Source organism: Pleomorphomonas carboxyditropha (genome assembly GCF_002770725.1).
GTDB classification, from domain to species: domain Bacteria; phylum Pseudomonadota; class Alphaproteobacteria; order Rhizobiales; family Pleomorphomonadaceae; genus Pleomorphomonas; species Pleomorphomonas carboxyditropha.
The window spans coordinates 1-108704 of the sequence record NZ_NQVN01000019.1 but is presented as its reverse complement, the minus strand read 5'-3'; the positions used below and the strand labels follow the sequence as shown (position 1 = coordinate 108704).

Sequence of the window (108704 nt, the reverse complement as noted above, 5' to 3'; positions counted from 1 at the left end):
GCACGTTGAGCATCAGCTCCGATACCGACGGCTCGGGCGTGGCGATCGGCGCGCTCGACGGCTCGATCGACGGCCAGAGCTTTTCGAGCTTCTTCGGCTTCAACGCCGTGTTCACCGGCAGCTCGGCTTCCAACATCAAGGTGTCGTCGAGCCTGCTGGCGGACAGCGGCACGCTGGCGGTCGGAACGCTTTCCACGAATAAAACCTCGGGAACCGTGCTGACCCCCGGCTCGACGCTGGTCGCCAACGCCCTCAATTCGGCGCTGACCACCTCTTACAGCTACGCGGCCACCGGCAGCATCGGCTCGATGAAGGGAACGCTCACCGCCTATGCGTCCCGGATCGTCGCGGCATTCGCGACGCGCGCCTCTTCGGCCGAGAATGCCCTGACCAGGACGGAAGCGCTGCAGGCCTCGATTGCCAATACCGTCTCCTCGAAGTCGGGCGTCAACATCGACGAGGAAACCGCCAGGCTCCAGGACTACCAGACGCTCTATTCGGCGGCGGCGCAGGTGATCCGGATCGCCAGGGAAATGTTCGAGCGGCTGCTGGCGGCGGTCGGCTAGCGCGGCATCGCTTCCGCGGAAAACCACCTGGGTTCTCCTATTCGCCGCCTTCGCCCGGGAGCCCTATAGCGCCCGCTCGCTTTATCCTGCCCGAGGTCCTCCGCCTTCGCGGAGGATGACAGTTTTATATAGAGGAAACAGCCGGATAGCGCATCGCCCTCCATCCTTACCTCCCCTCCCCATAGATTGTCATCCTCGCGCAGGCGAGGACCTCGGGCAGGATGGAGCGAGCGGCCGATATAGCGCTCCGGCAATGCTGGGGCGCCTGATACATCCCTCATCATCTTCTCGTCCTGAGGTCCTCGCCTGCGCGAGGATGACAATTTATGGGGGGCGATGCGCGCGGCGATGGCGGCGTGATGGGAACGTTCGCGGACCCAGGGCAGATTTCCGGACCAGCTTGGGAGACAGCGTGGCGGGAATCTGCCGGGTGCTCGATGGATAGGCTATGTATTTGTTTTCTAAATATAATTTTGTCATCCTGCGCGCAGGCGCAGGACCTCGGGCAGGAAAGGGCACGGGATTGCCATAGGGCGCCAAAAGGCCCACGGAAATCCGCCTTCGCCGCCCGGTTCAGCCGGCGATTTCTTCCTTGTCCGTCTCGACGATCGCCTTGGCGGTGAACAGGAACTGGCAGCGCACGCCGTCGGGGGCGGCGATCCAGTCGGCGCGGCCCATCGGGTCGTGGGCGAGGCTGTTGCGGATCAGCATCGAGCCGAAGCCCTTGCCGGCGGCGCCGGTCACCGGCGGGCCGCCGACCTCGCGCCAGTCGAGCTTCACCCGCGCCGCGCCGCTGTCGGGGAGGGGGGTGAGGGTCCAGCCGACGATCACCTTGCCGTCGGCCACCGACAGCGCGCCGTATTTCAGGGCGTTGGTGATCAGTTCGTGCAGGGCAAGCGCTACGCCGAGGCCGGTGCGCGGCGCCAGCTCGGCGTCGCCGTCCGCCTCGATGACGATGCGGTCGTCCAACTGGTAGGTGATGGTGAAGGTGTCGCGGACGATGGTGTCGAGGCGGCTGTCCTTGGGGCCGGCCAGGATGCGCACCTGCGCCTGGTTGAGGGCGGCGATGCGGTCGCCGAGGCTCTTGCGGGCGGCCTCCAGCGAGGCGGCGCGGCGCAGCGTGTTCTCGGCGATGATCTGCATGATGGTCAGGATGTTCTTGACGCGATGGGCGCTCTCGCGCGCCACCATGTCGAGCCGCTCCTCGATCTGCTTTCTCTGCGTCAGGTCGTGCACGGCGCCGAGCACGCGCTCGGGCTCGCCGTAGGCGTCGCGGACGATGGTGCCGCGGGCGCCGATCCAGGTGACGCGGTCGTCGATCAGCAGCTTGAACTCGTGCGGCGTCTCGATGTCGTCGCTGACGCCGGCCGCCAGGGCGGCCATGCGCGGCGCGTCGTCGGGGTGGACGCGGCTCAGCACCTCGTCGACCGGCACGCCGTCCGGCGTGTCGGCCAACTGGAACAGGTCGCGGAACAGCCGGGTGCCGTGCACCCGGTTGCTCTGGAGGTCCCAGTCGTAGGTGCCGAAGCCGCCGCCGTCCTGGGCGAGGCGCAACAGGTCGGTCTGCCGCTGCAGGTCGCGCTGGGCGCGCCAGCGCTCGGTCACGTCGTGGCCCTGCACGAAGATGCCCGTCACCTCGCCGGCGGCGTCGCGGATCGGCTGGTAGACGAAGTCGACGTGCCGGAGCTCCGGCTGCGTCTTGCCGTCCCATTGCAGGAACACCGGCACCGCCTGCCCCGAATAGGGCTCGCCGGTCAGCCTGACGCGATCGAGGATGTCGATGAACCCCTGGCCGACGATCTCCGGCAGCGCCTCGGCCAGCGGCCGCCCCATCAGGTTGGTGCGGCCGACCAGTTGGCGATAGGCGTCGTTGGCGAGCTGGAACACGTGGTCCGGGCCGGTCAGCACGGCCATGAAGCCGGGCGCCTGCTCGAACAGGTCGCGCAGCATGGCGATTTCGCCGAGCACCTTTTCGCTGGCCGTCTGCACCGCCTGGGCACGGGCCAGCAGGCCGGATTCGGCCATGTTGGCGCGGGCGTCGCGCTGGCGCAGCGCCTGCAGCTCGGTGACGTCCTCGGTGTGCTGGAGAATGTAGGTCAGCTCGCCCTGCTTGTTCTTGAGCGGCGAGTGGGTGGCGCTCCAGAAGCGGACGACCGGCGGCTCGCCGGGCGGCGACGTGTTGTAGGGCACCAGCGCCACGTGATCGGGCTGGTTGGTGGCCAGCACCCGGTTGAACGACGCCGTCAGGATGCGGTACTCGTCGGAGGCGGGATCGACCGGGAAGGCGTCGAAGACATAGCGGCCGACGATTTCCTCCCGGCTGTTGCGGCCGACGGCCCTGAGATAGGCGTCGTTGCAGCCGGCGATCGTCAGCTCGCGAGTAAAGATGACATAGGCGTTGGCCGAGGCGTTGAAGAGATCTCGAAGATCAAGGTCGTCGACCGCCACTTTGCTGAACATTTCCAACCCGCCAGATCGAGCAGGTCAAGGATGGCAAAAACAACCTTAGTTTTCAATGATAAAAGCGAAGCGCGGCCGCGCCGCCCCCGCCATGAAGTTTTCGAGTAAAGCCGCCGCGCCGGCGCCGCCGGCGAAGTGATGGATTCGCCCCGGCAGGTAGGCGGCGGCCCGAGATGGCACTTGATGGCGGTGGGGCGGGCCGGATCGGCCGGAAAAACGGCGTTTACCTGGATCGTTATCTTTCGCAGCGGCCCCGGCGCCGCGAAACATCCTTGATAAGTATTTCTCCGATGGCGATTGTTCCTTGGATCGCCCGGCAAAGCGAAAGGCCGCCCGGTTCGGGGCGGCCTTTCTGCACTCGCTTGGCGTGTGGCGATCGGTCGGATCAGTTGCCGATCAGGTCGCCATTGTCGGCGTAGGCGACGCTCGGCAGGCGGGCGGCGTCCCTGGCGGCCGCCTCGGCATTGGCGGGGTTCGGGACGACCAGCTTGGTCACGAAGGCCGGATCGCCGGAGGACGCGCCCGGATCGTATTCGGTGACCGCCTGGGCCGGGGCGCCATGGGTGCCGATCACCGCGTCGCCGGCGACGGTGGCGTAACGCTGGGCATCGGCGGCCGCGGCGGCGGCGTTGGCCGGATTGACGTGGGTGGGCAGCTCGATGAACGGCGACGAGCCGCTGTCGACCGACGGGTCGAAATAGACCTGGCCGGCATTGGCGACGGCGGGAACGAGGGCGGCGGCGACGGCGGCGGCGGCGAGGAACCTGGCAATCATGATGGAAACTCCGGTGTTCGATGGTCGTTGGCAAGCAGCGGGGGGAGGGGGTTGTCCGCTGCTGATGACAATGATTTGCACCTTGACCGATCACGCCGAAACCGGCCGCCGCTGACGTGTGCGCGCCGCCGAGTTGAACGGGAATCGCGAAAGCGTGCGCGCGAAGTTGAACGGATCGGCAAAGCCGCCGCCGGCCGCGGAAAACCGCCGCCCGGCCGCTCACGAACGGCCGCCCCAGGCGTGAAGAACCCCCGGCCGGCCTTCACGCACGCCATTCGATGGCCGGCGTATTTTTTCCGGCGGCGGGCGTCACCGCAGGAAAGCCCGGAAGCGACCGAGCGCCAGATAGAACAGGGCCACGCCGATGGCGATCAGCGCCAGGAACTGCGGCCAGACCACGTCGAGGCCGGCGCCGCGGAACAGCACCGACTGGGCCAGGATGACGAAATGGGTGTTGGGCGCCGCCAGCATGACGTCCTGCAGGATCTGCGGCATGCTTTCGCGCGGCGTCAGGCCGCCCGACAGCACCTGCAGCGGCAGCAGCACCAGCATCAGCAACAGGCCGAACTGCGGCATGCTGCCGGCCACGGTGGCGAGGAAGATGCCCATCGAGGTGGTGGCGAACAGTTGCAGGGCGGCGCCGGCCAGGAACAGCGCCATCGAGCCGTTGATCTCCACCTTCAGCACGCCCTGCACGACGAACACCAGCGCCACGGAGGAGGCGAGGAGGACGACGAGGCCCATCGACCACACCTTGCCCAGCATGATCTCCGTCGGCGTGATCGGCATCACCAGCAGGTGCTCGATGGTGCCGTGCTCGCGCTCGCGGATCAGCGCGGCGCCGGTCAGCACGATCGACAGCATGGTGATCGACGAGATGACGTTGGTCACCGCGCCGAACCAGCCCTTGTCGAGCGACTGGTTGAAGCGGGCGCGCAGGGCGAGGTCGACCGGCGGCGCGCTGGTGCCGCGGTAGCGGTCGAGGAATTCGCCGATCTCGCCGGAGACGATCGACTGGACGTAGCCGCTGCCGGTGAAGGCCTGCGACATGCGCGTGGCGTCGACGTTGAGCTGGATCGCCGGCGACCGGCCGGCCAGCAGGTCGCGCTGGAAATCGGGCGGAATGTCCAGCGCGAAGGTGTCGGTGCCGGCGTCCATGCGCCGGTCCATCTCGTAGGGCGAGATGAGCTCGGGCAGCGCGAAATAGGGCGGGTAGAAGGCCGAGACGATGCGCGAGGACACCGGCGACTGGTCCTCGTCGACGATGGCGATGGTGGCGCGGCTCAGCGTCTCCGGCATGGCGGTCGAGGCGGTGTAGACCGACAGCGTGAAGGCGTAGACGATCAGCACCAGCAGCATGGGATCGCGGGCGAGGCCGCGGAGTTCCTTGATGCCGAGCTGGAGGACGTTGGCCATGCGCATGGGTCAGCTCGCCTGCTTGCGGAGGAAGAGGGCGCCGAGGCCGAGCAGGATGGGGCCGGCGGCGACAAGCGGCAGGAAGGCGCCGGCAAGGTCCGGAAAACCCAGAGCCTTGGAGAAGGTGCCGCGGGCGATCGTCACGAAATAGGTGGTCGGGTAGATCCGGCCGATGACGGCGCCGGCCCCTTGCAGCGAGGCGACGGGATCGATGATGCCGGAATATTGCACGGCCGGAATGAGCGTCAGCAGCGCCGTGCCGAAGATGGCGGCGATCTGGCTGCTCATGAAGGTGGAGAGCAGCAGGCCGAGCGCCGTGGCGGCGAACACGTAGAGCAGGGCGGCGGCGGTGAGCGCGGCGAGGCTGCCGGTGAGCGGCACGCCGAAGACGAAGACGGCCAGCGCCACCAGCATGAAGAAGTTCAGCATGGCGAGGCCGAGATAGGGCAGTTGCTTGCCGACCAGGAACTCGAAGCGGGTGACCGGCGTCGTATAGAAATTGATGATCGAGCCGAGTTCCTTTTCCCGGACCACGCTGAGCACGGCGAGCATGGCCGGGATCATCATCAAGAGGAGCGGGATGACGGCCGGCACCATGGCCACCAGGCTTTCGATGCCGGGATTGTAGCGGTAGCGGACGGCGATCTGGAAATCGCCGGCGACGGCGGCGTCGCCGTAGCGCTCGCGCGCCTTCTGCGTCAGCCAGCTCTGGTGCATGCCCTGCACATAGCCGAGCACGGTCTCGGCCCGGGTCGGCATGGCGCCGTCGATCCAGGCGCCGATCTCGACGGTCGCGTGGCCGCGCGCCACGTCGCGCCCGAAGCCGGGCGGGATCTCGATGGCCAGGCTGATCTCGCCGTCGCGCATCCGGCGGTCGAGATCGTCGTAGCCGGTGATCGGCGCCTTCTCGACGAAGTAGCGCGAGCCGGCGATCTGCTGCACGTAGTCGCGGCTCAGCGTGGTGTCGTCGCGGTCGAGCGCCGCGAAGGACAGGTTTTCGACGTCCATGTTGATGCCGTAGCCGATGACGAACATCAGCAGCACGCTGCCGAGCACGGCGAGGGTGGCGCGGATCGGGTCGCGGCGCAGTTCGAGCGATTCCCGCCGCGTATAGGCGAACATGCGGCGGAGATCGAACAGGCGCCGCGGCGCCGACGGCCGGCCGGCCTTCGATGCCTCCTTCACCGGCTGCGGCGGGGCGGCGGCCGGCGCGGCGGTGGCGGCGTTTTCGCCGATGGCGTCCTCGAGATAGGCGATGAACGCCTCTTCGAGCGAGCCGGCCGAGCGGCGGGCGACGATGGCGGCCGGCGTGTCGCTGACCAGCACCTTGCCGGCGTGCATCAGCGAGATGCGGTCGCAGAGCTCGGCCTCGTTCATGAAATGGGTGGAGACGAAGATGGTGACGCCGTCCCGCCGCGACAGGTCGGAGAGGATCTGCCAGAAGGCGTCGCGCGCCACCGGATCGACGCCGGAGGTCGGCTCGTCGAGGATCAGCATGTCCGGCTCGTGGATCATCGCCACGGCCAGCGACAGCCGCTGGCGGATGCCGAGCGGCAGCCCGTCGGGCAGCGCGTCCAGCACGTCGCCGAGGTCGAAGCGCCGCGCCATCTCGGCGATGCGGCCGGCGATCCGCTCGGCCGGCAGGCGGAACAGGCGGGCGTGCAGGTCGAGGTTCTGGCGGACGGTGAGCTCGGAATAGAGCGAGAAGGCCTGGCTCATGTAGCCGACGCGGCGGCGCACCTCGATGTCGTCGGCGTCGACCGGCCGGCCGAACAGGCGGGCCGTGCCCTCGGTCGCCGCCAGCAGGCCGGTCAGCATCTTCATGGTGGTGGTCTTGCCGCAGCCGTTGGAGCCGAGGAAGCCAAAGATCTCGCCGCGCGGAATGCGGAAGCTGACGTCGTCGACGGCCGTGAAGTCGCCGAAGCGCATGGTGAGGTGCTCGGCCTCGATGGCGAAATCGCCGTCGGCGTCCGTGGCGCGCGGCGGGATGACCACGGCGCTGTGCCCCTGGCGCTTGTCGTCCGGCAGCAGGGCGATGAAGGCGGCGTCGAGGGTCGGCGCGCCGGTGCGCTCCAGGAGCTCGGCCGGCGAGCCGGTGGCCAGCACGCGGCCGCCGTCCATGGCGATCAGCCAGTCGAAGCCCTGCGCCTCCTCCATGTAGGCCGTCGCCACGATGACGCTCATCGACGGCCGCTCTTGGCGGATGTCGTCGATCAGTTGCCAGAACTGCCGCCGCGACAAGGGATCGACGCCGGTGGTCGGCTCGTCGAGGATCAACAGGTCGGGATCGTGGATCAGCGCGCAGACCAGGCCGAGCTTCTGCTTCATGCCGCCGGACAGCTTGCCGGCCGGCCGGTCGGGAAACGGGTCGAGCCCGGTGGCCCTGAGCAGCGTGTCGATCCGGCGCCGCCGCTCCTGCCGGCCCTGGCCGAACAGCCGGGCGAAGAAGTCGACGTTCTCGGAGACCGACAGGGTGGGGTAGAGGTTCTTGCCGAGCCCCTGCGGCATGTAGGCGATGCGCGGGCAGGTGCGGCGGCGGTGGTCGGGATCGGCGATGTCGCCGCCCAGCACCTCGACGCGCCCCTCGCGCACCACGTGGGCGCCGGCGATGAGCGACAACAGGCTCGACTTGCCGACGCCGTCCGGGCCGATCAGCCCGACCATCACGCCGGCCGGAATGTCGAGCGTCACCTTGTCGAGCGCCCGCGTCCGGCCGTAGGAGAGGCCGACCCGGTCGAGGCGGACGACCGGCGGCGGGCCGTCGCCGGCCGGGCCGGGCGCGGCGGTCATTGCACCAGCCCGTCGGTCAGCTCGCGCGGCCATTCGGCGGCCGGATCGAGGCGGACATAGGCCATGCCCGGCAGCCCGGTCTTGACCAGTTGGATGTGCTTGCGCAGAAGCTCGGGCGGAATCTGCGCCTTGACGCGGAACATCAGCTTCTGCCGCTCCTCCTCGGTCTCCACCGTCTTCGGCGTGAACTGGGCGACGTCGGCCACGAAGCTCACCTTGGCCGGGATCACGTAGCGCGGCGCCGCGTCGAGGACGAGCCGCACCTCGGTGCCGATGGCGAGCCGCCCGGCCTCGGCGGTCGGCAGGAAGAAGGTCATGTAGACGTCGCCGAGATCGACGAGGTTGAGCACCCGGCCGCCGGCCGACAGCACCTCGCCCGGCTCGGCCACCCGGTACTGGATGCGGCCGTCGCGCGGCGCCAGCAGCGTGCTGTCGTCGATTTCGGCGGCGATGCTCTCGATGGCGGCGCGGGCGGCGTCGGCCGCCGCCTCGGCGTCGACCACCGTGGCGCGGGCGGCGCCGATGGCCGCCTTGGCCGCGGCAAGCTGGGCCTCGGCCGCCGCCAGGGCGGCCCTGGCGCTCCGCTCGCTCGCCTGGTTGTCGTCGTAGGTCTGCTGGGAGACCGAGTTGCTCTGCACCAGTTGGGCGGAGCGGGACAGCCGCTTTTCCGCCGCCTCCAGCTCGGCGCCGCGCTGGGCGACCACCGCCTCGGCGGCCGCCTGCTCGGCCTGCCGCTGCTCGACCAGGCTGCCGGCGGTGTCGATGCCGATCAGCGCCCGCTTGAGCTGGGCCTCGGCCTGCCGGCGCTGCGCCGTCAGCTGGGCGATGTCCATGCGCGCCATGGTCTGGCCGGCGGTGACGAAATCGCCCTCGCCGACCAGGATGTCCCTGACGCGGCCGGGGCTCTTGGTCGAGATGTCGATCTCCGCCGCCTCGATGCGGCCGTTGCCGGCCGCGATGCCGGCCGGCAGGCCGTCCTGCGCATAGCGCAGCCAGGCCCAGTAGCCGCCGGCGACCGCCGCGACGGCGACCGCGCCCCAAAGCAGAACCCTCGACGTTTTCATCCCTCAGCCCCTGAAGCCGCCGGTCAACCGCTGTTGACCGACTTGCAGGCTAACAGTATTTCTCGTGCATGCAATAGGGTTGCAGGGAGGCGAAATGAAACCGGCCGCGGACGCCGCCCTGTCCGGATCGACCCGCGCGCGCATCCTGCAGGCGGCGATGCGGCGCTTTGCGAGGCAGTCCTACGAGGCGACCGGCCTGCGCGACATCGCCGCCGACGTCGGCGTCAACGTCGCCTACGTGCACCGCTGTTTCGGTTCCAAGGAAAGGCTGTTCCGCGCGGCGCTGGAAGCCACGCTGTGGCCGGACGGGCTGTTCGACGGTCCCGGCGATGGGCTCGCCGCCTCCCTGGCGCGGGAGGTGCTGCGCCAGCGCGACGGCGGCGAGATCCGCGCCTTCGACATCGTCATCCACTCGTTTTCCAGCCCGGAGGCGGCGCGGGTGATGGCCGATTTGCTGGCCGAGGAATTCGTGGCGCCGCTGACGGAGCGGCGGGGCGGCCTGTCGGCGCGGCGGGCGACGCTGGTGGCGGCGCTGCTGGCCGGGGTCGGCATCCTGCGCGACGTGGTCGGCGCCGCGCCGCTGCGCGAGGCCGGCGCCGGCGAGCTCGAACCGGCGCTCGCCGGCATCATCGAGGCCATCATGGCCGGCGGAGATGAGGCGGCGGACTGAGGCGGGCCGTTACTTCGGTTGATGTTCGCGCTCGCCGCGCCGGTCGGCGTAGACGACGCAGCCGTCGATCATGCTGACGCAGAGGCCGTTGATCTCGCTCGCCGTGTTGTTGTCGCCGGCGAACTCCACCTCGGTGACCTTGGCGTCCTTCAGGCGAAATTGCGCGTTGCAGTAGCCGCCCGAGCTGACGTTGGCCGAGCCGCTGACCACGGGAATGCTGCCGAACAGGCTGATGGGCGCCGCCAGGTTGATGTTGCCGCGCGGGAAATCCCGCTTGTAGGTCCATATCTCGTCGCCGTCCGAACCGTGGGCGGTGGCGGTGGGAAAGCCGGCGCACATGCGGATGTCCGAATCCGTCAGGCCGACGAGCTTGCTGCGGGCGGCGGCGACCAGCGAATTCTCCCGGGCCAGTCGCGAGGTGTCGGAGGGAAGCGAGCATGACGCCAGCAAGCCGGCGCTGGCAAAAAGGATCATGGCTTTCGTTCGCCTCATTGCGAAATCTCCGTCTTGATCGATCGGCGGGGATCCGAGCCGGATTCTCCTGGGGCAAGTCCGCGCATCACGAACCGTGCCAGGCATGAGAGCGGCCGCGGGAGGTTCCGGCTTATGGCCGTTCTCCGGTGTGGGCGTCGCCCAAGCCTCCGACTTTTCCGCCACCTCGGCAAGGGCGGGGAGCCTTTCCGGGTGAAAGAGGTTCGCCGGAAAAGTCCTATCCATTTGTTTCAATGCAATTTTCGACGCGCAATATGCTTCCGGAACGGTCTCGACAAGCGAAAGGCCGCCCGGTTGAGGGGCGGCCTTTCCTAAACGGTCAGCCTATGGCGATCGGCTCGTCAGTTGCCGATCAGGTCGGCGTTGTCGGCGTAGGGAAGGCTGCGCTGGCTGGCGATCGGAGCACCGGCGCCCGGAACGATCAGCTTGGTCACGAAGGACGACTGGCCATCGCCGGCACCCGGATCGTATTCGACCACGGTCTGCGCCGAGGCGCCATGGGTACCGATCACCGCATCGCCGGCGACGTTGGCGTAGCGCTGGGCATCGGCGGCCGCGGCGGCGGCATTGGCGGGATTGACCTGGGTCGGCAGTTCGACGAAGGGCGACGAGCCGCTGTCGACCGACGGGTCGTAGAAGGTTTCGGCGCTGGCGATGGCCGGCATGAGGGCAACGGCAAAGACGGCGGCGGCGAGGAACTTGGCGTTCATGATCAAATCTCCGGTCTTTTAATGGCGTTGAACTGTTGTTGAACTGTCGTACGGGGGGCAGCGGGACGTTTTGTTCGCTGCCGATGACCGTCATTTGGGTGCCGCTCGATCACGTTCAAACCGGCCGGTCTTGACGTATGCGCGCCGATCAGTTGAACGGGGGTCGCGAAAATGTGTGCGGGAAGTTGAACGCCCGGGCTGGAACTCAGGAAAATCCCGGTGTGCCGCGGAAAACCGACTTTCGTCTAATCCCTGGCGAGGGATGGCAATGTGAACACGGCGCCGCTGCCGTTCACGAAACGCCTTTGCGTTCAGGCGAAAATTTCATGGCAAAGCGCGCGAAGACGCCCCGGCCGCCCTTGAACCTACGGCAAAGGCCGCCCGGCGGGGCGGCCTTTCGGTGGGAAAGCATGGTTTTCCGGCCGGCGCGTCACCAGAACATGGCGTTGGTGGAGCCGCGGCGGTTGCCGATCAGATCGGGGTTGTCGGCGTAGGCGACGGGCGGCCGGCGGGGATCCCGGGCTTCCGGAACGATCAGCCGGGTCAGGACGGCCGTCAGGAAGTTGCCGCCCGACTCATGGTCGGCGACCGCCTCGGGAGCGGCGGTGCCGGCATGGCGCCGGGTCTCGGCGGAGGCGGCGCCGGCCATGGCGGGAACCAGCGCGGCGGCAAGGGCGACGGCGGCGAACAGCCTGCTATGCATATTCAGAACTCCGATCCTCAATCCCCCGCTTGAGCGCAGTCTACCCCGTCCTGGCGAGGATGGGGAGGTTTTGTTCGCATGGCCCGTTCCCCGAAGACCGGTTGCCGCCTTTCGGTCCGATGCCCTAGAATTTATAGCTGACGCCCACCGTCACCCGGTGCTGGTCGGCCTCGAACTCGCCGAGCGCATCGCCGAAGTCGACGTTTCCGAAATCGGAATAGCGATAGTCGGTGCGGAACAGGATGTTGTCGGTGAAGGCGTATTCGACGCCGGCGCCGGCCGTCCAGCCGATGAGAACGTCGTCCTTCTTGCGAAAGCCGGCCACGTCGACGCTGCCGCCGGCCGCGGCGAGGCCGGCCGTGCCGTAAACCAGAATGCGGTCCCAGGCATATCCGACGCGGGCGCGGGCCGAGCCGTCCCAATCCAGCCCGACGACGCTGTCGCCGTCGTTCCAGTTGTAGTTGACGTCGTTCTCGACGCCCAGCACCAGGCCGGCATAGGTGAAGTTGTATCCGCCGTATATGCCGAAGGTTCCGCCGCTCAGGTCGCGATCGGACTCTCCGCGGAAGCCGACCTGGCTCTGGGCGTAGCCGCCCTGCGCGCCGACGTAGAAGCCCGACCAGTCGAAAGCCGGCCGTACTTCCTCTCCGGGCACGTAGACCGGCTCCGGAGCAGGCATGTCGGCGGCCATGGCGGGGGCCGCCATCACGAGGTTCAAAGCCGCAAAAGCCATCACTTTGTTACGCATTGTCATGCCTGTTCTCCAGTTGGCACGCGGACGCTTCCTGCGAAGCGCCAAATTGAATCCGCTCGATGATTTACTCGGGTCGATGTTGCGTACTGTTCTTTGATGTGAAGTTTTGTTGCCGTGGCTTCGCGGATGAGCCGGCATTCATCTGTCCGGATTCCAGTCGTGGCCTCACCCGGAACAGGTGGTTTCGATTTAATTCTTTCGCGAAGCCGCTTTCCGCGCCGGCTCAATACCGGGCGTAGGGACAGCCCGGTCGGTTCCGCAAGACGATCTGCCCACCGTAGCCGCCGACGACAACGCGGTCGGGCGTCACGTCACGGACGGCCGGCGACCGCAATCCGGCCCGCCGTCCCTGCGCCAGGGCATCGGCCGGTTCGCAGGCGCCGCTTCGCCGGTAGCCGTCGGGGTAATAGGGGGCGCGCCGCAACAGGGGATCGCCGTGTTGCCAGCGATCTCCGTAGTAGTCCCGCTCGCTGGTACAGGCCGCGAGCGTGACCAACGCCATGGTCAGGAGCAGAAAGGGCATGCGCATGGGGAGATGTCCCGGATATGGGCGGCGGCTCGTTCAGCGAGGGCGGCCCGTCAATAGCGATCATGGACGACGCCGACGATCTCGCCCCGGCGAGACACGCTCACCAGGAGATCGTCGCCGTCTCGCCAGGCCCTGACCAGATACCGCTCGCCGACGTCGTCCACCCGGTTCACGCGATAGCCGCGCCGCTCCAGGAGACGGATGACGTCCTCCGGCCCGTAGTCATCGCGGTAGACCCTCCGTCCGCCGCGCTCGTCATGGCGGCGGTTCCAGGTTTGCAGGAAATAGGCTTCCGCCTCGCCCGGATTGGGATGGTAGGCCGGGGATCGATCGTCATAGATCACCACCTGGGCCTGGGACGGACCGGCGAGTCCCGCCGCTATCGCGACCGCCATGCCGGCGGCAATGAGATGGCTTTTCATTTCCCTGCCTCGTCATTTGTCGACACCAAAGCCGTGGCTTCGGCAGATCCCGTCCGAAGCCCGCGACAACCATGGCCCTCCGGGCCGTTTTGGTGCGTGTGGTGTTGTTGAGAACCGTTTAGATTTGTTGCCGCCGTTAACACGCCGCCATCGGCACCGGTCACAGCTCGCCGATCCGCTTGTCGTATGCGTCCGCCACGCAGGCGCGGGGATCGTCCGCCTGCGCGCAGGCTTTCAGCATGCGGGCGCGCCAGGCGCGCTGGGCCGCGGAGAGGCCGGCGACCTTGTCGGCGTCGGCGCGGGCCAGCGCCCGGGCGAGGCGTCTGGCAAGGCGCGCATCGAGCGCCGCGAGGGCGTCGTCGCCGCAAATCAGCTTTTCCACTTGCGAGCGGGCGCCGTCGCAGTCGAAGCTCGGCACCGCGGCGTCGGCGGTCCGCGGCGCCATCGCCAGGCAGGCGATGGCCAGGGCTCCCAGTCGTGCAACTCTCGTCATCGTCGGCGTCCGACCCTATTGAAGCGGCGCCTATCGCAACCGCCCGGCCAGCTCCTCGGCGCCCTTGTCGATGCCGACCTTGGCGGCGGCGAGCGCCCCCATGCTGGCGGAGATGTTGTAGGCGTTGGGGTATTGCTTCTCGACGTAGGCGGCGAGCAGCTTGTTGGTCGAGGCGTCATGGATCTCGACGGCGAAGACCACGGCGCCGGTCATGGCGCCTTCGCCGCCGCGCACCGCCTGGACGCCGTTGTAGACGCCGCCGGCCAGGTCGAAGCGGGACAGCGTGCCGAGCACCGGCGTGTTGGTCTTGGCGCCGGTCAGCGTCAGGCGGATGCGCAGCGTGCCGGGCGTCGGCTCGCCGACGAAGGCGAAGCGCCGGCTCAGCTCGGCGGTGAACCTGTCGCGCATGTAGCCGGCGAGGGTCTGCTTGTCGGCTTCGGACATGTCGCCGAACTGCTGATCGGCGCCGCGGTAGATGGCCACCGGCTCGAGGATGGCGCTGTCGTAGGCGCGCCAGTCGACGGGCGTCACGTAGCGATAGGGCATGCGGCCGCCGGCGTCGCCGGGGTTGGGCGCCAGGTAGGACGACGATTCCAGGCCCGAATAGGCAACGGGCGTGATGCTGGCGCAGGCGGCCAGCATCACGGAAAGTGCGGCAAAGGCCAGCTTCGGCAAGGTGTTCGCAGTGTGCACCAATTGTCTCCATGGAGATGTTCGAAGGAGCGGATGAACTTTTCGGGGCGCCTCGGCCGGGGGCGTCGTCGGAATCGCCGGCCGTTTGTTGCTTTCCGGATCGGAATCCTAGCCGCGGCGATTGTTCGGTCGTGTTTTGTCTTGTTAAGAAATCTTGCGTGCCCGGCTAGAGCGCTTCCTCGTTTCATGGAAACGCGAAAGCACTCTATCTTCTTGAATTGACGCATTTTCTTCACGCGAACCGGTGCCCACTTCGCTCGAAAATGCTCTATCCGGCCTTGTTGCTTCGCAGAAGGCCGATCACGAAGACGAAGAACACCGGCACGAAGAAGATGGCGAGCACGGTGGCGGTGATCATGCCGCCCATGACGCCGGTGCCGATCGCCTGCTGGCTCTTGGAGCCGGCGCCGCCCGCCATGACCAGCGGCACGACGCCGAGCGTGAAGGCCAGCGAGGTCATCAGGATCGGCCGGAAGCGCAGGCGCCCCGCCTCGACCGCCGCGTCGCGCAGCGACTTGCCGGCCGCCCTGAGATCCTTGGCGAACTCGATGATCAGGATGGCGTTCTTGGCCGACAGGCCGATGATGGTGATCAGGCCGACCTTGAAATAGACGTCGTTGGGCATGTCGCGCAGCATGACGGCGCCGAGCGAGCCGACGACGCCGAGCGGGATCACCAGCATCACCGACAGCGGAATGGCCCAGCTCTCGTAGAGCGCCGCCAGGCACAGGAACACCAGGACGCAGGAGAGGCCGAGCAGCATGGGCACCTGGGCGCCGGACTGGATCTCCTGCAGCGACTGGCCGCTCCACTCGTAGCCGAAGCCGGCCGGCAGGAGCCCGGCGATCCGCTCGACTTCCGCGAGCGCGTCGCCCGACGAATGGCCCTCGGCCGCCTGTCCACCGAGGCGCACCGCCGGAAAGCCGTTGTAGCCGACCATCTGGATCGGTCCCCTGGTCCATTCGTAGGAGGCGAACTCGGAGATCGGCACCACGCCGCCCTCGGCGTTGCGCACGCTCAGCGCCAGGATGTCCATGACGGTGCCGCGCTTGCCGGCTTCGGCCTGCACGGTGACGCGCTGCATGCGGCCGGCGTTCGGGAAGTCGTTGACGTAGGCCGAGCCGATGGCGGTGCTGATCGTCCGGTTGATGTCGGCGAAGGCGACGCCGAAGGCATTGGCCTTTTCCCGGTCGATCGCCAGCACCATCTGCGGCGCGTCGGTGAGGCCCTCGACACGCACGTCGGCGAGAACCGGGCTCCGGCGCGCTTCGGCGAGGAACTGGTCCTGCGCGGCGACGAGGGCCTCGTAGCCCCGATTGGCCCGGTCCTGCAGGCGGAAGGCGAAGCCGTTGGTGCTGCCGAGGCCGGAGATGGCCGGCGGCGCGGTGGCGAAGGCGACGGCGTCCCTGATCGACCGGAAGGCGCCGTTGAGCTTCTGGGCGATGAGCGGCGCGGCCTCTTCGGCGGTGCGCTCGCCCCAGTCCTTCAGCGTCAGGAACACCAGCGCCGCGTTCTCGCCGGCGCCGGCGAAGCTGAAGCCGTTGATGGTGACCACCTTGTCCACGGCGGGGTCGGCCAGCGCGATGTCTTCCATGGCGGCGACCGATTCCAGCGTGCGGGCGGCCGTCGCGTCGGCCGGCCCCTGCACCTGGGCGAGCAGCGCCCCCTGGTCCTCGACCGGCAGGAAGTCGGTCGGCAGGCGCACGAACATGTAGGCCGCCGCCCCGGTCACCACGAGATAGACGACCATCATGCGGCCGCTGCGCCGGAGCAGCCGGCCGACCCAGGCGCCGTAGCCCCGCGCGGTCCGGTCGAACGCCCGGTTGAACCAGCCGAAGAACCCCTTGCGGGCGTGCGACCCGCCCCCGGCGACCGGCTTGAGGAAGCTGGCGCAGAGGGCCGGCGTCAGCGACAGGGCGAGGAAGGCGGACAGCAGGATGGAGGCCACCATGGTCAGCGAGAACTGGCGGTAGATGACGCCGACCGCGCCGGGGAAGAAGGCCATGGGCACGAAGACGGAGGTCAGCACCAGCGTGATGCCGATCACCGCGCCGGTGATCTGGCCCATCGCCTTGCGCGTCGCCTCCCTGGGCGGCAGCCCCTCCTCCATCATGATGCGCTCGACGTTCTCGACCACGACGATGGCGTCGTCGACCAGGATGCCGATCGCCAGCACCATGCCGAACATGGTGAGAACGTTGATCGAGAAGCCAAGCACCAGCATGACGGCGCAGGTGCCGAGGAGGGCGATCGGCACGACGATGGTGGGAATGACCGTGTAGCGGATGTTCTGCAGGAACAGGAACATCACCAGGAACACCAGGACCGCCGCCTCGATCAGCGTGTGCAGGACCTTCTCGATGGAGATCGAGACGAAGGGCGTGGTGTTGTAGGGGATCGAATAGGCGATATCCGCCGGGAAGGAGGCCGAGAGCTCGTCCATCCGCGCCCGGATGGCCTCTTCCACGGCCAGCGCGTTGCCGCCCGGCGCCAGCTCGATCGCCGCGCCGGCGGCCGCCTTGCCGTCGATGCGCACCGACGTGGTATAGCTCTCGGCGCCGATTTCGATGCGGGCGACGTCGGCGAGGCGGACGGTGGAGCCGTCGGGTTCGGCGCGCAGCACGATGGCGCCGAATTCCTCCGGCGTGGTGAGCTGCCCCTTGACCAGCAGGGAGCCGGTGGTGCGGCGTTCCGGCCCGACCGGCGCCGCGCCGACGCGGCCGGCCGCCACCTGGGCGTTCTGGGCGGTTATGGCGTCGGTGACGTCGGCCGGCGACAGGTTGAAGCCGAACAGCTTGTCCGGGTCGATCCAGACGCGCATGGCCCGCTCGCTGCCGAACAACTGGGCGTTGCCGACGCCGGGGACGCGGCGCAGCTCGCCGGCGACGTTGCGGCTCATGTAGTCGCCGAGCGCGATGCCATCGGTGGCGCCGCTTTTGGAAGTCAGGGCGACGACGAGCAGCGTGCCGCCGCCGGCCGTGGTGACGCTGATGCCCTGCTGGACGATCGACGACGGCAGCCGCGCCTCGACGCGCCGGACGCGGTTCTGCACCTCGACGGCCGCCGTGTCGGGATCGGTGCCCGGCTCGAAGGTGACGGTGATGTTGATCGAGCCGGAGGCGTCGGAGGTCGATTCGAAATAGAGGAGGCCGGGGACGCCGTTGAGCTGTTCCTCGATCAGCCGGGTGACGCCCTCGTAGGTGTCCTCGGGCGAGGCGCCCGGATAGACGGCGGCTATCTTGATCTGCGGCGGGGCGACGTTCGGATATTGGGAGATCGGCAGGATGGCGAGCGAGATGGCGCCGGCCAGCATGATGACGATGGCGAGGACCCAGGCGAACACCGGGCGGTCGATGAAGAAGGACGCCATCTGCCGTCAGCCCCGTCCGCCGCCGGTCCGGCCGGGAAGGGCGCCTGTCCATGGCTCGGGCTCGACCTCGGCGCCCGGCGCGATGCGCTGGAAGCCCTCGACGATCACCTTGTCGCCCGGCGCGATGCCGTCCATCACCACCCAGCGGCCGTCGACGATCCAGCCGAGCGCGACCGGCCTCAACTCGGCCTTGCCGTCGGGGGCGACGACATAGAGCTGGGCCTTGCCGGCCGTGTCGCGCTGCACCGCCTGTTCGGGCACGGCGAGCGCGCCGTCGAGCGCCGCCTGCTCGACCCGCCCCCGCACGTACATCCCCGGCAGCAGGTTGCGCTCGGGGTTGGGGAATTCGCCGCGCAGGATGACCTGGCCGGTGGCGGCGCTGACCGACGCCTCGGAGAACAGCAGCCGGCCGTCGTGCGGATAGAGCTCGCCGCCGGTCGACACGAGCTTCAGGATGGCGCTGCCCGAGGCGTCGGCCTGCAACCTGCCGTCGGCCACGGCCGTCTTGAGGGCGATGAGGTTGCCGGCCGGCTGCATGAAGTCGGCATAGACGGGGTCGATCTGGCGGATGACGGCCATCACGTCGGAGGTGGGGCTGACCAGCGCTCCCTCGGTGACCAGCGCCCGGCCGATGCTGCCGGTGATCGGCGCCCTGACCTCGGTATACTGCAAGTCCAGCTCGGCCGCCCGGAGGTCGGCGCGGGCCTTCTCGACGTCGGAATTGCTCTGGGCGAGCGCGGCGACGGCGCTGTCGGCATCCTGGGCGCTGGTCGCCTGCGTCGTCAGGAGCTGCCGCTGGCGGTCGGCCTTCTTGCTGGCCAGCACCTGGGCGGCCAGCGCCGAATCCAGCGTCGCCCTGGCCGATGCGACTTTGGTGCGGAACGGCTCGGAATCGATGACGTAGAGAAGGTCGCCCTCGCGGACCGTCGCGCCCTGCTCGAACACGCGCCTGAGGACGATGCCGGTGATGCGCGGCCGCACCTCGGCCGTCACCATGGGCGAGACGCGTCCCGGCAGTTCCGCGACCACCGGCAGCTTCTCCGGCTTCACCTCGACGACGGCGACCCCGGTCTTGGGAACGGCGGCCTTCCGCGCCGGCTCTTCGTCCGAGCAGCCGGCCAGGGTGAAACAGGCGCAGGCCAACAACCAGGTCCCCGTTCCCTTCGACAAGATCCGCATCAACCCATCCTTGGCAAGTCCGCGCCGCCGCCCCTGCGGGCGGGCATCTCCCGGCCGTCAATCTTCCATCCGGACCGTGGCTCTCCGGTCCCGGGGGAGGATACGGAAGCCGAATGTTGCGTTTTGTGTTTTGATGTTGAGAAACATGCGCCGGCCGGCCGCGAGGGCAGCAGGGCTGCCGTCGCGACGGACGTGCTGAAGCCCGGAAATGGGCGCTGCCGATTTTTGAAAGAAAGGTCTATCGCGAAGGTCTGTCGCAAGACCTCGGCTTTCGCGGTTGAGTTTTGCGATGATCCGCAGGCCGCCTCAGCCGGCCACGGCCTTTCGCGGGCGGCCGCCCTTCGATCCGTTCGCCCGTGCCGCCGCCGCCTTGGCGGGGGATTTGCTCTGGCCCGCTCTCCGCGCCAGCTCCTTCGCCATCCAGTCGCGCGTTCCGAATATGCCGGCGACCAGGGCGGGAACGTAAAGGTCGGCATCCAGCGCCGGCCAGTGCAGATCGAAGCCCAAGCCCTGGACCTCGACATCGGCAAGGTCGTCGTGGCTGGCCCCTTGCAGGTCCTGCACGAGCTTCGCAGGAAAGGCGTAGGTGCAGCCGTTCACCAGATCGATGACGACACGCCCGGTCTTGCGGTCATAGCGCACGGACGTTGCACGAGGTTCGGTTTCGAGCATCTCGCGGCCGCGAGCCTCGGCCGCCTCGAACTCCGCGTCAGTCAAGCTGGCCATGAATATGCTGCCATTCCCGTAGAAAGCGATCGCGGTGTTCGAACCGGAAACGGTGAGCAGGGTGGACGACAACCATGCTTCAAAATAACCCATCCGTTGGGTTTTCCAAGGCCAACGGTAGGCGTGACACCCAGCCTAGCCGGAATACGGAATGCCTGCCGTCATAAACGTCGCGTGCAGAACCCCGCCTTTTGCGGCGAATTTGCCGGAAGACACGACAGCGAAGAAGAAAACGACTGTCGCGTCATTCCTAAAACCCGAGGCGTCTTGGCGGCGCGGGGCGAAAAACTTATGTGTATTGCAGTGAAATACACATGCTGGAGGTGGTGACGTGGCCGCAAGTCGTATGGTGCAAGCCCGTGTGCCGGGTGAGATTCAGGACGTTGCCAACCAGGTCATTCAGGCGTCGGGCCTGACGGTGAGCGACGTGGTGCGGGTGCTCATGACGCGGATCGCGCAGGACAAGGCGATTCCGTCCGCTCTGTTCCAGCCGAACGCCGAGACGCTGGAAGCGTTCGCGGAGATAGAGCGGGGCGGCATGAAGCGCTTCGCCACGGTGGATGAGTTGTTTGACGATCTCCATGCGGACGATTGAACGCACGACCGCTTTCGAGCGGGATTTCAAGCGCGAGGCGAAGGGGCATCACCGGGGCATTCTGGATACAGAATTGCGCCGGGTGATCGTGGCGCTTGCGAGCGGTGAACCGCTGGAGCCGCGCCACCGGGATCATGCCTTGTCGAACGACTGGAAGGATTACCGGGGCTGCCATGTAAAGCCCGATCTGGCGTTGATCTGCCGGCTTGTCGGGGATGACCGGCTTATCCTCGCGCGCCTCGGATCGCATTCAGAAATCGATCTGTAAGCGGCCAGTCGCATGTTTCGGGATTTCCGCGACATTATTGGGTGACAGCCCCCCTTGACTTAGAGTGCGCTCTAACCCGTAACTTCTCATGCGTCGTGACGAAGAAGGGCGTTCATGAAGATTGGCGAACTGGCGAAGCGTTCGGGACTGTCGGCCCACACCATCCGTTACTATGAGCGGATTGGGCTGCTTCCCCTGGCGGACAGGAACCAATCCGGCCAACGTGACTACGACGCATCGATGCTGATCTGGATGGAATTTCTCGATCGCCTCAAAACGACCGGGATGCCTATTCGGGAGATGCTGCGCTATGCAGCCTTGCGGGAGCGCGGCGTCGGCACGGAAGCCGAGCGTCGCGCGTTGCTCGAGCAGCATCGCGAGCGTGTCCGCGCCCACGTAGCCGAACTGCAAGCCTGCCTTCTCGTCCTCGACACCAAGATTGCCGGATATGCCGGCAACCAAAAGAGGATGAAAGACCATGACGCATCAATCCCCGAACGTCGGTGAAAGCCGGCTGGAACGCGGCAAGCGGGCGCTCGCTGAAATCGACGGCGCGGCCGGCCAGAATGTCGTGGCCGCGCTGGCCGACATTGCCCCCGACTTCGCAAACTACCTGTTCGAGTTTCCGTTTGGCGACATTTACAGCCGCCCCGGCCTCGATCTGCGCGGCCGCGAAATCGCGACCATCGCGGCGCTGACGGCGATGGGAACCGCGATCCCGCAATTGAAGGTCCATATAGAGGCCGGTCTGAACGTCGGGCTGACCAAGGCCGAAATCACCGAAACCATCATGCAGATGGCCGTCTATGCGGGCTTCCCTGCGGCGCTCAACGGGCTGTTCGCGGCCAAGGAAATCTTCGCCGCCCGGTTCCCCGTCCAGCGGGAGCAAGCGGCATGATGAACACTCTCCGCTCTTTGGCCGCCGCTCTCGCCTTTGCCGTGGTTCCCGCTTCTCCGATCGTGGGGCCGGCTGCCGCATATGCGCACCCGGCCGCGCCGGAAAAGCTATGGGACGGTTTCAGCGCGCCGGTCGGCATGGCGTTCGACGCCGCGGGCAATCTGTTCGTGGCGGAATGGGGCGCGGGTCGCGTCTCGCGCATCGACCGTGCCGGGAATCGGATCACTTTCGCGGATGGTCTTTCCGGCCCTTCCGGGCTGACGATCGGCCCCGACGGCACGATCTACGTTGCGTCCTATTCCCGCGATGAGGTCTATCGTTTCACGCCGGCCGGCGAGCGTAGCGTGCATGTGACCGGCCTCGCGACACCGGCAGGGTTGAGCTTCGACAGGGCGGGTCGGCTGCTGATCGCCAACCGCCGCACCAACCAGATTCTCACCGTGACCGGGAACGGCGGTCTGGAACCGGTCATTGACGGCCTGCGAACGCCGGTCGGAGCGGTCCAGACGCCGGACAATGGCTATGTCGTCTCCAACATCGGCGGCGGCGTCACGATCCTGCGCCCGGACGGCTCGCGCATCGAGGCCGGCGAGGCGTTCGGCACGCCCGGCCCCGGCGTGGCGATGACGAAGGACGGTCGCGTTTTCGTGGTCGATTATGGTGGAACGACCGTGCGGGAAATCCTTGCCGATGGGCAGTCCCGCGCCGTCGCGGATGGGCTTCGCAGCCCGGTCGGCCTGGTGGTCGCGCCTGACGGGGCTTCGCTGCTTACCGCGGCATGGGGCGATGGGACGATCTACAGGATTCCGATTCCGAACTAGGAAGGCAGTCGTCGCGCAATTCCTAAGTTTCGCGACAGTCAGTTTGAGCCCTTAAAGCATCGGACCGAAAAGTGGAATCCGGTTTTCGGAAAATCCGATGCAATGACAAAGGACTAGATCGTCACTTTGCGTCCGTTAGGACGCACGGCGATCTAGCCGCCGGTCGCGAAGGCGTGGTATCCTTGTTTCCGTAGCCCCTTCACGGCATCATCATTCATCGGGACAATGATCTTTGTCGCCGTTTCTATGCGGGCGATGATCGCCTCGCGCGGCCCCGTCTTCCATGCTTCGCTCGCATAGAATCTGGACTGCTCTTCTTCCAGTGCGGCCATATCTGCAAAGCCCCGGATCAGACCATAGGCATCGGGGTCATGCATGGACTGACCGTTCCAGATCACGTCGATCCCATTGCGCCGGTGCAGCGGGACACTGACATTCTGCATGATTTCGAAGAAATCTCCCCCGGTGCCGGGTTTCAGCTTGTAGAGCAGTATCTCAATGAGTTGGGGCAAGATGTTCTCCTTTTTCCCCAATCGGATACCAGCAATCGTCTCCGCTGCGCAATGGCAGCTTCGTCCGCATAGCTGCCGCTGTGTCGCAAAAGTCTGTCGCACAAGCTCGACTTTCGCATCTGACTTTTGCGACAGATTTTTCTCTGCAAGATCAGCGCCGGCGATTTTGTCGCGAAACTCAGGAGTTGTGCGACAAGATCGACGTGGGCTTGTCCTTCAGGCCGGAACGGGCTGCTTGCCGCCCTGCTGCCGCCGCGCCGGCTCGCTCTGGTGAAGATAAACGGTGAACGTATCCCACGGCGGGGTGATGGAAAGCTGCCAGAGAATGCGGCCGACCTCGCCCCGGTGATAGCCTCCATGCAGGGCCACATGGGTCAACATCTCCTCGCGGGTCATATAGCCCTTGTCGCCATCGGTGAAGGTGAAGGCGACCGGCTCGGACAGGGCAGCGGGAGAGACCGTGCGAAGGTAGTCGAGATACCATTGGTCAGAGGACGTCACGGCAGTTTTAAGTTCGTCCAGCGCCGGCGTTTCTTCGAGATTGTCGGACGTGAATCCGTGCGGGACACCTTGCAGATGGCCAGCGAATATCCGCGAGACCACATAATAATGACTGATCAACCCTAGGGCTGTTTGCAGCTCTATGCCATGTTTTTCAGGGTCAACGCTTTCCAGCTTGTTGAACAAATCGACATTGGCCCAAGCGTGATAGCCGTAGAGCATTTGGAGCAAGGTACTCATTGCCACCGATCCTTTCGAGGGTTAGAAATGTGAGCAAGTATTTCACATTTTCTACGGGGCGGGCATCTTGTCTACTCGCATTACAAAACAGCCGTCCGTGATGCGCAAAGAGCCGCGACAGGCTCGATCCCGCGCAACGGTCGAAACGATTGTTCAGGCCGGTGCTCGCATTCTCAGCGATGAAGGATGGGCGGGATTTACGACGAACAGGATCGCGGAGCTGGCCGGCGTCAGCATCGGCTCACTCTACCAGTATTTCCCCGACAAGCTCTCTCTGGTCGATGCGATTCGCCATCGTCACCTAGACGACAGCATTACGGTGATGCGGGAAGTTCGTGCGGATGGGCTGTCACCGGGGAAATTCGCCGCTGAACTGGTGCGAGCCGTGGTCGCAGCTCATAGCATTTATCCAGGCCTGCATCGCGTTCTGCTGGACGAAGCTCCCAGCTCGGAAGCTTATCGAAATCCCAGCAGCGAATTCGAGATTGAATATCTTTCCTACTATTCGAACGCCGTCGCCACATACAGAAAGCGCCAGCCCAACGAGGCCGACCATGTTGCCGGCCGCGTGCTTTCAGACGCGATAGACGGGGTGATTCACAATGCGGCGCGACGGGGTGCTATTGATGATCCAGCGGTCCAGAAAGAGCTGGTGCGCTTGGTTACATTATACCTCGGAGAGCCGAACTAGCGTCGCGCAAATCCCCGAACCTGCGACCGCATTCCAGTAATGTCATGACACATGCGGCACCGGCCGGACATATCGTTCTCTCGCGTAGGGGCAGGGTAGGGATGGCCCCTTGCCTGTATTTGTGCTAATGTGGGGATGTGGGACCCAACGAGGTAATCGCATGAGCCGCTTAACCATTGATATGACCGACCAGCAGCACCAAAGCCTCAAGGCGCTTGCTGCCGTGCAAGGCAAGACGATCAAGCAATACGTGCTCGAACGGCTGTTCCCCGGCGACACCGATGCCGATCAGGCCTGGCAGGAACTGAAAACCCTGCTTGACGACCGGATCGGAGCCGGGTTGTCGGGCAAGGTCTCGGACAAGAGCATCGACCAGATTCTTGATGAGGAATTGGCCGAGGGTGGCCGCGCTTGAACTACGTCCTAACCGACGACGCGGAAGCCGACTTGCGCGGCATCGTCCGCTACACACGCAAGGAATGGGGCGCGGCGCAGGTGCGCACCTACGTTGCGAAGCTGAAAGCGGGCATTGCCTGCGTAGCGGCCGGGCAGGGCGTATTCAAAGAGTTGGACGCACTCTATCCGGCGCTGCGAACATCACTACATATTTTGCCTGCCGCGTGAGAACGCGCCCGCGCTGATCGTCGCGATCTTCCATGAGCGCATGAACCTAATGGTGCGATTGGCCGACAGGCTCAACGACTGAGCTGCGATTTTGTCGCGTAACTCAGGATTTGTGCGACGACACGTCCACGGCGGAAACCACCTGCCTGCGATCCGTAAGCCTCAAGATGGTGTAGCCCGCCACGCCTGCGATGAGCGAACCGGCCAGAATGCCGAACTTGACGCGATCCTGCATGGCAGGATCGTCAAACGCCAGCAGGCCGATGAACAAGCTCATCGTGAACCCGATCCCGCACAGAAGCGCAACGCCGAGCGTCTGCCCCCAGCTCGCGGCGGCGGGAAGATCGGCGAGCCGCACTTTCACCAGAACGGCGACCGTGCCGAACACGCCTACCAGTTTCCCGACGACAAGACCGGCCGCCACACCAAGCGTGAGCGGCTCGACCAAAACGGCGGGAGTCACGCCCGTAAAAGAAACGCCGGCATTGGCGAAGCCGAAAATCGGAACGATGAGAAAGGCGACGGGCTTTTGCAAGGCGTGTTCGAGTTGATGCAACAGCGACATCGAGGGCGAGGCTTCCGGGGTGCCCGACGTGCGGCGGATAGGAATGATCAATGCCAATATGACGCCGGCCAGCGTGGCATGAACGCCCGAGCGCAGCACCAGAGCCCAGAGCACGACCCCAAGGACGAGATAGGGCCAAAGGCGCGCCACCCCGGACCGGTTCAGGACGACCAGAGCACCGATGATCAGGGCCGCGCCGCCGAGAGCAAGAAGGTTCAGGTCGGCGGTGTAAAACAGCGCTATGACGATGACGGCCCCAAGATCGTCAATGATGGCCAGCGCCGCGAGGAAGATTTTCAGCGATGCCGGCACTCTCGGCCCGAGCAGGGACAGCACGCCGAGCGCGAAGGCGATGTCGGTCGCGGACGGGATCGCCCAACCACGCAGAGCGGCAGGATTGCCGAGATTGAATGCGACATAGATCAACGCCGGAACGGCCATGCCGCCGGCGGCGGCCGCGCCGGGAAGCAGCCGGCGGTTCCAACTGGACAATTGTCCGTCCAGCATCTCCCGCTTGATCTCAAGTCCGACCAGCAGGAAGAACACGGCCATCAGCGCATCGTTTATCCAGTGCTGGACGCTCAGCGGGCCGACATAGGCATGCAACGCCGAAAAGTAGCTGCCGGCGACGGGCGAATTCGCGGTGAGGAGGGCGAGCACCGCGACGGCCATGAGAACGATGCCGCCAGAGGCTTCATTGTCGAGGAATTGCCGGAGCGTGGAATTGATACGGCCCCGATTGGGGCGGACAGGCTGCGTTGAGGCCATAGGGCTGCGTCCTCTGGAACGGGTTGTCTTTTTCTCCGTATCAGGGTGAGCCCCTGGCGCACGCAGCACACGCCATAATTGCTTATTCTACCATGGAATTGGGGCAGGGCTACCGAAACCGGCGCATCGCCTTGAAAATATGAATGTCACGAAAATCCCAAGTTTTGAATCGGGTATGCGCCTGAGTTTCGCTCTTTCGCAGAATATGGATTTCCGCGATGATTGCCTTGAAGGAGCGGTCAGGGCCGCTTGGCGCTGGCCGACGCTAGGGGCAACTGCCGATGGCTGCCCCCTCACCACATCGGTTCGCGGCGGCGACGTTCGGATCGGTCGCCACCTCCGCCTGGAGTTGCCTCACCTGGCGATCCTGCTGCCGGCGGAGCGCTTCCAGTTCGCCGATCGACGGGCCGGCGCTCGTGGCGGTGGTGCCTGTCCGCTTTTCGGCCTCCAGGGAGCTTGCCAGTTCCTGCCGTTCGGCCATCGAGCGGATCGGCGGCCTGTGGTCGCCTTGCGGAGGGGCGGCCATGGTGAGGAAGTCGGATGGCCCGCCGGCGCAGGCTCCGAGACAGAGGAGCACGGGCAGAACCAGCGCGATCAGCAACATGATCTTTCCGAATTTGCGTTTGGGGCCCGGACCCTTCGATTTCGGAACCATCGCATCCATCCGTGACTGTTTCCGCAAGAGGTTCGGCGGCGCCGGGCGCGGCGGCACGCGGTCCGCCCGGCCGGCATGACTAGGGGCGGCGGATGTTTTTCAGTATTTTGAAATGTTTAGATTTATTGCGCGGCGGGCGGCGCGGCCCGTCACCGGTGTCCGGCGGGGCTACGCAACAAAAAATAACAGAACGCGGCGTCGTTTGGTAATAGGTTCCGGGTCGGGCATAGTATCCCCATCCAACAAACCAGAGGCCAGACATGGCGGCCATGCCTGCCAATACGTTGACCGATCTTTCCGCCGCCCCGCACATCGTCATCGTCGAGGACGATGCCGACATCGCGCAGATGCTGGTGGAGCTGATGACGGAGAGCGGCTTCCAGGCGTCCGTCGCCATTTCCGGCGGCGAGATGAACCGGCTGCTCGACCGGCGCGGCGCCGATCTCATCGTGCTCGACGCCATGCTGCCGGGCGAGGACGGCTTCAGCATCTGCCGGCGCCTGCGCGCCGGCGGCAAGACGCCGATCCTGATGCTGACCGCGCTCGGCGAGGACATCGACCGCATCCTCGGCTTGGAGCTCGGGGCGGACGACTACGTCACCAAGCCGTTCAACTCGCGCGAGCTCCTGGCGCGGATCAAGGGCCTGCTGCGGCGGGCCTCCTACGGCAGCGAGGCCGACGAGGCGGCGACGGCGCTGACCTTCGCCGGCTGGCGGCTCGATCCGGTCACGCGCCAGCTCTACGACCCGGACGGCGTGGAGATTTCCATGACGACCGCCGAGTTCGACCTGCTGCTGGCCTTCTGCCAGCACCCCGGGCAGGTGATGACGCGCCAGCAGCTCCTGGGGCTGACGCATGCCGGCGCCGCCGGGCCGATCCTGCGCAGCATCGACGTGCACGTCAGCCGGCTGCGCCAGAAGATCGAGCCTGACGCCAAGGGGCCGGCGCTGATCAAGACGGTGCGCCTCGGCGGCTACCTGTTCACGCCGGCCGTCGAAAGGGCATGATGTTCACGCGCCTCGGCCTCGCCTCGATGCGGACGCAGATCTTCCTGCTGGCCGTGGTGCCGATCTTCCTGCTCGCGGCGTTTGCGTCGGTGCACGGCGCCCTCAGGGAAACCCAATCGAGACAGAAGGCCTGGATCGAGTCCCAGGCCGGCAAGATGCTGCTGGTCGCCAGGCAGAGCGTCGCCGCCGGCTCTCCCGCCGTCGACAAGGCGGTGAGCGAGGCGGCGGAGCGCCTCGGCCTCAGCGTGACGCTGACCGACGACCGGCTTCCCGGCGAGATCGACCTCAGGCCGCCGCGCGCCGTCGACGCCGATCTGTTCGATCTGGTCGTCCGGCGGCTGGCGGCGGTTTCGGGGCACCGGCGGGACGGCGCCGCCGGGGCGGCCGAGCAGCCGCTGGCGATCCGCATCGACGATGCCCGCGCCATCGTCTTCTATCCGGAGATGCCGGCGGGCGTCTCGGACTTTACCGGCATCATCTACGTGCTCGGGCTGACGCTGCCGGTGGTCCTGCCGGTGCTGCTCCTTTCCTATTATCTCAGCCATCGCCTGACGCGGCCGCTGATCGAATTCGCCGAGGACGCCCAGCGGATCAGCGGCCACGAGGATGCGCGGGAGCTGTTCAAGGCGGACGGCGCGTCGGAGGTGCGCAGCCTGCGCGATTCCCTCAACACCATGCAGATGCGCATCCGCAGCATGGCCGAGAAGCGGACGACGATGCTGCGCTCGCTCGGCCACGATCTCCGGACGCCGCTGACCCGGCTGCGCATGCGCGTCGAGCGGTCGCACGAGCCGGAGCTCAGGCAGATGCTGCTGCGCGACATTTCGATGCTGGCGACGATGATCGACGAGACGATGGCCTACCTGAAGACCACCTCGCCCGGCGACGCGGCGCCGCAGAAAAAGGTCGACCTCAGCAGCCTGCTGCAGACCATCGCCTCCGACTATGCCGATGTCGGCGTGCCCGTGGCCTTTTCCGGGCCGTCGCGCCTCGTGGCGATGTGCCGGCCGCGCGACCTGACGCGGGCGGTCTCCAACCTGATCGACAACGCCTCGCGGGTCGCCGGGGAGATCGAGCTGACGCTCGGCGAGGCGGAGGGGGCGATCGTCATCGACGTGCGCGACGACGGCCCCGGCCTGTCCGACGACCTCAAGACGCAGGTGTTCGAGCCGTTCTTCAAGGCGGATACCGCCCGGGCGGCCAGCAGCGGCGGCCTCGGGCTCGGCCTTTCGATCGCCCGCGGCATCGCCTCCACCCACGGCGGCCGCCTCGAGCTGATCGACGGGTCGCCGCGCGGCCTCGTGGCGCGGATCACCCTGCCGAAACAGCGCGGGAGCTGAGGGCGGCCAGCCTGCCCTGCCGGCGCAAATGGATGATCTGGGCCGTCAGGCCGACGACGAGAAGGACGAGGAGACCGGCTTGGGCGCCGAGGAGAAGCGGCGACTTCAGGTCGGTGACCAAGGGATGGCCGTCGGGAACGCGGCGCAGGATTTCGGTGACGGTCGGCAACATCAGCAGAAACGCCGTCAGGCTCAGGAAGATCGTTTCGAGGTAGCGGCCGGCGCGGCCAAGGCCGGAAAGGCGGCCGATGGCGTATCCGGCGATGAGCAGCGCGATCGTCGCCGCGCCGATGACGTAGCTCACCGGCTCGCGGGCGACGAGGAACACCGTCGCCGCGCCGATCAGCATGAAGACGAGATAGGCAACGCCGGCCGCCGATCGCGGCACGATCCGCCCGTGGCGGGCAAACATGTAGACGGCCAGCGGAATGGCCGGCAGGCTGCCGAGCGTATGCACCCAGCCGATCGGTGAAATTCCAAACATTTCGGTCTCCTTGCTGCTCATGGCGCCCGTCTCTGCGGTGGACGGGCGCCATGTCGAAAATTCCGCCGGCCCGAGAAAAGGCCTGCCGGGCCGGCCATGGCCCGGCTCACATCGGCGGGACGACGCCGTTGGTGCCGACGACGACGCGCTCCGCGGTGATGGCGCCGTCAAGCGCCTTCTCGGCGATGATGAACACCACGGCGCCCGGCTTCAGGTCGGCCTCGGTGGCCGGCGCGAAGGTGACGACGGGCGTGCCCTCGGGAATGGCGATCTTCTTTTCCTGGCCGTGGTAGGCGACGGTGACGGAGCGGCCGTTCACGTTGGTGACCGCGTCGGCGACCGTGGCGTTGGTCATGGTGCTGTTGGGCTGGAGATCCCAGCCATGGCTGCCCTCGCCGGTGCCCTTCAGGGCCGGCGGAAAGATCACCACCTCCAGCGCGTCATCGCCGCCGTTGGCGGCGGGCAGCGAGGCGATGCCGACAAAATCGCCGGGCTTGATGTCGGCGACGTCGGCGCGGGCGACGCTGGAGATCTTCCAACCGGGGGCGAGGGCGATATCGACGGTGGCGCCCTCGCGCGTCTTCACCGTCAGCGCCTGACCGTCGAAATCGACGACGGTGCCGCGCACGCGGAGCGGGTCCGTCTTGCCGCCCTCGGCGAAGGCGGGCGAGGCGAGGCCCAGCGCGAGCGGCAGGCCGACGACGGCGGCGGCGAGAAAGGACGGCATAAATTTCCGAAGCATGTCATCTCCTCTCTTACCTACTAGTAGGTAGTCTCTGGTGTGACGGAAACAGCCTGAGCGTCATGCTCCACAAAAGCCAATCAAAATGCAGTTTTCAGGGGACAGGCGGCGTCCGCGAAGGACGCCCGTACCGGTCGGTTCATGGCCGGCCGGCGACCAGCCTTTCGATCAGAGGTTCGGTGACGACCCTGAACACCTGGTCGTCGCCGTAAGCCCGCGCCGACAGCATGGCGCCGTGCACCGCCGCCATGAAGCCCTCCGCCTCGGACCGGGCGGTGCCGGAAAAGGCGAGGCGGCCCCGTTGCGCGCCCTTTTCCAGGACGGCGGTCAGCCAGGCCGACAGCGCGCGGAAGTGCGCCCGCACCTCCAGCACGATCTCCGGCGGCAGCACGGGAATTTGCGTCGCCAGCAGGGCGCATACGCAGAAGGAACTGGTCGGATCGCCGATGCACGCCGCCCAGTAGCCGGTGTAGGCGCGAAGCTGATCCACCGGGTCCGGATGATGGCGCTCCAGCTCGGCGATGCCCGCCTCGGCCTCCTGCCGATATTGCACCAGCAGGGTGCGGACCAGATCGACCTTGCTGGGGAAATGATGGTGAATGCTGGCCTTGCGGATGCCGACGACCTCGGAGATGTCGGCATAGCTGAAGCCGTTGTAGCCCCCGGCGATGATCAGGGAGCGTGCGCAGCGGATGATTTCGTCGGCGGTGCCGGCAATGTTGCCCATGTCCGTCAGCCTACCTTCTAGTAGGATGGCCGTCAAGGGCGAGTTTGAGGCGGCGGCAGGCGGCCCGAACGGCCCTGCCAAGGCGGGGCGGCGGGATGAGGCTTTGCGGCTGGTGGCGTGAAGTAACCCGCAAATCCGATGCTACCGGCGCTCCGGCTCGGTTGGCGACCTATGCGCGCCGCTCGTTCTTTCCTGCCCGAGGTCCTGCGCCTGCGCGCAGGAGGACAATCTATATATATGTTTTTTATATATAATTCTGTCATCCTGCGCGAAGGCGCAGGACCTCGGGCCGAAAGAGGCGGACGGCCAATATGGGGCGTCCTCCCGCTCCTTGTGGAGAGGACCAGGGAGAGAGGCTCACCACACCAGGTCCACCGCCGCGTCGAGCGCCCGTCTCGTGCCGTGAACGACGGCGTGCGAGGCGCCCTCCACCCGATGGAGAAGATGCTTGCCGCCGTCGAGGGCGAGATCGACCACGTCCTTGCGCGGCGGCGGTGGCGGCGCCACGTCGAAGGATTCGAGCGCGGGCGGCGGCGGCACCGGCGCCGGCTGCTCCATGCCCACCACCTGCGGATCGCGGGTTTCGCAGGCGGGCAGGCAGGTCTCGAAGGCGGCCTTGGCCGACGGCGCCTGCGGCTTGGCGACGGCTTTCCCGGGCTTTTCCGGCGGCAGCGCCGTCGCCGGCGGCGGCGTCTCGACGGCGGCCGGCAGCTCGAGCGAGGCGGTGGTCAGCGAGGTGCCGCCGACGCTCGCCGTGCCGGTCGCCTCGACCGGAGGGGTGATGGCGGCGGCCTCGGGGGGCGTGGCGATCGGCGGCGGCACGGCGAGGCTGGCGTCGACGATGATGGCGCCGCCGGCGCAGGCGGCGCCGAGACCGATCACCAGAGCCCATTTCCAGAAGATCGCCCTGGACGTGGAAAGCGGCAACTGACCTGTGTGGAACATCTTGCATCCCTCGGCGCCCGACCCGAAATTCTACCGGGCGGGCATCTGGCTTCGACTTCCGCGCTTCCGGTGCTCACGGGCCTCAAGCCCGCTCCGCTCCGGTTCTCGTGCTTCTCGCCATCTGCCCGACACCCGCGAGTTTCGGCGGCAGGCTGTCAAAAAACGTCCGATGCCCCCTGTCTCACACGGGTTCATGGCGTTTTCTTTCGGGCGGATTGGCGAAAGTGCGGCAATATTTGAAGTTACGTTTCCGCCGCAGGGGGGAGGGGGACCGGGGAGAGGAGTGGCCGGATATCGACCGCGCTTCGGGATGGTGTCGTGGCGCTCGATCGGTTTCATTTGGGTCGGTGCCCGATATTCGCCTTGGCGCCCCATTCGGCCTGAGGTCCTACGCCTTCGCGTAGGATGACACCCTATGGGGAGGGGGCAAGGATGGAGGGCGATGCGCTATCCGGCTGTTTCCTATATATAAATCTGTCATCCTACGCGAAGGCGTAGGACCTCAGGCAGGAAGGGGCGAGTGGCCAATATAGGTCTCCGATCGAACCGGAGCGCTGCCTGGCATCGTCGAGCTTGTGACTTACCCCTCTCCCTGGTCCCTCTCCCACAAGGGGCGAGGGGACGCGGTTTTGGTCTACCCATTCCTGGAAGGCTCGGCTTGCCCGAAAAATGGGTCGGCAACTCCCATCGTCCCCTCGCCCCTTGTGGGAGAGGGAACAGGGAGAGGGGTGGGCCAGATATCGAGGATGCTTCGGGATGGTGTCGTGGCGCTCGAGCGGTTTCATTTGGGTCGGTGCCCGATAGTCGCCATGGCACCCTTTTCGGCCCGAGGTCCCCGCCTTCGCGGGGATGACAGATTTATATAGAGGAAACAGAGCCGTAGCGGCTCGCGCGGGCATCCATCAAGTTGTCGTTCCCCGCCTACGCGGGCATCTATCAAGTTGTCATCCCCGCGCAGGCGGGGACCTCGGGCAGGAAGGGGTGAGCGGCGGATATAGGTCTCCAACCAAGCCGGAGCGCTGCCTTGCATCGTCGAGTTTCAGGACACCCCTCTCCCTGGTCCCTCTCCCACAAGGGGCGAGGGGACGCAGCTTGGGTCTACCCCTCACTGGAAGGCTCGGCTTGCCCCGAAAAATGGGTAGGCAACTCCCATCGTCCCCTCGCCCCTTGTGGGAGAGGGAACAGGGAGAGGGGTGGGCCAGATATCGAGGATGCTTCGGGATGGTGTCGTGGCGCTCGATCGGTTTCCTTCGGATCGGTGCCCGATATTTGCCTTGGCGCCTCATTCGGCCCGAGGTCCTACGCCTGCGCGTAGGATGACACTCTATGGGGAGGGGAGGCAAGGATGGAGGGCGACGCGCTATCCGGCTGTTTCCTATATATAAATCTGTCATCCTACGCGCAGGCGGGGACCTCGGGCAGGAAAGAACGGGCGGCGGATATAGGTCTCCGATCGAACCGAAGCGCTGCCTGGCCGTCGGGTTTGCGGCTCACCTCGCCTACGCAACTCTCCCACTCAACTCAGGCGTTGCGTGGCGGGGGCGTTCGCTATATCCGAGCCGGTGAGGTCTCCTTTCCCCAACACGGTGAACACTGGCCATGACGCTGCGAACCGACGGATGGAGCGAGGTCTGCCTTGCCGGTGCCAGGAGCTTCGAGATGGCGTCGGCGCATACGGGCGAGACCTATCGCATCCTCGTCCGCATCCCCTCGGAACCGCCGCCGGCTAATGGCTATCCGGCCCTCTGGATGCTCGACGGCGACGCCAGCTTTCCGCTGGTGTACGGCCACTCCAGCCATTCGATCGCCAACCTGTCGCCGGCCGGCCGGGACGGCGCCTGCCAGGATCCGGGCGTCGTCGTGGCGGTGGGCTTTCCCGGCGGCGCGCCGTTCGACGTCGACGCGCGGGCGCGCAACTACACGCCGACGCCGGACGGCGCCACCGGCGATGCCGTCTCGCCGGCGTTCGGCGGCGCGGCCGGTTTCCTGCGCTTCCTCGCCGAGGAACTGCGCGAGGCGATCGCCGGGCGGCTGCCGCTCGACCCCGGCCGGCAGACGCTGTTCGGCTTTTCCTACGGCGGCCTGTTCGCCGTTCACGCCGCGCTCGGCCAGCCCGGCGCTTTCCAGCGCTACTGGGCGGCCAGCCCGTCGCTGTGGTTCAGCGATTGCCTGCTGCTGCGCCGGATGCGGGCGGCACCGCCGCTGGTGGCCGGCGAGCGGCTGGTGCTGACGGTCGGCCGCGACGAGCAATATCCGTCGCGTTTCCCGGGCGAGGCGCGGCAGCTCCACCTCGACCGGCGCGCCATGGTCGACGCCGTCACCGAGGCGGCCGTGCTGATCGCCGCCGCCAACCCGGCGGTGAGGACGGAGCTGGTCGTCGCCGCCGACCACGACCATTTCGACATGCTGCTGCACGGCGCCCGCCGCGCCCAGCGGCTGGCCTTCGAGGCGCGGTAAAGCAAAAGGGGCGACCCGCAGGCCGCCCCGATTGTCTGCCAATCCCGTCGGTTTTTCAGAATGTCGTGGCGAGCTTGAAGGAGACGCTGCGCGGCTCGCCGTAGAAGTTGAACACCGACGTGCCGCCGACGCGCTCGTAATACGTCTCGTCGAAGACGTTGTTGACCGTCAGCGTGGCCGTGACGTTTTCGCTGAACTTGTAGCCGGCCTGCAGGTCGACCACGGCGTAGCTCGGCGCCTCGATGGTGGTGGCGCCGCCGGCCGCCGTGCGGGAAATGTTCTTGAACGAGCTGAACACTTTCAGGCCGCCGCCGACGAACAGGCCGTCGATCCAGTCGCCGCGACCGTCGAAGGTGTACTTCGTCCAGAGCTGGAGCATGTGCTCGGGCGTGTAGAACTCCGAGCCGGCCGCCCGCTTGGTATTCTTGTACTCGGTGTCGGTATAGGTGTAGCCGAGCCCCACGTCCCAGTTCGGCATCAGCTGGCCGCTCAGCTCGGCCTCGACGCCCCTGAGATGCGCCTTGCCGAGCGCCAGATAGGACGTCGTGTCGTTGGGGTCGGTGACCGCCCGGTTCTCGTCCGTCAGGTCGAACAGGGCCAGCGAGGCGTTGACGCCATCCAGAAGCTCAGCCTTGAGGCCGACCTCGAACTGCTGGCCGGTACGCGGATCGAGCAGGTTGTCGGAGGAATCGGTCTGCGTCTGCGGCTGGAAGACCTCGGTGTAGCTGCCATAGGCGGAGATGCTGTCGGTCAGGTCGTAGACGATGCCGGCATAGGGCGTGAACTCGCCCTTCTCGCTCGACGAACTGCGGGTGCTGCCCGTCGTGGAGGAGGTCTCGTACCAGGAGAAGCGGCCGCCGCCGATCAGCGTCAGCGGATCGATCGGCTTGACGCGCAACTGGCCATAGAGGCCCCACTGCGTCAGGTCGGTGTCGGTGGGGTTGCCGTAGGTGACCGTCGGCTTGGCGACGTTCTCGTTCCAGTTGTAGATATTCTGGCTGCCGGCGATGGTGCCGGTGGCGGTGTAGAGCGTGCTGTCGGTGGTGCGGAAGTCGGCGCCGGCGATGATGTTGTTTTCCAGGCCGAACAGCTCGAACGGCTTGCTGACGTGGGCGTCGAGCGACACCGAATCCTGCGTATAGTCGCGGGCCAGCCAGCGGGTATCCGTTTCGACGATGGTACCGCTGGAATTGCGCACGATCACGTTGCCGGCGGAATCGACCGCACCCGCGGCGTAAGCGTAGAGGAAATCGACGTCGACATGCGAATAGAGCGCCGATAGCTTGGCGTGGCCGCCGTCGTCGAAGCGGTGCTCGATTTCGGCGATATAGTCGGTGACGTTGTTTTCGAATTTGTTCCACGTGGCGCCGGTGTAGGTCGACGTGTCCAGGTCGAGCAAGGTGCCGTCGGACAGCGTCGGCAGGCCGTTGAACGGCGTGATGTCGCGCGAGCGGTGGTTGATGGTCAGCGTGGCGGTGGTGTTGTCCGTCACGTCGGCCGCGATGGTGCCGTAGGCGACGCCCACCTTGTTGTCGACGGTGTCGGTCCAGCTGTCCTTGGACTGCAGCGCGCCGATCAGGCGGCCGCGCACGCTGCCCGACTCGTTCAGCGGGCCGGTGATGTCGCCCTCGACGCGCTTGCCGTTCCACGAATCGAAGATGGTGTTGACCTGCGTCTTGTACTGGTCGGACGCCTGCTTCAGGCGCATGTTGATGGCGCCGCTCGGCTCGGAGGCGCCGCCGAACAGGCCGGCCGGGCCGCGCAGGATCTCGATGTGGTCGACGGTCACCATATCGGGCTGCGTGCCGTAGATGCTGGAGACCGGCGTCGGCAGGCCGTTGAGATAGAGATAGTCGTATTCGAAGCCGCGCGAATAGAGGCTGGAGCGGCCGTCGTCGTTGGTCAGCACCACGACGCCCGGCGTCTTGCGCAGCACGGTGTCGAGCGAGGTGAAGTTGCCGTCGTCGAGGCGCTTGCGCGTCACCACGGTGGTGGACTGCGGCACCTCGCGCTGCGGGCGGGTGTCCTTGTCGCCGACGCTGACCAGCTTCGAGGTGTAGCTGCCGCTGCCCTCGGTCTCGTAGGTCGCCCCCTCGACGACGATCGGCTCGAGCTCGGTGCCGTCGTCGGCTGTGGCCTGGTCGGTCGTGGCGGTGGTCTGCTGCTCGGTCTGCCGCTCGGTCTGTTGCTCCTGGGCCCTGAGGGCCGACACCGTTCCGGCCAGCATGGTCGTCGCCAGCAGGACCCGCGCGAGACCGGCGCCGCCGATCAGGAAAATACCCCTGTTCACATCACCCATCGTATACCCCCAACGCGGCGGAGCCCTCCGCCGCACGCCCCGGCCGGCCCGCCGCGCCGGGGGACCAGTTTGCCGCAGCAAATCTTGACTGTGAGATCGCCCTATTCCTATACGTGGTCCGGACGGCGCCCGCTGTCGTTAACCGGTCAGAAATTTATGCAGGAGGCTCACGTGAGCGCAGTGCCGGTCCCATCGTCCCGCGCCGACGGCAACCAGGTGCTGACCCGGCGGGCCTTGCGCACCAAGGGCGTGCGCCTCTTGGACGGCGGCCGGCAGGGCGACGAGGTGGTCGCCTGCGGTCTGGTGGGCGCGGTGCGCATGGATTGCGGCGTCTACGCCAATTTCGGCCGGCGCATGCAGATCAGCGACCTCGAGATGGAAGTGGCGCTCAAGGAAGAGGTGTCGATCAAGATCTTCCTGGAAGGGCACGTCGAGGCGTCGATCGACGGCGAGCCGATTCCCATGCCGCGCCGCACTGCGCAGGGCCGCTGGCAGCCGTCGGCCATCGTGGTATCGCATCCGCAGGGCGCCCGGCTGCGCCGCAAGGCGCGCAAGGGGCAGTATCTCGACAAGATGGTGATCGGCCTGCCGCGCGACTGGCTCCGGCGCTGGCAGGGCTTCGCCGACACGCCGCAGGGCTTCAAGGCGCTCATCGAGGGCCGGCCGGGCCTGTGGCGCTGGCAGCCGAGCGCCCGCGCCGAATTCCTGATCCGGCAGATGTTCGACATCGCCGCCCGCAAGCCGCCGTTCGCCACCATGCAGCTCGAAAGCAACACGCTGGCCATCATCGCCGAGGCGCTGAGCGACACCTTCGGGTCGGGGGCCGACGCGGTGGCCTCGTCGGGCAACCTGACGGCCACCGAGCAGCAGCGCCTCTACGCACTGGTCAAGTGCATCGACCGGCGGCCCGGCTGCGAATTGTGCGTCACCGACATCGTCGGCGAGCTGGCCACCAGCCCGGCCACCTTGCAGCGGCTGGTGCGCAAGGCGCACAACTGCTCGCTGGCCGAATTCATCCGCAACAAGTATCTCGACGACGCCCGGCAGGCGCTGATGTTCTCCGACCGCTCGATCTCCGACATCGCCTTCGCCGCCGGCTACACGCACCTCTCCAACTTCACCGCCGCCTTCCGCCGCCGCTTCGGCCACCCGCCGTCGCAGCTGCGGCGCCCGGGGAGCTTGACCGGACATTCCACCGAGGCGGGCGTGTAGCTTGCGCTTCTGCGCTTGCGGTGCTCATGCGCGAGCTAAAACTCTGTTTCCTATATATAATTTCCTGTCATCCTCGCGCAGGCGAGGACCTCGGGCAGAACAAAGCTCAACGCCGATATAGCGGCTCCAGCAACGCTGGGGCGCCTGATACATCCCCCATCCCCTTCTCGTCCCGAGGTCCTCGCCTTCGCGGAGGATGACAATTTATGGGGGCGATGCGCGCGGCGATGACGGCGTGACAGGGACTGCGCCAGCGTATCCGGGATTTTGCCCCGGGGCGCCAGCGTGCCGGCCTATCCCTTTGTTCCCCACATATAAAGTTCCCCAATATAAAGCTGTCATCCTCGCTTAGGCGAGGACCTCGGGCAGGATGGAGCAATCGGCCGATATAGCGCTCCGGCAACGCCGGGGCGCCTGATACGCCCCTCCTCACCTTCTCGTCCCGAGGTCCTACGCCTTCGCGTAGGATGACACTCTATGGGAAGGGGAGGCAAGGATGGAGGGCGACGCGCTATCCGGCTATTTATGGGGAGAGGGCAAGGATGGAGGGCGACGCGCTATCCGGCTGTTTATGGGAGGGAGCAAGGATGGAGGGCGATGCGCTATCCGACTGTTTCCTCTATATAAATCTGTCATCCTACGCGAAGGCGTAGGACCTCGGGCAGGAAGGGGCGAGCGGCGGATATAGGTCTCCAACCGAACCGGAGCGCTGCCTTGCATCGTCGAGTTTCAGGACACCCCTCTCCCTGGTCCCTCTCCCACAAGGGGCGAGGGGACGCGGTTTGGGCCTACCCATTCCTGGAAAGCTCGACTTGCCCCGAAAAATGGGTCGGCACCCCCCACCGTCCCCTCGCCCCTTGTGGGAGAGGGATCAGGGAGAGGGGTGGCCCGATATCAACCGCGCTTCGGGATGGTGTCGTGGCGCCCGATCGGTTTCATGTAGGTCGGTGCCCGATATTTGCCTTGGCGCCCTTTTCGGCCCGAGGTCCTACGCCTGCGCGTAGGATGACAGAATTATATATAGGAAACAGCAGGATAGCGCATCACCCTCCATCCTTGCCCCCTCCCCATGGATTGTCATCCTCCACGAAGGCGCAGGGCCTCGGGCCGGAAAGGGCTCGGGGTGGATATAGGGCTCCGCGAGGGCGGACTCGCCGATTGCGGGGCAGGGCGCCGCAGGCTGCCCAAGGGGCGATTGCGGCGGCCGATCGGCGGGTTTGCGGGCCATCCGGATTCGGGCGTACAGGCGGCTCTTTGGCGGCCGGGCGCTACCGTTGATTTAGGGCTCCATGCCAACGCTCGGACGGGTAACGGAAAATACCGTTCCATATCAATCCATTGACGGATGTTCGTCTCGTTATCCCCGATGGCGGCGAGCATGGTTTCCGCCGCCTGCAATTCCTGATATATATCCCAATATATGGACTATCATTTTATAATTTGACACTTTGGCGACGCGGAGCTATCTCAATGCAAGACATAAGTCTCATTATTTGAGACAAAAGATGCGACCGCCCTTGCGTCTCGTCTTGGGATTTCGGATGCGGTTTCGTCTTCGAGGCGAAACACTGGAGAGAGCGCTGATGTTGATTGCCACCCTGGATACCGGCACCACCAACACGCGTGTCGTCGCCTGGCGCGACGGCGCCCCGGTCGCCGAGGCCGGCCGGCCGGTCGGCGTGCGCGATACGGCGATCACCGGCAGCACCGACAAGCTGAAGGCCGCCGTCGGCGAGGCGCTGGCCGAGGCGATCGCCGGCGCCGACGTGGCGCCCGGCGAAGACCGGCTCTATCTCGCCTCGGGCATGATCACCTCCAACGCCGGCCTGCGCGAGATCCCGCATCTCGCCGCGCCGGCCGGCAAGGCCGAACTGGCGGCCGGCATGCAGGCAGTGGAGCTGCCGGGCGTCTGCGACCGGCCGATCTGGCTGATCCCCGGCGTCAAGAGCCACGGCGGCGGCGTCGGCCTCGACGACTGCGACGCCATGGACATCATGCGCGGCGAGGAGACCGAGGCGATGGGCGTGCTGTCCGCCCTCGGCATCGGCGGGCCGGCGGTGCTGGCGCTGCCCGGCTCGCACGCCAAGTTCGTCGGCATCGACGCGGCCGGCCGCATCACCGGCTCGATGACCACCATTTCCGGCGAGCTGCTCGACGCCATCTCCCGCCACACGCTGATCGCCGGCTCGGTCGACCACGGCTTCGCCGACGAGGTCGAGCCCGAGGCGCTCCTGAAGGGCGCGGCGATGGGCGCGAAACTCGGCGTCGCCCGCTCCGCCTTCCTGGTGCGCCTCCTCGACCTGTTCGGCGACCTCGACCGCAACGGCCGGGCCAGCTTCCTGCTGGGTGCCGTGCTGGCCGGCGACCTCGCCGCGCTCAAGAGCGGCGCGTCGCTGAAGGGCACGGCGGAGAGCCGCATCATCGTCGCCGGCAAGGCCGGCCTGCGCGACGCGCTGGTGGCGCTGTTCACCGCCGACCGGCATTTCACCGGCCCGGTCGAGACGGTGCCGGACGGCATCCATTCGGTTTCGGCGCTGGGCGCCATGGAGATCGCCCGCGCGCGCAAACTCATCTGAGGACTCACAGAAGAAGCAAAGGGACGAGACAATGACTACGTACGAAGCTGCGCAGCCGACCAGACGCGTCGGCAGCCGCAGATGGATCATCGTGCTGATCCTGCTGCTGGGCGGCATGGTCAACTTCATCGACCGCACCGCCCTGTCGGTGGCGGCGCCGGAGATGATGAAGGAGCTGCAGCTCACCAACGCCGACATCGGCCTTCTGGGCACGGTATTCTCGCTGATCTACGCCATCTTCCAGTTGCCCGCCGGCTGGCTGATCGACAAGATCGGCGCCAAGCGCGTCTACACGCTGGCGATCATCCTGTGGAGCGGCGCCACGGCGCTGACCGGCGCCTGCTCGTCCAAGCTCGGGCTGATCGCCGCCCGCGGCGTGCTCGGCGTCACCGAGGCGCCCTGCTGGCCGAGCGCCGCCAAGATCACCGCCGCCTGGTTCCCCAAGAAGGAACGGGCGCTGGCCACCGGCATCTGGGACGCCGCCTCCAAGTGGGGTCCGGCGCTGGCGCCGCCGCTGCTGGTGTTCCTGATGGTCACCTTCGGCTGGCGCGAGCTGTTCTACATCGCCGGCGGCTTCGGCATCCTGTTCGGCTTCCTGCTGATCCTCGTCTATCACCAGCCGGAAAAGACCCGCTGGCTGTCGGGCACCGAGCTCGAATACATCAAGGCCGACGGCGGCGGCACCGCCGAGTCGATCGGCAGCGGCAAGAACTCGATCCGCTGGCGCGACCTGTTCCGCTACCGTGCCGTGTGGGGCATGATCCTCGGCTGGTTCTGCTACATCTGGATGTTCAACATCCTCACCTACTTCGTGCCGCTCTATCTTTTGAAGACGCAGAACCTCGACATGAAGTCGATGGGCTTCCTCGCCTCGGTGCCGTTCTTCGGCGGCATCATCGGCGCCTTCCTCGGCGGCTACATCTCCAAGCTCCTGGTCGACAAGGGCATCGCCACGCCGCTCAACGCCAAGCGGGCCACCATCTCGGTCTCCGCCCTGCTCGGCGGCGCCGCGCTGATGATCGCGCCATTCTTCACCGGCCTCGGCGAAACGCTGGTGCTGCTGTTCATCGGCATGGGCATGCTGTCGTCGGTGTCGGCCAACGGTTGGGCGCTGCCCGGCGACGTGGCGCCGAGCTCGATGGTCGGCTCGGTCGGCGGCATCCAGAACTTCGGCGGCTATTTCGCCGGGTCGCTGTCGCCGCTGGTCACCGGCATGATCGCCGACGCCACCGGCTCCTACGCCATGGCCTTCGTCAGCGGCGGTTTCATCGCCGCCTGCTCGGCCATCTGCTACTGGTTCATTGTCCGCACGCCGATCGAGCCGGAGGCCGCGGCCTGAGCCCCACGCGACACGCGGCGCCGGCTTCCTCCCGCCCGGCGCCGCCCTACGGGCACCCCGCCGCCGCCACCCGGACCGGGCCGGCAGGCGAGGGGTGCCCCTCCCATTCGAAAGGTCGATCCAATGCTGAAGCACGAGGTTACCGCCGCCATCCGTGAGAGCGGCATCATCGCCATCGCCCGCGGCCTGGCGCCGGCCGACGTGGTGCCGGCGGCCGAGGCGCTGCTGGCGGGCGGCGTCAGGGTGTTCGAGATCACCTGCAACAGCCCGTCGGTCTACGATGGCATCCGCGCCCTCAAGGCGGCGCTCGGCGACCGCATGCGGATCGGCGCCGGCACGGTCGTCAATCCGGTGTCGGCGACGCTGGCGCTCGATGCCGGCGCCGACTTCGTGCTGGCCCCCAATTTCGAGCCGGAGGTGATCGCCGCCGTCCACGAGCGGCAGCGGCTGATGATCCCCTCGGTGACCACGCCGACCGAGGTGGTGAAGGCGCACCGGCTCGGCTGCGACCTCCTGAAGCTGTTCCCGGCCGGCAGCCTCGGCCCCGGCTACATCAAGGACCTGCGCGGCCCGTTCGGCGAGGCGGCGCTGATCCCGGTGGGCGGCGTCGGCCTCGACAACCTCGAAGCCTTCGCCAAGGCCGGCGCCTTCGCGGCCGGCGTCGGCAGCAACCTCGTGCGCCGCGACCTGATCGCCGCCGGCCGCTGGGCCGAGCTGACCGAGGAGGCCCGCCGCTTCGTCGCCGCCTTCGCCGCCGGCCGCGCCGCCTGAATTCCAACCGAGGCTATCCGCCATGAAGATCACCAAGCTCACCACCTATCGCCTGCCGCCGCGCTGGATGTTCCTGAAGGTCGAGACCGACGAGGGCGTCACCGGCTGGGGCGAGCCGGTCATCGAGGGCCGCGCCCGCAGCGTCGAGGCGGCCGTTCACGAGCTCAGCGAATACGTGGTCGGCAAGGACCCGGCCCGCATCAACGACATCTGGCAGGTGCTCTACCGCGCCGGCTTCTACCGCGGCGGCCCGATCCTGATGAGCGCCATCGCCGGCATCGACCAGGCGCTGTGGGACATCAAGGGCAAGGTGCTGGGCGCGCCGGTGCACGAGCTCCTGGGCGGCCTCGTCCGCGACCGCGTCAAGGCCTATTCCTGGGTGGGCGGCGACCGGCCGGCCGACGTGATCGCCGGCATCCGCAAATTGCAGGCGATCGGCTTCGACACCTTCAAGCTCAACGGCTGCGAGGAGCTGGGCATCATCGACAGCTCGGTGAAGATCGACGCCGCCGTCGCCGTGGTGGCCGAGATCCGCGCGGCCTTCGGCAATTCCATCGAGTTCGGCCTCGATTTCCACGGCCGCGTCGCCGCGCCGATGGCCCGGGTGCTGATCCACGAGCTGGAGCCGTTCCGGCCGCTGTTCATCGAGGAGCCGGTGCTGGCCGAGCAGGCCGAATACTATCCGCGCCTCGCCGCCCAGACGCATATTCCCATCGCCGCCGGCGAGCGGATGTTCTCGCGCTTCGACTTCAAGCGGGTGCTGGAAGGCGGCGGCATCTCCATCCTGCAGCCCGATCTCAGCCATGCCGGCGGCATCTCCGAGTGCTTCCGCATCGCCGCCATGGCCGAGGCCTACGACGTGGCGCTCGCCCCGCACTGCCCGCTGGGGCCGCTGGCGCTCGCCTCCTGCCTCGCCGTCGACTTCGTGTCGCACAACGCCGTGTTCCAGGAGCAGAGCATGGGCATCCACTACAATCAGGGCGCCGAGCTGTTCGACTACGTCGCCAACAAGGACGACTTCCGCATCGAGGGCGGCTGGTTCCATCCGACGACGCGGCCCGGCCTCGGCGTCGAGGTCGACGAGGAGCTGGTGATCGAGCGCTCGAAGACGGCGCTCGACTGGCGCAATCCGGTATGGCGGCTCCCCGACGGCGCCGTGGCCGAATGGTGAAAACTCTACTGGGGCGGGCACCTGGCTTAGAACTCTGCGCTTCCGGTGCTCACGGGCTGTTTTTCTAAGACGCAACTCCGGACGCAAAACCGCAAGGCACTTTTGCTGGAGTTGCTCGAAGCCCGCTCCGCTCCGGTTCTCGAATTCGTCGCCATCTGCCGCACCCCAGCGAGTTTTCGTGCAGGCTCGGAAAGAAACGAGAGAAATCATGACGTTTGACAAGACCAAGGCGACGGTCGTCAAGGCCGCCTTTCTGCCGCCGGCGCTGGTGAAGCGCCTCGATGAGACCTGCTCGATGGTCGAGTGGGACACGCTGAGCGAGGCCGAGCGGGCGGCGGCGGCCGCCAATGCCCGCGTGCTGGCCGTCAACGGCGAATCGGTGGTCACCGCCGAGTTCATAGCCCGCTTTCCGAAGCTGGAGCTGATCGCCGACTTCGGCGTCGGCTACGACGGCATCGACGTCGCCGCCGCCAACGCGCGCGGCATCGCCGTCACCAACACGCCGGGCGTCTTGACCGACGACGTCGCCGACCTCGCCATGGGCCTCTTGCTCGCCACCTCGCGGCGGATCGTCGAGGCGCAGCGCTTCGTCGAGCGCGGCGACTGGGCCAACGGCGGCTTCACCTGGACCAAGAAGGTGTCGGGCGGCAGGATCGGCATCGCCGGCATGGGCCGCATCGGCCAGGCGATCGCCCGCCGCGCCGCCGGCTTCGACATGGCGATCAGCTACACCGACCGGCAGCCGGTGGCCGGCTGTCCGCACGCCTTCGTCGCCGACCTCGCGACGCTGGCCGCCGGGGTGGACTTCCTGGTCATGTGCGTCAACGGCGGCGACAAGACGCGCGGCCTCGTCAATGCCGAGGTGCTGAAGGCGCTCGGCCCGGAGGGCATCCTGATCAACATCGCGCGCGGCACGGTGGTGGACGAGGCGGCGCTGATCGCCGCGCTCGACGCCGGCACCATCGCCGGCGCCGGACTGGACGTGTTCGAGCACGAGCCGGTGGTGCCCGCCGCCCTGCAAGGCCGGCCCAACGTGGTGGTGACGCCGCACATGGCGAGCGCCACCCACGCGACGCGCAAGGCGATGGGCGACCTGGTGTTCGACAACGTCGCCGCGCATTTTTCCGGCGAGCCGCTGAAGACGCCGGTGCTGCCTTACTGAAATCGATGCGGCGCCTCCGGGCGCCGCGCTTCTTTTGGAGGCCACGGCAAATGGACTTTTCCCTGTTCGATCTCACCGGCCGCACGGCGCTGGTCACCGGCTCCAGCCGGGGCATCGGCGAGGTGATGGCCAGGGGGCTGGCCGCCCACGGCGCGGCGGTGGTGATCCACGGCACCGACCGGGCGGCGGCCGAGGCGGTGGCCGAAAGCCTGATCGCCGAGGGTCACCGCGCCCATGTCGCCGTCTTCGACGTCACCGACGCCCAGGCGGTGGCCGAGGCGGTCGCCGCCATCGAGCGGGATGTCGCGCCGATCGACATCCTGATCAACAACGCCGGCATCCAGCACCGGGCGCCGCTGGAGGATTTCCCGGCCGACAAGTGGCAGGCGCTGTTCGACGTCAACGTCACCGGCATCTTCCACGTGTCGCAGGCGGTGGCGCGCGGCATGATCGCCCGCGGCGCCGGCAAGATCATCAACATCGGCTCGGTGCAGAGCGAACTGGCCCGGCCGACCATCGCCCCCTACACGGCGACCAAGGGCGCCATCCGCAACCTGACGCGCGGCATGGCCGCCGACTGGGCGCGCCACGGCCTGCAGATCAACGCCATCGCGCCCGGCTATTTCCGCACCCGCCTCAACGCGGCGCTGGTGGCCGACGCCGATTTCACCGCTTGGCTGGAAAAACGCACCCCGGCCGGCCGCTGGGGCGAAGCGGAAGAACTGATCGGCGCCGCCGTCTTCCTCGCCTCATCCGCCTCGTCCTTCGTCAACGGCCAGACGCTCTATGTGGATGGAGGATTGACGGCGAGCGTGTGAGGGTGTCGCGATCGTGTATTGCATTTTGCGCTACATATCCTATCCTATGTTCGAAAACGAGGATGGTGCCATGTCAGGCGCGACTGAACGCAAGGATTATCCGGTATCGATGCGTCTTCCCGAGGCGGATCTCGCCATCATCGATCGGGCGGCAAGATTGCGCGGCCGGTCGCGGACCGACTTCGTCCGCGAGGCGGCGATGCAGGCGGCCGAGGACGTGGTGCTACAGACGCTGCCGATCCGCATGAGCCAGGAGGGCTTCCAGGCCTTCGTCGACACTCTGTCGGAGCCGGCCCGCCCGGTTCCCGAAATGGTCGAGGTGCTGAAGCGTCCGGCACCCTGGGAGACGCCGGGGAGTGGTGAGCGCTGACCGGTGCCCCTGTCCGCGCCCCAACCGCTGACCGACGAACACGACGTTTCGGCCTTCGCCTGTGGCAAGCCGGCTCTCGATACCTGGCTCAGGACGCGCGCCCTTTCCAATCAACGGAAAGGGTTCACCGCCGTCGTTGTGGTCCATGATGGTGGCCGGGTGGTCGGCTACTATGGCCTGGCGCCGACCGCCGTCATCCCGGCGATCATGCCCCGCTCGATCCGCACGGGCCAGCCGCCCGACCCGGTCCCCTGCCTGCTCCTCGGCCAACTGGCGACGGACACCGCCTATGCCGGCCAGGGCATCGGAACGGGCCTTTTGAAACATGCATTGACCCGATGCGTGGCGGCGGCGAGCCTGATCGGCGGGCGGGCGCTGCTGGTCAATGCCATTGACCAGGAAGCCGCGGCCTTCTGGCGCCGCCGCGGCTTCCTGCCCTCCCGCGACGATGCGCTGCTCTTGGTCCGATCGATGGCCGATATCGCCGTCTCGGTGCAGCCTTGAACGACCGCGCTGCCATAAAGAAGTCGATCAGAAGACAAGCCGCGCGAATTGGCGTTATTCCAGACCTGCCTTCTCCATCGACCACCGGACCCGCTCGGCAAGAAACCGGGCAAAAGGCTTGACATCCATACCGGCGCTCGCGCTTTCGAGGCCTGCGAGATACTCGGCGCGATCGTCGACCCGCACGACCGTCCAGGAATATCCGCCGGACGCCAGCATTGCGTTCATCAGGAAGCGCGCCATACGGCCGTTGCCGTCCGGGTAAGGATGCACATAGCCGACAAGCCAATGTCCCAATACGGCGCGAACGGCAGGCTCGGTCTCTTTCTCAAGCAGATCAAAGAGCGCATCCATGCCATCCGGCACGGCTTCGGCCCGCGGCGGCACATGCCACGATCCACGCAAATAGACGGGATGGTTGCGATAGCCGGCCAAGGCGTCGGTTTTCAGGATGCCTGCGACCACGGACGGGCCAAACATCTCGCGATACCACTGCCGGTGCCGCTCGCGCACAAGTGTCCCGGCAGGCGCGCCATCGAGAATGGCAGCCACGGAGTCCTTCACCTGCTGAAAGGCTTGCCAATATCCGCGCGCGGCAAGAGCATCGCGGCTTTGCCTGTCCTTTTCATCGATCTCGGGATTCCATTTGCCCTGACGTACGCGATCGATAAGGTCCGGCGTGACGCTGTAACCTTCGATCGATAGCGAGTGATAGGCGTCGCTTTGATAGATTTCCTCCACGAACTTCATGTAGCCGCTTTTGTCCGATGGCAGCCCCGGCGCTCTGGGAAACACCTCAAGAACGCGATCCCGCTGGCTTTCCCAGATGGCTTTGAGGCGAACGGCAATCCGTGCCTCTCCGGCAACGATGGACGACACATGAGATTGCTGGGCAAAGGGGTCGCTTTCCCGCACATCATAGCCGGCGCTTTTCATCGTCTTGACGATTTCATCGGCAAAATCGGTGCGGCCGACGCGTCGGAACGCCCCGGCAATGCGCCCTGCCACGACGGAATGCCCGCCATCGAGCAATCTGCCCAGGATGCCCGACACATTGCGCACCGCACCCAATACGATCTGTGCTTCAATCGGTGCGCGCTGAAAGAACGCTTCAGGAACTTTCACGAGAGCGGCATCCGGCGCATAGACCTGCAGACCGTTTTTCTCGGTCAGATCATCTTGTGGCGCCATCTCCCTGACCTTGAGATCATATATCGACGTGCCAAATGGAAGAGGCAGGTTGTTGTTGGTGCCTTTGGGACTATTGACGATGACCTGTGACGGAATGACCGTGGCCTCCGCATGCAGCAAAAGAGACTGTTCAGGCGACAGGAACCAATCTTCTCCAAATCGGTCATGGCAATAGCGATCGCAAAACTCCCAAAAGGACGCGTACCAGGGGGTAGTGTCCCCCGGATGCGCCTGCGGTCCGGCCGACATGAGCCAGCCCTTGATGACATCGCGCAGAAAGCCGTTCTGCAAAAGCCGCTCACGGTGGACGCGACTGAAGGTGCTGGATTTAAATATGCGCTGCCCCCGGCGTTGCAGGCGCTGCAAAACGCTCAGGGAGTCGGCGAGCTTCTCATTCGGGGTAGCCATTGTTTTGCATCAAGTTTTTTGTGATGTATGAATGCAAGTATATAATGCATGTCAATAACAAGTCAATTATGACGCATTAAGGCGAGTTTAAACTGCTATCATTTTGGTTTTTAATATCAATTCATCCCATAGAGCTGGTTCCCAGCAGCCTCAAAGCACCATCGTCGAGGGACGGCCTCTTGCCGGAAGGTTCGACAGATCAACCGCCATTGCAAATCGGTCAAGCTAGCCGAACTAGCGCCTCTCCGGCTCGGCGCCGGCGCCCATGGCCTCGGAGATCGAGCGGGCAGTGGCCGCCACCACCGGCGCCAGTTCCAGCATGCGCTTTTCCGGCATGTGGAAGTTGGCGCTGGCGACGCTGACGGCGGCGATCACCTCGCCGTTGACGTCGTAGATCGGCGCGCCGACGCAGTGGATGCCCACCTCGTTTTCCTCGAAATCCATCACCCAGCCGCGTTGCCGGTAGTCGCGCATGGTGGCGAGGTAGTCCGGCCAGGGCGGCAGGTCCGGCTTGTCGGCGCCGGTGCGCTCCTTGAGCGCCACCGCCTCGTCGTAGAGCTCGCGCCAGCGCGCCTCCGGCATGCCGAGCATCAGGGCACGGCCGACGCCGGTGGAGGCGAGCGGCATGCGCTGGCCGATGCGCGAGCGCATTTCGAGGCCGCGCCCGCCCGAGAGCTTGTCGAGGTAGAGCACCTGGGCGCCTTCGCCCTGGCCGAGATGCACGGTGTCGCCGCAGAATTCGGCCAGCTTTTCCAGGAAGGGCCGGGCCAATTGGGTGAGCGGCCGCTGCTCGCGGGCGCGGGTGCCGAGGTAGATCAGCTTGTAGCCGAGCGTATAGCCCTGGTAGGGCACGTGATGGAGATAGCCCTCGGCGACGAGATTGCTCAGCACCCGGTGCAGCGTGCTGCGCGGCACGCCGAGCCGTTCGGAGAGGCCCTTCACGTCGTGCACGCCGTGGCCGACCAGCTCGAGCAGCGTCAGGCCGCGCAGCAGCGTCTGCACGCCGCTCGGTGACTTGCGGCCGGCTTCCTCCGCGTCGTCGATCTCGAGGGGGCCGGGCTTGGCGGGCTGGCGCGACACGAACACTTCTCCGTCCGGAATGGCTGCCGGGGCTTCGGCAGGCATCGTCTTGTATAGCATCGGCCCGGAAAGGTGCGAGAGTTTTTGGACAGGGCGGGCGCGGGAAAACAACGGGTTAGCGCGAAAGCCCCTGGCTGCCGCCGCAACTGACAGATCCCGGCCGGCCGGTTCCCTAATAGCTGTGCGCGACACTCCGAATTCCGGCGGCTTTGCCGGGCAAGCGCGACGGCCGGCAACCGACATGACCTATGGCGAAAACCTCTGGCTTTTCTTCCTGCTGTTGACCGGCATCATCGTGGTGCCCGGCATGGACATGATGTTCGTGCTGGCCAACGCGCTGACGCGCGGGCGGGCTGCCGGGCTGGCGGCGACGCTGGGCCTGATGGTCGGCGGGGCGTGCCACACGTTGTTCGGCACCGTCGCGGTGGCGGGCCTCAGCCGCCTGATGCCGGCCGTCTACGGCCCGATGCTGATGATCGGCTCGGCCTACATGATGTGGATCGGCATCACGCTGATGAAGAGCTCGATCGTCGTCGACACGGTCGGCGGCGCGGCCGTCTCGCGGGGCGTGCTCGTCCAGGGGATCGTCACCTGCCTGCTCAATCCCAAGGCCTGGCTGTTCATCCTCGCCGTATACCCGCAGTTCATGACGCCGGCCTACGGCCCGCTGGGGCCGCAGGCGCTGGTGATGGGCACGATGACCGTATCGGTGCAGTTCGCCGTCTATGGCGCGCTGGCGGTGGCGGCGGCGCGCGGCCGCGACGCCCTCGTCGCCAATCCCGCCCTGACGATCCGGGTGGGGCGGGTGGCCGGGCTGCTGCTGGTGGCGATCGCCGGCTATACGCTGCTGCGCGGCTTCAACGCGCTATAGGCACCGCGACAAAACGATCGGCAGCGTCGGCACGCTGCAAATAGCAAAAAGGCCGGGACGAACCCGACCTTCTCTCCAACGCCTCTATGATCAGTGCCAGTACATCCGTGGTCAAAGACCAGAAGCGTTATCCGTGTGTTTAAACTCACAGTACGACAGATAGGTGACGTCGCCGGCAATTCAAGGGGCAAATCGTCATTCGGCCGGAGCCGGCCGTGCGGCGAGCGCCGGCCTTGCCGGGCGTTCCTTCGGTTTCGGCATCGGCAGCAGGCCATCGCGCTGCGCCTTCTTGCGGGCGAGCTTGCGCGAGCGTCTGATGGCGTCGGCCTGCTGGCGCTTGCGCTTTTCCGACGGCTTTTCATAGGCGCGATGCGCCTTCAGCTCGCGGAGAATGCCTTCCCGCTGCATCTTTTTCTTGAGGACACGAAGAGCCTGATCGATGTTGTTGTCTCGAACGAGAACCTGCACTGATTTTCCGATCCATTGGGAGAGCAAGGCGCCACTGGCCGGGTGGCGATCGGCTGGTTCCGTCTGCAAGTGCCGGCCGGTCGCAACGCGGGTGATGGGCACTTCAGGAACAGGCAGAGGGCTCCCAGTTCACGCCCTCTGAGCAGCGTCACCCCATTCTTTTAGGCTCTTTCACGTCAAAACGCTACCCCTTGAAAATAAACTTGCACATTGCCTTGTCTTTATTTTGGGCAGGGCGCATATTGGTACGATGTTTTCGCTGGGAGTTGCGTTTTCCGGCACCCGGTCTCCGAATTTTTCTCAAGCTGCCAAAGTAAATGTCATTGGGATGGTCGGAAAAACAAGTCATTCGTTCCGAGATTGTGGCGAATTTCAGTAGCGGCCCTACGTGCCGACGGAGATCTCCAGCGGACATCGGACCAAATCCATCGCCATCCGCGACCGGTGCGGCCGCATACCCAAGGGAGTCGATCCTCATGACAACTGCCGACGTGTTACTCCGGGCGAGCCCCGCCGTCAGGCGCAGCGCCACGGTCCATATCTTCAAGGTGGGTGAACTGGTGCTGCTGAAGCCCAGCTTCCAATATGCCTCGGCCGCCGGCGTCTACCGCATCACCGCGATCCTGCCGTGGTCCGAGGGCCAGCCGCAATATCGCATCCAGAGCGACGAGGAGCGCTATGAACGGGTGGCGCCGCAGGACAGCCTGGAGCGGGCGACCGCATCGGCGTCCGGCGACAACAGCAGGGCCATGCTCGTCAAGAGGACGTTCGGTCACCGGCCGCGATAGCGGGCGTATCTTTCCTCCGCCGTATGCCGCCGGGCGGCCTGCGCCAGTTCCAGGCTGACGACCCGCCGGCCGACCGGCCAGAGGGATATGCCGGCCAGCTTGAAGCACTGGAGGCCGAAGGGAATGCCGATGATGGTGACGCAGTAGATCACGCCGAGCACGAGGTAGGAGAGGCAGAGCGCCAGCCCGAAGGTGAGCAGCCACAGCACGTTGAAGACGAAGCCGACGGTGCCGGTGACGGCCGTGGTGGGCGTCAGGCCCTTGCCGTCGAGCTCGCGGACGTGGACCACGTCCTTGCCGAACGGAAAGGCGCTGAGCTTGGCCATCTCGATCGCCGCCCGCGTCAGCGGCAGGCCGACGATGGAAAGCGCGAAGACCGCCGCGCCGAGCAGCCAGAGGAGGGCGGTGAACGCGCCCCCGAAGACGAACCAGATGACGTTGCCGGCAAGGCGCATGGTGAATCCGTGGGGTGAGGGCGGAAAGTTCCACCAAGGGGGTAGGTAGGGATTGCAGAGGTCGGCAAGTAATCGGGGGAGGCGACCTGAACTCGATTGACGACGGCTCCGTTACTATCCCAAATTCCGCCGATGAGCGAGGATCTCTACCCTCCGATTGAACCCTTTGAGTCCGGGCTTCTTCAGGTCGCCCACGGAAATCGGATCTATTGGGAGGTTTCCGGCAATCCCAAGGGGAAGCCCGCGCTTTATTTGCACGGCGGTCCGGGAAGCGGCCTTGGTTCGGGCAGTTACCGGCAGCGCTTCGACCCGCTGAAATACCTCATCGTCGGGATCGACCAGAGGGGATGCGGGCGCAGTCGTCCTCTTGCTGCCGAGGCCATCGACGAGTTGCACACCAATACGACGCAAGCTTTGATCGAGGATATCGAAGCGGTCAGGACACGCCTCGGCATTGGAGCATGGTTAATATCCGGCGTATCGTGGGGAACGACGCTCGCGCTCGCCTATGCCGAGGAACACCCGGACAAGATTTCGGAACTGGTTCTCGTCGCGGTCACGACCACCAGCCGCGACGAGGTGGACTGGATCACCGACGGCGTCGGGCGAATCTTTCCCGAGGCTTGGCAACGGTTCGAGCGCGATTCCGGTCGGCGTCCCGGCGAGCGCGTCGTCGAGGCCTATGCGCGCAGGCTGGCGACATCGGACGTAGAGGATCGATTGCGGGCGGCTCGCGCCTGGAACGACTGGGAAACGGCCCATATTTCCCTCGATCCGAATTGGGTGCCGATCGATCAGCGGTTCGACGATGAACGGGGATTGGTTTTCGCGACGCTCGTCACCCATTACTGGGCCAACGACGGTTTTCTGCGAGACGGCAAGGAGATATTGAAACGCATGCCGGTGATAGCCCATATCCCGGCCGTCCTGATCCACGGCCGCCGTGATATCAGCGGGCCAGCCATTACGCCTTGGGCGCTTCACAATCACTGGCCGGCAAGCCGCCTTGTGATCGTGGAATCCGAAGGGCATGGCGGTCCGCAATCTTTCAGGGAAATGCGCTTGGCGCTCGATGCGTTTGCAGGTCAGCCAGATGGAGAGTAGGGGCGACGCGTCAAGCACGCTTCAGGATTTCGTTGATGCGGCTCTGCCAGCCCTTGCCGCTCGCCCGGAAGCGCTCGACGACGTCGCTGTCGAGCCGTAGCGTCACCGACACCTTGGTCGGCGCCTTCTGTGGGCCGCGCGTGCGACGCGTCTTTTCCGCAAGTTCGGGGAAAACCTCGGCAAATGGCTTTGCCTGTGCCAGTTGTTCCGCCGTTGCTTCGGGGCTGTCCAAAACCTCGTCCCAGTCGGCCTTGCTGTAGCCGCGTCCGGGCTGGAAGTCCGGCGTCTTCTTCTTGCTTTGCATTCTGGCGGGTTTGTTTCCGTCAGGCCGCGTCTCGAACCTTCACGTCCACCTGATGGCCGGCGGCGGCTACCATATTGACCAAGCTGTCGAGTCCAAACAGGCTGATCTTGCCTCGCAGGAGGTCGGAGATGCGCGGCTGAGTGACTCCAAGCTGCTTTGCAGCTTCGGCTTGCGTCCAACCCTTTGCCTTGATGATTGTCTTCAGCGCGACCATCAGTTCGGAACGCATCTGCATGTTGAGAGCCTCGGCAGGTGTGTCGCTGATCGCATCCCAAACTGAGACATAACGCTCGCTGATCATTTCTTCGTCGCTCATGGCCGTAAGCTCCTAACCAGAGAGTTATATCTTTTCTTGGCTAACTCGACATCCGAAACAGAGGTCTTCTGCGTCTTCTTCTGGAAGCAATGCAGGACATAGACAGCATCCGAGAACTTCGCAACATACATGATCCTGTAAATTCCACTGGAATCCCTGACGCGGATTTCGTTCACGCCACTGCCGATTTCCGAAAACGGCTTCCAATCATCCGGTTCTTTTTCCGTTTGGACTAGGTATAATTGATAGCCCGCCTCCTCGCGCGCTGCAGCCGGGAACGCTCGTAGGTCGTCTTGTGCTGATCCTATGAACGCCAGAGCCTTCATGTCTGCTCCATACAAAATTCTGTATACCAAAAAGGACGTTCTAGCTCAATGTCCTCATGAGCATTGCCACGTTGCGGGCAGTCAGGGGTATTGCCTCTTCCCCTACCTCCCAACCCCCACCTTCACCGCCTCGTCCTTCCTCTTCCTTGCCTTCAGCGGCGTCGTCGATTCTCTGACGATGAGCTGTGTGGGCAGCACGATCTGCTCCGAGGGGGCGTCGAGGCCGGCGACGAGGGCGAGGAGGAGGTTGACCGAGGCGCGGGCCATCTGCTGCAGCGGCTGGCGGACGGTGGTGAGCTGCGGGTGGAGCTGCGAGGCGATGGGGATGTCGTCGAAGCCGACCACCGAGATGTCGCCGGGCACGCTGAGGCCGGCCTCGCGGATGGCGGCGATGGCGCCATAGGCGGAGATGTCGTTGGCGGCGAAGATGGCGGTGGGCCGGTCGGGCAGGGCGAGCAGCTTGTTGGCCGCCTCGAAGCCGCTCTTGCGCGAGAAGTCGCCGGCCACCTCGAGGTCGGGGTCGTAGGGCAGGCGGGCCTGGGCGAGGATGTCGCGATAGGCGCGGCGGCGGTCGCGCGCCGAGGTCAGGCGGTCGTTGCCGGAGATGAAGGCGATGCGGCGGTGGCCGAGCTCGATCAGGTGCTGGAGGGCCGAGATGGCGCCCTGGTAGTTGTCGGCGGTCACCGACGGGAAGGCCGAGACGGCGCCCTGCTCGATGGTCACCACCGGAATGTGGGCCGAGACGACCGATTCCAGATAGTCGGATTCGTAGGGCAGGATGACGATGACGCCGTCGGCGATCTGGTGGAGGAGGTCGAGGATGGAGCCGGGCGGCCGGCGGTCGCAGACCGGCAGCGAATAGACCAGCATCTCGTAGTCGGCGGCGCGCGCCACCGCGCCCATGCCGAGCACCAGGTCGGAGGTGAAGGGCGTGTGCAGCTCGGCCACCACGGCGATGATGCGGGTGCGGGCGCCGGAGAGCTTCTGGGCGGCGCGGTTGACCACATAGCCCATCTCGTCGGCGATGCGCAGGATGTCCTCGCGCTTCTCGGGCGAGACGCCGGGCCGGTTGTTGATCGCCCGCGAAGCCGTCATCAGGGAGACACCGGCAACCTTGGCGACCTCGGCTAAAGTTGGGTATTGTCGCTTCATCATTTGGTCGAATGGTTTCCGGATCAGGTTTCTGTTTGTCCGATGACCCGCGGACTGTCAACTGCGCCGGCGATCGCCGCGCCCCGAAAAGGCGCGGAAAACCGCTGGCGACGGGCGGCACCGAACAGGGTGCACCCTGCCAGCAAGAGCCCTCCGCAGGTTTCCGTCAACAGCCAACTGGTAGAGTTGACGCGATGGAACGTTAGCGCTAACGTTCCGCTGTCACCCGTTGCTAACTCAACGTGATCCTTGGGAGGAGAAGGTGTCTTCTAATTTCGTTCGCAAGATTTCGGCGCTGGCCTGCGGCGCCGCCATGGCCGCCGTCGTTCCGTTCGCCGCGCAGGCCGCCGACAAGGTCATCACCGAGTGGGACCTGCAGACCACGGCCGGCGCCGTCAAGGTGATCCGCGGCGCCGCCGACCGCTTCGAGGCCGCCAACCCCGGCTACAAGGTCGAGGATACCCACATCCTCAACGACGCCTACAAGACCAAGATCAAGATCGCCTTCGGCGCCAACGAGCCGCCGTGCGTGTTCAGCTCCTGGGGCGGCGGACCGTTGCGCGAATATGTGAAGGCCGGCCAGGTGGTCGACCTCACGCCCTATCTCGACAGCGACCCGGCCTTCAAGGACCGCTTCCTGCCGGCCAGCTTCGGCGCCTCCACCATCGACGGCAAGATCTACGCCCTGCCGGCCGAGAACACCGCCATCGCCGTGGTGTTCTACAATAAGGAGCTGTTCGCCAAGTACAACGTGACGCCGCCGACGACCTGGGACGAGCTCCTGAAGGTGATCGACGTGTTCAAGGAGAACGGCATCGCCCCGTTCGCGCTCGCCAACAAGAACAAGTGGACGGGCTCGATGTTCTACGGCTACCTGGTCGACCGCATCGGCGGCCCCGAGGCCTTCGCCAACGCCGTGCAGCGCAAGGACGGCGGCTCGTTCGCCGATCCGGTGTTCGTGGAAGCCGGCAAGCGGCTGCAGGAGCTGGTCAACGCCGGCGCCTTCCAGAAGGGCTACAACGGCCTCGACTACGACGTCGGCGGCTCGCGGCGCCTGCTCTACACCGACAAGGCCGCCATGGAGCTGATGGGCACCTGGGAAGCCTCGACCATCGGCAACGAGAACCCGGAGTTCGCCAAGAAGCTCGGCTTCTTCCAGTTCCCGTCGGTGCCGGACGGCAAGGGCGATCCGAACAACCTCCTGGGCACGCTCGGCGACAACTACATCTCGGTGTCGAACGCCTGTCCGGAGAAGGACAAGGCCGTCGAGCTCCTGAAGTTCCTGACCGACGACACCGCCGCCGCCGGCCGCCTCGCCGACAACCGCATCATGCCGCTCAAGGACGTCAAGACCGACAACCCGTTCCTCACCGAGGTCTACTCGCTGGTCGCCAAGGCGCCGAGCGTGCAGCTCTGGTGGGACCAGGAGCTGCCGCCCGAGCTCGGCGAATTGCACAAGGACACCTCGCAGGCGCTGTTCGGCCTGTCGAAGACGCCCGAGCAGGTGGCCGAGGAGTTCGAGGCTGCCGCCAAGGCCAAGCTGCAATAACCTCTCCTCCGACGAACGGTCCTGCCGACGGTTGACGCCGGCAGGGCAAAATAGCTGACCGGAGGATTTCCGTGACCGATATATCGACGCGTTCCGCCGGCGGCGGAGCGGCAGGGGCGGCTTTGTCCCTCAAGAAACTGGCGCCGGCCGTCTTTCTCGCCCCGGCCGTGCTGCTGCTCGCCGTCTACCTGATCTATCCGCTGATCGACAGCTTCCGCCTGTCGCTCCTCGACTGGAACGGCCTCGGCGCCAATGCCCGCTTCGTCGGGCTCGACAACTGGAAGAAGCTCGCCACCGACGCGCTGTTCTGGGAAGCCGCCTGGAACAACATCCTGCTCGCCGTCTTTTCGGTGCTGATCCAGATGCCGATCGCCCTCATCCTGGCGGTGGTGCTCGACAACGCCGGCAAGGGCTCGCGCATCCTCAAGATCCTGTATTTCCTGCCGCTCCTGATGTCGTCGGTCGCCTTGGGCGTCCTGTTCAAATACTTCTACGACGTCAACTTCGGCCCGCTCAACGCGCTGCTCGACTACGTCGGCCTCGGTTCCCTCGCCCAGGACTGGCTCGGCGACACGCGCTTCGCGCTCGGCGCGGTGATCGCCGTCGTCTGCTGGCAGTTCATTCCCTTCTACATGGTGCTGTTCATGGCCGGCCTCGCCTCCTTCCCGGCCGAGATCTCGGAAGCCGCCAAGCTCGACGGCGCCTCGGAGACCACCATCTTCTGGAAGATGAAGCTGCCGCACCTCAAGGGCACGCTGCGCACCGCCATCGTGCTCAGCGTGATCGGCGCGCTGCGCTACTTCGACCTGATCTACGTGATGACCGGCGGCGGGCCGGAAGGCGCTTCGGAACTGATGGCCACCTACATGTACCGCAACGTCTTTTCCTCGTTCCAGCTCGGCTACGGCAGCACGGTGGCCTCGGCGATGTTCATCATCGTCATCCTGATCGCCTCGGTGCTGCTGCGCTTCTCCAAGCGCTACGAGACGGAGGTCTGATCATGGCGACATCCCCCGTCACCCGCGCCGCCGGCCGCGTCGCCGTGCCCGTGCTCGGCCTCTTCTGGCTCGCCGTCACCACCGTGCCCTTCCTGTTCATGGTGATGACCACCTTCAAGACGCAGCAGGAATCCTACGCGAGCTCTGTCTGGGCGCTGCCGGAGGGCCTCAACTTCGTCAACTACGCCGACGTGCTCTCGGGCCCCTTCCTCGCCTATCTCAAGAACTCGGTGATGGTGGTGGTGATCTCGGTCCTGCTGATCGTGCTCATCTCGGCCATGGCCGCCTATGCCTTCGCCCGCATGCGCTTCCGCTTCAACGAGGCGCTGTTCGGGCTGATCGTCGCCGGCATGATCGTGCCGATCCACATCACGCTGGTGCCCATCTACCTGATGACGCGCGACATGGGCCTCTACGACAGCCCGTTCGCGCTGGTCGGTCCCTATGTGGCGACCTCGCTGCCGATCTCGGTGTTCATCCTCACCGAGTTCATGCGGCAGATCCCCAAGGAGCTGGAAGAGGCGGCGCGGCTCGACGGCTGCGGTCCCTTCGCCATCTTCTTCAAGATCTTCCTGCCGCTGTCCGGGCCGGGCCTTTCCACGGTGGCGATCTACAACGCCATCATGCTGTGGAACGAGTTCATCTTCGCCTACGTGCTGACCTCCTCGACCAGCACCCGCACGCTGCCGCTCGCCATCTGGGACTACCAGGGCCAGTATTCCTCCAACATCCCGGCCATCCTCGCCGTCGTCACCCTCACATCGCTGCCGCTCGTCGTCGCCTACGCCTTCGGGCAGGAGAAGATCGTCAAGGGCATGATGGCCGGCTCCGTCAAGGGCTGAGGCTTCGGAGACATTCCATGACCAGCATCACTCTCTCCGGCGTCAACAAGTCCTTCGGCGCCAATTTCCCCGTCATCAGCGGCGTCGATCTCAAGATCGATGACGGCGAGTTCTGCGTGTTCCTCGGGCCGTCGGGCTGCGGCAAGTCGACGCTCCTCAGGATGGTGGCCGGCCTCGAGACCGCCTATTCGGGCGAGATCCGCATCGGCGACCGGGTGGTCGACAAGGTGGAGCCGGCCGACCGGGAAGTCGCCATGGTGTTCCAGAACTACGCGCTCTACCCGCACATGAGCGTCTACGACAACATGGCCTTCGGCCTCAGGCAGGCGAAGACGCCCAAGGACGAGATCGACCGGCGCGTCAGGGAAGCGGCGCGCATCCTGCAGATCGAGCCGCTGCTCGACCGCATGCCGAAGGCGCTTTCCGGCGGCCAGCGGCAGCGCGTCGCCATCGGCCGGGCCATCGTGCGGCAGCCGAAGGTGTTCCTGTTCGACGAGCCGCTCTCCAACCTCGACGCCGCCCTGCGCGTCCACATGCGCTCGGAGATCGCCACGCTGCACCGCAACTTCCCGGCGGCGTCGATGATCTACGTGACGCACGACCAGACCGAGGCGATGGCGCTCGCCGACAAGATCGTGCTGCTGCATGCCGGCAAGGACATGCTGAAGCACGGCTCGATCGCCCAGGTCGGCAAGCCGCTCGACCTCTACCACCGGCCGCGCAACCTGTTCGTCGCCGGCTTCCTGGGGTCGCCGACCATGAACTTCATCGAGGCGAGCTTCGCCGGCCAGCAGGCGGACGGCGCCCGCGTCGCCCTGAAGAGCGGCGAGGAGATCGTGGTGCCGGTCGACGGCTCGACGCTCGCCGCCGGCGCCGCCGTGACGCTCGGCGTCAGGCCGGAGCATCTCGCGCCGGTCGCCGCGTCAGGCGCCGCGCTTGGCGCCCAGACGCTGACGCGCCGGGTGTCGGCGGTGGAGCATTTCGGCGAATACAGCTTCGTCTACCTCGATGGCGGCACGCCGGCGCCGCTGATCGCCAAGGTGGCGGGCGACGGCGGCTTCAAGGCCGGCGACAGCGCCAGCTTCGCGGCGCCCGCCGACTGCTGCCACCTGTTCGACGCCGACGGCATCGCGCTCAGCCACCTCTGATCCTTCCCAGACCTCCACGCAGGACGGCCGACGGCCGCAAAGAGCCCCCAATGACCTTCGTTTACAAAGACCCCAGCAAGCCGATCGCCGATCGCGTCGCCGACCTCCTGGGACGCATGACCATCGAAGAGAAGATCGCCCAGATGCACGCGATGTGGCTGGTGCTCGACCAGCACGGCCAGCACCGCCCGCGCACCGAGGACGCGTTCATCGGTCAGTCGGACGAGACGACGCTGACCGACATGCTGAAGAAGGGCCTGGGGCAGATCACCCGGCCGCTCGGCACCCGCTCGGTCGATCCGGCCGAGGGCGTCCGGGCGCTCAACAGCCTGCAGAAGTTCCTGGTCGAGGAGACGCGGCTCGGCATTCCGGCGATCAGCCACGAGGAATGCCTCTCCGGCATGATGGCGCGCGGCGGCACGCTGTTCCCGTCGTCGCTCGCCTATGGCGCCACCTTCAATCCCGAGCTGATCGAGGCGGTCGGCCGGATCATCGGCGAGGAGGTGCGCTCGCTCGGCGGCCACCAGGGCCTCGCTCCCGTGCTCGACGTCGCCCGCGACGCCCGCTGGGGCCGCACCGAGGAGACCTTCGGCGAGGATCCCTATTTGGTCGGCGTCATGGCCACCCGCTACGTGCGCGGCATGCAGGGGCCGAAGCGCGACTTCCTGGCGACGCTGAAGCACTACGCCGGCCATTCCTTCTCGGAAGGCGGCCGCAACCACGCGCCGATCCACCTCGGCTGGCGCGAGCTCAACGACATCTTCCTGCTGCCGTTCGAAATGGCGGTGAAGCAGGCCAACGCCGGCTCGGTGATGCCGGCCTATCACGACATCGACAACGAGCCGAGCCATGCGAGCAAGCACCTGCTGACCAAGGTGCTGCGCGAGGACTGGGGCTTCGACGGCCTGGTGGTCGCCGACTATATCGGCGTCAGCCTGCTCTACCAGCACCATGGCCTTGCCAGCAATCAGGCCGAGGCGGCGGCGCTGTCCTTCAACGCCGGCCTCGATCAGGAACTGCCGGGCGAGGACTGCGCGACGCATCTCCGCGAGGCGCTCGACCGCGGCCTGATCACGCTGGAGAAGATCGACGAGATCGTCGTCCGCGTGCTGACCGAGAAGTTCCGCCTCGGCATCTTCGAGAAGCCCTATGCCGACGACACGGCGATCCGGCTGCAAACGCCGGAGGCGGTCAGCCTTGCCCGCAAGGTGGCCGAGCAGTCGGTGACCATCGTCGCCAACGACGGCATCCTGCCGCTCGATCCGGGCAAGAAGATCGCGCTGATCGGCCCGGCCGCCGACGACCCGCTGGCGCTCTTGGGCGACTATTCCTTCCCGGTGCACCTGATCCTCTCCGACGCCAACGAGAGCGCCGGCCCGGTGGTGACGCCGCGCGCCGCCTTCCAGGCCGCCGCCGGCCAAGCCAACCTGATCTATGCCCGCGGCTGCAACATCCTCGACGAGCGCAAGGCCGGCGCGCCGGTGTTCCCCGGCGACGTCGCCGACTCGTCGGTGGTCGAGCAGGCATCGTCGCTGTCGACGCGCACCGACCTGATCGCCGGTGCCGTCGAGGCGGCGAAGGCGGCCGATGTCGCCATCGTCTGCGTCGGCGACCTCTCGGGCATCTTCCAGACCGGCACGGTGGGCGAGGGCTCGGACGCCGACACGCTGGAGCTGCCGGGCGTGCAGCAGAAGCTGCTCGACGCGGTGGTCGCCACCGGCACGCCCGTCGTCGTGGTGCTGTCGTCGGGCCGGCCCTACAATCTCGGCGGCCTGGAAGACAAGATCGCCGCCCAGGTGTGGACCTTCTTCGCCGGCCAGGAAGGCGGCAACGCGCTCTGCGACGTGCTGACCGGCAAGGTCGAGCCGTCCGGCCGGCTGACGCTGTCGGTGCCGAAGAACGTCGGCGCCGCGCCCTATTTCTACAATCACAAGCTCAAGAGCTCGGGCACGCCGATCGCCCGCCACTTCGGCAGCCAGTATCCGTTCGGCCACGGCCTGTCCTATACCAGCTTCGAATTCGAGGATCTGAAGCTCGCCGCCGACACGGTGGACGTGGAAAAGGGCGAGATCGTCGCCAGCTTCACGGTGAGGAACACTGGCTCGCGCAAGGGCGTCGCCGTGCCGCAGCTCTACATCCGCGACGTGCTCGCCTCGGTGGTGCGGCCGGTCAAGGAGCTGAAGGCGTTCGGCCGCGTCGAGCTTCAGCCGGGCGAGGTGAAGCGTGTGACCTTCTCCGTGCCGGTCGACATGCTGTGCTTCACCGGCCCCGAGGGCTACCGCGTCGTCGAGCCGGGCGAGCACGAATTGCAGCTCGGCGCCTCCAGCGCCGACATCCGCCTGAAGGCCAAGGTCGAGGTCACCGGCAAGACGCGCAAACTGCCTAGGGAGTGGCGGATGGAGAGCCGGTTCGCCGTCGCCTAATTGTATGACAAAAAAGCCACTCCGCCGGGGCGGAATACGCCCCGGCGCGAGCGGCGGCTTGCAGATGAATCGTTTCGAGAGGATAAAAGAGGCGGAGGATTTCAAGGTTTGAGGGAGGGGCGCCAGGCCGCGCCGATCCTTTTCGAGTTTCCGGCGGTGATAACTCCCGCACCTCCGGAGAACGCGCGGTCGCTTCCCAACCGCGCATCACGCCCCCCGGCGTCGAGTGCGAGGCGGACCTCCTTCCCGAGGCCGCCTCGCTGGCGTTTTGGGAGGCTATAATATTTTGATTTCTGTATATAATTCGCTTGTCATCCTGCGCGAAGGCGCGGGACCTCGGGCCGAAAAGGGCGAGGGATGGATATAGGGCGACGCGGCATTTGGAGCGCGATATCGACCGATCGCTCCATTCTGCCCGAGGTCCTATGCCTTCGCATAGGATGACAATCTATAGATAGGACAACCCATAGATAGGATGACGACCTATGAAGCTGATTCCTATATATAAATCTGTCATCCTATGCGAAGGCATAGGACCTCGGGCAGGATAGGGCGGCGCGGCTGATATAGGTCCCCCGTGTCCGTCTTGAGGGACACTCCCGGCTTTGCGCAAGGATTCGGATCCCCTGTCCCGGGCCCTGTTGGGATCACCTGGACTTGGTATCCGACGGGCGCCGCTCCTCGGCCTGCGCCTGCGAGACGAACTCCCGGAGCAGGGCGACCCTATGCGGGCGAAAGCTGTGACCGGTCGGACTGAAATCCTTGATGCGATCTATTCTGAAACGTCGGAACGCCTTTCGCCGGCAGCATTTTGCGATCAGTATCAGCGCGTTTTCGAGGTAAAGAATCGAAAGCGGCCAGATCTCCCGATCCGTCGTCTGCCCTTTTTCGTCCGTGTAGCGAATCGCCAGAACGTCTTCCTGCCAGCAGGCCGAACGCAGGGCGGCCATGTCGAGAGACGGGGCGGCGGGCGCGGTCGGCCTGTAGATGCCGTTCACGGCGTGAATGGCATGCAGTTGCAGACGCTCCGGCAGTGTTGCCGTGATCTTGGCGAACACCGCCTCGGCGGCTCTGGCCAATTTCGGATCGCCGACGTGCTTGACCTCCTCGAGCCCCAAGACCAGGGCTTCGATCTCGACCCGGCTGAACGTCTGAGGCGGCAGGGCCATATCCTCGACCAGATGGTAGCCGAGGCCCGTCGCGCCATCGATGGTTGCCCCGGCGGCCCTGAGACCGTCGATATCGCGATAAATGGTGCGAACCGATACCCCGGTCTCTTCCGCCAGCCGAACGGCGGTCACCGGATGGGGCAAGGTGCGGAGAGCCTGGAGCAATCGCAGGAGTCGGTCGCTTCGCGCCATGTCTGGTCCCTTACTGTCGTGTTTTGTCAGTAAGGTTAGGGGATATTGGCCATCGGTTCCATAGGCATTCCGCTTGGCCGGAATTCGGAGACGAGGGAAATATCAGCGATGTTTCGACCCAATAGCCTCATACTTTACGTGGATGACGTCGATCGCAGCACGGCATTCTACAAGGATATACTGAAAGCCGATCCCGTTGAAACATTCCAGGATTTTTGCGTCTTCGCCCTGGCCGACAGTTTTGTTGTCGGCCTGCAGGCGAAGCACGCTATCGACCCCAAGCCCCAGCAGGGCATCGGCGGCTTCGAGCTGTCTTTCAGCAACGCCACGACCGAGGAAGTCGATGCGCTTTGGGCGGAATGGAAGGCGAGGGGCATCGAGATCGTACTCGAACCGACCACGCTGGAATTCGGCTATACATTCGTGGCCGCCGATCCCGACGGACACAGGCTGCGCGTCTGCGCAACCGACACCACGAACATCGCCTGATCGACCGGAATTCGAGCCGGAAACGCCGGCCGCGCGACATGCCCCCGGCGTCGAGTGCGAGGCCGACCTCCCTCCCGAGGCCACCTCGCTGGCGTTTTGGGAGGCTATAATATTGATTTATAGATGTAATTTATCTGTCGCCCTGCGCGAAGGCGGGAGGACCTCAGGCCGAAAAGGGCGAGGGACGGATATAGGATGTCGCGACATTTGGAGCGCGATATCGGCCGATCGCTCCATTCTGCCCGAGGTCCTATGCCTTCGCATAGGATGACAGAATTATATATATTAAACAGTTACATAGTACATCCATAGCGTATCCGTAACCCTATCCATCACCTGTCATCCTGCGCGAAGGCGCAGGACCTCGGGCAGGATAGGGCAGTGAAGCTGATATAGGTCCCGCACGACGACCTTGCCGTTTCGAACCGCGCCCCTAGAACGCCCCCAAGCGGATTGGTTTGACTTGGCCGAATTCATGATTGATGAAGTCGACTGCGTCGGGTAGCCGATCGAAAGGCATCAACACGGGGGCAATGACGTTCTACGGCCATTATTATTCAGCTAAATAACGCGATCGCCATAGTTTCCTTCATGCCACGTGGCGATTGGGTTACAAGCGTCACGTGCCTGTCCAGGGACTACAGCGGCCGCTTGCATCTGGTCGATGGTCGGCCGTGCAGGTTTTCAACTCCGGTCTCCGGAAGCTCAGGTGGTTCCCGCATGACAGAAGCCGTGATCGTCCTTGCCGCAGCCTTGCTCGCCGCCCATCTGCTCACCGTCGGTCTCTACCTCGTTCGCCTGCGCCGCCGGCCGCCGCTCGAAGGCGCGATCGGCCGGCCGAGGGTGACGCTGCTGAGGCCGGTGTGCGGCCGGGAGGCCTTCGACCGGGAGACGCTGGAAAGCTCGTTCGCGCAGGACTATCCCGACTACGAGGTGATCTTCTGCGCGCCGTCGGACGACGACCCGGCCGTGCCGCTGCTCAAGGAGCTGATCGCCGCGCATCCGGAACGCCGCGCCCGCCTGTTCACCGGCGAGCAGCGGATCACCCACAATCCCAAGCTCAACAACCTCTCGCCGGGCTGGCAGGCGGCCGAGGCCGACTGGGTGTGCATGGCCGACAGCAATCTCTACCTCCCGGCCGGCTATCTCGGCACCGTCGTCGCCGCCTGGGACGCGGAGACCGGCCTCGTCTCGTCGCCGCCGATCGGCGAGCGGCCCGACGGCCTCGCCGGCTCGCTGGAATGCGCCTTCCTCAACGGCAACCAGGCGCGCCTGCAATTCGCCTCCGACAGCCTCGGCAACGGCTTCGCCCAGGGCAAGACGCTGTTCTGGAACCGGCGGATGCTGGAGGAAGCCGGCGGCCTCGAGGCGCTCGGCCGCTATCTGGCCGAGGACGTCAACGCCACCAAGCTGGTGCGGGGCGCCGGCCTCAAGGTGCGCCTGACGCCGCTGCCCTTCGCTCAGCCGATCGGCCGGCGGACGTTCCGCGAGGTGTGGAACCGGCAGTTGCGCTGGAGCCGGGTGCGCCGCGACGGCTTCCCCTGGCTGTTCGCCGTCGAGCCGCTCAACGGGCCGCTGGTGCCCTTCGTGCTGACGGTGGTGGCCGCCGACCGGCTCGACATGGCGGCGGTGATGCTGCCGATCACCGCCGGCCTCTGGTACGGCGCCGAACTGGTGCTGATGCGGCGGGCCGGCTGGCCGTCGGGCTGGCGCGACATCGTGGCGCTGCCGCTCCGGGACGCGCTGCTGCCGGTGCTGTGGCTGGCGACCTTCCTGAGGCGCGACATCGAATGGCGCGGCAACGCCATCGCGCCGCTCGACGCCGAGGAGCGGATGACGCCGGTCCTGGTGGACCATGATTGAGCACACCGAGCTCGTGTCGATGATGTCGACCTACGGCCTGTGGGTGCTGACGCCGCTCGCCGTGCTCGAAGGGCCGATCGTCACCGTGATCGCCGGCTATCTCGCCAGCCTGTCGATCCTCAGCCTGTGGCAGGTCATCCCCTGCGTCATCGTCGCCGACGTCCTGGGCGACGGCCTGATGTATTTCGTCGGCCGCATGGCGCTGGGCGGCCTCGGCCCGAAGTGGCGCGAGCGGCTGGGCCTGTCGCGACGGCGGATGTTCGGCCTGATGCGCGGCTTCCGGCGCAACGGCGCCCGCATCCTGGTGGCCGCCAAGCTGACCCATGCCGCCGGCTTCGCCGCCCTGACGGCGGCCGGCGCCGCCCGCATGCCCTTCGCCGACTTCATCATCGCCAATACGCTGGCCGCCATCCCCAAGTCGCTGTTCTTCGTCGCCCTCGGCTATCTGTTCGGCAGCGCCCACGAGGCCATCGCCGGCTGGCTGTCGGGCGAGGCGATGCTGCTGCTGGCCGCCGGCCTCGTGGTGGTCGCCGTCGTCTATTTTCGGCGCAAGGGAGGGGCGAAGCGATGACCGGCCCGCGCTTCACCTGCCTGATCCCCGCCTTCAACGAGGCGGCGCGGCTGCCCGGCGTGCTCAGGGCGGTGGTCGGCCATCGGCGGCTCGACCGCGTGCTGGTGGTCGACGACGGCTCGACCGACGGCACCGGCGATGTCGCGCTGCGGCACGGCGCCGAACTGCTGCGCGCGCCGGACAACCGCGGCAAGACGCAGGCGCTGCGCCTCGGCCTCCAGACGGTGCGGACGAGCCACGTGGTGCTGGTCGACGCCGATCTCCAGGGCCTGACGGCGGAGGCCGTCGACGCGCTGATCGCGCCGGTGGCCGACGGCACGGCCTACGCCTCGGTGTCGCTGCGCGGCAACGCGCCCTGGGTGTGGCGGCGCATCGGCATCGACTATATTTCCGGCGAGCGCGTGTTCCCGATGGCGCTGATCGCCGACCGGCTGGCGGCGCTCGATCAGCTGCGCCGCTTCGGCTTCGAAGTGTTCCTCAACCGGCTGCTGATCGCCGGCGGCCATCGGGTGGCCATCGTCGGCTGGCCCGGGGTGGCGAGCCCGGCCAAGGCCGTCAAGCGCGGCCTGTGGCGCGGCATCTACGCCGACGCCGCCATGCTCTGGGACATCGCCGGCACCATCGGCCCCATGGGCGCCGTCGGCCAGATCCGCGAGCTGACCCGGCTGGCGAAGCGGTGAGGCCGCTCCGTGAGCCAATATAGGTTTCCGTGCCTTCACAGGCGATTGCCTTCGGGCGGATGGCCGGAGGTCTTTTCCGTTTTGGCGTGGCTATACGCCGTTTTCCGGGACCGGCCTGCCCAAACGTCCCCGGAGAACAATCGGCTAGAGGAAAACAGGCCGGCGCCGCGATCCGCGTCCGCCGGGTCCAATCACGCTATATTGAAAACCACACCGATATGACCGTCACCCGACTGTCATGCTACGGGCATAGCCGGACGTTTGTCGAACCAAGCTGGTTCCCTCCGGGCCAGTACACAAGCACCTTGGGAGAGACGACGTGACCCCATTCAAAAAAATCCTTGCGACGACCGCCGCCGGCCTGGCCGGCCTCCTCGTGGCAACCACGGTTCAGGCCGCCGACATTTCCGGCGCCGGCTCGAGCTTCATCTACCCGGTGTTCTCCAAGTGGGGCGCTGCCTACAAGGAACAGACCGGCGTGGCTCTCAACTATCAGTCGATCGGCTCCGGTGGCGGCATCAAGCAGGTCGAAGCCGGCACGGTCACGTTCGGCGCTTCCGACAAGCCGCTTTCGGACGACGAACTCGCCCAGAACAGCATGATCCAGTTCCCGATGGTCATGGGCGGCATCGTCCCGATGTACAATATCGAGGGCGTCAATCCCGGCGAGCTGGTTCTCGACGGTGAGACGCTGGTGCACATCTTCGACGGCACCATCACCAGTTGGGACGACCCGGCGATCAAGGCCCTGAACGCCGACCTCAAGCTGCCGGCCCAGCCGATCGTCGTCGTTTACCGCTCGGACGGATCGGGCACCACCTTCAATTTCACCAACTACCTGTCCAAGGTATCGCCGGAGTGGAAGGACAAGATCGGCTCCGACACCGCCGTCGAGTGGCCCGTCGGCCTCGGCGCGAAGGGCTCCGAAGGCGTTGCCAACACCGTCAAGCAAACCGCCGGCGCCATCGGCTACAACGAGTATGCCTACATCGTCCAGAACAAGCTGGGCTTTGCCAAGATGGTCAACGACGCCGGCAAGGTGGTGACGCCGTCGCTCGACACCTTCGCCTCCGCCGCCTCGAATGCCGATTGGGCCGGCGCCAAGAACTTCAACGTCGTCATCACCGGCCAGCCGGGCGACACGAGCTGGCCGATCGCCGCTTCGACCTGGGTGATCATCCACACCGACGCGAGCAAGGACCCGGACGCCTACAAGGGCGCGCTGACCTTCTTCGACTGGATCTACAGGAACGGCAAGGACGACGCCGCCGCCCTCGACTATGTCGCCATTCCCGACAACGTCTCCAAGCTCGTCGAGACGTCCTGGTCGGCCATCAAGGTCGGCGACCAGCCCGCGTTTACCGCGGTGCAGTGATCTCTTCGTCCGAGGAGAGCATTGCTTCGGCGGGTGGGGGCACGGGCTTCACCCGCCGATTCCATTTGCCGAAATCCGTTTCTTCCCTTCGGGTCAAAGGCGCCAGCATTGAAGACGTCCGACTCCTCCGCCGGCACGGTGGCCGACGGTCCCTCCATGTCCGGCCTCGGGGCGGCGGCCGGCCGGCCGCCTCGCCCGGCCCGAACCAGGTTCGGCGACCGGCTGTTCATCCTCCTGAGCCGGGGCTCCGCATCGCTGGTCGTCGCCGTTCTGGGTGGCGTGCTGGTGGCGCTCGCCCTCGGCGCCCTGCCGGCGCTGAGGGAATTCGGCCCGGAATTCGTCTGGTCGGACCGCTGGAGTCCGGCCAAGGATCTGTTCGGCGCCGCCGCGCCCATTTACGGAACCCTGGTCACCTCGGCCATCGCCATGGTGATCGCCGTTCCCCTGTCCTTCGGCATCGCCATCTTCCTGACCGAGCTTTGCCCGCCGCCGCTGAGAAGGCCGATCGGCATCGCCATCGAGCTGCTCGCCGGCATTCCGAGCATCATCTACGGGCTCTGGGGCTTCTTCGTGCTGGCGCCGATCATGCAGAGCACGATACAGCCGGCGCTCATCGCCACGCTCGGCAATCTGCCCGGCATCGGCGTGCTGTTCAAGGGCGCGCCTTATGGTGTCGGCATGCTGACCGCCGGCGTGGTGCTGGCGATCATGGCGCTGCCCTTCATCACGGCGGTGACGCGGGATGTCTTTGCGACCGTTCCGGCCATGCTGCGCGAAGCGGCCTATGGCGTCGGCATGACCACCTGGGAAGTGATCCGCCACATCGTCATTCCCTATTGCCGCACCGGTCTTGTCGGCGGGATCATGCTCGGTCTCGGCCGGGCGCTCGGCGAGACCATGGCGGTGACCTTCGTCATCGGCAACTCGCACCGGATCGCCGCCTCGCTGATGGCGCCGGCCACGACCATTTCCGCCTCGATCGCCAATGAATTCACCGAAGCCACGTCGCCGCTCTACACCGCGAGCCTGATCGCCCTCGGCCTCATCCTGTCGGTCATCACCTTCTTCGTCCTCGGACTGGCCAAGTGGATGATCCAGCGTTCCACGTTTCATTGACGAGGTTGCCGATGTCCCGCCTTTCCCGTCGACGCTGGACCAGCCGCATCGCCATGCTGCTGTCGATGGTCGCCACGGCCTTCGGCCTCGTCATCCTCGCCGCCATTCTCTGGACGCTGCTCAGCCGTGGCGTCGCGGCCATCAGCCCGGAGCTGTTCTACCTGGACACGCCGCCGCCGGGCGTGGCGGGCGGACTTGCCAACGCGCTTTACGGCTCCGCCGTCATGACGCTGGTGGCGCTGGCGATCGCCGCGCCGCTGGGCGTCATGGCCGGCACGGCGCTGGCCGAATTCTCCGGCCGGTCGCGCGTGGCCGCCGCGGCCGGCTTCCTCAACGACGTGCTGCTCAGCGCGCCGTCCATCGTGATCGGCCTGTTCGTCTACACGGCCATGGTGGTGCCGATGGGGCATTTCTCGGCCTGGGCCGGCGCCGTTTCGCTGGTCATCATCGCCTTGCCGGTCATCGTCCGGACCACTCAGGACATGCTGCAACTGGTGCCCGGCTCGCTGCGCGAGGCGGCGGTGGCGCTCGGCACGCCGCGCTGGCGCGTCGTCGTCTCGGTGGTCTGGCGGGCGGCGAGCAACGGCCTTCTCACCGGCATTCTGCTCGCCTACGCCCGCGTCGCCGGCGAGACCGCGCCGCTCTTGTTCACCGCGCTCAGCAATCAATACTGGAATTCCGACATGAACGCGCCGATGGCGAGCCTGCCGGTCGTCATCTTCCAGTTCGCCATGAGCCCCTACGACGACTGGCAGCGGCTCGCCTGGGCGGGAGCGTTCATCATCACGCTGACCATCCTCGTCATCAACATTGGCGCCCGCGCGCTCGGCACCTCCAAACATTCCTGAAGGACAGCCGCCATGATCAACCTTCGTCCGCCCGAAGCCGGTGTATCGAACGGGCGCCGCGCCATCGGTTCGGCGCTGGAAAAGCCGGCCAAGATCGATGCCAGGGGCTTGCGCTTTTCCTATGACGGGAACCACGAGGTCCTGAAGGGCATCGACGTGACCTTGCGCGACCGGGCCGTCACGGCCTTCATCGGCCCGTCCGGCTGCGGCAAGTCGACGCTGCTCAGGATCTTCAACCGGATGTACGATCTCTATCCCGGACAGACGGCGACGGGAGAGGTTCTGTTCGACGGTCGCAACATCCTGTCGAAATCCGAGGACCTCGAAGAGCTGAGGGGGCGCATCGGCATGGTGTTCCAGAAGCCGACGCCGTTCCCGATGTCGATCTACGAGAACATCGCCTTTGGCGTCCGCCTGCACGAAAAGCTCGGCAAGGCCGAGCTGGACGAGCGCGTGGAGGCGGCGCTGCGCGAAGCCGCGCTGTGGGAGGAGGTCAAGGACAAGCTCGCGCAGAGCGGCCTCGGCCTGTCCGGCGGCCAGCAGCAACGCCTCTGCATCGCCCGCGCCATCGCCATTCGTCCCGAGGTGCTGCTTCTCGACGAGCCGGCGTCGGCCCTCGATCCCATTTCCACCGCCAAGATCGAGGAACTGATCGACGAGCTGCGCGCCGCCTATTGCATCGCCATCGTCACCCACAACATGCAGCAGGCGGTCCGCGTGTCCGAATACACGGCCTTCATGTATCTCGGCGAACTGATCGAGTTCGGCGCCACCGACGACATTTTCACCCACCCGCGGAACCAGCGCACCGAGGCGTATGTGACTGGCCGCTTCGGCTGATAGACCGTTTTGAAATTCTACTCCGGCGGCCGTCTGACGCGACTTTCTGCGCTTCCGGTGCTCACGGACCTCAAAGTCCGCTCCGCTCCGGTTCTCGAAAGCCGTGCCAGCCGACTCACCGGAGCGAATTTCTCAAACGGTCTCCGTCCCGGTGTGGAAAAGGTTAATGCCCGCCGCCACCGCCGCCCTGGGCCGCCGGTTTCTTCACGAAGGGCAGGGCGATGACCAGCACCAGGAACAGCACGGTCAACAGATCGAAGATGTCGTTGAAGGCCATGATGGTGGATTGCTGCTGGGCGAGGCCGGTCAGCCGCGAGATGGCGGCGAGGTGGGCGTTGCTGCCGAGCCCCGACAAGGTGTGCTCCATGCCGCTGATGGTCGACATGGCGGTGGAGCTGGTGATGTTGACCGCGTCGCGCAGCCGGTCGAAATGCAGGTCGCTGCGGTTGGTCATGATCTGGTTGATCAGGGCGAGACCGACGGCGCCGCCGAGGTTGCGGGTCAGGTTGAACAGGCCCGAGGCGTTCTTCATCTCGGCCGGCGGCAGTGTGCCGAGCGCGATGTTGTTGATCGGGATCATGCAGATCATCATGAACACGCCGCGGAAGATCTGCGGCCAGAACAGCTCCCAGAAATCCCAGTCGGCGGTGAATCCGGTCGACAGCCATGTGGCGACGGCGATGCCGGCAAAGCCGATGCCCATCATGACGCGCGGGTCGAGCTTGCTGGACAGGCGGCCGGCGATCGGCGCCGTCAGCAGCATGGCCACGCCGGAGACGAACATCGTCTCGCCGATCTGTAGTGCCGAGAAGCCGCGGACGCGGGCGAGATAGAGCGGGTAGAGGTAGGTGAGGCCGTAGAGGCCGATGCCGAGGCAGAAGGAGAAGGCGCTGCCGAAGGCGAAGTTGCGGTTCTTGAACGCCCAGAGGTCGACGACCGGGTTCTTGCGGGTGAAGGCGCGGACGAAGAACACGATGCCGCCGATCACCATGATGCCGGTCAGCAGCGCGATGCGCTCGTCGTCGAGCCAGTCCTTGCTCGGGCCTTCCTCCAGCACGTATTCCATCGAGCCGAGGAAGGCGGCCATGGCGCCTCGTTCCACTGCCGCTAAAAGAATGCTTCCTCAAAACCCGGATCAAACACCTAGATCCCTCGCAAGAGGCGGGCTATGAAAAATACTAAGGCAGCTAAACCACAAATTGCCGTCAGTAAGAAGAGGCATCGGAACGACTTGCCAAATGTCCAAGGCTGGATAAGCCAATTAGCGTCATTATTTGCCACGGAGCGTCGGACCGGCTCGCTTGTAAAGAGCTTAAGGTCGGCAGTCATTTCGCCTTCGAGCACTTTCAGCGCCTCCTCCGCATGTTTCACAAGAAAGGCTGATCGTTGGTCCAATTTCCAAAATACAAAGGAGACCACGACCAGTATGGCCCCTAAGGCGATTCCGACAACTGCATAATTGAGGGAAGCCTGCCCCACGGCGCCAATTCCGGCTATAATCAAACCAGAGAACGCCGAGAAAAAATTAAATACAGTCAGCCTCTGGCTGGCGTGGATCTCAAAATACTTCCAAACGTGGTTGGCAATGGCCTCATTACTTAGAATTCTGTCGCCCATGCTACTCTTATCTCTCGATATGTTGCCCAAGCCGCTCCTTGCACAACTGTTTCACAAGTGTAATCCCAACGTTCCAAAAAGCAAATTCGGTCCTTATCATTTTTTCCCCGAGCCCTTGCGCCCATAAAAAGCTTTCGATATTCAATTCTATACAATTAATAATTGCAGGCCGTTGAGCATGAGAAAGCGCAGACGTAAGCCGATTGACGCCGCCAAGAATGCAATCAGGGGTACTTTCAATACCCCGAAGAGCCCATATCTTACGCATATTCACAGGTTTGGCGCGCCCAAAAAATCGGGAGTTGATCTTATACTTGGTGGGCTTGCGTCGTTACCGTCGAGTGAGACGCCCGAATTCCTAGCTTGGCTGACAGGTTTCCCGTCCAAGACGGTAAGAATATTTCCTGTATCTCCCGTTCGCGAACCGTCATCTCTTGTATTTTCCGACGTTCAGACCGGGATGTCCTTGACTAATCGTGTCCATCTCCTAATAAAACTTCTAGACGAACAGCGCGAGAAGATTACCCGCTTTTGGAAACTCCAAGAGGGGATCGAAAAGCAGGTTCTTCTTGGTGAATTCGAAGCCGCATTGGTCGCACTTGACCACATAGAGCAAGAGTTTGGACTTTGTCTCTGGGCAATCGAGCTGCGTATCGCGATCTTGCAAACAGGACGTGGCCTTGAGGCTCAGAAGGAGTTTGCTGGTTCATTTGGGCGTGTTGCACCGGGAAGCGCCGCTGCCGTCATTGCGTATTGGGTAAGCCAACGCAACGAAGAGGGAACAATCTATGCCCGATTCCAGTCGCGATTGCGCAATAGCATGGCTAACTGGAAGGTGCCAGTAACGGTACATCTTGCCTACAGCTATTTGCTCGGTATCGAGACTTTTGAATCATTGAGTGACGAACAAGCCTCGGGGGTTCTTGCTTCGATTAGCTCTCTCTCGATCATCGATGCTTACATGACCCTCCGGGACGCTCTAAGTAGTTTGAGTGAGTCTGAACAAATCCCGTCTGCAGAAACGCTATATGCTTTCTCCCGATTGACATCAGGAGGCGATGCGTTGGGAGAACGAATGCAGTTCCTCCAAAGTCCTACTTTACAATCCGTAGCCGAGCTAAATAGGGATGTGAAAGGAAATGGTATATCGCTTGAAGCGTTTTTGTCTAATCCAGAGGAGGTAAATGTAAAGTTTACGGATTTTGCTGCCGATATTGCGCGATTGGTTGCAATTTCAATCGAAAGAAATACGAATTTTGCGCAGACTATCGATGCAGGTCTGAAACGGTTAGCCAATTTTCGGCATCTAGACATTATTCGCGCCATAAGCTCTTTTGTAATGCTGCAGTCTTTTGACTTGCCTGTATTTTCGCTTTCCCGCGCTAGTGGCCTTTTCTTATTTTCAAAAACTCTACATCCTTGGCAAGCCATTACAATCCCGGCCTCTTGCGCGGATGTCCTTCTTGAGATGACGAAAGCCGTGGCGCCAGCGGCTGAGGTGCGACAAGCACTTTCTGGTGACGCTATTGCCTGTGCAGGGTCCCCCATCGCTCGCGAGATTTGCGCTCGAAAAGCCCTCGCTGACGGCTCGCCTCAGCTCGCGCTAGACGTTCTCTGTCATTATCCCGTAGCCGGATCGCGCGACGAGCGAAGGATGGCACCGATTATAGTGGCTGCCTATATCGAACTGGGAAATCTTGAGAATGCGGTGGGTACAGCAGCAAGTCTCTGTGTAAACGGCGAGGGAACTCGCCAACTATTGGCGCTAGAGAGGATAACATCCGAGTTGAGGGCTATCCGCTTTGAAATCGATAATAAGCTTTCCCTCGCGGTGGTTCTCTTCGAATACCTGCAAATTAAGGAAGACAGGGAGATCTTTCAACAGCTGCAGTTTGCGTACGAGGATACGCTTGCTGGGTATGGATTTGAGCGACCTACCCAACTAGCCGAAAGCGGCCTTGCGGCGAACTCAGCGGCTGTTAAAACTTTCCTTCGCAACGTGTGCATACCGGCGGTTATGGACGTCAGCTTCTGGCTTTTCAAAACCTCGCGCGATACGCTCCGAGAGCGAATCTCGGTTTGCTCATCCCTTGCCTTGATCGACAGCGACCGTAGCGCAGAATATCGGAATGAAATCAAAGATATAACGAGAGGCATAGATATTGAAGAGGGGATCGAAGACGTAGATCGCAGCAGAGTATTTGTAGATCTTGTTCGTCTTGGACGTTGGGCATCGAAAGAGTTGGCAGAGAGCTTTGAACGATACAAAGCGCTGACCCGCGCCAAATCCGGCTTCGAAGATCCCGGAGAGTTCGAAAAGCTTGTCAAAGATTTCCTTGGAGGGAAAGATGTTAGCGGTACTGGCTTGGTGCTCTATCCGAAAGATGAACAGGGGCAGTTATTAATTGAGATTATAGATTCGGTCGTTCATCGCTACTTTAATGATGAGGAGTGTGGTCTCGATGCCTATCTCAGCATGCGCGTGCGACATGGCTCGTTGGCGGGGCATCTGCGAGGCCCTCTAGAGGAAGCGGGAGTCCTTGTTGCCCGTGATAAAGCGACCGGAAAATTTGACGTCCCTGACAGGTGGCGTGATTTCAAGGAAGACATCGAGCGCTTTTCTATCGAGTATGAACAGCTTGTATCCGATCTGATAAAGACCCGCCTTCAAATTCGTACACCGAACAAACCAGATGGTCTGTTTGCCTACGAAATGACTCCCTTGTCAGTTTATTATGTTAGGTCGGGTATCGACGAGTCGACCACGCTGGATGATCTGCTTCAAAAAATCTACGAGATGTTGGATGTCTTCCTTCAGCGTAGCCTTCAACAGGTCAAGAACTATCTTATCGGTGATTTTCGTGAAAGGGCGGAAAGCGCCCTAGGAATGCTTAGCGACTCGAAGTCGCTCGCAAGCTCACACCAAGCACGCCTCGAATTGCAAAAAGCGGTGGCTGAAGCCTCAACAGACTGGCAGGCAAGCTTGGACAGGGTCGCAGCCTGGTTTGCGCCAAACGAAAAGAATGAGCGTGCTGCACTCCGAACGATGCATCAAATTGTTGAAATTGCTGTTCAGGCAACGATGAACGCTCATCGCTCGTTTGAACCGAAGCTGGAGATGGAAATCGAGGACCTTGGCCTCCAAGGCCCTGATGTTCTTGTCGAAATTACTGACATCCTCTTCACAGTGTTAGATAATGTTCATCGTCATTGCGGCGTTAACGGCAATACGCCGAATGTCAAAATAAAGATGCGTAGCGAGCCCCTTGAGGACGATAGCGCGATACGAGTCATAATCAATGTTGAGAGTGAAGTTGCTCCTCACGTAATATCAGCGAATAATAAAAATAGGGTTAACAAAATACGAGAACAAATAGTCTCTGGAGACTGGCGATCGAGGGTAAAGCTTGAAGGAGGGTCTGGATTCCTTAAATTGAAACGTATAGTAGCATCTGATAATCGGCAGTCGCTTGACTTTTGTTTCACGGATAACTCATTCGTTGTTAGTGTGAGTGTCGTGATAGCAATTACCCTGCAAAGTGAATCCATAGAGACCGCATGATGCCCCGAGTTTTGCTTGTCGAAGACGATGCATTTAAGGCTAAACGTATATCGGACTTCGTGCGTAGTCGGTACAAAGACGCTACTATGTGCGTAGAGCGATCGGTATCGAGTGGACTAAGTTCCATTGTTGACTCTAAACCCACAATTATGCTGCTAGATATGTCTTTAAGTACCTATGACGTTGGTCCGCATGAGGCTGGAGGGCGCCCACAGAACTTTGGTGGCCTTACCGTGTTTGAACACATGGTTCGCCGAAAAATCTCCATTCCCACAATCGTTATTACTCAATTTCCGGGATTCAAGCGAGACGATGGCGCCGAAGTCAGTCTAGATGCTTTAAGATCTGAGCTGCATCTCAAATTTCCAAATACCTTCAAAGCATTACTTTGGTATAGCTCGGGTGACCGGAAATGGGAAGCGGAACTAGAATACTGGATGAACGACATTCTCTCTTATGGGAGTAAAAGGTGAGAATACTAATTGTTGATGACGATGCGGCTAAACTTCATCTATTAAAGTCACTTGTGGAGAGTAAATGCTCGGATGCCGACTCAGTTGAAACAGAAACGACAAGTCTGGCTGCCCGGGAGCGGCTGTCTCTAATTCGCTACGATTTACTTATTCTTGATATTGCATTGCCTTTTCGTGATGGGGATATTCCTGACGAAAAGGGTGGTCTCAACCTTCTCACCGAGCTAGAGCGAAGTCAGCGGTTCAAAAAGCCGCCAAATGTTCTTGCATTGACAGGGTTCAGAAAGCTGCTGGAAGAATTCTTGGATAAATTTAATAATGGTGTTTGGGTCGCGGACCTCTATGACCCTGCTGATAATGGATGGCGTGAACGTCTTGTGGCGAAGGTAGGCTATCTGAGATCATCATTAGATCAAGTTAAGCCGCTCTATTTTAAAAGGGACGTGTGCATAGTTACTGCACTATCATCGCCGGAACTGGATTTCGTTAGAAGAATCCCATGGGGATTCGGCCCTGCCCAAGCGTTCGACTCGGCGAGCTTTCACTATTCCGGTCGCTTTGAGAGCGGTGGCAAGCAATATTCGGTTGATGCGATCTCTGCGCCTCGTATGGGGATGGTCGCCACCGCAACACTAGTCACTAAGGTTATTTGCAATCTTCGGCCTCGCTTGGTTGTTATGGCTGGAATATGCGCGGGAGTCCGGGGGGAGGCGGAGCTTGGAGAGGTTGTCGTTGCTGATCCCGCGTGGGATTGGCAAATGGGAAAGTACACCAAGGAAACATTCGAGATTAATCCTGATCAGATTTGTCTTTCGCCAGAAATAACAGAGAAGTTTAAAGTTCTGGCGCAGGATAGCCATGCTCTTCTGACGATCTCCGAGAGGTTTGAGGGGGAGAAGCCGATCGCGATACCGCGCATTAAGTGCGGGCCGATGGCCTCTGGCTCTTCGGTGATCGCTGACGAGACAGTTACAGAAGAGGTGCGTAAGCAAAATCGGAAGCTAATAGCTTTTGATATGGAAATGTACGCTGTCTACAGCGCATGCAGGGATGCTGCGTCCCCACGTCCTATAATGTTCGGTTTGAAAGGTGTCTGCGATCACGCTGATCATTATAAGAATGATAGATATCAGAGATACTCTTCTCATCTCTCGGCAGGTACCATCCAGCTCTTTCTGGAACGATATGCCGCCGACTTGCTATAAGTCTATGTGGCGCTTCCGTGAAGAACTTGGCCCACAGCGCCTCCTTCCACCCGGCGAAAAGAATGCACTATCGAAAACCGCGATCAAACACCTAATGCCCGCCGCCACTGCCGCCCTGGGCCGCCGGTTTCTTCACGAAGGGCAGGGCGATGACCAGCACCAGGAACAGCACCGTCAACAGATCGAAGATGTCGTTGAAGGCCATGATGGTGGATTGCTGCTGGGCGAGGCTGGTCAGCCGCGAGATGGCGGCGAGGTGGGCATTGCTGCCGAGCCCCGACAAGGTGTGCTCCATGCCGCTGATGGTCGACATGGCGGTGGAACTGGTGATGTTGACCGCGTCGCGCAGCCGGTCGAAATGCAGGTCGCTGCGGTTGGTCATGATCTGGTTGATCAGGGCGAGACCGACGGCGCCGCCGAGGTTGCGGGTCAGGTTGAACAGGCCCGAGGCGTTCTTCATCTCGGCCGGCGGCAGTGTGCCGAGCGCGATGTTGTTGATCGGGATCATGCAGATCATCATGAACACGCCGCGGAAGATCTGCGGCCAGAACAGCTCCCAGAAATCCCAGTCGGCGGTGAATCCGGTCGACAGCCATGTGGCGACGGCGATGCCGGCAAAGCCGATGCCCATCATGACGCGCGGGTCGAGCTTGCTGGACAGGCGGCCGGCGATCGGCGCCGTCAGCAGCATGGCCACGCCGGAGACGAACATCGTCTCGCCGATCTGTAGTGCCGAGAAGCCGCGGACGCGGGCGAGATAGAGCGGGTAGAGGTAGGTGAGGCCGTAGAGGCCGATGCCGAGGCAGAAGGAGAAGGCGCTGCCGAAGGCGAAGTTGCGGTTCTTGAACGCCCAGAGGTCGACGACCGGGTTCTTGCGGGTGAAGGCGCGGACGAAGAACACGATGCCGCCGATCACCATGATGCCGGTCAGCAGCGCGATGCGCTCGTCGTCGAGCCAGTCCTTGCTCGGGCCTTCCTCCAGCACGTATTCCATCGAGCCGAGGAAGGCGGCCATGGCGGCGAGGCCCCACCAGTCGAACACCTTGAACAGGCTGAAGTCGGGTTCGTCGAAGTCGATCAGGAAATAGCTGGTCACCGTGACGAAGATGCCGGGGATGATGTTGACCAGGAACAGCCAGTGCCAGGAGAACAGCTCGGTGAGATAGCCGCCGGCCGTCGGGCCGATGGTCGGCGCCAGCGTGGCGACCAGGCCGATGATCGGCGTCACCAGCCCCATCTTGCTGCGCGGGAAGATGGTGTAGGCCGAGGCGAACACCGTGGGGATCATGCCGCCGCCGATGAAGCCCTGCACGGCGCGCCACAGGATCATCTCGTTGATCGACGACGAGAAGGCGCACATCATCGAGGCGAAGGTGAAGCCGCCGGCGGCGATGGTGAACATCCAGCGCGTCGAGATCATCCGCGACAGGTAGCCCGACAGCGGGATCATGATCACTTCGGCGATCAGGTAGGAGGTCTGGACCCAGGAGATTTCGTCGTTGGCGGCGCCGAGGCCGGCCTGGATCTCGCTGAGCGACGCCGAGACGATCTGGATGTCCAGGATCGCCATGAACATGCCGAACACCATGCAGATGAAGGTGAACAGCCGGCGGGTGGTGAAGGTGGGGCCGGCACCGGCCGAGGCAATGGCGGACATGGGGTGACCGATGGCTGTCGGCCGAGGGTGCGCGGCGGGAGGCGCCGCGCAAGCCGGTCGGTTCGAAACGAGTGAGGGGCCTCAGCCGGTGGGCGCGGTGCGCGGATCGGCGGCGACCACCACGGAGAGGCCGGGGCGCAGCTTGCCGCTCGCCGCCACGTCGGCCGGCACCGAGATGCGCACCGGCAGGCGCTGCACCACCTTGGTGAAGTTGCCGGTGGCGTTGTTGGCCGGCAGCAGGCTGAACACCGAGCCGGTGGCCGGCGACAGGCTCTCGACCTTGCCGAGGATGGTCTCCTCCTCGCCGAGGGCGTCGACGGTGATGCGCACGGTTTCGCCCGGCACCAGCTCGGCGAGCTGGGTTTCCTTGTAGTTGGCCTCGATATGGGCGCTGCCGGTGGCGACCAGCGAGGCGAGCTGCTGGCCGGGCGTCACGTAGGTGCCGACTTCCAGCGCCTTGTTGCCGACCACGCCGTCGACCGGCGCCCGGATCTCGGTGAACGACAGGTCGCGCCGTGCCTTGTCGACGGCGGTCTGCAGCGTCTTGCCGGTGGCCTCGGATTCGGCCTTCTGGGCCTTGAGAACCTCGATGTTGGCCTCGGCGACGGCGACGGCCGCCTCGGCGGAGGCGACGGCGGCGCGGGCGGCGTCGCGGTCGGTGCGGGCGTCGTCGAGCTGCGACTGGGCCGACACCCTGTTGGTGACCAGCGTCGTCTGGCGGGTGAAGTTGATTTCCTTCGATTCGAGCGTCGCCTGGGCGGAGGCGACGCCGGCCCTCGCCTGCGCCACCTGCGCCTCGCCGGCGGCGATCTGCTTGTCGATGCGGGCGATGGTGGCGAGGTTGCCGGCGAGCGCGTTCTCGGCCTGGGCGACGGCCAGCGTGTAGTCGCCGCTGTCGATGCGGGCGAGGACGTCACCCTTCTTCACCACCTGATTGTCGGCGACCATCACCTCGGTGACGTAGCCGGAGGCCTTGGCGGCCAGCGTGGTGATGTCGGCGGCGACATAGGCGTCGTCGGTGGTGACCAGGAAACGGCCGTCGATCCACCAGGCATAGCCGGCCTTGCCGCCGAACCAGGCGGCGGCGCCGATGAGGGCGACGAGGACGAGGCGGCCCAGGATGCCCTTCTTCTTGGGCGGTTCGGCCGCGGCTTCGGCCGGCTTGCCGCGCTCGACGAGGTGCGGCCCCGGCTTGGCTTCATGGGTGTGCGGCGGGGTCGGCTGGGGAGCGTGCTCGCTCGCCGGGCGGATCGCAGTGACAGTGGCTTCCGAGCCGTCGCTCTCGTGAGCGGCGTTGCCTTCGCGCTTGGCCATGGTGATCTCCATATGTCCGTCGCCGGCTTGCCGGGAGGACCGCGCCGCTCTCTGGTGCCGGGCAAAATATCTGGATCAGTATTGTTGCTGATCGTCGAAAGTGTTATCTCATGACCGAACCGTTCGGTCAATATGCGATGGCGACGGTTGGTTGACGTTTTGCCCCGCGAACGGGCATTCTCAGCAAAACGTGATTGTCGGCATCGCTTCCGTGAGGCCGGATCGCCAAAGGCAGGATAGCCCGGCAGGGCTGGAAGGCCGACAATGCAGCCGGTCCCGCGAGGACCGCGAGGGCAGGGGTGGATGAGCAAGGTATCGGCGCGGCCCGGCGAAACGGTGGCCGGCCCTGAAGGGCAAGACAGCGAGAAACGCAGGCAGATCCTCGACGGAGCCCGCGAGGTGTTCCGAGCCAAGGGCTACGAGGGCGCCGCGATGGACGCCATCGCCAAGGCGGCCGGCGTCTCCAAGGGCACGCTCTACGTCTACTTCACCAACAAGGACGAGCTGTTCGAGGAGCTGATCACCGACGAGAAGCGGGAGCTCGCCGCCGCCCTCGACGCCTTCGAGCCGACGGAGGGCAGCTTCCGCGACAACCTGCGCGCCTTCGCCATCAGCTTCAACGAGCTCCTGACCGGCGAGAACCACATGTCGTCGATCCGCATGGTGGTCGGCGCGGTGGAGAAGTTCCCCGCCGTCGGCGCCATGTTCTTCCGGGCCGGCGCCGAGCGCGGCACCACGCGGCTGACCGAGGCCTTCGCCCGGGCCATCGAGGACGGCCGCCTGAAACCCTGCGACCCGGCCGTCGCCGCCCAGCATTTCATCGCCCTCTGCACCTCGGAGGTGATGAAGAAGTCGCTGTTCGGCTGCGGTCTCCGGCCGACGCCCGAGGGCGTCGAGCGGATCGTCGACAACGGGCTCGACGTGTTCATGGCCTACTACGGCCGGACCTGAGCGGAAATTCTACTGGGGCGGGCATCTGGCTTAGTCTTCTGCGCTTCCGGTGCTCACGGGCCTTAAGCCCGCTCCGCTCCGGTTCTCGAAGCCGTCGTCATCTGCCGCACCCCAGCGAATTTCGGCTCAGGCCCTAGGAGCGCTCCGTTATGGGAGCCCGATATCGGCGTTGCGCCCCATTCTGCCCGAGATTCTACGCCTTCGCGTAGAATGCCAGAGCTATATATAAAACAATAACATATCCCATTCATATGGTGTCTCCCTGCGCGAAGGCGCGGGACCTCTGGCGGATAGAGCGGCAAGGCGGGGGATCCGGCGTAATGCCCCTGACATATTCATCGGCTATCACGATTGCACGCGCGTGCAACGGCCGATGATCCATCGGCGTCTTCTTGTCGAACCACAACGAGAGCCAACCATGTCGTATCGCAAGATTTCCGTCACGCTCGCCGTGGCGAGCGCCATCCTGGCGTCGACGGCCGCCGCAGCGCTGGCCCGGGACGTCACCGTCAAGGTCTGGTCCGGTGGCACCGGGCCGACCGCCAACTATCGCATCGACGCCATCAAGATGGCCGCCGACCTCTATCAGCAGGAAGCCGCCATCCGGGGCGAGGACATCAAGATCACCGTCGAGGGCCAGGCCTGGAGCGGCTGGGACGACTTCAAGCAGGCGGTGACGCTGGCCGGCGAATCGAACACCGCCCCCAACATCATCGTCTCGGGCCACGAGGACATCGGCAGCTGGTCGAAGTCGGGCCTGTTGCGCCCGATCGAGGACTATGTCGATTTCGACGCCTGGCCGCTCAACCAGATCTACCCGAACCTGATCGCCGTCTCGAGCTTCGACGGCAAGATCTGGGGCATTCCGCAGGACGCCGAGGCCCGCCCCTTCTTCTTTTCCAAGACGCATCTGCGCCAGATCGGCTATTCGGACGCCGACATCGAGGCGCTGCCGGCCAAGGTGGAGAGCGGCGAGTACACGCTCTATTCCATGCTCGACGACGTCAAGAAGATGCAGGACGGCGGCTTCGTCGAAAAGGGCAAGGGCTTCCTGCCGCGCCCGGTCAACGGCACCGATTACTGGCAGTTCTACACCAGCTTCGGCGGCGAGATGGTCGACGAGGAGAGCGGCAAGCTGCTGCTCGACACGGCGGCGCTGACCGGCATGTACCAGTTCTTCGTCGACGCGGTCGACAAGGGCGTGGTGCCGGCCACCCATCTCGGCAGCACCTGGGACAGCTGGCACCAGGCGGTGGCCGGCGATCAGGTCGGCGCCTGGCACGCCGGCACCTGGCAGAAGGCCGAATGGGAGACCAAGTGGGGCCTCAAGGACTTCTTCGGCCAGATGCAGTACAGCCTCATTCCGGCCGGCAATGCCGAGGGCCACGCCAACACGCTGACCCACCCCTTGGTCTACCTGTTGTCGAAGGCGGGCAGCGACGAGGACGCGGCGCTGTCGGCCGAGCTGATCACCATCGCCTCCGAGCCGCGCATCAACGCGCTGCATGCGGTGAAGTCGGGCCATCTCGCCATCGGCGAGGCCGAGGCGGCCATTCCCTTCTACGCCAACGACCGCTGGACCGCCACGGCCACCGAGGGCCTGCTGCCGCACGCCAAACCGATCCCCAACGACCCGAATTTCGGCGTCGTCTGGAAGGCCATGTTCAAGGGCCTCGAAGCATCGTGGACCAAGACGTCGTCGGTCGCCGACGCCGTCAAGGCGGTCGAGACCGAGGTGAAGACCTCGCTCGGCGACGCCATCATCATCCGCTGATCGCGGCGGCCGGGTGGGGGCTCCCCGCCCGGCGTGCCGGTTGGCCCGGAGATATCCATGCCCTTCCAACGTTACCTCCTCGGCCTCGGATTCCTGAGCCCGGCGCTCCTGGTGCTCGCCGGCCTGTTCCTGATGCCGGTGGCGCTGACCGGCATCATCGCCTTCACCAACATGAGCATTTCGACCGGCGTCAGCGGCGGCGCCCATGTCATCACCGGCAACCTGCTGACCGGCCTCCGGGACGACGGCGTCGAGCCGGCGGCGCTCGACAGGCTCGCCGAGACGGTGTTCGAGGTCACTCCCGAGGCGCTGGCCCGGGCGCGGGCGGCCGGCGTCGATCCGGCCTTCGTCGCCGACATCGAGGAGCGGCTGGTGGGCCGCCGGTTCACCGACGGGCGCGCCTTCGAGCGCGAGCTCAAGGGCCTGCCGCACCGGCCGCGCGCCATCCGCGATCTCAAGGTCGCCGCCGACCTGTTCGGCGCGTCGATCCTCAACACGCGCTTTGCCGACGCCGCGGCGGCGCGGCAGGCGGTTGTCGGCGTTCTGCCGGACGCGCCCGAGGCGACGGTGGACCGCATCGTCGCGGCGAGCTACACCGGCTGGCAGTGGACGACGGGCAATTTCGCCCGCCTGCTGTCGAGCCCCGACACGCTGCGGCTGATCGTCAACACGGTGTTCTACGTCGCGGCAACGCTGTCGTTCACCGTCTTCGTCGGCCTGTTCCTGGCCATCGGCACCTTCTACCTGCCGCCGGCCACCGCCGGCGTGTTCAGCGTGCTGTGGCTGCTGCCGCGCCTGACGCCGGTGGTGCTCTATGCCGTGATGTGGAAGTGGTTCACCTGGGAGGGCGGCTTCGTCTACACGGCGGCCGAAGCGCTGGGCCTGCCGGCCTTCAACTACATGAAGGGCTCGGTGCCGACCGCCTGGACCATCGTCATCCTGGTCAACGGCTTCATCGGCGCCTCCTTCTCGATGATCCTGTTCTCCAGCGCGCTGAAGGCCATCCCCATCCAGCAGTTGTGGGCGAGCGAGGTGGACGGCGCCAGCCGCTGGCAGCAGGTGCGCTACATCGTCCTGCCGCAGCTGCGCTGGCCGATCCTGTTCGTCGTCAGCTACCAGACGCTGTCGCTCTTGTCCTCCTACCAGGAGATCTGGCTGACCACCAACGGCGGGCCGGGCCGGACGACCTCGGTCTGGGCGCTGGAGTCCTTCAACACGGCGCTCAACAACTACACCGGCGACCTGCAATACGGGCTCGGCGCGGCCATGGCCGTCATGCTGGTCGTCGTCGGGGTGACGCTGTCGGTGATCTACCTGCGGCTGTTCCGCTTCGACGACCTCGTCGGCCGGCCGAAGATCGAATTCTGAGGAGGACGGCGTGAGACGGACCCTCTCCCTGTGGCCGCTGGCGCTGCTGCTTGCGCTGGCCAGCGCGCCGATCGCCATCATGTACCTGTTCCTGCTGGTCGACACGGTGACCAACGCGCCGCCCGGCTCGGCCATTCCCAATGCCCTGACGCTGGCCCATTGGCGTTTCCTGGTCGATCCCAGGGTGACCGGCGACGTCTGGCGGCCGACGGTCACGACGCTGCTGTTCACCGCCAGCATCGTGGCCATCGTCCTCGTCGTCTCCTCGACCGGCGGCTATGCGCTGTCGCGCCTCAACGTGCCGTTCCGCCGCTTCCTGCTGGCCGGGGTGCTGGTGATGCACGCCTTTCCGCTGGTGACGCTGATCATCGGCGTGTTCCTGGTGCTGCAGTTCGTCGGTCTCTACAACACGCTGACCGGCGTCATCCTGGTGAAGGCGGCGCTGATGCTGCCCTTCGGCATCTGGATCATGAAGGGTTTCTACGACACGGTGCCCTGGGAGATCGAGATGGCCGGCGTGCAGGACGGCGCCAGCCGCTTCACCGTCTGGCGGCGCCTGGTGCTGCCGCAGGTGAAGCCCGGCCTGTTCGCGCTGGCGCTGTTCGCCGCCATCGACGCCTGGGGCGAATACATGCTGCCGCGCATCCTGGCGCCGTCCAGCGATTTCCAGGTGCTGTCGACCTATCTCAACGCGGTCTCCGACCCGGATTCCACCACCTACAACTTCAACCTCTTCAAGTCGGTCGGGCTGTTCTACATGCTGCCGATCCTGGCGCTCTACGCCATCTTCCGCGAGCGGCTGACCAACATCTTCGGCGGAGGCACCAAAGGCTGATGCGGCTCACCATCTGCGACTTCACCAAGACCTTCGACCGCACCACGGTCATCAAGGACATGAACCTCGTGGTCGAGGACGGCGAGATGCTGGCGCTGCTCGGCCCGTCCGGCTGCGGCAAGTCGACGACGCTGTTCGCCGTCGCCGGCATCCACCGCGTCGACGGCGGCGCCATCCTGTTCGGGAAACGCGACGTCAGCCACCTGCCGAGCCAGAAGCGCAACGTCGGCGTGGTGTTCCAGAACTACGCCCTCTATCCGCACATGACGGTGTTCGACAACATCGCCTTCCCGCTGACCATCCGCCGGGAGGGCAAGGCGGACATCGACCGCAAGGTGCGCGCCATCGCCGAGCTGGCCCATATCGGCGACCTCTTGGCGCGCCGCCCGTCGCAGCTGTCGGGTGGCCAGCAGCAGCGCGTGGCGCTGGCCCGGGCGCTGGTCCGCCAGCCGGACGTGCTGCTGCTCGACGAGCCGCTCGCCAATCTCGACGCCCGGCTGCGCCTCGAGATGCGCTCGGAGATCCGCCGCATCCAGATGGAGACCGGCATCACCTCGATCCTGGTCACCCACGACCAGGTGGAGGCGATGTCGATGTGCGACCGCATCGCCATCATGGACCAGGGCGCCATCCGGCAGGTGGCGACGCCCTCGGAGATGTATCGCCAGCCGGCGAGCCGCTTCGTCGCCGGCTTCCTCGGCAATCCGCCCATCGTCTTCCTCGACGGCGAGGTAACGGGCGATGGCGGTTTCGCCAGCCGCGGCGTCAGCCTGCCGCTGCCGGGCCGGCTCCGCCATCTCGAAGCCGGCCGGCCGATCAGCCTGGGCATCCGGCCCGAGCATGTCGGCACATCCGGCGGCGCCCGCGTTTCCGGTCAGGTGGTGTTCGTCGAGCCGCAAGGGCGCGAGACGCTGTTCGACATCGAGCTGGAAGGCGGGGCCATCCTGCGCTCGATCCAGCCGGCCGGCGACGATGCCCGTGTCGGCGATCGGGTCGACTGGGCGGTCGACAGCGACAGGCTGCTGGTGTTCGACCGGCACGGCAACGCGGTTTGAGGCGATCATCATGCGCAATTCCATTCCCTGGCCCCACCGTGCCGACCATCGGCCGCTCGCCATTGCCCATCGCGGCGCCAGCGCCCACGCGCCCGAGAACACGCTTGCCGCCTTCCGGCTCGCCGCCGAGCTCGGCGCCGACATGTGGGAGATCGACGTGCAGCTCACCGCCGACGCCGTTGCGGTGATCTCCCACGATGCCGGGCTCGCGCGCATGTTCGGCGCCGAGGGGGAGATCGCCGATCTCGCCTTTGCCGAATTGCGCGCCCGTGCACCCGCCCTGCCGAGCCTTGCCGAGGTGATCGACCTCGCCGCCGCCCTCGACCAGGCGCTCTATGTCGAGCTGAAGGCGGATGGTTCCGGCCCGGTCGCCAGCCGCCTCCTCTCCGAAAAGGGCTTCCGCCGCGCCGGTCTCGGCAGCTTCAAGGTCGACGAGGTGGCGCGGCTCGCCGCCGCTGGCTGTCCCTATCCGCTCGCCGTGCTGGTGCCGCTCGGCGCCGATCCCTTCGCTCTCTCCGAACGGTCGGGCGCCGACATTATCCATCTCTGCTGGGAGCGCGGCGGCGAGCGGCCGCAGGATCTCGTCACCGACGATCTTCTTGCCGAAGCGCGGCGTCGCAAGCTCGGCGTCGTGCTGTGGCACGAGGAGCGCAAGACGGTGCTCGACGACCTCATCCGCTTGCCGGTGCTCGGCATATGCTCCAACACTCCCGAGCTGGTGGCCGACGCCGGGAGACCCATGTGAAGCAGGACAGACAGCATCGCGTGCCGACGGCCGACGACGTCGCCCTGCTCGCCGGGGTGTCGCGCTCGGCCGTGTCGCGCACGTTCACCGAAGGGGCGAGCGTGGCGCCGGCCACCCGCGAGAAGGTGGTGGCGGCGGCGCGCAGCCTCGGCTACCGCGTCAATTTCCTGGCCCGCAGCCTGTCGCGGCAGCGCACCAACTTGATCGGCCTCGTCGTCTCCGACCTCGACAATCCGTTTCGGGCGGCGATGATGGACCAGATCGCCCGGCGGCTGATCGAGGAGCACTATCGCCCGTTCGTCCTGCCGACGGCGACCGGCGGCGACACGCGGCATCTCATCGACATGATGGTTCACTACAACGTCTGCGGCGCCATCGTCACCGGCGATGCCTCGCCCGGCGAGATCGCCGAGGCCTGCGCCGCCTATGGCGTGCCGCTGACGCTGATCAACAAGCCCGAGGTGGGGCCGACGGTGGCCAACGTGTCGATGGACATGGACAAGGCCGGGCGGCTGATGGCCGAAGAACTCTATGCAGCCGGCTGCCGGCGGATCGCGCTGGCCGGCCAGGAGCGGCAGTCCTATTCGATCGGCCGGCGGCGCGACAGCTTCCTGCGCCACGCCCGGCGGCTGGGCCTCGACATCGTCGGCGACTTCCGCGGCCCGGTCCAGAACTATGCCGGCGGCGTGGCGGCCGCCGAGGCCTTCCTCGCCGCCGGGGTGACCGTCGACGGCGTTCACTGCGGCAACGACTATCTGGCGCTGGGCTTTCTCGACCATCTGCGCCGCCGCGCCGGGCTGCGCGTTCCCGAGGACCTCAAGGTGATCGGCTGTGACGACATCGCCGAGGCCGGCTGGCTCAGCTACGACTTGACCACCATCCGGCAGGACCCCGTCGAGGTCGCCCGCTCGGCCGTCGACTGCCTGATCGGCCAGATCGACGCGCCGGATCGGCCATCCCCATCCATGCCCGCCGCCAAAATTGTCGACGTGACGCTGGTGCGTCGCGGCTCGACCGGCGCGGCGCCGTCTTCCCGAGGAAAATGACGAGATGCAGACCGCCGAAACCACGCCCGGCGTCGCCGGGCGACTTGCCGCCGCGCGCCGGATCATCGGCCTCGCCGGCGACTGGGCCAAAGGCTATTTCGACCGCTACGACAGTCTCTCCGTCGAGACCAAGTCGAGCCGGCAGGACGTGGTGAGCATCGCCGATCGCGACGTGGAGGACCTGATCCGCGCCGAGATCCGGGCCGCCTTCCCGCTCGACGGCCTCTTCGGCGAGGAACGCGGCGGCGAGGGAGAGACTTCGGGCTATACTTGGGTGGTCGATCCGATCGACGGCACCGCCTGCTTCCTGCACGGCCTTGCCAGCTGGTGCGTGGTGATCGCGCTGGTCGGCGACGGCCGCACGCTCATCGGCCTCATCCTCGATCCGATGTCCGGCCGGCTCTATCAGGCGATCGCCGGCGGCGGCGCCTGGTGCGACGGCCGGCGCCTGTCGGTCGACCGGACGACGCCGATCAACGGCGGCCTGTTCGCCCTCGGCGCCAGCACGGTGGCGCAGGGGGCACAGATGGGGCGGATCGTCGAAGGGCTGCTCAATGCCGGCGGCGTCTTCATGCGCAACGGATCGGCGGCGCTGTCGCTCGCCCATGTCGCCGCCGGTCACTATCTCGGCTTCTACGAGCCCCGGCTGTCGTCCTGGGACTGCCTCGCCGGCCTGCTGCTGGTCGAGGAAGCCGGCGGGGTGGCGGACGATTTTCTCGCCGGGCCGGGCCTCTCCGGCAAGGGGCCGGTGTTCGCCGCCGCGCCGCAGGTGGCCGGGGCGTTTCGGGCGTTGACGGGGGAATAGCGCGGCCGTTGCCCGGCGGGAGTTCCGCCGGGAGCCGTCTCTGCGCGATTATCCTCGACGCATCACGTGCTTGGCCAGATCCAGACACCGGCTGGCGTAGCCCCATTCGTTGTCGTACCAGGCGATCAGCTTGGTCAGGCCGTCGGCGGTCTGCATGCCGGCCTTGACGTCGAAGATCGAGCTGTGCGGATTGCCCTGGAGGTCGGTGGAGACCACCGGTTCGTCGCAATATTGCAGGATGCCGCGATAGGCGCCGGCCGCCGCGTCGCGGATCGCCTCGGAGATCTCGGCGTAGGACGCCTTGGTCCTGAGCCGGCAGGTGAGGTCGGCCATCGACACGTCGGCCACCGGCACGCGCACCGCCATGCCGTTGATCCGGCCGTTCAGCTCGGGAATGACCCGGCCGACCATGCGCGCCGCGCCGGTGGTGGCCGGAATGATGTTGTTGAAGACGCCGCGCCCGAAGCGCCAGTCCTTGCGCGCCACGCCGTCGACGGTGTTCTGGCTGGACGTCGCCGCGTGCACCGTCAGCATCAGCGCCTCCTCGAGGCCGAAGACATCGTTGATCAGCTTGGCGAGCGGCGCCACGCAGTTGGTGGTGCACGAGGCGTTGGAGACGATAGCCTGCCCGGCATAGGCGGTCGCGTTGACGCCCATGACGAACACCGGCGTGTCGTCGTTCGGCGGCGACGACAGCACCACCTTCCGGGCGCCGGCCCTGACGTGGCCCTCGGCCGTTTCGGTGGTGAGAAAGCGCCCGGTCGACTCGATCACCAGATCGACGCCGACGTCGCCCCAGCGGATGGCGGCCGGGTCCTTTTCCTCGAAGGCGGCGACCGCGCGGCCATCGACGCGCAAGGCGCCGGCCTCCGCCGCCACCTCGCCGGCAAAGGCGCCGTGCACGCTGTCGTATTTCAGGAGATAGGCCAGATGGTCGATGGGCAGCAGGTCGTTCACCGCCACCACCTCGAGGTCGTCGCGCGCCCGCGCGGCGCGAAAAACCATGCGGCCGATGCGGCCGAAGCCATTGATGCCGATGCGGATCTTGTCAGCCATTTCAGAACTCCATTTTTCCTCTCACATTTTCATACTAGGTCGCATAAAATGGCGGAGCAATTAATTTCTTGCGAATCGGTACAAAATGAAAGCTAAACCCTCCCGCGGCCGGCCCCGGGAATACGACCCGGAACAGGCGCTGGCGGCGGCGCTCGGCGAATTCCGGCGGCGCGGCTACACCGCCACCTCGCTCGACCATCTGTCGGACGCCACCCAAATGGCGCGGCCGAGCCTCTACGCCGCCTTCGGCAACAAGCTGGAGATCTACCGCAAGGCCGTCCGGCAATATTCCGAGCAATCGGCCGAGCGGCGGCGGCATGCGCTGTTCGAGGAGCCGTCGCTGCAAAAGGGGCTGGAGGATTATTTCGAGGAGATCGTCGGCGCCTACGTGTCGAAGGACGGCCAGCCGCTCGGCTGCCCGATCCTCAGCGTCATCTCCGGCGAGGCGGCCGCCGACCCCGAGATCGGCGCCGAGCTTTCCGCCGCCGTCGGCAAGACCGACAGCCTGTTCCGGCAGCGGATGGCGATCGCCGCCGAAGCCGGCGAGATCGCGGCGGATGCGGATGTCGGCGGTATCGCGGCGATGCTGGCGGCGCTGCAGCACTCGCTGGCGCTCAGGGCGCGGGCCGGAACGCGCCGGGAGGAGCTGTCGTCCGTCGCCGCCGCCCACGTGGCGCTGACGCTGAAGGCGGCGAACTATGCCGAGAGTGGCGCGGCGCGCGGTTGATGATGCCGTCGCGAGCTGTGCCTGGCAGGGCCGTCGGCGTGAGCGAGTTTTCGTCCAGAAAGCCTCTCAGGTCGGCCAGAGGTGGGGTTCGTTTCACTTTCAAGTTGCATAGTAACTTTACTTACTATATCTTGTGCCCGGTTTGGGCGCGTTGATCCGAGGTCAATGTAGTCCTGAGGCATTTGTCAAAATCTATATTCAATGCAGCTCAGATTCATTTATTTGGGGCTTAATTTCGCATGCTCAAGCGTTGTCTTGTTTTGCGTCAAGTATGCCGAACTCATGACGACTTAGGGGGTATGAATGCGTGCAGCAATGTCTTTGCCAATCTTGTTTGCATTGATGTATTCGGCGAATGCTGAAGATATCGTTCTTTTTCAGGCACGGCCCGGTATTCTCATCAAAGACAGCAAATACGGTCCAGTCGCCGAGTTTCAGAAGGGCCTGTTTGGCGCGGCGGCTGAAAAATGCGATCTCGACACGAGTAAATTCGGCCGACCCGACCATATCATCGGAAGAAACGTAACCCGGCTTGTGCAGGCGGTCGCTGCCTGTGGTCGCTTTCCAAGCCTCCGCAACACTAGGGCCGAGACGACAGGCGCTGTGACGGCTACGCTATGGCAGCTTGTGGCGCCAAGCGTCCCGCCGCCCACCGTTGTTCAGCGCGCCTACATCATGTCGTTGGGAAACGAGGCCACGGACTACACCGACATTGAGTTCAACCTTGGAACCACCGATCCCGGCATCATGACCTGGGGACCGCAGGGCGCCACCTCTGGCCAAGCTTTCCAGGTCCAGCGAATTCTTAAGATCATTGATCGGGACAACAAGCCGTTGATCGACGCCGCCTTCGGATCGGAAGCGTCCGAAGCGCGCAGATTTATGGCGACAAGAACGGAAAAGGCTACCACCAAGGTTATCGCGGCGGTCATGGCCGATCCGGCGCGTCGGCGGATTTGGAAGGAAGGGTTCGTCAAGCTGGGAGATGATCGCGCCGTCCGCTCGGCCTACGATGACCTTATGGGGGCGAGCGGCACTGCTGGCATACCAGAAGCGATCGCGGATTTTTATCGTTCCTACTGGGCTCATTGTTGGCAGCCGACGGAAGTCGACTACGCTTTTTTCCTAGATCGGGCGGTACAGATGGATGTGCGCCAAGCGAAAACGGACGCCGCCCTCAATGCTGTCGCCGAAATCCAACGCCGCCTGGAGCGCTCTTTGAGTGCCGCTGAAAGGCGGCGCGCCATCGCGGCCAACTTTCAGGGCGGCAATACTCAGATGATAGGTGACCGTCTCGCCCGGGATGTCGCATTTTATATCGATGGCATCGGTGAAAATGAACTGACCGACCAGAAGCTTATCGAGTTGAAAGTGAACCAGTCCGAAATTCCGACCCAACTGAAAGGCGAGCTTTCAGGCTGGAGAAGACGGACGGGACAGAAGGCGTCGGATTTTGGGTTCAGTGATGCGCGCCTTGCTCCCGTACCGGCAAAGCTGAGCGGCAGGGAACCGGCGTGTGTCCGATAGTGTGAGCGATCGGACGTTCTTTCCCATCGTGTACGGTCGTTTCCGCAAGGGCTTTGCCAGCATCCGACAGTCGTTCGCGAGATGCATACGTGCCTCCACATGCCAGTATCCCGACCGGTGGCCGCATTCAGCACCGCGGCAAGGAAGCGTCCTGATGAATAAATGAGCTTTAGCGTCATGTTGAGGTTTTGTTTACCATGTTTTGCGACCGTTCACTGTCTCGGGCCGAAATCGGGCGCGCCGTTCCGGTCCGAGCGGTCTCCGGTTCACGAGGGAGCTTTCAGGCTTTTCGTGGCCGGTCCTTTTTTCCTCGCCGAACCACCCCTTCGTTCCGACATTCGAGCCAGGAGGCTCATATGGCCTACGCCGTCGCGCTCATCCACGAAGAAGAAAACAGCAGTTTTGGCGTGTCCTTCCCGGACTTCCCCGGTTGCGTCTCGGCCGCGAGCAACCTCAACGACGCGATCGCCCGGGCGGCCGTCGCGCTGGCCGCGCACGTGAAGACCCTCGGCGAGAACAGCCAGACCCTTCCGGCGTTGCGGACGATCGACGACATTCGCCGGACGCTGGAAATTCGCGAAGCGATCATCGTCGCGGTGCCGGTGGACATGCCGGGAAAGTCCATCCCGGTGCAGATCAGCCTCAACGAGCACCTGCTCGCCGCGCTCGACCGCTCCGCCAAGGCGAGCGGCACCACCCGATCGGACAAGATCGCCGAAGCCATCCGCGCCAGCCTGAGGGTATAGCCCGCCGAGGTGGCCGGCGTTGACCAACGCGTCGCTCCTCTTATATTGACGGACGTACAACTTTCTTGTACGTTTGGCCATGATCAAGAGCTTTCGGGATCGCCGAACCGCCAGCCTCAATCAGGGCGTGGCCGTCAAGGGCGTACCCGCCGATGTGCTTCGGCGGGCGGTCTCCAAGCTCTTTCTGATCGACACCGTGACGCGGCTCGATGATCTCCGAGTGCCGCCGGGCAACCGTCTTGAAGCTCTGTCCGGCGACCGGAAGGGCCAGCATTCGATCCGCGTCAACGACCAGTGGCGCATCTGTTTCGTCTGGAAGGATGGCGATGCCCACGACGTCGAATTCTGCGACTACCATTGAGGAGGCCCCGATCATGGCCCGCGAAATTCCGCTGCCGCACCCCGGCATCGTCCTCAGGCACGAATTCCTGGAGCCGATGGGGATTTCCGTCTATGCGCTGGCGAAGGCGATCGATGTTCCGCGCAGCCGCATCAATGAAATCTGCCGCGGCCGGCAGGGTATCACCGCCAGCATCGCCCTGCGGCTCGGCCGCTTCTTCGGTGTCGATCCGCAGTGGTTCATGAACATGCAGGCCAAATACGATCTGAGCACCGCCGCCGAGGAAATGGCCGACGTGCTGGACCGCATCCAGCCGCGCGCGGCGGCCTGATCGCGGTTGCCAAATCACGTCCGGTTGGGATAGCGCATTCCGCGTGTCGGGGCGCAGGGCGCGCCGGTGAAACCGGCTCGATGAAGGGTTTGCCTGTGACAAGATTGCGTTCGGCCGCGTTCCTTCTCGGCGCCATGCTGGCCCTGTCCGGCTGCGCGCTGTTCGGCTACGACCTCAAGCGGTCGGAGCGGCCGATACCGGCAAAATTGCTGTCCGAGATGAACAGCCGCGGCCTCGGCGCCGCCGCGCCGATCCTGATCCGCGTCTTCAAGCAGGAAAGCGAGCTCGAGCTCTGGAAGATGGGCCGCGACGGCCGCTACGCGCTGCTCAAGACCTATCCGATCTGCCGCTGGTCGGGAAAGCTGGGGCCGAAGACGGTGGAGGGCGACCGCCAGACGCCGGAGGGCTTCTATGCCATCGCGCCGGCGCAGATGAACCCGGACAGCCGCTACTACCTCTCCTTCAACCTCGGCTTCCCCAACCGTCTGGAGGCGGCGCTCGGCTACCAGGGCTCGGCCCTGATGATCCACGGCGCCTGCTCGTCGCGCGGCTGCTACGCGGTGACCGACGACGCGGCGTTCGAGATCTACGCCGTGGCGCGCGAGGCGTTCAAGGGCGGCCAGGCAGCCTTCCAGGTGGAGGCGCTGCCCTTCCGCATGACGCCGGCCAACCTCGCCCTGCACCGGAGCGACCCGAACATGCCGTTCTGGCGCAACCTCAAGGAGGGCAGCGACGCCTTCGAGCTGACGCGGCAGGAGCCGAAGGTCGGCTATTGCGGCCGCCGCTACGTGTTCAACGCCAAGGGCCTCGACCCCCAGGCCGATCCGCTCGCCGCCTGTCCGCCGCTGGAGGTGGACCCGGCGCTCACCGCCGCCGTCGCCGCCAAGGCGGCGAGGGACGATGCCGCCGCCAAGGCGATCGCCGATGCCAACCCCAACCTGCCGGCCATGTCCTATGTCGACGGCGGCATGCACCCGGCCTTCCGGGCGATCCTCCAGGACAAGGGCGCGGCCAGGCTCTCCAAGATGACGTCGGAAAAGACACCGGTCAGCCGCCCCGACGCGGCGCTGGCCGATCCCTTCACGCCGGACGTGCTGACGCGGATGGTCGGCGGCAATAGCTGATCTGTGGTTTCCGATCGGGATGCTCGCGTCCCTGCATCTTGATCTCGGACAGTCATGTGTATAAATACACCACATCGGCGAGGCGAACGATGGGACGCAGCGAGCACAGCAACAGGCGACGGGATGTCGAGAAGCGGCTCGCCGCCGAAGGCTGGATTATCGTTCGCAAGGGGCCGGGTGATCACGTGCAATACAAGCACCCGGCACGCTCCGGCCGGGTGACCATCGACACCGGCACGCGGGACATACCGACCGGCACCCTGAAGTCGATCTACACGCAGGCTGGCTGGGAGTGGTGATCCTCTCCCGCTTGCCATGGGCATCGGAACAAGGAGGTTCACATGGCCCACGTCATCGCGCTCGTTCATGAAGAAGATGGCGTTTTCGGCATTTCCTTCCCGGATTTTCCCGGCTGCATCTCGACGGCGAACAGCCTCGACGAGGTCATCGTCCGGGGCGCAATGGCCCTGACTTTTCATGTCGAGGGCATGGTCGAGGATGGCGAGGCGCTTCCCGTCGTTCGCTCGGCCGACGATATCCGACGGGCGGAGGATGCCGAGGGAGCCATTATCGTGGCGGTGCCGGTGGATTTGCCGGGAAAGTCGGTGCGGGTGCAGATCACCATGGACGAGCACCTGCTCGCCGCTCTCGATCGATCGGCCCAGGCAAGCGGCGCCACCCGATCGGGCAAAATCGCCGAGGCCGTCCGCGCCAGCCTGAGGGCGTGAAGGCGCGATATCGGCGCCTTGCCTCGTCTCATTTGAGCCTACGTCGCCGGCCCGAAACGCGCTTCCAGGAGGTCGATTTCCCTGACCAGCTTGCGGGCCGCCTCGTCGGAGATCTTGCGGGCGCGGGCGTTGCGGTAGATTTCGTCGCGCTCGGCGCGTAGGCCGGCGAGGCGGAGCTTGCGCTCGATTTCGTCGATCTTGCGGGCGAGGTCGCGTTCGTCGCCGGTCTTGGCGCGGCCGTCGATGCGCTGGCGGTAGAGCTCCATGATGCGGGCGCCGGCGTCGATGTAGAGGTCGGCGTCGGCGCGGCCTTCGCCCATCCGGTGCTGCGCCTCTTCGATGGCGCGGATCGCCGCCTGGGCCGCCGCCGTGCGGGCGCCGTCCTCCTCCTCCTGGTTCGACGGCTCGGGCGGCAGCTCGAGGTTCCCAAGCAGATGCGGCAGCCCGATGCTGGCCGCCACCAGCGACACGATGATCACGCCGGCGGCGAGCAGGATGGCGAGGTCGCGGGCCGGGAAGGGCGAGCCGTCGTTCATCGCCAGCGGCAGCGTCAGCACGCCGGCCAGCGTGATGGCGCCGCGCACGCCGGCCAGCGAGGTGGCCACCACCAGGCGCCAGCTCGGCTTGGCCAAGGTCTTGCCGCGGCGCGCCGCTTTGAACAGGATGAAGCGCAGCGAGGTCCACACCCACAGGAGTCGCAGGGCGGCCAGCGCCAGGTTGATCGCCACGATGTAGATCACCAGCCACGCCGGATCGTGGTGGCCGGTTTCCTCGACGACCCGCGCCGCGCCGGCGACGATCTGGGGCAGTTGCTCGCCGAGCAGCACGAAGATGATGCCGTTGGCCGTGAACTGCACGGTGTCCCAGACGGCGCTGCGGCGGACGCGGGTGACGGCGAGCGCCTGGCCGGACTGCTCGGCGTAGCTCATGGTGATGCCGGCGGCGACGGCGGCGAGAATGCCCGAGCAGTGCAGGTGCTCGGCCAGCAGGTAGCTGGCGAAGGGAATGAGCAGGCTGACCAGGATCTGCGAGCCGCTGTCCTCGCCGAAGTGCCGCGACAGCCAGTTCTTGGCCTTCATCGCTCCCCAGGTGACGGCGGTGCCGATGGCGATGCCGCCGATGGCCAGCCAGAGGAACGTCACGAAGGCCTCGGGCAGCGAGAAGGCGCCGGTCAGCGCCGCCGCCACGGCAAAGCGCATGCAGACGAGGCCCGAGGCGTCGTTGAGCAGGGATTCGCCTTCGAGGATGTGCATCAGCCGCTTGGGGATCGGCGCCCGGGCGGCGATGGCGGAAACGGCGATCGGGTCGGTGGGCGAGACGATGGCGGCGAGCGCGAAGGCCACCGCCAAGGGCATCGACGGGATCAGCCAGTTGATGAACAGGCCGACGCCGACCACCGTGAAGACGACGAGGCCGAGGGCGAGCTCCAGGATCATGCCCTTGTCGCGGAACAGCCCCTCCTTGGGGATGCGCCAGCCGTCGAGGAACAGCAGCGGCGGCAGGAACAGCAGGAAGAACAGGTCCGGCTGCAATTCGACGCCGAGATTGGCCACCGAGGCGATGGCGGCGCCGAGGGCGATCTGGAACAAGGGAAGCGGCAGGGCGATGGGCGACATGCGCGCCAGCGTGCCGCTGACCACGACGGCCAGCAGGAGAACCAGTGCGATCGAGACCGTTTCCATGCGCTATCCCGGTTTGTGCTGGCCGACACACGATTTGTCATGGTCCGCGCAGGCGGACCATCTCGGGCAGGAAGGGGCGCGAGGGAAATATCCGGCTCCCCCGATCGGAGGAGAGCTATATCAGCCGCTTGCCTTATTCTGCCCGAAGTCCTCCGCCTTCGCGGAGGATGACAGTTTATATATATGTTTTTATTATATAATTCCTCTTTTCGCCGCTCAGGCGGGGCGCCCCTTCACTCCGCCGCCTCGAACAGCGGCACCTGGGTCATTTCCGGCACCAGCACCATCCCCTTGTCGGTGATGCGGATTTCCGGGATGACCGACAGCGGGATCAGGTTGAAGCCCATGTAGGGCAGGGTGCAGCCGGCCTTCTCCCACTCCACCTTCAGCGCCTGCACCTCGCCGGCGACCAGATGCACCCGCTTGTCGGACATCAGGCCGGCCACCGGCAGCGGCACCATGGCCGTCACCGCGCCGTCGCGGACGACGCAGATGCCGCCGCGCTCGGCCTCAATGGCGTCGAGCGCCACGCGCATGTCGGCCTCGTTGGTGCCGGCGACGATGACGTTGTGGCTGTCGTGGCCGACCGAGGAGGCGACGGCGCCGTGCTTCAGGCCGAAGTTCTGCAAAAGGCCGCGGGCGACGTTGCCGTCCGACTTGCCGTGCCGCTCGACGACGGTGACGAAGGCGAGGTCATGGCGGTCGAACAGCGTCTGCCAGTCGTTGGCCGGCTCGAGCGTCAGCCTGACGTGCTTCAGCACGATGCCCGGCAGCTCGGTGCGGATGACGTTGGCGGTCACCGGCGCGGTCGGCAGCTCCGGCGTCAGCTTCAGCGCCTTCGGCAAGTGGATGGTGGCGTAGGCAGCGTCCGGATAGCGGTAGCGGGTTTCCAGCGTCGCCTCCAGCGCCGGGGTGATCGAGCGGCGGTCGACCATCAGCTCGCCGCCGTACCAGGTCGACTGCGGCACCAGGTCGTCGTCGAGCAGCACCAGGTCGGCGCGCCGGCCGCCGCCGAGGCCGCCGATCTCGCCGTCCATGGCGTAGCGGGTGGCCGGCGAGATCGAGCCCATCGCCCAAGCGGTGGTGCGCGGCACGCCGATCTTGTAGGCCTGCCGCACCACCCAGTCGAGGCCGAAGGCCAGCAGGTCCTCGGCGTCGCGGTCGTCGGTGCAGACGGCGATGCGGCGCGGCGAGGCGCCGAGCTCGGTCATGGTCTTGATCGCCTCGGGCAGCGAGTGCCAGGGCGTGGTCGGCGGGCCGCCGCGCAGGAAGATCCAGACGCCGGCTTCCAGCAGGTCGTCGGCGATGTCGCGGTCGACCGCCTCGTGGGTGTCGGTGACGCCGGCTGCCGCATAGGCGGCGACGAACTCGCGGCCGTAGACGTGGCCGGAGACCGGCCGGCCGCGACTGAGGGCGGCGGCGATGATGGCGTGGCTGCGTTCGTCGCCCATGGTGACCGGCACGAAGTCCATCTTTTCGCCCAGCGCCACGGCTTCGGGCCACTTGTCGAACAGGGCGGCGATCTTGTCGGCCGTCAGGTCGCCGCCGGCCGTCTCCAGCTCCGGCGAGGTGGCCGGCACGGTGGAGGCCAGCGTGTGGAAGATGGAGAGCGGCGCCTCGCGGGCGTCCTCCATCATCGCCTCGATGCCGGCGACATCCATGACGTTGCCGATCTCGTGGCTGTCGCAGAAGATGGTGGTGGTGCCGTTGAGGAGCGCCGCCTCGGCATAGGCGCAGGCCGTCACCATCGAGCTTTCGATGTGGATGTGCGGGTCGACGAGGCCGGGGCCGACGATGCCGCCGTGGGCGTCGTAGATCACGGCAGAGCCGCCCCGGTAGCTGCCGGCCGGCTTGACGGCGGCGATGCGGCCGCCGGCCACCCAGACCTCGCGGTCGGTCAGGATGCGGTCGGAATAGGTGGAGAGGACGCGGGCGCCGGCGATGACGAGGTCGGGTTCGGCGCGGCCGGACGCCACGTCGGCGAGGCGGCGGGTCAGGCGGTGCAGGGGCTCTACGGAAAAACGCGTCGGCTTGGCAATGCTGGACATCCGGACCTCGGGCTCGTTTCAAAAAGCCCCGACCGGTCGGCCCGATCGGGGCCGAGCCATGGTAGCGGCAGGGGGAAGGGTTTCAAGCCAAAAGTCGCGGGAGCCGATGTTGAAGCCGGAACGCTCGCCGATTCCTCTATGAATTGATGGGCAGGCCGACTTCGCCCGATCCGCGCTGGATCAGCCGGGTGCCGAGCTTGATCGTCTGGGGCGGAGAAGTGTCGCCGGCAATCCTGCGGAACAGGAGCTGGGTGGCGACGCGCCCGATATCGAACGGGTTCTGCTCAATAACGGAGATGCCCGGCTCCAGGAGATCGGCCAGCGGGAAATCGTCGAAGCCGATCAGCGGCAGGTGCCGGCCGACCGCCTTGAAGGCCCTGAGCAAGGCATAGGTGCAAAGGGAATCGCCGGTAATCGCCGCGGTGACCGGCTCGGCGAGGGCGAGCATCTTTTGCAGGGAGGCCAGCGTGGCGCCGGGGTTGCCGGAGGCCGAGCAGACCAGGGCCTCGTCGAAAGGGGCGCCCTCGGCCGAGAGAGCTTGCCGGTAACCGTCGATGCGCTCCACCTGCGTGAACAGCTGATCGGCATTGCTGAAGAAGGCGATGCGGCGATGGCCATATTGCAGGAGCTGGCGTGTTGCCATCTGGGCGCCGGCGTGGTTGTCGGTCAACACGGCGTCCACCTGATGATGCAGCGACGGCCGATCGACGAACACCACCGGCAGTCCATTGCCCAGTTCGCGGCCGAGATAGGGTTGCTCGTGGGCGGTCGGCGCGATGATCAGGCCGTCGACCTGCCGGGACGCCAACGCCCGCACCGCCTCCTGCTCCCGTTCCAGATCGCCGCCAGTCGCCGCGACGATCAGCATGGAGCTGTTTTCGATGCTGACGCTCTCGATGGCCCGGATCAGTTGCGACACGAAGGGCTCGCCGAGGTCCTCGCAGATGAAGCCTATGCTGTGGGTCGTGCCTATGCGCAGCACCCGGGCATTGTCGTTGCGCCGGTAGCCGAGTTCGGCGATGACAGCCTTGACCTTCTTGCGCACGGGAGGGCTGACGCCGGGCTCATCGTTGACCACTCGCGACACCGTCTTCAGTGCGACGCCGGCCACGCGTGCCACGTCCTTCATCGTCGCCGGCTGCGGCCTGCCGCCCGAATGGCTGGAGCTTCGATTCATGGCTTGTGTCCTCGCCGGGCGATATGCCGGCGCCGCCTTTCTCACCCTCTAATAGCAAAGAAGTGGATACCCGTCATAGCATAGACAACGTTGTACACACAGAAATGTCTCCTTCCTGATATTTCGCCATATATGCGCCGAGAAATGCCTATTGACGGCCGAAATTTCGGAGTTTAAAACGTACAACGTTGTCAGCGAATGGAGCGTTGGCACTGGTTTTGGGAGGGTTAAAAGTGAAGCATTCATTGCTGCTGGCTCTGGCTGCCTCAGTGGCGTCAGTGTCCCTGGCGGTCGCCCAGGATTCACCGGTCACGCTGCGGTGGGCGATGTCCGCCGATTCGCAGGCGGAAATCGCCGTCTGGAACCATCTTGCCGACATGGTCCATGAGAAATATCCGGCGATCACCGTGAAGTTCGAAAGCACGGCCTTCCGCGACTACTACAACAAGCTGGCGACGCAGGCGGCCGCCAACGATCTCGCCTGCATCGCCGGCCTGCAGGCCCAGCGGGCGCCGGATTATGGACAGCTGTTCGTCGACCTGACGCCGTTCTTCGAGGACGCCGGCTTCGACATCTCGGCCTACGAGCCGTCGATCGTCGACGGTCTCAAGCAAGACGGCAAGCAGCTCGCCGTGCCCTACGACCTCGGTCCCTATGTCCTCTACTACAACAAGACGCGCTTCGCCGAGGCCGGCATCCCCGAGCCGAAGCCGGGCTGGAGCGTCGACGAATTCGTGGCCGCCGCCAAGGCGCTGACCAAGGACGGCAAATACGGCTTCGTCGCCGACGGCACGCCCGACATGTGGCTGCCCTTCGTGCTCAGCATCGGCGGCGACTACATCGCCGACAACCGTCCGGACCTGACCAACGACAAGGTCGTCGAGGGCTTCTCCTGGGTAACGGCGCTGGCCAGCAAGGACCACGTGGCGCCGCCGCTGCCGGCGACCGGCGCGTCCAACTACCCGGCCGACCAGTTCCGCTCGGGCAACGCGGCGATGTATATCGACGGTCCGTGGCAGCTGATCAATGCCAAGGCCAACGTCCAGTTCGACATTGGCATCGGCACCACGCCGGCCTTCGGCGGCACGTCGATCACCACCATGTCCGGCACCGGCTTCGGGGTGACCAGGTCCTGCGAGCATCCGGCCGAGGCCTTCAAGGCGATTTCGGTGATCATCGGGCCCGAGGCCCAGCAGTATATCGCCGAATCCGGCCGCGGCTTCCCGGCCTACAAGGAGGCGCAGGCCTACTGGTACAAGGTGGCCGGCGTCGAAGGCGCCCGCGAGACCATCGACACGGCGCTGAAGACGGTCAACGTCTATCGCACCACGCCGCGCTGGAACCGCATCGCCCAGTTGTTGCAGCAATATGCGGTGGAGGCCTTCAATGGCACCAAGGCTCCGGCCGACGTCCTGAAAGAGGTGCAGGCGCAGATCAACTGAGCCGCACCGACGACGTGGCCCGTCCGTCTCCTCCCGAAACCCGGCGATGACATCGGCACCCCCCGCCGCATTGCCCGGTCCGACGGACGGGCCGCACCATCCTCCGAAACAGGAGCTAAAGTCGGTAAGCTGCGCAGGCACGACAGGCGTCCGCGCATTTCCGAGGCGCTTCGTCTTTCATCGAAGGATATGACTCCATGGGCAAAGTGCAGGCGCCAAAGCGCAATCAGACGATTGCCGCCCGCCGCAGGCGATGGGCCGTGCTCGGCTTTCTCGGCCCCAACCTGATCGGTTTTCTCGTCTTCACCATTTTCCCCATCAGCGCCTCGCTGGTCATCAGCTTCTACGAGTGGCCGCTGCTCGGGGACGCGGTCGCCGTCGGGTTCAAGAACTTCTTGCGGATGTTCACCCAGGACCCGGTGTTCTGGCAGATCAGCTTCAACACGATCTACTTCGTGGTCGGCTACATCATCCTCAATCTGGTGGTGTCCATCGGTCTCGCCGTCTGGCTGACATCGGGCATCCGCTTCGCCGGCCTGTTCCGGTTCGTCTTCTTCCTGCCGGTGGTGGCGCCGATGGTCGCCAATTCGGTGGTCTGGCGCCTGCTGTTCGTGCCGGATACCGGACTTTTCGCGGCGGCGCTGGCGACGATCGGCATAGAGGCGCCCAACTGGCTGGGCTCGCCCAACTGGGCCATGCCCTCGGTGATCCTGATGTCGGTGTGGGCCGGCTTCGGCTACAACATGATCATCTTCATCGCCGGCATCCAGGCCATTCCCGCCTCGATCTACGAAGCGGCGGAAATCGACGGCGTCAACGCCTGGACGCGCTTCCGGCACATCACCTTTCCGATGATCAGCCCGAGCATCTTCTTCGCGACGGTGATGACGCTGATCTCCGCCCTCAAGGTGTTCGAGCAACCCTACATCCTGACCGGCGGCGGCCCGGGATCGTCGACGACCACCATCGTCTTCTATCTCTACCAGCAGGGTTTCCAGAACTACGACCTCGGATATGCCTCGTCCATCGCCTGGATGCTGTTCCTGGTCATCATGTTCGTGACCGCCATCCAATTCTGGGGACAAAAGAAATGGGTTCATTACGCATGAACCGGGGCAAGACTCTGAAGGCGGCGCTGTCGCAAACGCTGCTCACCCTCGTGGCCGTGGTGATGATCTTCCCTTTCTTCTGGATGATCACCACGGCGCTGAAGCCGGCGGCGGAGGTCTTTTCGGTGCCGCCGCGCATCGTCGGCAGCGAGTTGCGCTGGCATAACTTCATCGACGCCTGGAACTACCTGCCGTTCAGCCGTTTCATCGTCAACGGTCTCGTGGTGTCGGGTATCGGCACGGCGATCGTGCTGATCAGTTCGTCGCTGGCCGCCTTCGCCTTCTCCCGCCTGCACTGGCGCGGCCGCGACGGCGTGTTCCTGATCTACCTCGGCACGCTGATGATCCCGCAGGAGGTACTGGTCGTGCCGATGTTCATGATCATGCGCGAGCTCGGCTGGATCAACAGCTACGCCGGCCTGATCATGCCCTGGGCCTTCACCGCCTTCGGCACCTTCCTGCTGCGCCAGTTCTTCATGACGCTGCCGCGCGAGCTGGAAGAGGCGGCCACCATCGACGGCGCCGGCATCTGGACGGTCTACTGGCGCATCCTGCTGCCGCTGACCCGGCCGGCCATGGGCACGCTCGCCGTGTTTACCTTCATCGGCTACTGGAACAGCTTCCTCTGGCCGCTGCTGATCGTCAGCGACGTCAACATGGCCACCGTGCCGCTCGGCCTCAACATGTTTCTCGGCCAGACCGGCAACCAGTGGAACCTGTTGATGGCGGCGGCGACCATCTCCGTCATCCCGAGCGCCCTGCTGGTCATCGCGCTGCAGAAATACCTCGTCAAGGGAATCGCGCTTTCCGGCCTCGGCGGCCGCTAGTCACCACCCGTCATCCCCCGAACTCACGTCCAGCACTTACCCAAGGAGGAGCACGCATGCTCAGCCATATCGGACACTTGCGCCAAATTCACCTCGACTTCCACACCGCCGAGCAGGTCGGCTCGGTCGGTCACGCCTTCGACGGCGAGCAATTCGCGGCGAGACTGAAGAAGGCGCACGTCAACTCGATCATCCTGTTCGCCCGCTGCCACCACGGCTTCCTCTACTATCACGGCGACGAGACGATCCTCGGTCCGGTCCATCCCGGCCTGAAGCGCGACCTTCTGGCCGAGCAGGTCGCCGCCTGCCAGGCGGCCGGCATCAACGTCGAGATCTATACCACCGTCCAGTGGGACGTGCTGACCGTCTATCGCCATCCCGAATGGCGGGTGATGCATGCCGACGGCAGCTTCGAGGGCACGCCGCCCTTCGAAGCCGGCTTCTATCGCAAGCTCAGCCTGTCGACGCCCTATGCCGACGTGTTCAAGGACCATGTCCGCGACATTCTCAAGCGCTTCACGCCCGACGGCATCTACTTCGACTTCATCCGGCCGGACGTTTGCGTCAATCCCTACAGCATGGCGATGATGGAGCGGCGCGGCCTCGACCCGGCCAACCCGCGCGACCGCGAGGAATTCGGCTTCTGGAACGCCAACCGCTATGAAATCGAGCTGTCGGAGCTCGTTCACAGCTACGATCCGAAGATGACCGTCACCTTCAACGGCGGCCATGTCGGCATGCGGCACCGGCAGGCGGCGAAGGCCTATACCCATTTCGAGCTGGAAACCCTGCCGAGCGGCGGCTGGGGCTACATGTATTTCCCGGTCACCGGCCGCTTCGCGCGCACCCTCGGTCCCGACGTCGTCGGCACGACGGGCAAGTTCCACTCGACCTGGGGCGACTTTCATACGCTGAAGAACCTGGCAGCGCTGGAATACGAGGTGTTCAGGATGGTGGCGCAGGGCGCCGGCTGCTCGATCGGCGACCAGTTGCATCCGAGCGGCGAACTCGACCGCGAAACCTACGAACTGGTCGGCAAGGTCTACGGTGAACTCGAAGCCTGCGAGCCCTGGCTGGACGGCTGCAAGCCGGCCGTCGACATCGGCGTGCTGCATCCGGAGGAATTCCTCGGCGGCGGCGTCATGGATCTGCCGCGTGCCATCCAGGGCATCACCCGCATGTTGATGGAGGGCGGCCACCAGTTCGACATCATCGACACCACCCAGTCGCTCGACAAGTACAAGCTGCTGATCCTGCCCGACTTCATCCGCGTCGACGACCAGTTCGCCCGGAAGCTGGCCGACTATCAGGCCAAGGGCGGCGCCATCATCATGAGCTACCAGTCCGGCCTCAAGCCGGGCAGCGACGTGTTCGCCCGGCCCGAGTGGGGCCTCAGCGTGCTGTCGGAGGGGCCGATCGACGACACGGGCTTGCTGGCGCGCGGCCGCCGCTACGAGCGGCACGACTTCGCCCAGTATGTCCGCGCCGGCTCGGCGTTGCAGCGCAACTACGGCCCGTGCGAGCATCCGGTCTATCTTCACGGCATGGACGTCGGCTCCGAGGAAGGCGTCGAGCGCCTCGCCGATTTCATCCAGCCCTTCTTCGATCGCAGGTACAAGCACTACATGTCGCACCTGCAGGCTCCGTCGTCCGGCAAGGTCGGCGGCGGCGCGGTGTTCCGCAAGGGCTCGCTGATCTATTTCGCCAGCCCGATCGCCTGCCAGTACGAGGAATGCGCGCCGCTCTGGGTCAAGCATCTCCTGCTCAACGCGATCGACCTGCTGCTGCCGCAGCCGCTGTTCCGACACAACGGCCCCAGCACCATCGAGAGCGGCTACATGCTGCAGCCCGACAAGAACCGCGCCGTGCTGCACCTTCTCCACTACATCCCCGAACGGCGCGGCAGCGAGTTCGACGTCGTGGAGGACGTCATCCCGGTCTACGACATCGACGTGTCGCTCAGGGCCGACAAGCCGGTCAAGTCCGTCTCGGCCGCTCCGCAGGGGGCGCCGCTCGCCTTCACCGAGGCTGCCGGCCGGATCGATATCCGGGTTCCCGAGGTGAACGGTCACCAGATGATCGTGGTCGAGTTCGCATAGGGAGCATCGTGCGGAAAAGTGGGAACCGGTTTTCCGCGAGAAACGATGCGGCAACAAGCAAGTAGAGCAACGCCTTCGTTCGTCGGAACACGCGTTGCTCGAGAAAGGAGGCCCCGATGGCCAGCTTGAATCTCAACGGAATCGAAAAGAGCTATGGCAGCCTGAAGGTCGTCCATGGGATCGACCTCGAGATTGCCGACGGCGAGTTCATCGTGCTCGTCGGGCCATCGGGCTGCGGCAAATCGACCTTGCTCAGGATGATCGCCGGCCTCGAGGCGATCACCGAAGGCGAGGTCCGGATCGGAGGCAGCGTCGTCAACTGGGAAGCGCCGAAAGACCGCGGCATCGCTATGGTGTTTCAGAACTACGCCCTCTACCCGCACATGACGGTGGAGGACAACATGGCCTTCGCGTTGCAGCTTGCCCATCGCACCCCGGCCGACATCCATGAGCGGGTGGACAGGGCCGCCGCCATGCTGGGGCTGGAAGCCTATCTCAAGCGCTACCCGCGCGAGCTGTCGGGCGGCCAGCGCCAGCGCGTTGCCATGGGCCGCGCCCTGGTGCGCGATCCGAAGGTGTTCCTGTTCGACGAGCCGCTCAGCAATCTCGACGCCAAGCTGCGCGTCCAGATGCGGACGGAAATCCGCGAGCTGCAGCAGCGCCTGAAGACCACCACCGTCTACGTCACCCACGATCAGGTCGAAGCCATGACCATGGCCGACCGCATCGTCGTCATGAACGCCGGCCGCATCGAGCAGGTCGGCACGCCGCTCGAACTCTACGATCGGCCGGCCAACCGCTTCGTCGGCGGCTTCATCGGCTCGCCGGCGATGAACATGCTCGAAGGCGCCTTCGAAAAGACGGAAACGGGTACCTCCTTCCGCTCGGCGCAAGGCGCGGTGTTCGCGGTGCCGCCACAGGTGGCCGGCGGGGTCGTGCCCGGCGCCGGCGCCTTCGGCATCCGGCCTGAAGACCTCACGCTGGCGCCCGGCTCCGGCTTGCGGGCAAAGGTGGTGGTCATCGAGCCGACCGGCGCCGAGACCATGCTGCGCTGCGTCTCCGACGGCGAGGCGTTGACGGTCGTCCTGAGGGAGCGGCCGGGCGTGCTGCCGGGCGACGAGGTCGAACTCGCCGTTCGTCCCGGTGCCGGCGTGTGGTTCGATGCGGCCGGCCGCAACTGCGCGGTTCTGAAAAACTGAGGCTCATCGACCGGGCCGAATCGTCCCGACGGAGGAAAACATGGAAGTCTCGCTCATCGCCCATCTCGAAGCGAAGGACGGTCTGGCCGACGCGCTCGCCGACCGTCTTACCCTTCACACGGTCAAGGTGCGGCAGGAACCCGGAAACCGGCAGTTCCAGGTATTCCGCCATCGCGACGAGCCCAATCGCTTCGAGGTGGTGGAGACCTATGCCGACCAGGCGGCTTTCGAAAGCCATATCGCCGCGCCGCACAGCGTGAGCTTCAACGCCTGGCTGGCCGACGTGGCGGTCGGCGGGCAGTCGACCCTGACCTTCGTCCGGGCGATCTGACCGGGCGGCCGACAATTTAGTGCAATTTCAGCAAAAGTGGGAACCGGTTTTGCGTCCGAAATTGCGCCTAATCAAAGAGATAGAGCATTTTTGGCGACCCTGTTTTCGCCGGAAATGCTCTAAGACCAAGCGTCCGGGAACATGGCGATGCTTCTATCCTGCGGCGACGCACTGATCGATTTCGTGCCTGTGAAGTCGGCCGGTGGCCGGGACGCCTACGTGCCGGCGGTCGGCGGCTCCTGCCTCAACATCGCCGTCGCCATGTCGCGCCTCGGCGCGCTGACCGGCTTCGTCGGCGGCATCGCCAACGACATGTTCGGCGCGATGATCGCCGACCACCTGGCCGCCTCCGGCGTGTCGCTGC

The 108704-nt window shown here is 65.2% G+C and carries 105 protein-coding genes; 63 read left to right on the top strand and 42 right to left on the bottom strand.

The features are described from left to right. Positions 1–566: flagellar basal body rod C-terminal domain-containing protein (locus tag CJ014_RS21300; RefSeq protein ID WP_280952352.1), on the top strand; the 566-nt coding region annotated here is incomplete at its 5' end. 573 nt (positions 567–1139) lie between these two features. Here CJ014_RS21300 and CJ014_RS21295 read toward each other — a convergent pair. The 5 genes from CJ014_RS21295 to CJ014_RS21275 form a co-directional block, all read right to left on the bottom strand. Next, positions 1140–3026: a sensor histidine kinase gene (locus tag CJ014_RS21295; RefSeq protein WP_100082506.1), complete on the bottom strand. Its 1887-nt coding sequence runs from the start codon at positions 3024–3026 to the stop codon at positions 1140–1142. Positions 3027–3411: 385 nt separating this feature from the next. Next, positions 3412–3801 carry a hypothetical protein gene (locus CJ014_RS21290; protein WP_100082505.1) on the bottom strand — a complete coding sequence of 130 codons (390 nt, stop codon included), beginning with the start codon at positions 3799–3801 and terminating at the stop codon, positions 3412–3414. Positions 3802–4110: 309 nt separating this feature from the next. Beyond that, complete coding sequence (locus tag CJ014_RS21285) at positions 4111–5223, bottom strand: ABC transporter permease (protein ID WP_100082504.1); 1113 nt, start codon at positions 5221–5223, stop codon at positions 4111–4113. Positions 5224–5226: 3 nt separating this feature from the next. Next, complete coding sequence (gene rbbA, locus CJ014_RS21280; protein ID WP_245427521.1) at positions 5227–8007, bottom strand: ribosome-associated ATPase/putative transporter RbbA; 2781 nt, start codon at positions 8005–8007, stop codon at positions 5227–5229. Beyond that, complete coding sequence (locus CJ014_RS21275; protein WP_100082502.1) at positions 8004–9071, bottom strand: HlyD family secretion protein; 1068 nt, start codon at positions 9069–9071, stop codon at positions 8004–8006. The genes rbbA and CJ014_RS21275 overlap by 4 nt, the downstream gene beginning before the upstream one ends. Positions 9072–9165: 94 nt before the next feature. Between CJ014_RS21275 and CJ014_RS21270 the strand changes: the two genes are divergently transcribed. Further along, entirely contained in the window at positions 9166–9741 is a 576-nt protein-coding gene (locus tag CJ014_RS21270; protein ID WP_100082501.1) for a TetR/AcrR family transcriptional regulator, read from the top strand. 9 nt (positions 9742–9750) lie between these two features. Here CJ014_RS21270 and CJ014_RS21265 read toward each other — a convergent pair whose 3' ends face one another. The 11 genes from CJ014_RS21265 to CJ014_RS21220 form a co-directional block, all read right to left on the bottom strand. After that, the gene (locus tag CJ014_RS21265; protein ID WP_245427518.1) at positions 9751–10215 is read right to left on the bottom strand and encodes a hypothetical protein; all 465 of its coding nucleotides are present in this window, start codon (positions 10213–10215) and stop codon (positions 9751–9753) included. Positions 10216–10574: 359 nt separating this feature from the next. Beyond that, on the bottom strand, positions 10575–10943 hold the full coding sequence (locus tag CJ014_RS21260; protein WP_100082499.1) for a hypothetical protein: 369 nt from the start codon (positions 10941–10943) through the stop codon (positions 10575–10577). Positions 10944–11373: 430 nt separating this feature from the next. Next, positions 11374–11646 carry a hypothetical protein gene (locus tag CJ014_RS27605; protein WP_165790926.1) on the bottom strand — a complete coding sequence of 91 codons (273 nt, stop codon included), beginning with the start codon at positions 11644–11646 and terminating at the stop codon, positions 11374–11376. Positions 11647–11770: 124 nt separating this feature from the next. Then, the gene (locus tag CJ014_RS21255; RefSeq protein ID WP_100082520.1) at positions 11771–12394 is read right to left on the bottom strand and encodes an outer membrane protein; all 624 of its coding nucleotides are present in this window, start codon (positions 12392–12394) and stop codon (positions 11771–11773) included. A 229-nt stretch (positions 12395–12623) separates the two neighbouring features. Beyond that, positions 12624–12929, bottom strand: a complete 306-nt coding sequence (locus tag CJ014_RS21250) for a hypothetical protein (RefSeq protein ID WP_100082498.1) — start codon at positions 12927–12929, stop codon at positions 12624–12626. Positions 12930–12979: 50 nt separating this feature from the next. Beyond that, positions 12980–13351 (bottom strand): hypothetical protein, encoded by a 372-nt coding sequence (locus CJ014_RS21245; RefSeq protein WP_100082497.1) that lies wholly within the window; start codon positions 13349–13351, stop codon positions 12980–12982. A 160-nt stretch (positions 13352–13511) separates the two neighbouring features. Next, positions 13512–13844: a lysozyme inhibitor LprI family protein gene (locus CJ014_RS21240; RefSeq protein WP_100082496.1), complete on the bottom strand. Its 333-nt coding sequence runs from the start codon at positions 13842–13844 to the stop codon at positions 13512–13514. A gap of 30 nt (positions 13845–13874) precedes the next feature. Beyond that, positions 13875–14537, bottom strand: a complete 663-nt coding sequence (locus tag CJ014_RS21235) for a DUF3313 domain-containing protein (RefSeq protein WP_425351944.1) — start codon at positions 14535–14537, stop codon at positions 13875–13877. Positions 14538–14805: 268 nt separating this feature from the next. After that, complete coding sequence (locus tag CJ014_RS21230) at positions 14806–17907, bottom strand: efflux RND transporter permease subunit (protein ID WP_100082495.1); 3102 nt, start codon at positions 17905–17907, stop codon at positions 14806–14808. Positions 17908–17913: 6 nt separating this feature from the next. Next, positions 17914–19086, bottom strand: a complete 1173-nt coding sequence (locus CJ014_RS21225) for an efflux RND transporter periplasmic adaptor subunit (RefSeq protein WP_100082494.1) — start codon at positions 19084–19086, stop codon at positions 17914–17916. Positions 19087–19392: 306 nt separating this feature from the next. Continuing rightward, positions 19393–19905: a DUF2442 domain-containing protein gene (locus tag CJ014_RS21220; RefSeq protein WP_245427515.1), complete on the bottom strand. Its 513-nt coding sequence runs from the start codon at positions 19903–19905 to the stop codon at positions 19393–19395. A gap of 238 nt (positions 19906–20143) precedes the next feature. Between CJ014_RS21220 and CJ014_RS21215 the strand changes: the two genes are divergently transcribed. The 5 genes from CJ014_RS21215 to CJ014_RS21195 all read left to right on the top strand — a co-directional run bounded on the left by CJ014_RS21215 (position 20144) and on the right by CJ014_RS21195 (position 22394). After that, a complete protein-coding gene (locus CJ014_RS21215; protein WP_100082493.1) occupies positions 20144–20407 on the top strand; it encodes a type II toxin-antitoxin system RelB/DinJ family antitoxin in 264 nt (87 codons plus the stop codon). Then, positions 20382–20675 carry a type II toxin-antitoxin system YafQ family toxin gene (locus CJ014_RS21210; protein ID WP_425351943.1) on the top strand — a complete coding sequence of 98 codons (294 nt, stop codon included), beginning with the start codon at positions 20382–20384 and terminating at the stop codon, positions 20673–20675. The genes CJ014_RS21215 and CJ014_RS21210 overlap by 26 nt, the downstream gene beginning before the upstream one ends. 114 nt (positions 20676–20789) lie before the next feature. Further along, positions 20790–21182, top strand: a complete 393-nt coding sequence (locus CJ014_RS21205) for a MerR family transcriptional regulator (RefSeq protein ID WP_100082491.1) — start codon at positions 20790–20792, stop codon at positions 21180–21182. Beyond that, positions 21154–21573 carry a carboxymuconolactone decarboxylase family protein gene (locus CJ014_RS21200; protein ID WP_100082490.1) on the top strand — a complete coding sequence of 140 codons (420 nt, stop codon included), beginning with the start codon at positions 21154–21156 and terminating at the stop codon, positions 21571–21573. The genes CJ014_RS21205 and CJ014_RS21200 overlap by 29 nt, the downstream gene beginning before the upstream one ends. Then, positions 21570–22394 (top strand): NHL repeat-containing protein, encoded by an 825-nt coding sequence (locus CJ014_RS21195; protein WP_100082489.1) that lies wholly within the window; start codon positions 21570–21572, stop codon positions 22392–22394. The genes CJ014_RS21200 and CJ014_RS21195 overlap by 4 nt, the downstream gene beginning before the upstream one ends. 152 nt (positions 22395–22546) lie before the next feature. Here the strand turns inward: CJ014_RS21195 and CJ014_RS21190 are convergent, their stop codons facing one another. Then, a complete protein-coding gene (locus CJ014_RS21190; RefSeq protein WP_100082517.1) occupies positions 22547–22906 on the bottom strand; it encodes an NIPSNAP family protein in 360 nt (119 codons plus the stop codon). A gap of 216 nt (positions 22907–23122) precedes the next feature. Next, on the bottom strand, positions 23123–23647 hold the full coding sequence (locus CJ014_RS21185; protein WP_100082488.1) for a DinB family protein: 525 nt from the start codon (positions 23645–23647) through the stop codon (positions 23123–23125). Between the two features lie 100 nt (positions 23648–23747). On the opposite strand from CJ014_RS21185, the gene CJ014_RS21180 reads away from it, so the two are divergent. The 3 genes from CJ014_RS21180 (at position 23748) to CJ014_RS28400 (ending at position 24962) form a co-directional block, all read left to right on the top strand. Beyond that, entirely contained in the window at positions 23748–24338 is a 591-nt protein-coding gene (locus CJ014_RS21180; RefSeq protein ID WP_100082487.1) for a TetR/AcrR family transcriptional regulator, read from the top strand. A gap of 160 nt (positions 24339–24498) precedes the next feature. Beyond that, on the top strand, positions 24499–24753 hold the full coding sequence (locus CJ014_RS21175; RefSeq protein ID WP_100082486.1) for an antitoxin: 255 nt from the start codon (positions 24499–24501) through the stop codon (positions 24751–24753). Between the two features lie 32 nt (positions 24754–24785). After that, positions 24786–24962 carry a hypothetical protein gene (locus CJ014_RS28400; RefSeq protein WP_425351942.1) on the top strand — a complete coding sequence of 59 codons (177 nt, stop codon included), beginning with the start codon at positions 24786–24788 and terminating at the stop codon, positions 24960–24962. A gap of 103 nt (positions 24963–25065) precedes the next feature. On the opposite strand, the gene nhaA is transcribed toward CJ014_RS28400, so the two are convergent. Next, entirely contained in the window at positions 25066–26295 is a 1230-nt protein-coding gene (nhaA, locus tag CJ014_RS21165) for a Na+/H+ antiporter NhaA (RefSeq protein ID WP_100082485.1), read from the bottom strand. A gap of 265 nt (positions 26296–26560) precedes the next feature. Then, the gene (locus CJ014_RS21160; protein ID WP_100082484.1) at positions 26561–26959 is read right to left on the bottom strand and encodes a hypothetical protein; all 399 of its coding nucleotides are present in this window, start codon (positions 26957–26959) and stop codon (positions 26561–26563) included. A gap of 260 nt (positions 26960–27219) precedes the next feature. On the opposite strand from CJ014_RS21160, the gene CJ014_RS21155 reads away from it, so the two are divergent. Together CJ014_RS21155 and CJ014_RS21150 are read left to right on the top strand one after the other, a co-directional pair. Next, positions 27220–27957: a response regulator gene (locus tag CJ014_RS21155; RefSeq protein WP_425351947.1), complete on the top strand. Its 738-nt coding sequence runs from the start codon at positions 27220–27222 to the stop codon at positions 27955–27957. Beyond that, positions 27954–29297 (top strand): sensor histidine kinase, encoded by a 1344-nt coding sequence (locus CJ014_RS21150; RefSeq protein ID WP_100082482.1) that lies wholly within the window; start codon positions 27954–27956, stop codon positions 29295–29297. The genes CJ014_RS21155 and CJ014_RS21150 overlap by 4 nt, the downstream gene beginning before the upstream one ends. Here the strand turns inward: CJ014_RS21150 and CJ014_RS21145 are convergent. The 4 genes from CJ014_RS21145 to CJ014_RS21130 form a co-directional block, all read right to left on the bottom strand. Further along, positions 29269–29781 (bottom strand): hypothetical protein, encoded by a 513-nt coding sequence (locus CJ014_RS21145; protein WP_100082516.1) that lies wholly within the window; start codon positions 29779–29781, stop codon positions 29269–29271. The two genes, CJ014_RS21150 and CJ014_RS21145, sit on opposite strands and share 29 nt — an antisense overlap. A 106-nt stretch (positions 29782–29887) precedes the next feature. Next, positions 29888–30523, bottom strand: coding sequence for a hypothetical protein (locus CJ014_RS21140; protein ID WP_425351941.1), 636 nt, complete (start codon positions 30521–30523; stop codon positions 29888–29890). 139 nt (positions 30524–30662) lie between these two features. Beyond that, positions 30663–31250, bottom strand: coding sequence for a TetR/AcrR family transcriptional regulator (locus CJ014_RS21135; RefSeq protein ID WP_100082480.1), 588 nt, complete (start codon positions 31248–31250; stop codon positions 30663–30665). 357 nt (positions 31251–31607) lie between these two features. Further along, positions 31608–32195, bottom strand: a complete 588-nt coding sequence (locus tag CJ014_RS21130; RefSeq protein ID WP_133121898.1) for a hypothetical protein — start codon at positions 32193–32195, stop codon at positions 31608–31610. Positions 32196–33794: 1599 nt separating this feature from the next. On the opposite strand from CJ014_RS21130, the gene CJ014_RS21125 reads away from it, so the two are divergent. Further along, complete coding sequence (locus CJ014_RS21125) at positions 33795–34652, top strand: alpha/beta hydrolase (RefSeq protein ID WP_100082478.1); 858 nt, start codon at positions 33795–33797, stop codon at positions 34650–34652. Between the two features lie 55 nt (positions 34653–34707). On the opposite strand, the gene CJ014_RS21120 is transcribed toward CJ014_RS21125, so the two are convergent. After that, positions 34708–36951 (bottom strand): TonB-dependent siderophore receptor, encoded by a 2244-nt coding sequence (locus tag CJ014_RS21120; protein ID WP_100082477.1) that lies wholly within the window; start codon positions 36949–36951, stop codon positions 34708–34710. A gap of 171 nt (positions 36952–37122) precedes the next feature. On the opposite strand from CJ014_RS21120, the gene CJ014_RS21115 reads away from it, so the two are divergent. The 9 genes from CJ014_RS21115 (at position 37123) to CJ014_RS21075 (ending at position 46874) form a co-directional block, all read left to right on the top strand. After that, positions 37123–38163, top strand: coding sequence for an AraC family transcriptional regulator (locus CJ014_RS21115; protein WP_165790929.1), 1041 nt, complete (start codon positions 37123–37125; stop codon positions 38161–38163). A gap of 1583 nt (positions 38164–39746) precedes the next feature. Continuing rightward, positions 39747–40739, top strand: a complete 993-nt coding sequence (locus CJ014_RS21110) for a 2-dehydro-3-deoxygalactonokinase (RefSeq protein WP_100082475.1) — start codon at positions 39747–39749, stop codon at positions 40737–40739. Between the two features lie 31 nt (positions 40740–40770). After that, positions 40771–42078: an MFS transporter gene (locus CJ014_RS21105; protein WP_100082474.1), complete on the top strand. Its 1308-nt coding sequence runs from the start codon at positions 40771–40773 to the stop codon at positions 42076–42078. Between the two features lie 123 nt (positions 42079–42201). After that, positions 42202–42849: a bifunctional 4-hydroxy-2-oxoglutarate aldolase/2-dehydro-3-deoxy-phosphogluconate aldolase gene (locus CJ014_RS21100; protein ID WP_100082473.1), complete on the top strand. Its 648-nt coding sequence runs from the start codon at positions 42202–42204 to the stop codon at positions 42847–42849. 22 nt (positions 42850–42871) lie between these two features. Then, entirely contained in the window at positions 42872–44020 is a 1149-nt protein-coding gene (gene dgoD, locus CJ014_RS21095; RefSeq protein ID WP_100082472.1) for a galactonate dehydratase, read from the top strand. A 208-nt stretch (positions 44021–44228) separates the two neighbouring features. Next, positions 44229–45182 carry a 2-hydroxyacid dehydrogenase gene (locus CJ014_RS21090; protein WP_100082471.1) on the top strand — a complete coding sequence of 318 codons (954 nt, stop codon included), beginning with the start codon at positions 44229–44231 and terminating at the stop codon, positions 45180–45182. A 50-nt stretch (positions 45183–45232) separates the two neighbouring features. Continuing rightward, a complete protein-coding gene (locus CJ014_RS21085; protein ID WP_100082470.1) occupies positions 45233–46000 on the top strand; it encodes an SDR family oxidoreductase in 768 nt (255 codons plus the stop codon). A 70-nt stretch (positions 46001–46070) separates the two neighbouring features. Further along, positions 46071–46370, top strand: a complete 300-nt coding sequence (locus CJ014_RS21080) for a type II toxin-antitoxin system TacA family antitoxin (protein WP_100082515.1) — start codon at positions 46071–46073, stop codon at positions 46368–46370. A gap of 3 nt (positions 46371–46373) precedes the next feature. Then, a complete protein-coding gene (locus CJ014_RS21075) occupies positions 46374–46874 on the top strand; it encodes a GNAT family N-acetyltransferase (RefSeq protein WP_100082469.1) in 501 nt (166 codons plus the stop codon). Between the two features lie 54 nt (positions 46875–46928). Here the strand turns inward: CJ014_RS21075 and CJ014_RS21070 are convergent, their stop codons facing one another. Both CJ014_RS21070 and CJ014_RS21065 read right to left on the bottom strand, forming a co-directional pair. Then, the gene (locus CJ014_RS21070; RefSeq protein WP_100082468.1) at positions 46929–48473 is read right to left on the bottom strand and encodes a Fic family protein; all 1545 of its coding nucleotides are present in this window, start codon (positions 48471–48473) and stop codon (positions 46929–46931) included. Positions 48474–48707: 234 nt separating this feature from the next. Next, the gene (locus CJ014_RS21065; RefSeq protein ID WP_245427512.1) at positions 48708–49553 is read right to left on the bottom strand and encodes an IclR family transcriptional regulator; all 846 of its coding nucleotides are present in this window, start codon (positions 49551–49553) and stop codon (positions 48708–48710) included. Between the two features lie 241 nt (positions 49554–49794). Here CJ014_RS21065 and CJ014_RS21060 point away from each other — a divergent pair, with 241 nt between their 5' ends. After that, on the top strand, positions 49795–50424 hold the full coding sequence (locus tag CJ014_RS21060; protein WP_100082467.1) for a LysE family translocator: 630 nt from the start codon (positions 49795–49797) through the stop codon (positions 50422–50424). A gap of 195 nt (positions 50425–50619) precedes the next feature. Here the strand turns inward: CJ014_RS21060 and rpsU are convergent, their stop codons facing one another. After that, positions 50620–50892 carry a 30S ribosomal protein S21 gene (rpsU, locus tag CJ014_RS21055; protein ID WP_100082466.1) on the bottom strand — a complete coding sequence of 91 codons (273 nt, stop codon included), beginning with the start codon at positions 50890–50892 and terminating at the stop codon, positions 50620–50622. Between the two features lie 476 nt (positions 50893–51368). On the opposite strand from rpsU, the gene CJ014_RS21050 reads away from it, so the two are divergent. Beyond that, positions 51369–51680: a hypothetical protein gene (locus CJ014_RS21050; RefSeq protein WP_100082465.1), complete on the top strand. Its 312-nt coding sequence runs from the start codon at positions 51369–51371 to the stop codon at positions 51678–51680. Here CJ014_RS21050 and CJ014_RS21045 read toward each other — a convergent pair. Next, positions 51665–52135, bottom strand: a complete 471-nt coding sequence (locus CJ014_RS21045) for a YccF domain-containing protein (protein ID WP_100082464.1) — start codon at positions 52133–52135, stop codon at positions 51665–51667. The two genes, CJ014_RS21050 and CJ014_RS21045, sit on opposite strands and share 16 nt — an antisense overlap. A gap of 132 nt (positions 52136–52267) precedes the next feature. On the opposite strand from CJ014_RS21045, the gene pip reads away from it, so the two are divergent. Next, on the top strand, positions 52268–53239 hold the full coding sequence (gene pip, locus CJ014_RS21040; protein WP_100082463.1) for a prolyl aminopeptidase: 972 nt from the start codon (positions 52268–52270) through the stop codon (positions 53237–53239). A gap of 10 nt (positions 53240–53249) precedes the next feature. Here the strand turns inward: pip and CJ014_RS21035 are convergent, their stop codons facing one another. The 4 genes from CJ014_RS21035 to CJ014_RS21020 form a co-directional block, all read right to left on the bottom strand. Next, the gene (locus CJ014_RS21035; protein ID WP_100082462.1) at positions 53250–53543 is read right to left on the bottom strand and encodes a BrnA antitoxin family protein; all 294 of its coding nucleotides are present in this window, start codon (positions 53541–53543) and stop codon (positions 53250–53252) included. A 19-nt stretch (positions 53544–53562) separates the two neighbouring features. After that, positions 53563–53859, bottom strand: a complete 297-nt coding sequence (locus CJ014_RS21030) for a helix-turn-helix domain-containing protein (RefSeq protein WP_245427510.1) — start codon at positions 53857–53859, stop codon at positions 53563–53565. Continuing rightward, positions 53856–54185, bottom strand: coding sequence for a type II toxin-antitoxin system RelE/ParE family toxin (locus tag CJ014_RS21025; RefSeq protein WP_100082461.1), 330 nt, complete (start codon positions 54183–54185; stop codon positions 53856–53858). The genes CJ014_RS21030 and CJ014_RS21025 overlap by 4 nt, the downstream gene beginning before the upstream one ends. Before the next feature lie 102 nt (positions 54186–54287). Next, on the bottom strand, positions 54288–55337 hold the full coding sequence (locus CJ014_RS21020) for a LacI family DNA-binding transcriptional regulator (protein WP_100082512.1): 1050 nt from the start codon (positions 55335–55337) through the stop codon (positions 54288–54290). 262 nt (positions 55338–55599) lie between these two features. Between CJ014_RS21020 and CJ014_RS21015 the strand changes: the two genes are divergently transcribed. The 5 genes from CJ014_RS21015 to CJ014_RS20995 all read left to right on the top strand — a co-directional run bounded on the left by CJ014_RS21015 (position 55600) and on the right by CJ014_RS20995 (position 62297). After that, on the top strand, positions 55600–56886 hold the full coding sequence (locus CJ014_RS21015) for an extracellular solute-binding protein (protein WP_207765829.1): 1287 nt from the start codon (positions 55600–55602) through the stop codon (positions 56884–56886). Positions 56887–56957: 71 nt separating this feature from the next. After that, positions 56958–57884 carry a carbohydrate ABC transporter permease gene (locus CJ014_RS21010; RefSeq protein ID WP_207765828.1) on the top strand — a complete coding sequence of 309 codons (927 nt, stop codon included), beginning with the start codon at positions 56958–56960 and terminating at the stop codon, positions 57882–57884. A gap of 2 nt (positions 57885–57886) precedes the next feature. Next, on the top strand, positions 57887–58726 hold the full coding sequence (locus CJ014_RS21005; RefSeq protein ID WP_100082460.1) for a carbohydrate ABC transporter permease: 840 nt from the start codon (positions 57887–57889) through the stop codon (positions 58724–58726). 17 nt (positions 58727–58743) lie between these two features. Next, positions 58744–59874: an ABC transporter ATP-binding protein gene (locus tag CJ014_RS21000; protein WP_100082459.1), complete on the top strand. Its 1131-nt coding sequence runs from the start codon at positions 58744–58746 to the stop codon at positions 59872–59874. Positions 59875–59924: 50 nt separating this feature from the next. Continuing rightward, on the top strand, positions 59925–62297 hold the full coding sequence (locus tag CJ014_RS20995) for a glycoside hydrolase family 3 N-terminal domain-containing protein (protein ID WP_100082458.1): 2373 nt from the start codon (positions 59925–59927) through the stop codon (positions 62295–62297). A gap of 647 nt (positions 62298–62944) precedes the next feature. On the opposite strand, the gene CJ014_RS20990 is transcribed toward CJ014_RS20995, so the two are convergent. Beyond that, complete coding sequence (locus CJ014_RS20990; protein WP_100082457.1) at positions 62945–63658, bottom strand: helix-turn-helix transcriptional regulator; 714 nt, start codon at positions 63656–63658, stop codon at positions 62945–62947. A 108-nt stretch (positions 63659–63766) separates the two neighbouring features. On the opposite strand from CJ014_RS20990, the gene CJ014_RS20985 reads away from it, so the two are divergent. The 8 genes from CJ014_RS20985 (at position 63767) to pstB (ending at position 71440) form a co-directional block, all read left to right on the top strand. Next, on the top strand, positions 63767–64147 hold the full coding sequence (locus CJ014_RS20985; RefSeq protein ID WP_100082456.1) for a VOC family protein: 381 nt from the start codon (positions 63767–63769) through the stop codon (positions 64145–64147). Positions 64148–64867: 720 nt separating this feature from the next. Beyond that, on the top strand, positions 64868–66010 hold the full coding sequence (locus CJ014_RS20980; protein ID WP_100082455.1) for a ceramide glucosyltransferase: 1143 nt from the start codon (positions 64868–64870) through the stop codon (positions 66008–66010). After that, positions 66003–66581, top strand: coding sequence for a DedA family protein (locus tag CJ014_RS20975; RefSeq protein ID WP_100082454.1), 579 nt, complete (start codon positions 66003–66005; stop codon positions 66579–66581). The genes CJ014_RS20980 and CJ014_RS20975 overlap by 8 nt, the downstream gene beginning before the upstream one ends. After that, complete coding sequence (locus tag CJ014_RS20970; RefSeq protein ID WP_100082453.1) at positions 66578–67261, top strand: glycosyltransferase family 2 protein; 684 nt, start codon at positions 66578–66580, stop codon at positions 67259–67261. The genes CJ014_RS20975 and CJ014_RS20970 overlap by 4 nt, the downstream gene beginning before the upstream one ends. A gap of 319 nt (positions 67262–67580) precedes the next feature. Next, on the top strand, positions 67581–68636 hold the full coding sequence (gene pstS, locus CJ014_RS20965) for a phosphate ABC transporter substrate-binding protein PstS (RefSeq protein WP_100082452.1): 1056 nt from the start codon (positions 67581–67583) through the stop codon (positions 68634–68636). Positions 68637–68792: 156 nt separating this feature from the next. Next, on the top strand, positions 68793–69752 hold the full coding sequence (gene pstC, locus CJ014_RS20960; protein ID WP_100082509.1) for a phosphate ABC transporter permease subunit PstC: 960 nt from the start codon (positions 68793–68795) through the stop codon (positions 69750–69752). Between the two features lie 11 nt (positions 69753–69763). Then, the gene (gene pstA, locus CJ014_RS20955) at positions 69764–70600 is read left to right on the top strand and encodes a phosphate ABC transporter permease PstA (RefSeq protein WP_100082451.1); all 837 of its coding nucleotides are present in this window, start codon (positions 69764–69766) and stop codon (positions 70598–70600) included. Between the two features lie 12 nt (positions 70601–70612). Next, the gene (pstB, locus tag CJ014_RS20950; protein ID WP_100082450.1) at positions 70613–71440 is read left to right on the top strand and encodes a phosphate ABC transporter ATP-binding protein PstB; all 828 of its coding nucleotides are present in this window, start codon (positions 70613–70615) and stop codon (positions 71438–71440) included. A 163-nt stretch (positions 71441–71603) separates the two neighbouring features. Here pstB and CJ014_RS20940 read toward each other — a convergent pair whose 3' ends face one another. Together CJ014_RS20940 and CJ014_RS20935 are read right to left on the bottom strand one after the other, a co-directional pair. Continuing rightward, entirely contained in the window at positions 71604–72527 is a 924-nt protein-coding gene (locus tag CJ014_RS20940) for a DHA2 family efflux MFS transporter permease subunit (RefSeq protein ID WP_100082448.1), read from the bottom strand. Between the two features lie 56 nt (positions 72528–72583). Then, a complete protein-coding gene (locus CJ014_RS20935) occupies positions 72584–73057 on the bottom strand; it encodes a RipA family octameric membrane protein (protein WP_100082447.1) in 474 nt (157 codons plus the stop codon). A gap of 178 nt (positions 73058–73235) precedes the next feature. Between CJ014_RS20935 and CJ014_RS27600 the strand changes: the two genes are divergently transcribed. Then, positions 73236–76619, top strand: a complete 3384-nt coding sequence (locus CJ014_RS27600) for a hypothetical protein (RefSeq protein ID WP_133121897.1) — start codon at positions 73236–73238, stop codon at positions 76617–76619. 469 nt (positions 76620–77088) lie between these two features. After that, positions 77089–78297 carry a phosphorylase family protein gene (locus CJ014_RS20925; RefSeq protein ID WP_100082445.1) on the top strand — a complete coding sequence of 403 codons (1209 nt, stop codon included), beginning with the start codon at positions 77089–77091 and terminating at the stop codon, positions 78295–78297. A 91-nt stretch (positions 78298–78388) separates the two neighbouring features. On the opposite strand, the gene CJ014_RS20920 is transcribed toward CJ014_RS20925, so the two are convergent. Both CJ014_RS20920 and CJ014_RS20915 read right to left on the bottom strand, forming a co-directional pair. Then, a complete protein-coding gene (locus tag CJ014_RS20920; RefSeq protein WP_100082444.1) occupies positions 78389–79954 on the bottom strand; it encodes a DHA2 family efflux MFS transporter permease subunit in 1566 nt (521 codons plus the stop codon). An 81-nt stretch (positions 79955–80035) separates the two neighbouring features. Next, positions 80036–81268 carry an HlyD family secretion protein gene (locus CJ014_RS20915; protein ID WP_245427506.1) on the bottom strand — a complete coding sequence of 411 codons (1233 nt, stop codon included), beginning with the start codon at positions 81266–81268 and terminating at the stop codon, positions 80036–80038. A 303-nt stretch (positions 81269–81571) separates the two neighbouring features. Between CJ014_RS20915 and CJ014_RS20910 the strand changes: the two genes are divergently transcribed. The 8 genes from CJ014_RS20910 to CJ014_RS20875 all read left to right on the top strand — a co-directional run bounded on the left by CJ014_RS20910 (position 81572) and on the right by CJ014_RS20875 (position 89847). Further along, positions 81572–82219 carry a TetR/AcrR family transcriptional regulator gene (locus CJ014_RS20910; protein ID WP_165790928.1) on the top strand — a complete coding sequence of 216 codons (648 nt, stop codon included), beginning with the start codon at positions 81572–81574 and terminating at the stop codon, positions 82217–82219. 418 nt (positions 82220–82637) lie between these two features. Beyond that, positions 82638–83993: an extracellular solute-binding protein gene (locus CJ014_RS20905; protein WP_100082441.1), complete on the top strand. Its 1356-nt coding sequence runs from the start codon at positions 82638–82640 to the stop codon at positions 83991–83993. A 57-nt stretch (positions 83994–84050) separates the two neighbouring features. Further along, positions 84051–85361: a carbohydrate ABC transporter permease gene (locus tag CJ014_RS20900; RefSeq protein ID WP_100082440.1), complete on the top strand. Its 1311-nt coding sequence runs from the start codon at positions 84051–84053 to the stop codon at positions 85359–85361. Positions 85362–85371: 10 nt separating this feature from the next. Then, on the top strand, positions 85372–86196 hold the full coding sequence (locus CJ014_RS20895; RefSeq protein ID WP_245427503.1) for a carbohydrate ABC transporter permease: 825 nt from the start codon (positions 85372–85374) through the stop codon (positions 86194–86196). After that, positions 86196–87251, top strand: a complete 1056-nt coding sequence (locus CJ014_RS20890) for an ABC transporter ATP-binding protein (RefSeq protein WP_100082439.1) — start codon at positions 86196–86198, stop codon at positions 87249–87251. The genes CJ014_RS20895 and CJ014_RS20890 overlap by 1 nt, the downstream gene beginning before the upstream one ends. Positions 87252–87261: 10 nt before the next feature. Next, positions 87262–87996 carry a glycerophosphodiester phosphodiesterase gene (locus CJ014_RS20885; RefSeq protein WP_100082438.1) on the top strand — a complete coding sequence of 245 codons (735 nt, stop codon included), beginning with the start codon at positions 87262–87264 and terminating at the stop codon, positions 87994–87996. Next, positions 87993–89042 carry a LacI family DNA-binding transcriptional regulator gene (locus CJ014_RS20880; protein WP_207765827.1) on the top strand — a complete coding sequence of 350 codons (1050 nt, stop codon included), beginning with the start codon at positions 87993–87995 and terminating at the stop codon, positions 89040–89042. Before CJ014_RS20885 ends, CJ014_RS20880 begins: the two co-directional genes overlap by 4 nt. Positions 89043–89046: 4 nt before the next feature. Continuing rightward, positions 89047–89847 carry an inositol monophosphatase family protein gene (locus tag CJ014_RS20875; protein ID WP_100082436.1) on the top strand — a complete coding sequence of 267 codons (801 nt, stop codon included), beginning with the start codon at positions 89047–89049 and terminating at the stop codon, positions 89845–89847. Between the two features lie 48 nt (positions 89848–89895). On the opposite strand, the gene gap is transcribed toward CJ014_RS20875, so the two are convergent. Further along, positions 89896–90903, bottom strand: coding sequence for a type I glyceraldehyde-3-phosphate dehydrogenase (gene gap, locus CJ014_RS20870; RefSeq protein WP_100082435.1), 1008 nt, complete (start codon positions 90901–90903; stop codon positions 89896–89898). An 85-nt stretch (positions 90904–90988) separates the two neighbouring features. On the opposite strand from gap, the gene CJ014_RS20865 reads away from it, so the two are divergent. The 8 genes from CJ014_RS20865 to CJ014_RS20830 all read left to right on the top strand — a co-directional run bounded on the left by CJ014_RS20865 (position 90989) and on the right by CJ014_RS20830 (position 96426). Continuing rightward, on the top strand, positions 90989–91630 hold the full coding sequence (locus CJ014_RS20865; protein ID WP_100082434.1) for a TetR/AcrR family transcriptional regulator: 642 nt from the start codon (positions 90989–90991) through the stop codon (positions 91628–91630). Positions 91631–91933: 303 nt separating this feature from the next. Next, a complete protein-coding gene (locus tag CJ014_RS20860) occupies positions 91934–93157 on the top strand; it encodes a hypothetical protein (protein WP_133121896.1) in 1224 nt (407 codons plus the stop codon). A gap of 356 nt (positions 93158–93513) precedes the next feature. Next, positions 93514–93903: a type II toxin-antitoxin system HicB family antitoxin gene (locus CJ014_RS20855; RefSeq protein WP_165790927.1), complete on the top strand. Its 390-nt coding sequence runs from the start codon at positions 93514–93516 to the stop codon at positions 93901–93903. 79 nt (positions 93904–93982) lie between these two features. Continuing rightward, complete coding sequence (locus tag CJ014_RS20850; protein ID WP_100082431.1) at positions 93983–94264, top strand: type II toxin-antitoxin system RelE/ParE family toxin; 282 nt, start codon at positions 93983–93985, stop codon at positions 94262–94264. A gap of 13 nt (positions 94265–94277) precedes the next feature. Then, entirely contained in the window at positions 94278–94574 is a 297-nt protein-coding gene (locus tag CJ014_RS20845) for a HigA family addiction module antitoxin (protein WP_100082430.1), read from the top strand. A gap of 80 nt (positions 94575–94654) precedes the next feature. Further along, positions 94655–95698, top strand: coding sequence for a L,D-transpeptidase family protein (locus tag CJ014_RS20840; RefSeq protein WP_118847937.1), 1044 nt, complete (start codon positions 94655–94657; stop codon positions 95696–95698). A gap of 89 nt (positions 95699–95787) precedes the next feature. Then, entirely contained in the window at positions 95788–95997 is a 210-nt protein-coding gene (locus CJ014_RS20835; RefSeq protein WP_100082428.1) for a type II toxin-antitoxin system HicA family toxin, read from the top strand. A gap of 42 nt (positions 95998–96039) precedes the next feature. Further along, positions 96040–96426 (top strand): type II toxin-antitoxin system HicB family antitoxin, encoded by a 387-nt coding sequence (locus tag CJ014_RS20830; protein ID WP_100082427.1) that lies wholly within the window; start codon positions 96040–96042, stop codon positions 96424–96426. A gap of 38 nt (positions 96427–96464) precedes the next feature. Here CJ014_RS20830 and CJ014_RS20825 read toward each other — a convergent pair whose 3' ends face one another. The 3 genes from CJ014_RS20825 to CJ014_RS20815 all read right to left on the bottom strand — a co-directional run bounded on the left by CJ014_RS20825 (position 96465) and on the right by CJ014_RS20815 (position 101333). Continuing rightward, positions 96465–98108, bottom strand: coding sequence for a Na+/H+ antiporter (locus CJ014_RS20825; protein WP_100082426.1), 1644 nt, complete (start codon positions 98106–98108; stop codon positions 96465–96467). Positions 98109–98341: 233 nt separating this feature from the next. Continuing rightward, positions 98342–100147, bottom strand: a complete 1806-nt coding sequence (locus tag CJ014_RS20820; RefSeq protein WP_425351946.1) for an adenine deaminase C-terminal domain-containing protein — start codon at positions 100145–100147, stop codon at positions 98342–98344. Positions 100148–100292: 145 nt separating this feature from the next. Further along, positions 100293–101333, bottom strand: coding sequence for a LacI family DNA-binding transcriptional regulator (locus CJ014_RS20815; protein ID WP_100082424.1), 1041 nt, complete (start codon positions 101331–101333; stop codon positions 100293–100295). A 233-nt stretch (positions 101334–101566) separates the two neighbouring features. On the opposite strand from CJ014_RS20815, the gene CJ014_RS20810 reads away from it, so the two are divergent. The 7 genes from CJ014_RS20810 to CJ014_RS20780 all read left to right on the top strand — a co-directional run. Continuing rightward, on the top strand, positions 101567–102775 hold the full coding sequence (locus CJ014_RS20810) for an ABC transporter substrate-binding protein (protein ID WP_207765826.1): 1209 nt from the start codon (positions 101567–101569) through the stop codon (positions 102773–102775). A gap of 197 nt (positions 102776–102972) precedes the next feature. After that, positions 102973–103884: a carbohydrate ABC transporter permease gene (locus CJ014_RS20805; protein WP_100082422.1), complete on the top strand. Its 912-nt coding sequence runs from the start codon at positions 102973–102975 to the stop codon at positions 103882–103884. Then, a complete protein-coding gene (locus CJ014_RS20800; protein ID WP_207765825.1) occupies positions 103866–104711 on the top strand; it encodes a carbohydrate ABC transporter permease in 846 nt (281 codons plus the stop codon). The genes CJ014_RS20805 and CJ014_RS20800 overlap by 19 nt, the downstream gene beginning before the upstream one ends. Before the next feature lie 56 nt (positions 104712–104767). Then, on the top strand, positions 104768–106810 hold the full coding sequence (locus CJ014_RS20795) for an alpha-amylase family protein (protein ID WP_100082420.1): 2043 nt from the start codon (positions 104768–104770) through the stop codon (positions 106808–106810). A 116-nt stretch (positions 106811–106926) separates the two neighbouring features. Then, a complete protein-coding gene (locus CJ014_RS20790) occupies positions 106927–108009 on the top strand; it encodes an ABC transporter ATP-binding protein (RefSeq protein WP_100082419.1) in 1083 nt (360 codons plus the stop codon). Between the two features lie 40 nt (positions 108010–108049). Continuing rightward, positions 108050–108340, top strand: coding sequence for a putative quinol monooxygenase (locus CJ014_RS20785; RefSeq protein ID WP_100082418.1), 291 nt, complete (start codon positions 108050–108052; stop codon positions 108338–108340). A 147-nt stretch (positions 108341–108487) separates the two neighbouring features. Then, positions 108488–108704: PfkB family carbohydrate kinase (locus CJ014_RS20780; protein WP_245427500.1), on the top strand; the 217-nt coding region annotated here is incomplete at its 3' end.

Coding starts and splice junctions, on each gene's coding strand:
- CJ014_RS20975 (WP_100082454.1), top strand. CDS start 66,003: ATGATTGAGCACACCGAGCTCGTGTCGATGATGTCGACCTACGGCCTG.
- CJ014_RS20890 (WP_100082439.1), top strand. CDS start 86,196: ATGCGGCTCACCATCTGCGACTTCACCAAGACCTTCGACCGCACCACG.
- CJ014_RS21060 (WP_100082467.1), top strand. CDS start 49,795: ATGACCTATGGCGAAAACCTCTGGCTTTTCTTCCTGCTGTTGACCGGC.
- CJ014_RS21130 (WP_133121898.1), bottom strand. CDS start 32,195: ATGTTCCACACAGGTCAGTTGCCGCTTTCCACGTCCAGGGCGATCTTC.
- CJ014_RS21155 (WP_425351947.1), top strand. CDS start 27,220: ATGCCTGCCAATACGTTGACCGATCTTTCCGCCGCCCCGCACATCGTC.
- CJ014_RS21045 (WP_100082464.1), bottom strand. CDS start 52,135: ATGCGCCTTGCCGGCAACGTCATCTGGTTCGTCTTCGGGGGCGCGTTC.
- CJ014_RS20825 (WP_100082426.1), bottom strand. CDS start 98,108: ATGGAAACGGTCTCGATCGCACTGGTTCTCCTGCTGGCCGTCGTGGTC.
- CJ014_RS21200 (WP_100082490.1), top strand. CDS start 21,154: ATGACGCATCAATCCCCGAACGTCGGTGAAAGCCGGCTGGAACGCGGC.
- pstB (WP_100082450.1), top strand. CDS start 70,613: ATGATCAACCTTCGTCCGCCCGAAGCCGGTGTATCGAACGGGCGCCGC.
- CJ014_RS20995 (WP_100082458.1), top strand. CDS start 59,925: ATGACCTTCGTTTACAAAGACCCCAGCAAGCCGATCGCCGATCGCGTC.
- CJ014_RS21245 (WP_100082497.1), bottom strand. CDS start 13,351: ATGAAAAGCCATCTCATTGCCGCCGGCATGGCGGTCGCGATAGCGGCG.
- CJ014_RS27600 (WP_133121897.1), top strand. CDS start 73,236: ATGAGAAAGCGCAGACGTAAGCCGATTGACGCCGCCAAGAATGCAATC.
- CJ014_RS20935 (WP_100082447.1), bottom strand. CDS start 73,057: ATGGGCGACAGAATTCTAAGTAATGAGGCCATTGCCAACCACGTTTGG.
- CJ014_RS21085 (WP_100082470.1), top strand. CDS start 45,233: ATGGACTTTTCCCTGTTCGATCTCACCGGCCGCACGGCGCTGGTCACC.
- CJ014_RS21180 (WP_100082487.1), top strand. CDS start 23,748: ATGCGCAAAGAGCCGCGACAGGCTCGATCCCGCGCAACGGTCGAAACG.
- CJ014_RS20845 (WP_100082430.1), top strand. CDS start 94,278: ATGGCCCGCGAAATTCCGCTGCCGCACCCCGGCATCGTCCTCAGGCAC.
- CJ014_RS20815 (WP_100082424.1), bottom strand. CDS start 101,333: ATGAATCGAAGCTCCAGCCATTCGGGCGGCAGGCCGCAGCCGGCGACG.
- pstA (WP_100082451.1), top strand. CDS start 69,764: ATGTCCCGCCTTTCCCGTCGACGCTGGACCAGCCGCATCGCCATGCTG.
- CJ014_RS20905 (WP_100082441.1), top strand. CDS start 82,638: ATGTCGTATCGCAAGATTTCCGTCACGCTCGCCGTGGCGAGCGCCATC.
- CJ014_RS20990 (WP_100082457.1), bottom strand. CDS start 63,658: ATGGCGCGAAGCGACCGACTCCTGCGATTGCTCCAGGCTCTCCGCACC.
- CJ014_RS21135 (WP_100082480.1), bottom strand. CDS start 31,250: ATGGGCAACATTGCCGGCACCGCCGACGAAATCATCCGCTGCGCACGC.
- CJ014_RS20985 (WP_100082456.1), top strand. CDS start 63,767: ATGTTTCGACCCAATAGCCTCATACTTTACGTGGATGACGTCGATCGC.
- CJ014_RS21175 (WP_100082486.1), top strand. CDS start 24,499: ATGAGCCGCTTAACCATTGATATGACCGACCAGCAGCACCAAAGCCTC.
- CJ014_RS21270 (WP_100082501.1), top strand. CDS start 9,166: ATGAAACCGGCCGCGGACGCCGCCCTGTCCGGATCGACCCGCGCGCGC.
- CJ014_RS21195 (WP_100082489.1), top strand. CDS start 21,570: ATGATGAACACTCTCCGCTCTTTGGCCGCCGCTCTCGCCTTTGCCGTG.
- CJ014_RS21285 (WP_100082504.1), bottom strand. CDS start 5,223: ATGCGCATGGCCAACGTCCTCCAGCTCGGCATCAAGGAACTCCGCGGC.
- CJ014_RS20885 (WP_100082438.1), top strand. CDS start 87,262: ATGCGCAATTCCATTCCCTGGCCCCACCGTGCCGACCATCGGCCGCTC.
- CJ014_RS20920 (WP_100082444.1), bottom strand. CDS start 79,954: ATGTCCGCCATTGCCTCGGCCGGTGCCGGCCCCACCTTCACCACCCGC.
- CJ014_RS21265 (WP_245427518.1), bottom strand. CDS start 10,215: ATGATCCTTTTTGCCAGCGCCGGCTTGCTGGCGTCATGCTCGCTTCCC.
- CJ014_RS21000 (WP_100082459.1), top strand. CDS start 58,744: ATGACCAGCATCACTCTCTCCGGCGTCAACAAGTCCTTCGGCGCCAAT.
- CJ014_RS21030 (WP_245427510.1), bottom strand. CDS start 53,859: ATGAGCGACGAAGAAATGATCAGCGAGCGTTATGTCTCAGTTTGGGAT.
- CJ014_RS20940 (WP_100082448.1), bottom strand. CDS start 72,527: ATGGCCGCCTTCCTCGGCTCGATGGAATACGTGCTGGAGGAAGGCCCG.
- CJ014_RS20860 (WP_133121896.1), top strand. CDS start 91,934: ATGCGTGCAGCAATGTCTTTGCCAATCTTGTTTGCATTGATGTATTCG.
- CJ014_RS21140 (WP_425351941.1), bottom strand. CDS start 30,523: ATGCTTCGGAAATTTATGCCGTCCTTTCTCGCCGCCGCCGTCGTCGGC.
- CJ014_RS20980 (WP_100082455.1), top strand. CDS start 64,868: ATGACAGAAGCCGTGATCGTCCTTGCCGCAGCCTTGCTCGCCGCCCAT.
- CJ014_RS21250 (WP_100082498.1), bottom strand. CDS start 12,929: ATGCGCATGCCCTTTCTGCTCCTGACCATGGCGTTGGTCACGCTCGCG.
- CJ014_RS27605 (WP_165790926.1), bottom strand. CDS start 11,646: ATGCATAGCAGGCTGTTCGCCGCCGTCGCCCTTGCCGCCGCGCTGGTT.
- gap (WP_100082435.1), bottom strand. CDS start 90,903: ATGGCTGACAAGATCCGCATCGGCATCAATGGCTTCGGCCGCATCGGC.
- CJ014_RS21070 (WP_100082468.1), bottom strand. CDS start 48,473: ATGGCTACCCCGAATGAGAAGCTCGCCGACTCCCTGAGCGTTTTGCAG.
- CJ014_RS21220 (WP_245427515.1), bottom strand. CDS start 19,905: ATGGGTTATTTTGAAGCATGGTTGTCGTCCACCCTGCTCACCGTTTCC.
- CJ014_RS20840 (WP_118847937.1), top strand. CDS start 94,655: ATGAAGGGTTTGCCTGTGACAAGATTGCGTTCGGCCGCGTTCCTTCTC.
- CJ014_RS20800 (WP_207765825.1), top strand. CDS start 103,866: ATGGGTTCATTACGCATGAACCGGGGCAAGACTCTGAAGGCGGCGCTG.
- CJ014_RS20795 (WP_100082420.1), top strand. CDS start 104,768: ATGCTCAGCCATATCGGACACTTGCGCCAAATTCACCTCGACTTCCAC.
- CJ014_RS21100 (WP_100082473.1), top strand. CDS start 42,202: ATGCTGAAGCACGAGGTTACCGCCGCCATCCGTGAGAGCGGCATCATC.
- CJ014_RS20865 (WP_100082434.1), top strand. CDS start 90,989: ATGAAAGCTAAACCCTCCCGCGGCCGGCCCCGGGAATACGACCCGGAA.
- CJ014_RS21240 (WP_100082496.1), bottom strand. CDS start 13,844: ATGACGAGAGTTGCACGACTGGGAGCCCTGGCCATCGCCTGCCTGGCG.
- CJ014_RS20835 (WP_100082428.1), top strand. CDS start 95,788: ATGGGACGCAGCGAGCACAGCAACAGGCGACGGGATGTCGAGAAGCGG.
- CJ014_RS20910 (WP_165790928.1), top strand. CDS start 81,572: ATGAGCAAGGTATCGGCGCGGCCCGGCGAAACGGTGGCCGGCCCTGAA.
- CJ014_RS21150 (WP_100082482.1), top strand. CDS start 27,954: ATGATGTTCACGCGCCTCGGCCTCGCCTCGATGCGGACGCAGATCTTC.
- CJ014_RS21225 (WP_100082494.1), bottom strand. CDS start 19,086: ATGCGGATCTTGTCGAAGGGAACGGGGACCTGGTTGTTGGCCTGCGCC.
- CJ014_RS21295 (WP_100082506.1), bottom strand. CDS start 3,026: ATGTTCAGCAAAGTGGCGGTCGACGACCTTGATCTTCGAGATCTCTTC.
- CJ014_RS21020 (WP_100082512.1), bottom strand. CDS start 55,337: ATGAAGCGACAATACCCAACTTTAGCCGAGGTCGCCAAGGTTGCCGGT.
- CJ014_RS20970 (WP_100082453.1), top strand. CDS start 66,578: ATGACCGGCCCGCGCTTCACCTGCCTGATCCCCGCCTTCAACGAGGCG.
- CJ014_RS21090 (WP_100082471.1), top strand. CDS start 44,229: ATGACGTTTGACAAGACCAAGGCGACGGTCGTCAAGGCCGCCTTTCTG.
- CJ014_RS21145 (WP_100082516.1), bottom strand. CDS start 29,781: ATGTTTGGAATTTCACCGATCGGCTGGGTGCATACGCTCGGCAGCCTG.
- CJ014_RS21125 (WP_100082478.1), top strand. CDS start 33,795: ATGACGCTGCGAACCGACGGATGGAGCGAGGTCTGCCTTGCCGGTGCC.
- CJ014_RS21185 (WP_100082488.1), bottom strand. CDS start 23,647: ATGAGTACCTTGCTCCAAATGCTCTACGGCTATCACGCTTGGGCCAAT.
- CJ014_RS21080 (WP_100082515.1), top strand. CDS start 46,071: ATGTCAGGCGCGACTGAACGCAAGGATTATCCGGTATCGATGCGTCTT.
- CJ014_RS21105 (WP_100082474.1), top strand. CDS start 40,771: ATGACTACGTACGAAGCTGCGCAGCCGACCAGACGCGTCGGCAGCCGC.
- pstC (WP_100082509.1), top strand. CDS start 68,793: ATGTCCGGCCTCGGGGCGGCGGCCGGCCGGCCGCCTCGCCCGGCCCGA.
- CJ014_RS20850 (WP_100082431.1), top strand. CDS start 93,983: ATGATCAAGAGCTTTCGGGATCGCCGAACCGCCAGCCTCAATCAGGGC.
- nhaA (WP_100082485.1), bottom strand. CDS start 26,295: ATGGCCTCAACGCAGCCTGTCCGCCCCAATCGGGGCCGTATCAATTCC.
- CJ014_RS21290 (WP_100082505.1), bottom strand. CDS start 3,801: ATGATTGCCAGGTTCCTCGCCGCCGCCGCCGTCGCCGCCGCCCTCGTT.
- CJ014_RS20830 (WP_100082427.1), top strand. CDS start 96,040: ATGGCCCACGTCATCGCGCTCGTTCATGAAGAAGATGGCGTTTTCGGC.
- dgoD (WP_100082472.1), top strand. CDS start 42,872: ATGAAGATCACCAAGCTCACCACCTATCGCCTGCCGCCGCGCTGGATG.
- CJ014_RS20855 (WP_165790927.1), top strand. CDS start 93,514: ATGGCCTACGCCGTCGCGCTCATCCACGAAGAAGAAAACAGCAGTTTT.
- CJ014_RS21120 (WP_100082477.1), bottom strand. CDS start 36,951: ATGGGTGATGTGAACAGGGGTATTTTCCTGATCGGCGGCGCCGGTCTC.
- CJ014_RS20785 (WP_100082418.1), top strand. CDS start 108,050: ATGGAAGTCTCGCTCATCGCCCATCTCGAAGCGAAGGACGGTCTGGCC.
- CJ014_RS21025 (WP_100082461.1), bottom strand. CDS start 54,185: ATGAAGGCTCTGGCGTTCATAGGATCAGCACAAGACGACCTACGAGCG.
- CJ014_RS21110 (WP_100082475.1), top strand. CDS start 39,747: ATGTTGATTGCCACCCTGGATACCGGCACCACCAACACGCGTGTCGTC.
- CJ014_RS20805 (WP_100082422.1), top strand. CDS start 102,973: ATGGGCAAAGTGCAGGCGCCAAAGCGCAATCAGACGATTGCCGCCCGC.
- pip (WP_100082463.1), top strand. CDS start 52,268: ATGAGCGAGGATCTCTACCCTCCGATTGAACCCTTTGAGTCCGGGCTT.
- CJ014_RS20900 (WP_100082440.1), top strand. CDS start 84,051: ATGCCCTTCCAACGTTACCTCCTCGGCCTCGGATTCCTGAGCCCGGCG.
- rbbA (WP_245427521.1), bottom strand. CDS start 8,007: ATGACCGCCGCGCCCGGCCCGGCCGGCGACGGCCCGCCGCCGGTCGTC.
- CJ014_RS20875 (WP_100082436.1), top strand. CDS start 89,047: ATGCAGACCGCCGAAACCACGCCCGGCGTCGCCGGGCGACTTGCCGCC.
- CJ014_RS21160 (WP_100082484.1), bottom strand. CDS start 26,959: ATGGATGCGATGGTTCCGAAATCGAAGGGTCCGGGCCCCAAACGCAAA.
- CJ014_RS21230 (WP_100082495.1), bottom strand. CDS start 17,907: ATGGCGTCCTTCTTCATCGACCGCCCGGTGTTCGCCTGGGTCCTCGCC.
- CJ014_RS21255 (WP_100082520.1), bottom strand. CDS start 12,394: ATGCGTAACAAAGTGATGGCTTTTGCGGCTTTGAACCTCGTGATGGCG.
- CJ014_RS20790 (WP_100082419.1), top strand. CDS start 106,927: ATGGCCAGCTTGAATCTCAACGGAATCGAAAAGAGCTATGGCAGCCTG.
- CJ014_RS21035 (WP_100082462.1), bottom strand. CDS start 53,543: ATGCAAAGCAAGAAGAAGACGCCGGACTTCCAGCCCGGACGCGGCTAC.
- CJ014_RS21050 (WP_100082465.1), top strand. CDS start 51,369: ATGACAACTGCCGACGTGTTACTCCGGGCGAGCCCCGCCGTCAGGCGC.
- CJ014_RS21005 (WP_100082460.1), top strand. CDS start 57,887: ATGGCGACATCCCCCGTCACCCGCGCCGCCGGCCGCGTCGCCGTGCCC.
- CJ014_RS21275 (WP_100082502.1), bottom strand. CDS start 9,071: ATGAAAACGTCGAGGGTTCTGCTTTGGGGCGCGGTCGCCGTCGCGGCG.
- CJ014_RS21260 (WP_100082499.1), bottom strand. CDS start 10,943: ATGAACGCCAAGTTCCTCGCCGCCGCCGTCTTTGCCGTTGCCCTCATG.
- CJ014_RS20915 (WP_245427506.1), bottom strand. CDS start 81,268: ATGGCCAAGCGCGAAGGCAACGCCGCTCACGAGAGCGACGGCTCGGAA.
- CJ014_RS21205 (WP_100082491.1), top strand. CDS start 20,790: ATGAAGATTGGCGAACTGGCGAAGCGTTCGGGACTGTCGGCCCACACC.